The organism is Pseudomonas sp. NPDC090201 (assembly GCF_044746825.1).
Classification (GTDB): Bacteria; Pseudomonadota; Gammaproteobacteria; order Pseudomonadales; family Pseudomonadaceae; genus Aquipseudomonas; species Aquipseudomonas putida_AD.
This window is the reverse complement of the sequence record NZ_JBIVCX010000002.1, coordinates 390,420-505,762: the sequence shown is the minus strand read 5'-3', so window position 1 is coordinate 505,762 and position 115,343 is coordinate 390,420. Positions and strand designations below refer to the sequence as shown.

At 62.2% G+C, this 115,343-nt stretch carries 88 protein-coding genes and 1 pseudogene (2 of these 89 cut by a window edge); 35 read left to right on the top strand and 54 right to left on the bottom strand.

Features of this window, described 5'->3' with window-relative positions:
* From ACIPOO_RS08405 to hutC, 12 genes are all read right to left on the bottom strand, one after another.
* Nucleotides 1–580, bottom strand: the 5' portion of a protein-coding gene (locus ACIPOO_RS08405) for an amino acid permease (RefSeq protein ID WP_400605819.1). 812 nt of this gene lie to the left of the window's left edge; the window shows 580 of its 1,392 coding nt (coding positions 1–580); it begins with the start codon at nucleotides 578–580; its stop codon lies beyond the left edge, outside the window.
* Nucleotides 581–774: 194 nt separating this feature from the next.
* Nucleotides 775–2,325, bottom strand: a complete 1,551-nt coding sequence (gene hutH / locus ACIPOO_RS08400; RefSeq protein WP_400605816.1) for a histidine ammonia-lyase — start codon at nucleotides 2,323–2,325, stop codon at nucleotides 775–777.
* A complete protein-coding gene (gene hutH, locus ACIPOO_RS08395) occupies nucleotides 2,322–3,959 on the bottom strand; it encodes a histidine ammonia-lyase (RefSeq protein ID WP_274134984.1) in 1,638 nt (545 codons plus the stop codon). The genes hutH (ACIPOO_RS08400) and hutH (ACIPOO_RS08395) overlap by 4 nt, the downstream gene beginning before the upstream one ends.
* A 14-nt stretch (nucleotides 3,960–3,973) precedes the next feature.
* Nucleotides 3,974–4,813 carry a glycine betaine/L-proline ABC transporter ATP-binding protein gene (locus ACIPOO_RS08390; protein ID WP_274134983.1) on the bottom strand — a complete coding sequence of 280 codons (840 nt, stop codon included), beginning with the start codon at nucleotides 4,811–4,813 and terminating at the stop codon, nucleotides 3,974–3,976.
* Nucleotides 4,813–5,664 carry an ABC transporter permease gene (locus tag ACIPOO_RS08385; protein WP_400605813.1) on the bottom strand — a complete coding sequence of 284 codons (852 nt, stop codon included), beginning with the start codon at nucleotides 5,662–5,664 and terminating at the stop codon, nucleotides 4,813–4,815. The genes ACIPOO_RS08390 and ACIPOO_RS08385 overlap by 1 nt, the downstream gene beginning before the upstream one ends.
* A 161-nt stretch (nucleotides 5,665–5,825) precedes the next feature.
* Nucleotides 5,826–6,791 (bottom strand): ABC transporter substrate-binding protein, encoded by a 966-nt coding sequence (locus ACIPOO_RS08380; protein ID WP_400605811.1) that lies wholly within the window; start codon nucleotides 6,789–6,791, stop codon nucleotides 5,826–5,828.
* Nucleotides 6,788–8,251 carry a purine-cytosine permease family protein gene (locus ACIPOO_RS08375; protein ID WP_400605809.1) on the bottom strand — a complete coding sequence of 488 codons (1,464 nt, stop codon included), beginning with the start codon at nucleotides 8,249–8,251 and terminating at the stop codon, nucleotides 6,788–6,790. Before ACIPOO_RS08375 ends, ACIPOO_RS08380 begins: the two co-directional genes overlap by 4 nt.
* A 178-nt stretch (nucleotides 8,252–8,429) precedes the next feature.
* Nucleotides 8,430–10,127, bottom strand: a complete 1,698-nt coding sequence (hutU, locus tag ACIPOO_RS08370; protein WP_400605807.1) for a urocanate hydratase — start codon at nucleotides 10,125–10,127, stop codon at nucleotides 8,430–8,432.
* Between the two features lie 375 nt (nucleotides 10,128–10,502).
* Entirely contained in the window at nucleotides 10,503–11,219 is a 717-nt protein-coding gene (locus ACIPOO_RS08365) for an anti-sigma factor domain-containing protein (protein ID WP_274134977.1), read from the bottom strand.
* Nucleotides 11,220–11,377: 158 nt separating this feature from the next.
* Nucleotides 11,378–12,556 carry a Na+/H+ antiporter NhaA gene (gene nhaA, locus ACIPOO_RS08360; protein WP_400605805.1) on the bottom strand — a complete coding sequence of 393 codons (1,179 nt, stop codon included), beginning with the start codon at nucleotides 12,554–12,556 and terminating at the stop codon, nucleotides 11,378–11,380.
* A 246-nt stretch (nucleotides 12,557–12,802) separates the two neighbouring features.
* The gene (locus ACIPOO_RS08355) at nucleotides 12,803–13,396 is read right to left on the bottom strand and encodes a HutD family protein (protein WP_400605803.1); all 594 of its coding nucleotides are present in this window, start codon (nucleotides 13,394–13,396) and stop codon (nucleotides 12,803–12,805) included.
* The gene (hutC, locus tag ACIPOO_RS08350) at nucleotides 13,393–14,103 is read right to left on the bottom strand and encodes a histidine utilization repressor (RefSeq protein ID WP_274135000.1); all 711 of its coding nucleotides are present in this window, start codon (nucleotides 14,101–14,103) and stop codon (nucleotides 13,393–13,395) included. The genes ACIPOO_RS08355 and hutC overlap by 4 nt, the downstream gene beginning before the upstream one ends.
* Before the next feature lie 197 nt (nucleotides 14,104–14,300).
* Here hutC and ACIPOO_RS08345 point away from each other — a divergent pair, with 197 nt between their 5' ends.
* The gene (locus tag ACIPOO_RS08345) at nucleotides 14,301–15,665 is read left to right on the top strand and encodes a formimidoylglutamate deiminase (protein WP_400605801.1); all 1,365 of its coding nucleotides are present in this window, start codon (nucleotides 14,301–14,303) and stop codon (nucleotides 15,663–15,665) included.
* Between the two features lie 102 nt (nucleotides 15,666–15,767).
* Here the strand turns inward: ACIPOO_RS08345 and ACIPOO_RS08340 are convergent, their stop codons facing one another.
* The 7 genes from ACIPOO_RS08340 to ACIPOO_RS08310 all read right to left on the bottom strand — a co-directional run bounded on the left by ACIPOO_RS08340 (nucleotide 15,768) and on the right by ACIPOO_RS08310 (nucleotide 25,793).
* Entirely contained in the window at nucleotides 15,768–16,313 is a 546-nt protein-coding gene (locus tag ACIPOO_RS08340) for a lipocalin family protein (protein WP_400606347.1), read from the bottom strand.
* Between the two features lie 35 nt (nucleotides 16,314–16,348).
* Nucleotides 16,349–16,603 carry an outer membrane protein assembly factor BamE gene (gene bamE, locus ACIPOO_RS08335; protein ID WP_274134969.1) on the bottom strand — a complete coding sequence of 85 codons (255 nt, stop codon included), beginning with the start codon at nucleotides 16,601–16,603 and terminating at the stop codon, nucleotides 16,349–16,351.
* A 467-nt stretch (nucleotides 16,604–17,070) separates the two neighbouring features.
* Nucleotides 17,071–17,673, bottom strand: coding sequence for a DUF924 family protein (locus tag ACIPOO_RS08330; protein WP_400605799.1), 603 nt, complete (start codon nucleotides 17,671–17,673; stop codon nucleotides 17,071–17,073).
* Between the two features lie 8 nt (nucleotides 17,674–17,681).
* The gene (locus ACIPOO_RS08325; RefSeq protein WP_274134965.1) at nucleotides 17,682–18,692 is read right to left on the bottom strand and encodes a class 1 fructose-bisphosphatase; all 1,011 of its coding nucleotides are present in this window, start codon (nucleotides 18,690–18,692) and stop codon (nucleotides 17,682–17,684) included.
* Nucleotides 18,693–18,904: 212 nt separating this feature from the next.
* Nucleotides 18,905–20,284 (bottom strand): DUF3999 domain-containing protein, encoded by a 1,380-nt coding sequence (locus ACIPOO_RS08320; RefSeq protein WP_400605796.1) that lies wholly within the window; start codon nucleotides 20,282–20,284, stop codon nucleotides 18,905–18,907.
* Nucleotides 20,281–23,115 carry a DUF2339 domain-containing protein gene (locus ACIPOO_RS08315; protein WP_400605794.1) on the bottom strand — a complete coding sequence of 945 codons (2,835 nt, stop codon included), beginning with the start codon at nucleotides 23,113–23,115 and terminating at the stop codon, nucleotides 20,281–20,283. The genes ACIPOO_RS08320 and ACIPOO_RS08315 overlap by 4 nt, the downstream gene beginning before the upstream one ends.
* A 194-nt stretch (nucleotides 23,116–23,309) precedes the next feature.
* On the bottom strand, nucleotides 23,310–25,793 hold the full coding sequence (locus ACIPOO_RS08310) for a glycogen/starch/alpha-glucan phosphorylase (RefSeq protein ID WP_400605792.1): 2,484 nt from the start codon (nucleotides 25,791–25,793) through the stop codon (nucleotides 23,310–23,312).
* Nucleotides 25,794–26,231: 438 nt separating this feature from the next.
* Between ACIPOO_RS08310 and pip the strand changes: the two genes are divergently transcribed.
* From pip to mdoH, 4 genes are all read left to right on the top strand, one after another.
* The gene (pip, locus tag ACIPOO_RS08305) at nucleotides 26,232–27,203 is read left to right on the top strand and encodes a prolyl aminopeptidase (protein WP_274134958.1); all 972 of its coding nucleotides are present in this window, start codon (nucleotides 26,232–26,234) and stop codon (nucleotides 27,201–27,203) included.
* 129 nt (nucleotides 27,204–27,332) lie between these two features.
* On the top strand, nucleotides 27,333–27,770 hold the full coding sequence (gene dtd, locus ACIPOO_RS08300; protein ID WP_400605789.1) for a D-aminoacyl-tRNA deacylase: 438 nt from the start codon (nucleotides 27,333–27,335) through the stop codon (nucleotides 27,768–27,770).
* A 264-nt stretch (nucleotides 27,771–28,034) separates the two neighbouring features.
* Nucleotides 28,035–30,023, top strand: a complete 1,989-nt coding sequence (locus ACIPOO_RS08295) for a glucan biosynthesis protein G (protein WP_400605787.1) — start codon at nucleotides 28,035–28,037, stop codon at nucleotides 30,021–30,023.
* A complete protein-coding gene (gene mdoH / locus ACIPOO_RS08290) occupies nucleotides 30,016–32,616 on the top strand; it encodes a glucans biosynthesis glucosyltransferase MdoH (protein WP_400605784.1) in 2,601 nt (866 codons plus the stop codon). The genes ACIPOO_RS08295 and mdoH overlap by 8 nt, the downstream gene beginning before the upstream one ends.
* 195 nt (nucleotides 32,617–32,811) lie before the next feature.
* Here mdoH and ACIPOO_RS08285 read toward each other — a convergent pair whose 3' ends face one another.
* The 12 genes and pseudogenes from ACIPOO_RS08285 to ubiE form a co-directional block, all read right to left on the bottom strand.
* On the bottom strand, nucleotides 32,812–33,675 hold the full coding sequence (locus tag ACIPOO_RS08285) for a methyl-accepting chemotaxis protein (protein WP_400606345.1): 864 nt from the start codon (nucleotides 33,673–33,675) through the stop codon (nucleotides 32,812–32,814).
* Nucleotides 33,670–34,752: pseudogene (locus tag ACIPOO_RS08280) on the bottom strand (methyl-accepting chemotaxis protein); the annotation flags it as partial. The gene ACIPOO_RS08285 and the pseudogene ACIPOO_RS08280, both read right to left, overlap by 6 nt.
* A 285-nt stretch (nucleotides 34,753–35,037) precedes the next feature.
* Nucleotides 35,038–36,873, bottom strand: a complete 1,836-nt coding sequence (locus ACIPOO_RS08275; RefSeq protein WP_400606342.1) for a methyl-accepting chemotaxis protein — start codon at nucleotides 36,871–36,873, stop codon at nucleotides 35,038–35,040.
* A gap of 280 nt (nucleotides 36,874–37,153) precedes the next feature.
* Entirely contained in the window at nucleotides 37,154–37,861 is a 708-nt protein-coding gene (locus ACIPOO_RS08270; RefSeq protein WP_400605782.1) for a 16S rRNA (uracil(1498)-N(3))-methyltransferase, read from the bottom strand.
* On the bottom strand, nucleotides 37,858–38,652 hold the full coding sequence (gene tatC, locus ACIPOO_RS08265) for a twin-arginine translocase subunit TatC (RefSeq protein ID WP_274134946.1): 795 nt from the start codon (nucleotides 38,650–38,652) through the stop codon (nucleotides 37,858–37,860). Before tatC ends, ACIPOO_RS08270 begins: the two co-directional genes overlap by 4 nt.
* Nucleotides 38,649–39,143, bottom strand: a complete 495-nt coding sequence (gene tatB / locus ACIPOO_RS08260; protein ID WP_400605779.1) for a Sec-independent protein translocase protein TatB — start codon at nucleotides 39,141–39,143, stop codon at nucleotides 38,649–38,651. The genes tatC and tatB overlap by 4 nt, the downstream gene beginning before the upstream one ends.
* Before the next feature lie 10 nt (nucleotides 39,144–39,153).
* Complete coding sequence (locus ACIPOO_RS08255) at nucleotides 39,154–39,426, bottom strand: twin-arginine translocase TatA/TatE family subunit (RefSeq protein ID WP_274134944.1); 273 nt, start codon at nucleotides 39,424–39,426, stop codon at nucleotides 39,154–39,156.
* Nucleotides 39,427–39,486: 60 nt separating this feature from the next.
* A complete protein-coding gene (locus ACIPOO_RS08250; protein WP_274134943.1) occupies nucleotides 39,487–39,819 on the bottom strand; it encodes a phosphoribosyl-ATP diphosphatase in 333 nt (110 codons plus the stop codon).
* A 2-nt stretch (nucleotides 39,820–39,821) separates the two neighbouring features.
* Nucleotides 39,822–40,214, bottom strand: a complete 393-nt coding sequence (gene hisI, locus ACIPOO_RS08245) for a phosphoribosyl-AMP cyclohydrolase (RefSeq protein WP_274134942.1) — start codon at nucleotides 40,212–40,214, stop codon at nucleotides 39,822–39,824.
* Nucleotides 40,215–40,272: 58 nt separating this feature from the next.
* Nucleotides 40,273–41,892, bottom strand: coding sequence for a ubiquinone biosynthesis regulatory protein kinase UbiB (gene ubiB, locus ACIPOO_RS08240; RefSeq protein WP_274134941.1), 1,620 nt, complete (start codon nucleotides 41,890–41,892; stop codon nucleotides 40,273–40,275).
* Nucleotides 41,889–42,512 (bottom strand): SCP2 domain-containing protein, encoded by a 624-nt coding sequence (locus ACIPOO_RS08235; protein WP_400605776.1) that lies wholly within the window; start codon nucleotides 42,510–42,512, stop codon nucleotides 41,889–41,891. Before ACIPOO_RS08235 ends, ubiB begins: the two co-directional genes overlap by 4 nt.
* On the bottom strand, nucleotides 42,512–43,282 hold the full coding sequence (gene ubiE / locus ACIPOO_RS08230) for a bifunctional demethylmenaquinone methyltransferase/2-methoxy-6-polyprenyl-1,4-benzoquinol methylase UbiE (protein ID WP_110951120.1): 771 nt from the start codon (nucleotides 43,280–43,282) through the stop codon (nucleotides 42,512–42,514). Before ubiE ends, ACIPOO_RS08235 begins: the two co-directional genes overlap by 1 nt.
* 141 nt (nucleotides 43,283–43,423) lie before the next feature.
* Between ubiE and ACIPOO_RS08225 the strand changes: the two genes are divergently transcribed.
* The 3 genes from ACIPOO_RS08225 to ACIPOO_RS08215 all read left to right on the top strand — a co-directional run bounded on the left by ACIPOO_RS08225 (nucleotide 43,424) and on the right by ACIPOO_RS08215 (nucleotide 45,227).
* Nucleotides 43,424–43,702, top strand: coding sequence for a polyhydroxyalkanoic acid system family protein (locus tag ACIPOO_RS08225; protein WP_274134939.1), 279 nt, complete (start codon nucleotides 43,424–43,426; stop codon nucleotides 43,700–43,702).
* Between the two features lie 216 nt (nucleotides 43,703–43,918).
* Nucleotides 43,919–44,344, top strand: a complete 426-nt coding sequence (locus tag ACIPOO_RS08220; protein ID WP_274136597.1) for a phasin family protein — start codon at nucleotides 43,919–43,921, stop codon at nucleotides 44,342–44,344.
* A 10-nt stretch (nucleotides 44,345–44,354) separates the two neighbouring features.
* A complete protein-coding gene (locus ACIPOO_RS08215; RefSeq protein ID WP_400605773.1) occupies nucleotides 44,355–45,227 on the top strand; it encodes a phasin family protein in 873 nt (290 codons plus the stop codon).
* Nucleotides 45,228–45,293: 66 nt separating this feature from the next.
* Here the strand turns inward: ACIPOO_RS08215 and ACIPOO_RS08210 are convergent, their stop codons facing one another.
* From ACIPOO_RS08210 to ACIPOO_RS08165, 10 genes are all read right to left on the bottom strand, one after another.
* Nucleotides 45,294–45,908 carry a TetR/AcrR family transcriptional regulator gene (locus ACIPOO_RS08210; RefSeq protein ID WP_400605771.1) on the bottom strand — a complete coding sequence of 205 codons (615 nt, stop codon included), beginning with the start codon at nucleotides 45,906–45,908 and terminating at the stop codon, nucleotides 45,294–45,296.
* 121 nt (nucleotides 45,909–46,029) lie between these two features.
* A complete protein-coding gene (gene phaC / locus ACIPOO_RS08205) occupies nucleotides 46,030–47,712 on the bottom strand; it encodes a class II poly(R)-hydroxyalkanoic acid synthase (RefSeq protein WP_274136600.1) in 1,683 nt (560 codons plus the stop codon).
* A 44-nt stretch (nucleotides 47,713–47,756) separates the two neighbouring features.
* Nucleotides 47,757–48,617, bottom strand: a complete 861-nt coding sequence (phaZ, locus tag ACIPOO_RS08200) for a poly(3-hydroxyalkanoate) depolymerase (RefSeq protein ID WP_274136601.1) — start codon at nucleotides 48,615–48,617, stop codon at nucleotides 47,757–47,759.
* 224 nt (nucleotides 48,618–48,841) lie between these two features.
* Nucleotides 48,842–50,521: a class II poly(R)-hydroxyalkanoic acid synthase gene (phaC, locus tag ACIPOO_RS08195; protein ID WP_274136602.1), complete on the bottom strand. Its 1,680-nt coding sequence runs from the start codon at nucleotides 50,519–50,521 to the stop codon at nucleotides 48,842–48,844.
* A 328-nt stretch (nucleotides 50,522–50,849) separates the two neighbouring features.
* Entirely contained in the window at nucleotides 50,850–51,227 is a 378-nt protein-coding gene (locus ACIPOO_RS08190) for a gamma-butyrobetaine hydroxylase-like domain-containing protein (RefSeq protein ID WP_400605767.1), read from the bottom strand.
* 158 nt (nucleotides 51,228–51,385) lie between these two features.
* On the bottom strand, nucleotides 51,386–52,723 hold the full coding sequence (gene hslU / locus ACIPOO_RS08185) for an ATP-dependent protease ATPase subunit HslU (RefSeq protein ID WP_274136604.1): 1,338 nt from the start codon (nucleotides 52,721–52,723) through the stop codon (nucleotides 51,386–51,388).
* A 63-nt stretch (nucleotides 52,724–52,786) separates the two neighbouring features.
* Complete coding sequence (gene hslV / locus ACIPOO_RS08180) at nucleotides 52,787–53,317, bottom strand: ATP-dependent protease subunit HslV (RefSeq protein ID WP_274136605.1); 531 nt, start codon at nucleotides 53,315–53,317, stop codon at nucleotides 52,787–52,789.
* Nucleotides 53,318–53,570: 253 nt separating this feature from the next.
* Complete coding sequence (locus ACIPOO_RS08175; RefSeq protein WP_274136606.1) at nucleotides 53,571–54,263, bottom strand: SPOR domain-containing protein; 693 nt, start codon at nucleotides 54,261–54,263, stop codon at nucleotides 53,571–53,573.
* 1 nt (nucleotide 54,264) lies between these two features.
* Complete coding sequence (gene argS, locus ACIPOO_RS08170) at nucleotides 54,265–56,001, bottom strand: arginine--tRNA ligase (protein ID WP_400605763.1); 1,737 nt, start codon at nucleotides 55,999–56,001, stop codon at nucleotides 54,265–54,267.
* Between the two features lie 229 nt (nucleotides 56,002–56,230).
* Entirely contained in the window at nucleotides 56,231–58,450 is a 2,220-nt protein-coding gene (locus ACIPOO_RS08165) for a primosomal protein N' (protein ID WP_400605761.1), read from the bottom strand.
* Nucleotides 58,451–58,617: 167 nt separating this feature from the next.
* Between ACIPOO_RS08165 and rpmE the strand changes: the two genes are divergently transcribed.
* The 3 genes from rpmE (at nucleotide 58,618) to ACIPOO_RS08150 (ending at nucleotide 61,113) form a co-directional block, all read left to right on the top strand.
* Nucleotides 58,618–58,839, top strand: a complete 222-nt coding sequence (rpmE, locus tag ACIPOO_RS08160; RefSeq protein WP_093465365.1) for a 50S ribosomal protein L31 — start codon at nucleotides 58,618–58,620, stop codon at nucleotides 58,837–58,839.
* A gap of 74 nt (nucleotides 58,840–58,913) precedes the next feature.
* Nucleotides 58,914–59,660 (top strand): thermonuclease family protein, encoded by a 747-nt coding sequence (locus tag ACIPOO_RS08155; RefSeq protein WP_400605759.1) that lies wholly within the window; start codon nucleotides 58,914–58,916, stop codon nucleotides 59,658–59,660.
* Between the two features lie 184 nt (nucleotides 59,661–59,844).
* Nucleotides 59,845–61,113, top strand: coding sequence for a malic enzyme-like NAD(P)-binding protein (locus ACIPOO_RS08150; protein WP_274136610.1), 1,269 nt, complete (start codon nucleotides 59,845–59,847; stop codon nucleotides 61,111–61,113).
* 208 nt (nucleotides 61,114–61,321) lie between these two features.
* On the opposite strand, the gene ACIPOO_RS08145 is transcribed toward ACIPOO_RS08150, so the two are convergent.
* On the bottom strand, nucleotides 61,322–63,796 hold the full coding sequence (locus ACIPOO_RS08145) for a penicillin-binding protein 1A (protein WP_400606339.1): 2,475 nt from the start codon (nucleotides 63,794–63,796) through the stop codon (nucleotides 61,322–61,324).
* A 209-nt stretch (nucleotides 63,797–64,005) separates the two neighbouring features.
* Here ACIPOO_RS08145 and ACIPOO_RS08140 point away from each other — a divergent pair, with 209 nt between their 5' ends.
* The 12 genes from ACIPOO_RS08140 (at nucleotide 64,006) to ACIPOO_RS08085 (ending at nucleotide 81,719) form a co-directional block, all read left to right on the top strand.
* Nucleotides 64,006–65,070, top strand: coding sequence for a pilus assembly protein PilM (locus tag ACIPOO_RS08140; RefSeq protein ID WP_274131813.1), 1,065 nt, complete (start codon nucleotides 64,006–64,008; stop codon nucleotides 65,068–65,070).
* On the top strand, nucleotides 65,070–65,654 hold the full coding sequence (locus ACIPOO_RS08135) for a PilN domain-containing protein (RefSeq protein WP_400605756.1): 585 nt from the start codon (nucleotides 65,070–65,072) through the stop codon (nucleotides 65,652–65,654). The genes ACIPOO_RS08140 and ACIPOO_RS08135 overlap by 1 nt, the downstream gene beginning before the upstream one ends.
* Nucleotides 65,651–66,298 (top strand): type 4a pilus biogenesis protein PilO, encoded by a 648-nt coding sequence (gene pilO / locus ACIPOO_RS08130; protein WP_274131811.1) that lies wholly within the window; start codon nucleotides 65,651–65,653, stop codon nucleotides 66,296–66,298. The genes ACIPOO_RS08135 and pilO overlap by 4 nt, the downstream gene beginning before the upstream one ends.
* Entirely contained in the window at nucleotides 66,295–66,822 is a 528-nt protein-coding gene (pilP, locus tag ACIPOO_RS08125) for a type 4a pilus biogenesis lipoprotein PilP (RefSeq protein WP_274131808.1), read from the top strand. Before pilO ends, pilP begins: the two co-directional genes overlap by 4 nt.
* Nucleotides 66,823–66,875: 53 nt before the next feature.
* Entirely contained in the window at nucleotides 66,876–68,972 is a 2,097-nt protein-coding gene (gene pilQ / locus ACIPOO_RS08120) for a type IV pilus secretin PilQ (protein WP_400605753.1), read from the top strand.
* 4 nt (nucleotides 68,973–68,976) lie between these two features.
* On the top strand, nucleotides 68,977–69,495 hold the full coding sequence (gene aroK, locus ACIPOO_RS08115; protein ID WP_274131804.1) for a shikimate kinase AroK: 519 nt from the start codon (nucleotides 68,977–68,979) through the stop codon (nucleotides 69,493–69,495).
* A gap of 131 nt (nucleotides 69,496–69,626) precedes the next feature.
* On the top strand, nucleotides 69,627–70,730 hold the full coding sequence (aroB, locus tag ACIPOO_RS08110; protein ID WP_400605751.1) for a 3-dehydroquinate synthase: 1,104 nt from the start codon (nucleotides 69,627–69,629) through the stop codon (nucleotides 70,728–70,730).
* Nucleotides 70,731–70,740: 10 nt separating this feature from the next.
* Nucleotides 70,741–72,369: an SPOR domain-containing protein gene (locus tag ACIPOO_RS08105; protein WP_274131800.1), complete on the top strand. Its 1,629-nt coding sequence runs from the start codon at nucleotides 70,741–70,743 to the stop codon at nucleotides 72,367–72,369.
* A 359-nt stretch (nucleotides 72,370–72,728) separates the two neighbouring features.
* On the top strand, nucleotides 72,729–77,174 hold the full coding sequence (gltB, locus tag ACIPOO_RS08100) for a glutamate synthase large subunit (RefSeq protein WP_400605749.1): 4,446 nt from the start codon (nucleotides 72,729–72,731) through the stop codon (nucleotides 77,172–77,174).
* Between the two features lie 135 nt (nucleotides 77,175–77,309).
* Nucleotides 77,310–78,728, top strand: a complete 1,419-nt coding sequence (locus ACIPOO_RS08095) for an FAD-dependent oxidoreductase (protein WP_274131798.1) — start codon at nucleotides 77,310–77,312, stop codon at nucleotides 78,726–78,728.
* A gap of 248 nt (nucleotides 78,729–78,976) precedes the next feature.
* On the top strand, nucleotides 78,977–80,041 hold the full coding sequence (hemE, locus tag ACIPOO_RS08090) for a uroporphyrinogen decarboxylase (protein WP_400605746.1): 1,065 nt from the start codon (nucleotides 78,977–78,979) through the stop codon (nucleotides 80,039–80,041).
* Between the two features lie 226 nt (nucleotides 80,042–80,267).
* Nucleotides 80,268–81,719 carry a lytic polysaccharide monooxygenase gene (locus tag ACIPOO_RS08085; protein ID WP_400605744.1) on the top strand — a complete coding sequence of 484 codons (1,452 nt, stop codon included), beginning with the start codon at nucleotides 80,268–80,270 and terminating at the stop codon, nucleotides 81,717–81,719.
* A gap of 35 nt (nucleotides 81,720–81,754) precedes the next feature.
* Here the strand turns inward: ACIPOO_RS08085 and ACIPOO_RS08080 are convergent, their stop codons facing one another.
* On the bottom strand, nucleotides 81,755–82,924 hold the full coding sequence (locus tag ACIPOO_RS08080; RefSeq protein WP_400606337.1) for an MFS transporter: 1,170 nt from the start codon (nucleotides 82,922–82,924) through the stop codon (nucleotides 81,755–81,757).
* 211 nt (nucleotides 82,925–83,135) lie between these two features.
* Here ACIPOO_RS08080 and ACIPOO_RS08075 point away from each other — a divergent pair, with 211 nt between their 5' ends.
* Nucleotides 83,136–84,026, top strand: a complete 891-nt coding sequence (locus tag ACIPOO_RS08075; protein ID WP_400605742.1) for a LysR substrate-binding domain-containing protein — start codon at nucleotides 83,136–83,138, stop codon at nucleotides 84,024–84,026.
* A gap of 21 nt (nucleotides 84,027–84,047) precedes the next feature.
* Here the strand turns inward: ACIPOO_RS08075 and ACIPOO_RS08070 are convergent, their stop codons facing one another.
* The gene (locus ACIPOO_RS08070) at nucleotides 84,048–84,533 is read right to left on the bottom strand and encodes a hypothetical protein (protein WP_400605740.1); all 486 of its coding nucleotides are present in this window, start codon (nucleotides 84,531–84,533) and stop codon (nucleotides 84,048–84,050) included.
* A 366-nt stretch (nucleotides 84,534–84,899) separates the two neighbouring features.
* On the opposite strand from ACIPOO_RS08070, the gene ACIPOO_RS08065 reads away from it, so the two are divergent.
* Complete coding sequence (locus tag ACIPOO_RS08065; protein WP_400605738.1) at nucleotides 84,900–85,679, top strand: ParA family protein; 780 nt, start codon at nucleotides 84,900–84,902, stop codon at nucleotides 85,677–85,679.
* A 49-nt stretch (nucleotides 85,680–85,728) separates the two neighbouring features.
* Here ACIPOO_RS08065 and ACIPOO_RS08060 read toward each other — a convergent pair whose 3' ends face one another.
* Together ACIPOO_RS08060 and trxC are read right to left on the bottom strand one after the other, a co-directional pair.
* Nucleotides 85,729–86,100, bottom strand: a complete 372-nt coding sequence (locus ACIPOO_RS08060) for a PAAR domain-containing protein (RefSeq protein WP_400605736.1) — start codon at nucleotides 86,098–86,100, stop codon at nucleotides 85,729–85,731.
* 135 nt (nucleotides 86,101–86,235) lie between these two features.
* The gene (gene trxC, locus ACIPOO_RS08055) at nucleotides 86,236–86,670 is read right to left on the bottom strand and encodes a thioredoxin TrxC (protein ID WP_400605734.1); all 435 of its coding nucleotides are present in this window, start codon (nucleotides 86,668–86,670) and stop codon (nucleotides 86,236–86,238) included.
* A gap of 162 nt (nucleotides 86,671–86,832) precedes the next feature.
* Here trxC and ACIPOO_RS08050 point away from each other — a divergent pair, with 162 nt between their 5' ends.
* From ACIPOO_RS08050 to ACIPOO_RS08035, 4 genes are all read left to right on the top strand, one after another.
* The gene (locus tag ACIPOO_RS08050) at nucleotides 86,833–87,528 is read left to right on the top strand and encodes an aspartate/glutamate racemase family protein (protein ID WP_274131784.1); all 696 of its coding nucleotides are present in this window, start codon (nucleotides 86,833–86,835) and stop codon (nucleotides 87,526–87,528) included.
* A gap of 136 nt (nucleotides 87,529–87,664) precedes the next feature.
* Nucleotides 87,665–87,961: an AbrB/MazE/SpoVT family DNA-binding domain-containing protein gene (locus ACIPOO_RS08045; protein ID WP_400605732.1), complete on the top strand. Its 297-nt coding sequence runs from the start codon at nucleotides 87,665–87,667 to the stop codon at nucleotides 87,959–87,961.
* Nucleotides 87,961–88,323: a type II toxin-antitoxin system PemK/MazF family toxin gene (locus tag ACIPOO_RS08040; protein WP_400605730.1), complete on the top strand. Its 363-nt coding sequence runs from the start codon at nucleotides 87,961–87,963 to the stop codon at nucleotides 88,321–88,323. Before ACIPOO_RS08045 ends, ACIPOO_RS08040 begins: the two co-directional genes overlap by 1 nt.
* A 284-nt stretch (nucleotides 88,324–88,607) precedes the next feature.
* Complete coding sequence (locus ACIPOO_RS08035; protein WP_400605728.1) at nucleotides 88,608–89,582, top strand: hypothetical protein; 975 nt, start codon at nucleotides 88,608–88,610, stop codon at nucleotides 89,580–89,582.
* 380 nt (nucleotides 89,583–89,962) lie between these two features.
* Here the strand turns inward: ACIPOO_RS08035 and selO are convergent, their stop codons facing one another.
* From selO to ACIPOO_RS08020, 3 genes are read right to left on the bottom strand one after another with little or no spacing between them, the layout of a single operon-like run.
* Entirely contained in the window at nucleotides 89,963–91,426 is a 1,464-nt protein-coding gene (gene selO / locus ACIPOO_RS08030) for a protein adenylyltransferase SelO (RefSeq protein WP_400605726.1), read from the bottom strand.
* A 48-nt stretch (nucleotides 91,427–91,474) separates the two neighbouring features.
* Nucleotides 91,475–94,867 carry a mechanosensitive channel MscK gene (gene mscK / locus ACIPOO_RS08025; protein WP_400605724.1) on the bottom strand — a complete coding sequence of 1,131 codons (3,393 nt, stop codon included), beginning with the start codon at nucleotides 94,865–94,867 and terminating at the stop codon, nucleotides 91,475–91,477.
* A gap of 36 nt (nucleotides 94,868–94,903) precedes the next feature.
* Nucleotides 94,904–96,646, bottom strand: coding sequence for a potassium/proton antiporter (locus ACIPOO_RS08020; protein WP_274131779.1), 1,743 nt, complete (start codon nucleotides 96,644–96,646; stop codon nucleotides 94,904–94,906).
* Between the two features lie 260 nt (nucleotides 96,647–96,906).
* Between ACIPOO_RS08020 and ACIPOO_RS08015 the strand changes: the two genes are divergently transcribed.
* Complete coding sequence (locus tag ACIPOO_RS08015; RefSeq protein WP_400605721.1) at nucleotides 96,907–99,441, top strand: dermonecrotic toxin domain-containing protein; 2,535 nt, start codon at nucleotides 96,907–96,909, stop codon at nucleotides 99,439–99,441.
* 7 nt (nucleotides 99,442–99,448) lie between these two features.
* On the opposite strand, the gene ACIPOO_RS08010 is transcribed toward ACIPOO_RS08015, so the two are convergent.
* Both ACIPOO_RS08010 and putA read right to left on the bottom strand, forming a co-directional pair.
* Complete coding sequence (locus tag ACIPOO_RS08010; RefSeq protein ID WP_400605718.1) at nucleotides 99,449–101,251, bottom strand: acyl-CoA dehydrogenase; 1,803 nt, start codon at nucleotides 101,249–101,251, stop codon at nucleotides 99,449–99,451.
* 974 nt (nucleotides 101,252–102,225) lie between these two features.
* On the bottom strand, nucleotides 102,226–106,179 hold the full coding sequence (putA, locus tag ACIPOO_RS08005) for a trifunctional transcriptional regulator/proline dehydrogenase/L-glutamate gamma-semialdehyde dehydrogenase (protein WP_400605715.1): 3,954 nt from the start codon (nucleotides 106,177–106,179) through the stop codon (nucleotides 102,226–102,228).
* Nucleotides 106,180–106,523: 344 nt separating this feature from the next.
* Here putA and putP point away from each other — a divergent pair, with 344 nt between their 5' ends.
* Nucleotides 106,524–108,008, top strand: coding sequence for a sodium/proline symporter PutP (putP, locus tag ACIPOO_RS08000; protein WP_400605713.1), 1,485 nt, complete (start codon nucleotides 106,524–106,526; stop codon nucleotides 108,006–108,008).
* A gap of 162 nt (nucleotides 108,009–108,170) precedes the next feature.
* Here the strand turns inward: putP and ACIPOO_RS07995 are convergent, their stop codons facing one another.
* The gene (locus ACIPOO_RS07995) at nucleotides 108,171–108,842 is read right to left on the bottom strand and encodes a polysaccharide lyase family 7 protein (protein WP_274131773.1); all 672 of its coding nucleotides are present in this window, start codon (nucleotides 108,840–108,842) and stop codon (nucleotides 108,171–108,173) included.
* Nucleotides 108,843–109,160: 318 nt separating this feature from the next.
* Between ACIPOO_RS07995 and ACIPOO_RS07990 the strand changes: the two genes are divergently transcribed.
* From ACIPOO_RS07990 to ACIPOO_RS07980, 3 genes are all read left to right on the top strand, one after another.
* On the top strand, nucleotides 109,161–111,302 hold the full coding sequence (locus ACIPOO_RS07990; protein WP_400606334.1) for a putative bifunctional diguanylate cyclase/phosphodiesterase: 2,142 nt from the start codon (nucleotides 109,161–109,163) through the stop codon (nucleotides 111,300–111,302).
* Between the two features lie 39 nt (nucleotides 111,303–111,341).
* Entirely contained in the window at nucleotides 111,342–111,851 is a 510-nt protein-coding gene (locus tag ACIPOO_RS07985) for a YgjP-like metallopeptidase domain-containing protein (protein WP_400605711.1), read from the top strand.
* Nucleotides 111,852–112,001: 150 nt separating this feature from the next.
* Entirely contained in the window at nucleotides 112,002–112,298 is a 297-nt protein-coding gene (locus ACIPOO_RS07980) for a helix-turn-helix domain-containing protein (protein WP_400605708.1), read from the top strand.
* Between the two features lies 1 nt (nucleotide 112,299).
* Here ACIPOO_RS07980 and ACIPOO_RS07975 read toward each other — a convergent pair whose 3' ends face one another.
* Nucleotides 112,300–112,758, bottom strand: coding sequence for a GNAT family N-acetyltransferase (locus ACIPOO_RS07975; RefSeq protein WP_400605706.1), 459 nt, complete (start codon nucleotides 112,756–112,758; stop codon nucleotides 112,300–112,302).
* A 285-nt stretch (nucleotides 112,759–113,043) separates the two neighbouring features.
* Here ACIPOO_RS07975 and ACIPOO_RS07970 point away from each other — a divergent pair, with 285 nt between their 5' ends.
* A complete protein-coding gene (locus tag ACIPOO_RS07970; protein WP_400605704.1) occupies nucleotides 113,044–113,781 on the top strand; it encodes a substrate-binding periplasmic protein in 738 nt (245 codons plus the stop codon).
* Here the strand turns inward: ACIPOO_RS07970 and yccS are convergent.
* A protein-coding gene (gene yccS / locus ACIPOO_RS07965) for a YccS family putative transporter (protein WP_400605701.1) crosses the window boundary here: on the bottom strand, nucleotides 113,762–115,343 show its 3' portion. It continues 626 nt past the right edge of the window; 1,582 of the gene's 2,208 nt are visible here — the last part of the coding sequence; the start codon falls outside the window, past its right edge; the stop codon is at nucleotides 113,762–113,764. The two genes, ACIPOO_RS07970 and yccS, sit on opposite strands and share 20 nt — an antisense overlap.

Here is a 115,343-nt window from a genome sequence, read left to right as displayed (position 1 = left end):
GGGTCCAGAGGTTACTCACGTGGCTGACGCTGTCGCCGGCCGATGAGCCGATGCCGAACAGCAGGATGCCGAAGCCTGCGAGGATCATGGCGATGATCGCGCCGACCTTGAGCAGCGACAGCCAGAATTCAGTCTCGCCAAACACTTTGACGCTGCACAGGTTGAGCGCGCCAATCACGAAAACGATGCCGAGCACCCAGATCCAGCGGGGCACTTCGGGGAACCAGAAACCCATGTAGATCCCGAACGCCGTGACGTCGGCCAGGCAGACGATGATCATTTCGAATGCGTAGGTCCAGCCCAGGACGAAACCTGCCATAGGACCCAGGTATTGCGTGGCGTACTCGCTGAACGAGCCTGCCACAGGATTGCGCACGGCCATCTCGCCCAGGGCGCGCATGACCATGTACACCGCGGCGCCCGCGATGAGGTAGACCAGCAGCACGGCGGGGCCGGCCAGTTTGATGGCGGACGCCGAGCCATAGAACAGCCCGGTGCCGATCGCCGAGCCCAGCGCCATGAAGCGAATGTGCCGGGCGCTGAGCCCGCGTTTAAGATCTGTTGCGTTTTGCGGTTTCATCTCACGCTTTTCCTGGTAGTTCTTTTGCTGAAATGAAGAGCGCACGTCCCGTAGGAGCGCGCTTGCCCGCGACTGCGGTGTGTCATTTGCCTATCCGTCGGCTGACACACCGCTGTCGCGGGCAAGCGCGCTCCTACAAGAGGCTCGTGCTCAAATCCTCATTTCAATGACAGGCCGTCCCTGGCCTGTCCCGATCAGAAGCTCGGCAGCAGGTCAGCGGACACCAGTTCGCTCAGGCAATTGGATGCCAGAAGCGCGGTGGCGGCCTCGATGTCAGGGGCGAAGAAGCGGTCTTTCTCATAGAACGGAACCTTGCCACGCAAGGTCGTGCGAGCGATTTCCAGTTTTTCCGAGGTCTTCAGACCATTGCGCAGATCCAGACCCTGACACGCAGCCAGCCATTCTACAGCCAGAACGCCACGGGTGTTTTCCGCCATTTCCCACAGGCGCTTGCCGGCAGCCGGCGCCATGGACACATGGTCTTCCTGGTTGGCGGAGGTCGGCAGGCTGTCGACGCTGTGCGGATGGGACAGGGCCTTGTTTTCGCTTGCCAGCGCCGCAGCGGTGACCTGGGCGATCATGAAGCCGGAGTTGACGCCGCCGTTGGCCACCAGGAACGGCGGCAACTGGGACATGTGCTTGTCCATCATCAGCGAGATGCGGCGTTCGCTCAGCGAGCCGATCTCGGCAATGGCCAGGGCGATGTTGTCGGCGGCCATGGCCACAGGTTCGGCGTGGAAGTTGCCGCCGGAGATCACTTCGCCTTCGGCGGCGAACACCAGCGGGTTGTCCGACACGGCGTTGGCTTCGATGGCCAGCACTTCGGAGGCCTGGCGCAGTTGAGTCAGGCAGGCGCCCATGACTTGTGGCTGGCAACGCAGAGAGTAGGGGTCCTGGACCTTGTCGCAGTCGCGGTGGGATTCGGACACCTGGCTGGCGTCGCCCAGCAGATCGCGATAAGCGGCAGCGGAATCGATCTGCCCACGCTGGCCGCGAGCGGCATGGATGCGGGCATCGAATGGCGAACGCGAGCCCAGCACCGCCTCGACGGTAAGAGCGCCGCAGCTCAAGGCACCGGCGAACAGATCTTCGCCTTCGAACAGGCCGCGCAGGGCATAGGCGGTGGACACCTGGGTGCCGTTGAGCAGCGCCAGACCTTCCTTGGCCGCCAGCGTCAGCGGCTTGAGGCCGGCCACAGCCAGTGCTTCCACGGCGTTGAGCCACTGGCCCTTGTGCCGCGCCTTGCCTTCGCCCAGCAGCACCAGCGACATGTGCGCCAGCGGAGCCAGGTCGCCGGATGCGCCGACCGAACCCTTGAGCGGAATGTGTGGGTAGACCTCGGCGTTGATCAGCGCGATCAGGCCGTCGATGACCTGACGACGAATACCGGAGAAACCACGGCTCAGGCTGTTGACCTTGAGCACCATGATCAGGCGCACCAGCGCATCGCTGATCGGCTCGCCGACACCGGCGGCGTGGGACAGCACCAGCGAGCGCTGCAGGTTTTCCAGATCGGCGCTGGCGATGCGGGTCGATGCCAGCAGGCCGAAACCGGTGTTGATGCCGTAGGCGGTGCGGTTTTCGGCCAGGATCTGCTCGACGCAGGCCACGCTGTTTTCGATCTGCTGGTCGGCGCTGGCGTCCAGCGTCAGGGTCACGGGTTGCTGATAGATCGCGCGCAGTTGCGCCAGGGTCAACTGGCCGGGGATCAGGTTCAGCGGGGTCGCCTTTTGGGTATCGGTCACGATGCTGCTACTCCTTCGTTGATGGCTGTCGCGTGCCTCGAACCGGCTCCTGCCTGTTCCGCGCTTGTGGCGCTCGGACTGCGACTGTTGCTGTTATGGGTTGCCGCGTAATCGCGGCAGACCTGAAAGACGGTTTCCAGCGATTCTTCGTTCTTGAGCAGGGTCACGCTGCTGGCGATGTCGGGGGCTAGCCAGCGGTCTTCATCGTAGGCCGGCACGCGCTCGCGCAGCAGGCGCCACGCGGCCTCGGTGCCGACGCCGAAGCGCGGGCCTTTGAAGAATTCGAAGGCCTGGGCGGCCAGCAGGTACTCGATGGCGAGGATCTGCGTGACGTTCTCCAGCACCTTGTGCAGCTTCAGCGCCGCGCTGGTGCCCATGCTCAGGTGATCTTCCTGCAGGCCCGAGGTCACGTAGTTGTCGATGACCGCCGGCTGCGCCATCTGGCGATTTTCCGCGCACAGGGATGCGGCCACGTACTGCACGATCATCATCCCGGAGTTGACCCCAGGCTGGCTGACCAGAAACGCCGGCAGGCCGCTGACCGTCGGGTTGATCAGGCGGTCCAGGCGGCGCTCGGCAATCGAGCCCAGCTCGGCCATCGCAATCGCCAGCAGGTCGGCGGCCATCGCCACGGACTGGCCGTGGGGGTTGGCTTGGGACACCACGCGATACGCCTCGGGCGTGCCCAGCAGCAGCGGGTTGTCGGTGGCCGAGTTGAGCTCGGTTTCGATCTGCCGCGTGGCGTGGGAGAGCTGGTCGCGGGTGGCACCATGGACCTGCGGAATCGAGCGGATGCTCAAGGCGTCCTGGGTGCGAATGCCCTGACTGTTGGCCAGCACTTCGCTGCCTGCCAAAAGCCCGCGCAGGTTCTTGCCCACCTGCTGCATGCCAGGGTGCGGCTTGAGGGCAATGATGGTTTCGTCGAATGCGTCGAGCTGGCCGCGCAGACCCTCGAAGGTCATGGCACTGATGACGTCTGCCCATTGCATCAGGCGGTTCACGTCGGCGATGGCCAGGCAGCCGAGGCCGGTCATGCACGGCGTGCCGTTGACCAGGCACAGCCCGTCCTTGGCACCCAGTTCAACTGGCGAGAGGCCTTCTTCGTTCAGCGCCTGCAAGGCCGACACCACCTGGCCACGGTAGCTGACCTGACCGACGCCCAGCAGCGCGACGCCGACGTGGGCCATGTGGGTCAGGTAACCCACCGAGCCCTGGGACGGCACCTGCGGCGTGATGCGATGGTTGAGCAGGTCCAGCAGCGCCTGCACCACCTGGCGGTGAATGCCGGACTTGCCCTGGGTGTAGTTGACGATGGCGGCGCAGGTGATGGCGCGAGTCTGTTCATCAGGCAGCACGGGGCCGACGCCGCAGGCATGGCTGAGCAGGGTGTTGCGCGAAAGGCGGCTCAACTGCTCGCGCTCCAGCGACACGTTGCACAGCGCGCCAAGTCCGGTGTTCACGCCATAGGCGCGTTCACCGCTGGTGACGATGCGCTGCACGATGGCCTGGGCGTTGTCGATGCGTGCCCAGGCGCCGTCCGACAGGGCCAGGTGTGCGCCATGACGGGCCACGGCGGTGATGTCCCGCCAGGTGACCGGTGCATCGCCGATGATGATCTGTTCTGCTCGCGACATGAGTACTGCCGTCCTTAAAGGGTCGCCACGCGCCGCTGGACGAAACGATCGACGTATTCATCGGCGGGCTGGTAGAGGATTTCTTTCGGTGTTCCCACCTGGATCAGCTTGCCGTCCTTGAGGATGGCGATCCGGTTGCCGATGCGCACGGCTTCGTCCAGGTCGTGGGTGATGAACACGATGGTCTTGTGCAGGGTCGATTGCAGCTCCAGCAACTGGTCCTGCATTTCGGCGCGGATCAGCGGGTCGAGGGCGCTGAAGGCCTCATCCATCAGGATGATGTCGGTGTCGGCTGCCAGGGCGCGGGCCAGGCCGACGCGCTGGCGCATGCCGCCGGACAACTGGTGCGGGTATTTCTTCTCGTAGCCCTTCAGACCCACGGTGGTGATCCAGTGCTGCGCGCGCTCGGCGCACTGGGCCTTGCTTTCGCCGCGAATGGTCAGGCCGTAGGCGACGTTTTCGGTCACGGTCTTGTGGGGCAGCAGGCCGAAGCTCTGGAACACCATGCTGATCTTGCGGCGGCGAAAGTCGCGCAGGGCTTCGGTGTCATAGGCCAGGATGTTCTCGCCATCGACCAGGATCTCGCCGCTGGTGGGGTCGATCAGACGGTTGAAGTGGCGCACCAGGGTCGATTTGCCGGAACCGGACAGGCCCATGATAACGAAGATCTCGCCGCTGCCGATGGACAGCGACAGGTCGTTCACGCCGACCACGCAGCCGGTCTGCGACAGCACCTGATCCTTGCTCTGGCTCTGCTGAACCATGGCCAGCGCCTCTTTGGCGCGGCTGCCGAAGATCTTGTAGACGTTTTTGACGACAATCTTGTCGGCGGTTTTGATCGATTCAACGCTCATTATTTGCTCGCCTCATGCCGTGGACGGCCATAGGCCTGTGTGATGCGGTCGATCACGACCGCCAGGATGACGATGGCCAGACCCGCTTCCAGGCCACGACCGACGTTGAGGGTCTGAATGCCCACCAGCACGTCCTCGCCCAGACCGCGGGCGCCGATCATCGAGGCGATCACCACCATCGACAGGGCCATCATGGTGGTCTGGTTGATCCCGGCCATGATGCTTGGCAGGGCCAGCGGCAGTTGCACGCCGAACAGTTGCTGCCAGCGGTTGGCGCCAAAGGCGTTGATCGCCTCCATGACTTCGCCGTCAACCTGGCGGATGCCAAGGTCGGTCAGGCGAATCAGCGGCGGTGCGGCGTAGATGACGGTGGCGAAGATCGCCGGGACCTTGCCCAGGCCGAACAGCATCAGCACCGGAATCAGGTAAACGAAGCTGGGCATGGTCTGCATGATGTCCAGCAGCGGCATCAGCACCGAGCGCAGGCGGTTGCTGCGGGCCGACAGAATGCCCAGCGGCACGCCGATGATCACCGAAATGAAGGTGGCGACCAGCATCAGTGCCAGGGTCTGCATCAGTTTGTCCCACAGGCCGACGGCGCCGACCAGGAACAGCAAGCCGACGATCACGGCTGTGGTGGTGATCTTGCGGGTCGAGTGCCAGGCGATGCCACCGACGATGGCCAGCAACACCCACCACGGCGCCACGCGCAACAGGCCTTCGAGCTGGACGATGGCCCACAGCAGGGTGTCGGAAATGTGCCGGAACACATCGCCATAGTTGGTGACCAGTTTGTCGACCCAGTCGTTGACCCAGTTGGCGATGGAGAACGTGAAGCTTTCGGGGAACATAGGTTTATCTCGGTCCAGTAAGTGGTACGCGTCTGCTGCCGGATAGTGCGCTGTCACTGTAGGAGCGCGCTTGCCCGCGATTGCGTCGTGTCAGGCGCCCATTGTGTTGGATGGGCCGCCGTCGTCGCGGGCAAGCGCGCTCCTACAGATCCAGTCGCGAGTCAGAGAGAAGCATCAACCTTCTTGGCAGCATCTTCGCTGACCCATTGATGCCAGACTTCAGGGTGCTCCTTGAGGAACATCTTCGCCAGCTTCGGCGACTCGATCCGGTCCTTGGTCATGCGTGCCAGGTTCTGGTTCAGCAGGTCGATCGGGATATTGACCTTCTCCATCACGGCCACCAGCTCAGGCGCCTCGTCGTGGAAGGTCTTGGACAGGCCGACCTTGATGTCGATGGTCTTGTTCACGCCAGCTTTCTCTTCCAGGCGCACCATGTCGACCTGGCCCATCAGCGGGGTAGGCGACCAGTAGTAGGCCAGGATCGGCTCGCCACGCTTGTAGCTGGAGAGAATCGCGGCATCCAGCGCAGGGCCTGTGCCTGGGCGGAAGTTGGTGTACTTGTCTTCCAGGCCGTAGCTTTTCAGCATCTCGGAGTTTTCAAGCTCGCAGGTCCAGCCGGCCGGGCAGTTGTAGAAGCGGCCCTTGCCTGGCTCTTCGGCGTCCTTGAACAGCGCCGGGTATTTGCCCAGGTCGGCGATGGACTTCAGGTCCGGTGCCTTGGCTTCCAGCTTGCGCTTGGCGTCGCCTTCGATCACGTAGCGCGGCACGTACCAGCCTTCGACTGCGCCCTTGACCGGCGCCCCGACGCCGACCACTTTGCCGGCCTTCTCGGCCTTGTTCCACACTTCGCTGCGGCCTACCCATTCCTCGGAGAAGACCTGGATATCGTTGGTGCCCAGGGCGTTTTCCATGGTGATGGAGTTACCCGGCAGGCTGTCGGTCTTGCAGCCGTAGCCCTTGTCCAGCACCACTTGCAGGATGTCGGTCAGCAGCATGGCGCTTTCCCAGTTCAGACCTGCGAACTTCACAGGCTTGCCGGATTCACACCAACCCGCGGCCTGACTGGCGCCACTGGCGAGCACGCCGACGGTTAGAAACGTGGAGAGCAGGGCCTTTTTCGTTTTCATTGTGTGACGCTCCGGGTATTGAAGGGGATGTTTTCTGGCACAGCTTGCTCGGTCGGCAGGATCAGCCGGTCGGCAATCTTGCCGGGCCACTTCTTCGCAGCCATGTAATACAGCGCGGCAGGCACCACCAGGCCGATGATCCATGAGACATCGGTGTCGTCCAGCGCTGCCACCAACGGGCCAGTGTAGAAGTGGGTGGAGATGAATGGCATCTGGATCAGCACGCCGATCACGTAGATACCGATGCCGATCCAGTTCCAGCGACCATAACGACCGTCAGGGTTGGACAGCGCGGGGATGTCATATCGTTCCTTGGTGATGCAGTAGAAATCCACCAGGTTGATCGCGCTCCAGGGCGTGAAGAACGCCAGCAGGAACAGGATGAACGCCGAGAAGTCCTTGAGGAACGAGTCCTTGCCGGCCAATGCCAGTGCGGTGGCGATGCCGACCATGGCGAAAATGTAGGTCAGGCGCAGGGTGCTGGAAATGTGCCGGTTGCCCTTGAAGCCGCTGACGATGGTGGCAATCGACATGAAGCTGCCGTAGGCGTTGAGGGTGGTCACGGTGACCTTGCCGAAGGCAATGCTGAAGTACAGCAGCGCGGCGACGATCCCGGTACCGCCCAGGCTTACGATGAACTGCACTTCGTGGTGGGCGAAGTTCTTGCCGGCCAGTGCGGCGGCGAACACGCCGAAGACCATCGACACCTGTGCGCCGATCACCGCGCCCAGGCCAACGGCCCAGAAGGTGCTGCGGGCCGAGGTGCTGCGCGGCAGGTAGCGCGAGTAGTCCGCGACATACGGGCCGAACGCAATCTGCCAGGACGCCGACAGGGAAATCGCCAGCAGAAAGCTGCTCAGCGAGAAGTGCTTGTTGCCCAGCAGCGCGCCGACATCGTTACCCGCCAGCAAAGCGCCGAACAGGTAGACGAAGGCGATCACGCCGATGATGCTGGCGACCCGGCCGATCATGTGGATGACCCGGTAGCCGAAGATGGTCAGGATCACGATGGCGGCGGCGAACAGCACGATGCCTTGCCAATCGGGAACCTGAATCAGTTGAGCGACGGCTTGCCCGGCCAGCAACGAGCCGCTGGCGGAAAAACCGATGTACATCAGGCACACCAGCACCAACGGGATCACGGCCCCGTAGACGCCGAACTGCACCCGGCTGGAAATCATCTGCGGCAGGCCCAGCTTCGGACCTTGCGCCGCGTGCAGCGCCATCACGCCGCCGCCCAGCAGTTGACCGACGAACAAGCCGATCAGCGACCAGAACACGTCACCGCCCAGCACCACGGCCAGGGCCCCGGTGACGATGGCAGTGATCTGCAGGTTGGCACCCAGCCACAGGGTGAATTGACTGAACAGACGACCATGTCTTTCCGCGTCAGGAATGTAGTCGATCGAACGCCTTTCGATCACCGAAGCATTTGCAACACGATCATCTGGAACAGCCATCTCAAACCTTCCCCTAAAGCGAGTGTTGGTGCGTGTTTCTGCGAATCTCGCATCTCACCTGTGGGAGCGGGCTTGCCCGCGAAGGCGGATTTACAGACGTCACAGATGCAGCGTCTGAGCAGGCCTCTTCGCGAGCAAGCTCGCTCCCACAGGGTTCAGCAGAGTTGCCGCTGGAGCCTTACTTGTTGATCATCGGCAGGTTCAAACCCTGCTCTTTGGCGCAGTCGATGGCGATCTGGTAACCGGCATCGGCGTGGCGCATGACGCCGGTCGCAGGGTCGTTGTGCAGGACGCGGGCGATGCGTTCGGCGGCTTCGTCAGTACCGTCACAGACAATCACCATCCCCGAGTGCTGCGAGAAGCCCATGCCGACGCCGCCACCGTGGTGCAGCGAAACCCAGGTCGCGCCGCTCGCGGTGTTGAGCAGGGCGTTGAGCAGAGGCCAGTCGGACACGGCGTCCGAGCCGTCCTGCATGGATTCGGTTTCGCGGTTCGGGCTGGATACCGAACCCGAGTCCAAGTGGTCACGGCCGATCACCACCGGCGCCGACAGCTCGCCGCGACGGACCATTTCGTTGAACGCCAGGCCCAGCTTGGCGCGCTGGCCCAGGCCGACCCAGCAGATACGTGCCGGCAGACCCTGGAAGCTGATGCGCTCGCGGGCCATGTCCAGCCAGTTGTGCAGGTGGGCGTCGTCCGGGATCAGTTCCTTGACCTTGGCGTCGGTCTTGTAGATGTCCTCGGCGTTGCCTGACAGCGCGGCCCAGCGGAACGGGCCGATGCCGCGGCAGAACAGCGGACGGATGTAGGCCGGTACGAAGCCTGGGAAGTCGAATGCGTTGCTCACGCCTTCTTCTTTGGCCATCTGACGGATGTTGTTGCCGTAATCGAAGGTCGGGATGCCTTGTTTCTGGAACGCCAGCATGGCCTCGACGTGTTCGGCCATCGACTGCTTGGCGGCCTTGACCACGGCAGCAGGCTCGGTGATGGCGCGGTCGCGGTACTGCTCCCAGGTCCAGCCTTTTGGCAGGTAGCCGTTGAGCGGGTCGTGGGCGCTGGTCTGGTCGGTGACCATGTCCGGGCGAACGCCGCGACGGACCAGTTCCGGGAGGATTTCAGCGGCGTTGCCCAGCAGGGCAATGGAGATAGCCTTGCCTTCGGCGGTGTACTTGGCGATGCGCGCCAGTGCGTCGTCCAGGTCGGTGGCTTGCTCGTCGACGTAACGGCTTTTCAGGCGGAAGTCGATGCGGCTCTGCTGGCATTCGATGTTCAGCGAGCAGGCGCCGGCCAGGGTCGCGGCCAGTGGTTGCGCGCCACCCATGCCACCCAGGCCTGCGGTCAGTACCCAGCGGCCGTTCAGGTTGCCGTCATAGTGCTGGCGACCGGCTTCGACGAAGGTTTCGTAGGTGCCCTGGACGATGCCCTGGCTGCCGATGTAGATCCAGCTGCCGGCGGTCATCTGGCCGTACATGGCCAGGCCCTTGGCGTCCAATTCGTTGAAGTGTTCCCAGTTGGCCCAGTGCGGCACCAGGTTGGAGTTGGCGATCAGCACGCGCGGGGCGTTGCTGTGGGTCTTGAACACGCCGACCGGCTTGCCGGATTGCACCAGCAGGGTCTCGTCTTCGTTCAGGTTGGTCAGGCTTTCGACGATCTTGTCGTAGCACTCCCAGTTACGTGCGGCGCGACCGATACCGCCGTAGACCACCAGCTCGTTCGGGTTTTCCGCGACTTCCGGGTCCAGGTTGTTCATCAGCATCCGCAGCGGCGCTTCGGTCAGCCAGCTCTTGGCGGTGAGTGTGGTGCCACGGGCTGCGCGGATTTCCACATCGCGGCGTTTGGTCCATTGCTGAGCTGGGGTTTTGTTGTCAGTAGTCACGTAACGATCCTCGGTAGTCAATCCGGCCCAGGCACTGGGCTGACGGTGCCTGTGACGAACAGGCGGAATATGGGTGTGGCAGATCAGGCGCCGTTGTCCATGAATCGAAACGGGGCACTGACATACTCTTGCATACTCATATTTACTTGTACATACAAGCATATGCAACCAAGGGGCCAACTCGTCGGGCAGACCGTGCAAAAGCTTTCGAGGCCTTGCGGGGTGGGGCTTGGGAAAATGTCGGGCTGGGCAGGAAGTGTTTCGAGAGGCGTTACACGGAGACGGGAATTGTTACTTTTGGGTGCGCGCGCCCCACGGCGGTGCAATTGGTAACAACTGCTGGAACTGGCCGGTGTGGGTCCACCGGCCATGGGGTCAGATTACCTTCACCGTGCGCCCGATGAACTGGATCGGCCCGCTCGGTTTGGCCGCAATCGGGCCGCCGGCATTTTCCAGCGTCAGCTCGAACACCTGATCGGGATGCAGCGCAGGCAAGTTGTTCAGCCTGACTTTCAACACTTCGCCCGGTTTCACCCGGCCCAGCGAGACGAGCCCGCGTTGATCGCCGGTGTCGGTCCAGAATTGCAGCAGCTTGTCTTCAGGAATTTGAGTGGCGCCCAGCGGAATGAGCTGCACCTCACGGGCATCGCTGATCTGGATCACCCAGCCGGGCGTTTTTTCTTCGGGGGTGGAAAGAAGCGCCACCCAGGACGGTTTGGCGGTCGGGGTCACCTGGGTGAGTAACTGAGTCCCGAAGAGGATCGCGGCAATGGAAGCGCAGATCGCCAGTTTGCGCCAGAAGCCGAGGCTGCTGTGCCAGCGTGCGCCCTTCTTGCGTTTGCCTCGTGGCGCGCGGGTCAGGCTGCCGAGGCGTTGCCACAAGGCAGGCGAGGGCTCCGGTGGTTCGGCTGCCACATCGGTCATGGCCAGCAGGCGCGCTTCCCAACCCTGAATGGCCCGGCGCAGTGCCGGGTCCTGAGTCATGCGTTGCTGCACCTCGGCCCGGCGTTCGGGCGAGAGCGTGCCCAATACGTACTCACCCGCCAGGATCTGCACGTCGTGTTCGGGTGTGATGTCTGATTTCTTGTTCATGCGCTGCATCCCCAGAGCGCGACCGCGCCGCGCTTGATCCGGGAACTCACTGGTAGCAATGGCGCCCGGTTTTTTGTCTCGTCTGGGGATGAGAATAGCTGGCCGTACAAGGATCAAACACTTGGATACGACGCACGGGAGGTCATTGGGCGGCGCGGTCAGCGTTGCGCCAATCGGCTACGCAACAACAACACCCCGGCGATGGCCGAAAGGATCGAACCCAGCAACACGCCGACCTTCACTTCGTCGATCAGATGCGGCGCGCCCGGGAAGGCCAGGTTGCCGATGAACAGGCTCATGGTGAAGCCGATGCCGCACAGCAGCGCCACGCCGTACATCTGCGTCCAGTTGCTGTTCTCGGGCAGCGTCGCCAGGCCCGAGCGGATCGCCAGGGCCGCAGCGAGGAACACGCCGACCTGCTTGCCGACAAACAAACCGAGGGCGACGCCCAGCGGCACCGGATCCACCAGATTGCCCAGCGTGATGCCCGAGAGCGAGACGCCGGCGTTGGCAAAGCCGAACACCGGGACCACGGCGAAGGCCACCCAGTAATGCATCTTTTCTTCCAGGAACAGCAGCGGCGACCGCGCCTCTTCCTGGCGGGTGCCCAATGGAATGCACAGCGCCAGCGCCACGCCGGCCAGTGTTGCGTGTACCCCCGATTGCAATACGAAGAACCACAGCAACAAGCCCAGCACCAGGTACGGCAACAAGCGTTGAACGCCGGTGCGGTTGAGGATCACCAGCACTGCAAGGGTGGCGAAGGATGCGCCGAGCATCGGCAGGTTCAGGCCGGTGCTGTAGAACAGCGCGATGATGGTCACGGCGCCCAGGTCGTCAAGAATCGCCAATGCGGCGAGGAAGACTTTCAGCGAGGTTGGCACGCGCTTGCCCAACAACGACAGCACGCCCAACGCGAAGGCGATGTCAGTGGCGGCCGGGATCGCCCAGCCACTGAGGGTTTCGGCATGACCTGAATTGATCGCGACATAGATCAGTGCCGGCACCAGCATCCCGCCTGCTGCCGCGAAACCGGGCAAGGCGCGCTGGCCCCAGGTGGCGAGGCCGCCGGCCAGCACTTCGCGTTTGATTTCCAGTCCGACCATCAGGAAGAAGATCGCCATCAGCCCGTCGTTGATCCACAACTCGACCGACAAACCACCCCACACGCTGTGCAACGCCGCGAAGTAGAAGGGCGCCATAGGCGAGTTGGCAACGATGATCGCCGCCAGCGCCGCCCCCATCAGCACGATGCCGCCAGCGGATTCCGAAGCGAGGAAACGGGTCAGGATGGCGAGGGCGCGCGGGGTTTCGGTGTTGGAGATGGGCGTTGTCATGCGCGTCCTTGTGAGCGTGGCAAAGGGCGCAAATTAACACAATTGCGTCGTCACGACGGTCGCCGGCGTACCGCTTGTAGGAGCGCGCTTGCCCGCGACGGCGGCGTGTCAGACACAAATACGCTCCTGACACACCGCGGTCGCGGGCAAGCGCGCTCCTACAGAGTCAGGCGGTGTGTCACACAAATACACGCGATCGCAGGTTGATACCACCGTAGCAGCCCGGCCGGGCTGCTACGGATCGAGTCAAACGGCGGTCAGTTCGATCACGCAGCAGCGGCTCGCCCGGGGCGCATACAGCACCACTTCCAGCAACGACCCCTCGGCATTGTCCAGTTGCAGGCAATCATGGCGGTCCAGCAACTGCGGCGGGTGTTCAGCCACGTTGGCCGCCATCTGCTCAGCGGCGCTGAACACCAGGAACACATTGGCCGAACTGAAGAAACGCTGCGGCTGCAACACATCGATCCACTGCAACCGGGCGCGGTAGCGGGCCGGGGAGTAGATCAGGTTGAAGTCGCGGATGGGACCATCGAGCAGGGTGCACGACACCTGGCTGTCACCGCTGAACGCAAACGGATCGGAAGGCAGCAGCGCCTCACTGTCCTGGCCGTCGATATTCAGCGTCATGCCCGCGCCCTGCAACACGGTGATGATGCGCAAGTAACCGTCGAACACAGAAAACCCGCCCGACTCACCGATATCGGCAATCGACAGGCGCCAGCCGAAACCGTCCAGGCCTTCTCCCGCGTCTCGGGTAATTTCCTCGGTGCTGCCGCCACCATTCTTCCAGGGCATGCGTGGGTAATTGACGGCGCGCAGCAGAGTCAGTTGGGTCATTTGGTGAAACGTCCTTCCAGGCGATGGCGTGAGCCGGGGTGAATCAGGCGGGCGGCGGTCACGGGCTGACGGCCCGACCAGGTGCGGCGGCGGATCAGCAGGCAGGGTTCGCCCTTCTCGATCTGCAGCAGTTTGCATTCGTCGTCTTCGGCAAGAATCGCCTCGACCACGTGCTCACCTTCGGTCAGCGGCGCCACCTGGTTGAGGTAGGCGTAGGGCGTCTGTTTGGTGAAGTCCTGTTGCAAGTATTCCGGGGCGACCAGTGCGTTGACGAAGCGGTCCTCGATTTGCACGGGAAGGCCGTTCTCGAAATGCACGATCAGCGAATGAAACACCCGCTGGCCCTCGCGCATGTCCAGCGCCAGGGCGCGCTCGGAGCCCGCGGCCTCTTCGCAGAGGGTGATCACCTGGCAGGTGTGGGTGTGACCGCGAGCGGAAATTTCGTCGGCGATGTTGTGGACTTCAAACAGCGCGGATTGAGTCTTGGGCTCGGCGACGAATGTGCCTACACCTTGCATGCGCACCAAAAGGCCTTCTGCGGTCATTTCACGCAGGGCACGGTTGATGGTCATGCGGCTGAAGCCAAGCTGGGTCACCAGCTCGCTTTCGGACGGTACGCGGTGGTGTGGCGGCCAGGTACCGTTCTGGATCTGCTGGGTGATCATTTGCTTCACCCTGGCGTACAACGGCGCCGGACTTTCACCCATCTGGGCGGCCAGCGGAGAGGAGGCAGGCGGAGTCGGCACAGAAAAATCCTTGTTTTGACGTGATGAATCAAAGGTAACGAAGCACGAACAGGCACCACGCTAACCATTAATGCGGGTGCCGACAAGCGTGGAGCAGTTTACCGAGCAGGCAAACGTCTGTATATGTATAGACAATTTCACGCGAGGGGTGCGAGGTTATGTCCGTTTTTTTTGCCGAACGTGCGTTACTGCCTGCTGGCTGGGCCAACAACGTACGTTTTGAGGTCGGCGCCGATGGCCTGCTGACCAAAGTCCAGGCCGATGCCGAGCGTCAGGGCGCCGAACTGATGAACGGTCCGGTGGTACCGGGCATGCCCAACTTGCACTCCCACGCATTCCAGCGGGCGATGGCGGGGCTGGCCGAAGTGGCGGGTAACCCGAACGACAGCTTCTGGACCTGGCGCGACCTGATGTACCGCCTGGTCGGGCAGATCAGCCCGCAGCAACTGGGCGTGATCGCCCGGCAGCTGTACATCGAGATGCTCAAGGGCGGGTTCACCTCGGTGGCCGAGTTCCACTATGTCCACCACGATACCAACGGCAAGCCCTACGCGAACCCGGCGGAGCTGGCGCTGCAGGTCAGCCAGGCCGCCAGTTCGGTCGGAATCGGCATGACCCTGCTGCCGGTGCTCTACACCCACTCGGGCTTTGGCGGGCTGGCGCCGAACGAAGGGCAGCGTCGGTTCATCAACAGCACCGAGAGTTACCTGGAACTGCAATCGCGCCTCAAGCCGCTTGTCGCCGCGCAACCGGCCCAGGCGCTGGGCCTGTGCCTGCATTCGCTGCGCGCCGTGACCCCGCAACAGATCAGCGAAGTACTGGCCGCCAGCGACAAGCAGTGCCCGGTGCACATCCACATCGCCGAACAGCAGAAGGAAGTCGACGACTGCCTGGCCTGGAGTGGCCTGCGTCCATTGCAGTGGCTGTACCAGAACGTCGATGTCGATGAGCGCTGGTGCCTTGTGCACGCGACCCACGCCGAACCCGATGAAGTCGCGGCCATGGCCAGGAGCCGCGCGGTGGCTGGCCTGTGCCTGACCACCGAGGCCAACCTGGGTGACGGCATCTTCCCGGCAGTGGATTACATCGCCCAGGGCGGACGCTGGGGGATTGGTTCGGACAGCCACGTTTCCTTGAGTGTGGTCGAAGAACTGCGCTGGCTGGAATACGGCCAGCGCCTGCGCGACCAGCGCCGCAACCGCCTGTATCGCGCCGATCAGCCGATGGTCGGCCGCACCCTGTATGACGCTGCCTTGCTCGGCGGTGCCCAGGCGATGGGCCAGCCGATCGGTGCGCTGGAAGTTGGCAAACGCGCGGACTGGCTGGTGCTCGACGGCAACGATCCGTACCTGGCCACGGCCTCGGGGGATGCGATCCTCAACCGCTGGCTGTTTGCCGGCGGGGATCGTCAGGTGCGTGAGGTGATGGTCAACGGACGCTGGGTGATCCGTGAGGGGCGCCACGCCGACGAAGAACAAAGCCGCCAGGCGTTCGCGCAGGTTTTGCGCGAGTTGTTGGGTTAGCCCGACCTGTAGGAGCGCGCTTGCCCGCGATAGCGGTGTGTCAGGTATTACATCAGGTCTGACACACCGCCATCGCGGGCAAGCGCGCTCCTACAGCGAAGATCACTGCGGCGCAGCGATCTTCGAATCCTCCACCCGCCAGATCAGCCGGGTCGTGTCGTAGCCTTGCTGCTGGGCTTTCATCAGCATCTCATTGCGGATCGAATCGCTCACATGGGCGGTGCGCGATAGCAGCCACAGGTACTTGCGGTTGGGGTTGCCGACGATGGCCTGCTTGTAGTCGTCGCTGACGTACAGCACCCAGTAGTTGCCCTTGGCAACGCCCGGCAGCAGGCGCGAGAACCAGTTGTCGAACACCACCCACAATTTGTCCGTTTTGCCCTCGACCTGCGGCGAGGCCGTGCCGGTGGCTTCCTCCCACTTGCCTTCGGTGGTGCGGCAGCGGTTGGTCACGCCGATGTTGCCGTCGGGCTTGAGCTTGTAATGCGCCTCCGACTGCGCGCAGTTGCGCTGGAAGAACATCGGCATGCGCGCCAGCTCATACCAAGTGCCCTGATAGCGCTTGAGGTCCACGTGATCTTCGGTCCGTGGCGCCATCGACTCGCCTTGCGGGGTTTCCGCGCAGGCGCCCAGCCAGCACGTCGCCATCGTCAACGCGCCGACACACATCAAGCGGCGCAGGCTCATTTGAGCCCCTGACCCGAATACAGCACGACCTTGTCTGCGGCGTACTGCACGCTGATGAACGTCTTCTGGTCGCCCCAGGTGCAACTGGACATCCCCAGCGCGCCCGAGCATTCGGTCGGGCTACCCAGAAGCTGCTCGATTTCTGCCTTAGACATGCCCGCCGAGATTTTCGAATAGTTTTCCTGATTGATCTTGCTGCACGCGGCCAGCAACACGCAGAACGACAACAACGCGAGAGAGCGCAAAGACATGGATGAAGCTCCTGGATCGAAAGGGGGCTACGCCGCGGGGCGTGATACCGAAAGCTTAGAAGAGAAAAAGCCGAATCTGGTTCCCTGACGGACCTTAACTTACGGTGCGACCTGCTTTTGATTCGGCCCGGAGGGCGTAGGAGTCCAGCTTGCTGACGATCTAGCGCGAAGCGGTAGTAACCTCGGCACACTGGGCTTGTCTGGTACAGCCAAGGTGTCCGATTTTACTTCCGGTTCCCGGCAGATCGCGAGCAAGCTGCGCTCCTACGCCTCCGGCAGAAACAGAATTGTTATTCGCTTAAAAGCTACTATGGGCGATAAAGAAAAGTAAGGGATGTGCATGCCTTCGTTTACCAATCATCAAACTGAAGCTCTGCTGAAAATCTTTGAGATTGGGCGAGCCGAGATCGCGGCTGGAGAATTTGAAAGCGTTAAAGATGTTTTCGAGGAGGTCGACGCAGAGGTGTTCAAAACCGCGACCCAGGCACCTTTAAAAAATCCACTTCCTCCTCCGTAGAAGCTCTACCCAGCACCTCATTGCGATGAGGAAACCTGCCAAATTGCTCGATCACCACACGGTGTTTCTTCGCGTAGTCCAGGGTCTGGGTCAGGTAGCCGCGTTCGCTTTCGGGCACAAGGGGTATCAGTGACGTGAAGCGGCAGATGGCTTCGTCCTGAGCCTGAAGGCTTTCGGTGTGTTCAAGCACGAGATAGATGAAGGTGCGTTGCAGCGGGGACAGCGCCAAGTCGTGTTCGCGCTTGAGGCCATCGCTGACCACTTGCTGGGCACGTGTGTCGCCGGAGAAGGATTGGGGGGTGTCGCGGAAGATCATGCGCGGCAGCTGGTCGAGCAACAGCACCAGTGCCAGCCAGCCCTGCGGGGAGTCGGTCCAGTCGGCCAACCCGCCTGCCAGCGCCTGATCCACCAGATCACCGAAGCGCTGTTGCGCGTCGGCGTCCTGGGATTGTTTCTTGCCGAACCAGAGCCCGTTCTTTTCCCTGGCGACCTCGCTCGGTGATTCGGCAGAGCCGAACCACCAGTGCAGCAGAGGCGACCAGGGCGTGCTCATCGGGCCTGTTACGCCTTGTGGTACGAGGTGGCGCGCTCGACTTCTTCCTTCGAACCCAGGAACACCGCGACACGCTGGTGCAGGCCTTCGGGCTGGATGTCGAGGATGCGCTGGTGGCCGTCGGTGGACGCGCCACCGGCCTGTTCCACCAGGAACGACATCGGGTTGGCTTCGTACATCAGGCGCAGTTTGCCCGGCTTGGAAGGCTCGCGGGCGTCACGTGGGTACATGAACAGGCCGCCACGGGTCAGGATGCGGTGCACGTCGGCAACCATCGCCGCAACCCAGCGCATGTTGTAATTCTTCTTCAGCGGGCCTTCTTCGCCAGCCAGCAGCTCTTCGACGTAACGCTTGACCGGGGCTTCCCAGTGGCGCTGGTTGGACATGTTGATCGCGAATTCCTGGGTGGATTCCGGGATCTTGATGTCTTCGTGGCTGAGCACGAAGCTGCCCATTTCGCGGTCCAGGGTGAAGCCTTTCACGCCGTCGCCCAGGGTCAGCACCAGCATGGTCTGTGGGCCATAGATCGCGTAGCCGGCAGCGACCTGCTGGGTGCCTGGCTGCAGGAAAGCCTTTTCGTTCAGGGCTTCGTTCTGGCTCAGGTATTCATTCGGGCAGCGCAGTACCGAGAAGATGGTGCCGACCGGGGCGTTGATGTCGATGTTCGACGAGCCGTCCAGCGGGTCGAATACCAGCAGGTATGCGCCCTTCGGGTATTTGCCCGGGATCTGGTAGGCGTTGTCCATTTCCTCGGACGCCATGCCGGCCAGGTGACCGCCCCATTCGTTGGCTTCCAGCAGGATTTCGTTGGACATCACGTCCAGCTTCTTCTGCACTTCGCCCTGGACGTTTTCAGTGCCCATGCTGCCCAGCACGCCACCCAGGGCGCCCTTGGATACGGCATGGCTGATTTCCTTGCACGCACGCGCCACCACTTCGATAAGGAAGCGCAGATCGGCAGGAGTGTTGTTGCTGCGGGTCTGCTCAATCAGATAGCGACTCAGGGTAACGCGGGACATGGATAGCTCCGAAGGTGGGGAAGAAAAAACGCGCACAGTTTAGCGCGAGTCAGGACTTAATACTGCCTGTCAGACCGACTTGGTAGTGAATGAGTTCACGGGCTACATGAGCGTAGGCGTTCATCAATGACAAGTTGAGGTCTATCTCGCGCATTTTTTTCACTGCGGGATCGGTTCAGCGCCGCTCCCGGGTTGTGTACGGGTTGCCTGATTTATTTTGTCCGGGCGCTGCGCAGCGTACTCAGCGCCATCGCGCCCAGCAGCAACACCCCCAGCACCAATACGGCCCACAGGCCGATGCGCTTCCAGTCCGGGCCGCTTGCCACCGGCAATGCGGGCGCGGTGGCCTTGGGCGGCGTCGCCAGTGTCGCGCTGCCCAGGGTGGCGAGCTTTTCGGGTGTCACGCCGGGGATCAGCGTCGACATTGGCAGGTTTGCGCCCTTGATGGTCGCGTTGCCGATGGCCAGGCTGTAAGGCGCGGCGCCCCGAGCGAGGAACACCAACTGCGTGGCGCGCACGGCGAAGCTCAATTTCGGCGCGTCCTTGCCAAGACCGCCGCCGCGGTCGTCGACTTCCAGTTTGAGTTGTTGCACCACTTCGCCGGGCAGTTCCATCTCGTCCTGCACCACGTCCTGACCGTTCTGGGTCAGGCGATACAGCAAGCCGCTGTCGATCTGGCGCCACGGCGCATTGCTGTCGCGGCGGCCAAACAAAGTGGCAGGGGCGAGGCTGTTGGCCTGGGCAATCTCCACCTTCATGCGTTCAAGGGGCAGGGCCACCGGCAATTGCCAGATGTACACGCCGGGTTTTTCGACGCTGCCAGCGATGGCCGGTGACCAGCTCAGCGGCAGCACGCCGGGGCGGGTGCTCACCACCTGCGCGGCGGTCAGGGTCGGAGCCGTTTGCGGGACGTTCCACAGCAGCCGCAAATAGCGGGCGTTGCGGCCGGGAAGGGTGACGACGCGTTGCTCGACCAGCTCATCGGCGAACGAGAGCCGCGCCACCTGGCCTTCGCCCCAGCGCTTCCAGTGTTGCAGGTCGTCGCTGGCTTCGATGCTGAAGCGCTGAAAGCCTTCGCGCTCGGTGCTCCAGTCGATAATCAGTTGGTCGAGCGGGGCGTTCAGGGCGCTGGTGTCGAGCAGCCAGCCGCGCAGGATTTCCTCGCCCGCCTCGATTTCGCCCTGCGGCTGGACTTCCACGAGGGTGCCGCTGGTGGTGCGCTGGACGCGGATTTTCGGCTCTGCGTCCCTGGCGTCGTCGCTGTTGTAGAGCGGGAACCACTTCACCGCGACGGCGGTTTCATCCTCGGCACGCTGGGGTTCGCCCAGGGTCAGGGCGTAAGGCTGGGCCTGGCCGTCGGAGTTGAACACACGCACATCGTCGAGCGTGCCCTGGCGGGCGTTCAGTTGCGCGGCCAGCGGCAGTTCAAGGCGATACCAAGGGCCCTCGCCGCTGAGGGTCAGAGGCGTGTGGCTGGTGAAATCATCTGGCAGATCTTCGGCCTGAGCCAGGAATGCCGCGCACAGCAGAGCGCCGAAAACAGCGGCCTTGGCGATGGACTGACGACTCAACGACTGACTCCTGTACTTCATTGCGGTGCCGAATCCGTGGGTGCGGCGTCAGTTGAAGCCTGACTGCGTGTAGGGATTTTCGGCGGTAATGGGGCGAAATATCCCACTACCAGCAACAGAATGCCAACGCCGATAAACGAGACGATTCGCTCAAGCCCTCCGCGATTGCTCAGTTCGACAAAGAACAGCTTGGCGACCACGATGCCGATCAAGGCCGCGCCGACGATCCACATGTCGCGGCGCGAGCGAAGGTGTCCGCCGATCATCAGCGCCAGCGCCATCAGGGTCCAGACGATGGACAGCCCCGCCTGCACGCGCATCGATTCGAACAGCGCCTCGGTGTGCCACGCCACCCCGGCCCAATGGTGAGCGCTGCGCATGACCATCGCGGTGACCAGCGCAAATACCGACGCCCCGGCAATGACCAGCGCGGTTTTGCGAGCGTACTCGGCGCTTACACCTAGTTGTGGCAGCCGGTTGCGCGTCCAGCTGAAGATGCCGGCGAGGGCGATCATCAAGCCCAGTTCCAGCGGGTTTATCAGCGGAATATAGGGCAGCGGATCAGCGTTGCCGTCGCTGAACCCGTTGGCCAGCCAGAACCAGGCGAGCATCAATACCGCCAGCGGCGCGGCGGCCCACACGCGGTATTCGCGAGGGTAGGCATCTATCGGCCATGGCAAGTTGCGCGGTGCCGTTATCGCCAGCAGGTACAGGCTCGGCAGCAGCGCCCAACCCAGCCAGCGCCAGGCGTTGTAGGACTCGGAAAGCGTCAGCAGGCCGTAGCGCAATTGCAGCGACAGCACGCCAAGGATCAGCCAGCAACCGAGTACGTGAGCGGCGCTGCGCAGACGCGGGATCAGCACGGCGTCCAGTTGCCTGAGCGACAGCAGGTGAACGGTGAACACCGCAAGCCAGCCCAGCCAGCCCCAGTCGGCAGCCGGGTTATAATAGGGGTTGAACAGCATCAGCCCCAGCAGGGCGAAGCTGGCAGGTGTCAGCAGGACGCACAGTTGCGCAAGACCTGGCCACTTCAGGCGCAGCGAGGCAAGAGTCCACAGGCCGACAGTCATGGCGCCCAGCAGCAATAGCGTCGGCACTTCCCGGGCGCCCGGCACGTAATGGGTGCTGACGCACAGCGCCACCGACCACCACACCGCACTCCAGATCAACAGCGCCGGCTGCAATACGCGCTCGCTGATGCCAAGGCGCAGCGTGCCGATTCGCTCGACAGTGAAGGCACTGACCAGGCCGGCCAGCGAGATAATCAGCGGCGTCCAGAAATCCCCGTGATTGAAGCCTGGCGAATACCAGCGTCCCACGATGCCGATGAACGCAAAGCCTGCGCCCAGTTGCAAAAGCAGTCCGAAAAAGCGTGCCAGCAGCCGGTTCTGGCGCATGCCGAGCCAGAACACCGCCGCGCCTTCGACCCCCCAGGCGACTGTTGTCCATTGCGCGCTCAGGCCCAGCGGAATCGCCAAAGTTGCGAACACCACGCCCAGTGACAGGCAGGTTTCCACCAGCAGTGCCGAGCGCTCCGATGCACGCCCGGCCAGAAGCCGCGCGATGCCCATATAAAGGAGGCCAAGCACCAGCGCACTGAATGCCGCGCCGAACTCGATGTGCCGGACCAGCGCGTATTGCAGGCCGAAGCCGGCAATGGGCGTGCCGAACAACAGGCTGCCATCTACGTAGTGGCTCTGCCGGGCCGACCAGCGCAGCATCGCCTCGCGGCTGTCGTCCTCGGGGCCGGTGGCGTGTTCCTGCAACTTGCGCCGGGCGAACAGCAGGCCGATGGCCAGGTACATTAGGAAGAACAGCACCAGGAACGGTTCAGTGCTCCAGAACAGCTCCGGCGTGTAGTCGTTCAGGCCCCAGGCGAAGCCGATACCGAACGTGCCGACGAAGCCGATCAGGTTCAGCGGGCGCCAGGCCTTGAACCAGGCAATTGCGAAAATGCCTGTGTTGAGCAAGGCGAAATAGCTGAAGAGTGCGACGTGGCTGCCTTCGCCGGAGGAGGTCAGCAGCGGTGCTGCGAATCCGCCAAGCGCCGCCACGCAGGCCAGCGCCAGGGAGTTTTGCGTCAGCGCCAGGATGGCCGAGAACACCGTGACCGCCACCAGCAAGCCGAACGCCATGCCCGGCGCCAGCAGGGTATGCACCTTCATCGCCGCGAACACCGTGAGGTACAGCACCGCCACACCGGTGCCCTGCAGCATCAGGGCGAAGGACTCATTGCGCCGGCGCAGCCACCAGCCCAGTCCCAGCAACGCCAGTGCAGCCGCCGCAACCCCGGCGTAGCGCGCCTCGATGGGGATGACCATGCCTTCGGTGGCGTAGCGCAGCAGAAAGGCTAAACCGAGGAACAGCAGCACTACGCCCACGCGCAGCACGGTATTGCCACCCAGCAGCCAGTTTTTCGCACGCAGCAGGGCGCTGTCGAACAGGTTGGGGGCGGCGGGAACGGCGGCCTTGAGGGTTGGGGTATGTGGAGGCTGGCGCCATTCGGAGTCGCCGGTGGTCTGGGCCGGTGCGGGCTCCAGGTCGGGCAGGTCCCAGAGCAGTTCGGGGCCGGTGTCGGCGACCGGCTGGATGTCGAGCGGGCCAGGCACGGGGGCGTCCGGCATCTGCACGGCGGCCGAATCCACTTGGCTCAGGCGTCGTTCGATGGCGTGAAGCGCGTCGCGTGTCTTGGCCAATTCGGCCTTTTGCACAGCCGCGTCGCGAGTGACAGAAGACAGGCGAAAGCTCAGGCCCAGCGCCAGCCCGATGACCGCACCCACGGCACCGCCCATCAGCGATTCATCAAGCACCGCACCAATGAAAAGCCCGGCCAGCAAAAGAATCCATTGCACGCGACGACATCCCTTCCCAGCCGTAGAACGGCGATGGTCAGGAGTATATCGGGCGCAGGAGAAGACGAAACATTTTGTATAAACGGCACTGTAGGAGCGCGCTTGCCCGCGAGGGCGGTGTGTCAGGTTTACATCTGCATCTGACACACCGCAATCGCGGGCAAGCGCGCTCCTACAGTCGGGTGGCTATCGGATCAATCCAGCGCCTGCCAGATATCGTTGGCGTACTCGCGAATGGTCCGGTCCGAGGAGAACCAGCCCATGCGCGCGGTGTTGAGCACCGCCGAGCGCCACCATTCCTTGCTGTCGTGCCAGCGCGCCTCGACCCTGGCCTGAGCTGCCCAATAGGACTCGAAGTCCGCGCAGACGAAGAACCGGTCGTAGTTGATCAACTGCTCGATCAACCCCACGTACCGGTACGGATCGTCCGGCGAGAACACCCCGCCGCGAATCGCCTGCAGCACGTCGTTCAGGCGCGCGGAGCTGGCAATGTCGTTATGGGCGTTGAATTCCCCGGCGTGCTTGCGCGCTTCGACTTCCTGCGCGGTCATGCCAAAGATGAACATGTGCTCAAGCCCGACCTGCTCGCTCATCTCCACGTTGGCGCCGTCCAGGGTGCCGATGGTCAGTGCGCCGTTAAGGCCGAACTTCATGTTACTGGTGCCGGACGCCTCAAGCCCCGCCGTGGAAATCTGCTCCGACAGGTCAGCCGACGGAATGATGCTTTCGGCAAGGCTGACGTTGTAGTTGGGCAGGAACACCACCTTGAGCCGCCCGCGCAGGGTCGGGTCGTTGTTCACGGTACGGGCGATGTCGTTGGTCAGCTTGATGATCAGCTTGGCCGAGTGATAACTGGCCGCCGCCTTGCCCGCGAAAATCTTCACCCGCGGCACCCAGTTGGTGCTCGGGTCAGCGCGCATGGCCTGATACAGCGCCACGGTGTGGAACAGGTTGAGCAACTGGCGCTTGTACTCGTGAATCCGTTTGACCTGCACATCGAACAGCGCTTCAGGGTTGAGCGTGATGCCCATGCGTTCCTGCACGATGGCCGCCAGAGCCTTCTTGCTGTGCAGGCGCTGGGCGGCGAACTCTTTCTGAAAGGCGGGTTTGTCGGCCAGCGGTTCGAGTTTGAGCAAGCCTGTTTCGTGGTTGTCGAGCACCTGCTCGCCCAGTTCCTTGACCAGCATGGCGGTCAGCGTCGGGTTGGACTGGAACAGCCAGCGGCGGAAGGTGATGCCGTTGGTCTTGTTGTTGATGCGCTCGGGATAGAGTTTGTGCAGTTGCGCGAACACCGTCTTGCGCATCAGTTGGGTGTGCAGCGCCGATACGCCGTTGATGCTGTGGGAGCCGATGAACGCCAGGTTGCCCATGCGCACGCGGCGGCCGTTTTCTTCTTCGATCAGCGACACAGAGCGCAGCAGCCCGAACAGGTCCGGGTCGTCCTTGTGCTCCACACGCACCTGGTCGATGTGCTGGGCGTTGATCATGTAGATGATCTGCATGTGGCGCGGCAGCATCCGCTCCATCAGGCCCACGGACCAGGTCTCCAGCGCCTCGGGCAGCAGGGTGTGGTTGGTGTACGCCAGGGTGCCGACGGTGATGCGCCAGGCTTCGTCCCACTCCACGTCGTACAGGTCGATCAGGATGCGCATCAGCTCGGCCACGGCAATCGAGGGGTGCGTGTCGTTCATCTGGATCGCCGCGTGTTCCGGCAGGCTGTTGATCTCGTAGCCCATGTTCTTGTGCCGGCGCAGCAGGTCTTGCAGCGAGGCCGAGACGAAGAAGTATTCCTGGCGCAGGCGCAGTTCCTGGCCGGCTTCGGTGCTGTCGTTGGGGTACAGCACGCGGGAAATACTCTCAGCGCGCACGACTTCCGCCACCGCACCCACGTGGTCGCCGGCGTTGAAGCGCTCCAGGTGCAGGTCTTCCACGGCCCGGGCACGCCACAGGCGCAGGGTGTTCACCGCCTTGCCGCGCCAGCCGACCACCGGGGTGTCATAGGCAATCGCCCGCACGGTTTCACCGGCGGTCCAGCTCTGGCGTGTTTCACCCGAGGCATCCAGCACCGGCGCACCGGTCACGTCGAGCACCGGCTGCACGCTGCCGCCAAAACCGATCTGGTAAATCACTTCCGGACGTTCGAATTCCCACGGGTTGCCGAAATCCAGCCAGTTCTCGGTCTGCTCCTGCTGCCAGCCATCGACGATGGCCTGACGAAACAGGCCGTGCTCGTAGCGAATGCCATAGCCGTGCCCAGCGATACCCAAGGTCGACATGCTTTCCATGAAGCAGGCCGCCAGACGCCCCAGGCCACCGTTGCCCAGCGCAGCATCGGGTTCGAGCGAGCGGATTCTTTCCAGATCGACGTTCAGGCCCTTGAGTGCTTCACGGGCGGTTTCCAGGATGCCGAGGTTGCTCAGGCTGTCGAACATCAGGCGTCCGATCAGGAACTCGAGTGAAAGGTAATAGACGCGTTTTCGTTCCTGGCGATAGATGTAGCGCGTGTGGTTCATCCAGCGCTCGGCCATCTTGTCGCGGGTGGCCAGGGCAATGGCCATGAACCAGTCATGGTCGAACGCATGGTCGGCGTCCTTGCCGACGGCATACTCGAGCTTGTTCAGCACAGCTTCACGAAAGGCTGCCACTTCAGCGTCACGAACGTTGGGTTCCGGAGACATCGGGTACGACCTCAAGTTGGTTGGACGATTAAATGGGGTTGATTGACTGTAGGGTGTGCAGCCGGTTATTTCCTGCGTATGACAGTAAATATCCGGTTGCACGACCCACGGTTCGACTCGGGTACGGCGCTCAGGTTCGCAGAGGATTCACCTCGCCGGGCAATGCCTGAACGCTTGCATTGATCGTTCCAGTTTCGCTGAACGGTTGTAGGAGCGCGCTTGCCCGCGATGGTGACAACAGGGTGTTACAGAATGGCCGCGTCATAAGTTCGTCGCGGGCAAGCGCGCTCCTACACTGATCGGTGCTCGTGTGCCTGTTCATCTAATCAGGGGTGACAGGCCGGCAGAAACAGGCAAGCATGCCGATTGACCGAATCGGGTTTATGATGCCCGACGGCAGATAGATAGAAGCCCCTGAATTGGACTTATGGAGCACCTATGCAGACTTTGTACCCGCAGATCAAACCCTATGCCCGGCACGATCTGGCAGTGGAAGAGCCGCATGTGCTGTATGTCGATGAAAGCGGTTCGCCCGAGGGTTTGCCGGTGGTGTTCATTCACGGCGGGCCGGGGGCGGGATGCGATGCGCAGAGCCGTCGCTATTTTGATCCGAACCTGTACCGCATCATTACTTTCGACCAGCGCGGCTGCGGCCGTTCCACGCCCCACGCCAATCTTGAAAACAACACCACCTGGCACCTGGTCGAAGACCTTGAGCGCATTCGCAAGCACTTAGGCATCGACAAATGGGTGCTGTTCGGCGGCTCGTGGGGCTCGACGCTGTCGCTGGCCTACGCCCAGACCCACCCCGACCGGGTTCATGCGCTGATCCTGCGCGGCATCTTTCTGTGCCGTCCCCAGGAGATCAAATGGTTCTATCAGGAAGGCGCGAGCCGTCTGTTCCCTGACTACTGGCAGGATTACCTGGCGCCGATTCCTCAGGACGAGCGCGGCGATCTGCTGACTGCGTTCCACAAGCGCCTGGTCGGCAGCGACCAGATCGCCCAGATGCACGCGGCCAAGGCCTGGTCCACCTGGGAGGGCCGCACCGCAACGCTGCGTCCGAATCCGCTGGTGGTCGATCGCTTCTCCGAGCCTCAGCGCGCGCTGTCCATCGCCCGTATCGAGTGCCATTACTTCACCAACAATGCGTTCCTTGAAGAAAACCAGCTGATCCGCGACATGCCAAAGATCGCCCACCTGCCGGGGATCATCGTGCACGGCCGCTACGACGTGATCTGCCCGCTGGACAACGCCTGGGAGCTGCATCAGGCATGGCCCAACAGCGAGCTGCAGGTGATTCGCGATGCCGGGCATGCGGCGTCCGAGCCGGGCATTACCGACGCGCTGGTGCGCGCAGCGTCCCAGGTGGCGCGGCGTTTGCTCGATCTGCCGCCTGAAGAGGCCTGATAACGCCCATTTGTAGGAGCGCGCTTGCCCGCGACGGCGGTGTGTCAGGTTTACATCTGCGTCTGACACACCGTCGTCGCGGGCAAGCGCGCTCCTACAACGTGTCTGTTTGATGAAAGGAACGTTTGAATGAAAGGCTTACTGCAACGCGTCAGCAGTGCGCGCGTTGATGTTTCGGGCGTCACCGTCGGCGCCATCGACCAGGGTCTGCTGGTGCTGGTCGGCGTCGAGCCCCATGACACCCGTGCCAGCGCCGACAAATTGCTGCACAAGCTGCTTAACTATCGGGTGTTCAGCGACGCTGACGGCAAGATGAACCTGTCGTTGAGCGACGTGGGCGGCGGTTTGCTGCTGGTTTCACAGTTCACCCTGGCGGCCGATACCAAAAGCGGCATGCGCCCCAGCTTCTCGAAAGCGGCGCCACCGGCCCTTGGTGCTGAATTGTTTGACTATTTGCTGGAAAAGGCTAAAACCACGCACGAGAAGGTCGCCGCGGGCCAATTTGGTGCGGATATGCAGGTCCATCTGGTCAATGATGGCCCTGTGACATTTTTGCTGGAAAGCTAAATCTGCGATTTTGCCCGGGGGACCCGAATTTATTAGGCAAAAAGCCATAAATACTTTGTTTCCCCTGATGCGTTGTAACGCAGGCTGCTAGATAATCGCGCGCTACAAAGATGGGTAAATGCCCGTCCAATCAGTACAAACGCAAACTGGTCCGACAACGTTTGGGGAATCATTGGCCCCTTTCGCAGTCGGAACAATGCTCGCCAACCCGGCATTTGATAGCTGGCCGTTGGTTTCTTCATCTGTTTTCGGCGAGGGTTGCTCGTGATTGTTAGTCCATGTAATGCACCAAAGACCTCTGGCAAGCGCCTGCGCAGCGCCTTGTTGGCCGGGTCGGCTTTGTTTTGTCTGTTCGGCGCCGGTCAGCTTTGGGCATTTGATCTGGACGACGTGGCGACAAAGGCCAAAGATCTGGCCGGGCAGAAGTTCGTCGCTCCGAAAAGCAACCTTCCAGCGGAATTCCGCGACATGAAGTTTGCCGACTACCAGAAAATCCGCTTTCTGCAGGACAAGGCCGAGTGGGCCGCCGACCGTACCCCCTTCAAGATTTCGTTCTATCACCAAGGCATGCACTTCGACACGCCGGTGAAGATCAACGAAGTGACCGCCACCACCGTCAATGAAATCAAGTACGACCCCAACCGTTTCGATTTCGGCGGCGTGAAGTTCGACCCTAAAGCGACCGAAAACCTCGGCTGGGCCGGCTTCCGCGTGACCTACCCGATCAACAAGGATGACAAGCAGGACGAAATCATGACCATGCTGGGCGCGAGCTACTTCCGCGTCATCGGCAAAGGTCAGGTCTACGGCCTGTCCGCTCGTGGCATGGCCATCGACACTGCGATGCCGTCGGGTGAAGAATTCCCGCGCTTCACCGAGTTCTGGATCGAGAAGCCGAACGCCGATGAAAACCACCTGGTGATCTTCGCGCTGCTCGACTCCCCGCGCGCTACTGGCGCCTACAAGCTGACCCTGCGTCCGGGCACCAACACCCTGGTCGACGTGCAGTCGCGCATGTTCCTGCGTGACAAGGTCGGCAAACTGGGCGTTGCGCCGCTGACCAGCATGTACCTGTTCGGCGCCAACCAGCCGTCGAAAGTCCTCAACTACCGTCGCGAGCTGCACGACTCCAGCGGTCTGTCGATCCAGGCAGCCAATGGCGAGTGGATCTGGCGTCCGCTGAACAACCCTAAACACCTGGCTGTCAGCAGCTTCTCGGTGGAAAACCCGCGTGGTTTCGGCCTGCTGCAACGCGGCCGCAACTTCAGCCATTACGAAGATCTGGATGACCGCTACGACAAGCGTCCAAGCGCCTGGATCGAGCCTAAGGGCGACTGGGGCAAGGGCACTGTAGACCTGGTCGAGATTCCGACCGCCGACGAAACCAACGACAACATCGTTGCCTTCTGGAAGCCTGAAACCCAGCCAGAGCCGGGCCAGTCCGTCGATTTCAACTATCGCCTGCACTGGACCATGGACGAAGACTCCATCCACTCGCCTGATCTGGGCTGGGTCAAGCAGACCCTGCGCTCGACCGGTGACGTGAAGCAGTCCAACCTGATCCGCCAGCCAGACGGCAGCGTGGCCTACCTGGTCGATTTCGTCGGCCCGACCCTGGCCAAGCTGGGTGAAGACCCGGCCATCCGCAGCCAGGTCACCACTGACGACAACACCGACCTGGTGGAAAACAACCTGCGCTACAACCCTGTCACCAAAGGCTGGCGCCTGACGCTGCGCCTTAAGGTCAAGGACACCAGCAAGAACGTGGAACTGCGCGCTTACCTGCTGCGCGAGACCCCGGTTGAACCTGGCAAGGAACCTGCGCTGATTACTGCTGACAAATCAGACAAGAAGCCTGAGAAAAAAGCCGACGCCAAGGCCGCTGCCGTAGCCACCGCGCCGAAGGACGAGAAGGCCGAAATCGTCAAGACCGACGCCGTGAAGGCCGGTGATGCCAAGGACCCGAAAGACGCCAAGGTCGCCAAGGCCGATGCGAAAGCGGACGCCAAGGCAGACGCCAAGGCTGACAAGGTCGACGCCGCCAAGCCTGCGGATGCCGCCAAGGTAGCCGAAGCCAGGTCCGACGAAGCTTCGCGTCCTGAAGCCGCCCTGGGCGACGCCGCCAAGGCCAACAAAGGCAGTAAAGAAACCCAGCAGCCAGCTGCAGCGGCTGCATCCACCCAACAGGGCCCGGCCATGAATCAACAGATCCTGACCGAGACCTGGAGCTACCAGTTGCCAGCCGATGAGTAATTCACACGCGGTGCCAGGATCTTCGACAGAATCGCTCAGCGAGTACCTGGCACATCTACCGATGAGCGACGAGCAGCGGGCAGAACTTGCCAGCTGCACCTCGTTCGCCGAGCTGCATGAGCGCCTTTCGGCGCAAACCGTCACCGATCCTGCCGAGGCCGCCCAGGCTTCGGTGGGCCGTCGCCTGACGCTGACCACCGCTGACGAGCTGCACGAGGCTGAAATGCTCGCCGTGGACGCCAGCGGTCGCGTGTGCCTCAAGGCTGCGCCACCGATCCGTCGCACCAAGGTCGTGCCCGAGCCGTGGCGCACCAACGTGCTGCACCGCGGCTGGCGTCGCCTGACCGGGAAAACCAACCCGCCCAAGCCGACCAAGGACGATCTGCCCCGTGACTTGCCCAAGTCGCGCTGGCGCACCGTCGGTTCGATCCGCCGTTACATCCTGCTAATCCTGATGCTGGGCCAGACCATCGTCGCCGGCTTCTACATGAAAGGCATCCTGCCGTACCAGGGCTGGTCGCTGGTCTCGTTCGACGAAATCAGCCACCAGACCCTGTGGCAGACCGCTGTCCAAGTGATGCCCTACGCACTGCAAACCAGCATTCTGTTGATGTTCGGGATTCTGTTCTGCTGGGTGTCGGCCGGTTTCTGGACCGCGCTGATGGGCTTCCTGGAGCTGCTGACCGGTCGCGACAAATACCGCATTTCCGGTGCCAGCGCCGGCAACGAGCCCATCGAAGCCGGTGCCCGCACCGCGCTGGTGATGCCGATCTGCAACGAAGACGTGCCTCGGGTGTTCGCAGGTCTGCGCGCCACCTTCGAATCCGTTGCGGCCACCGGTGATCTGGATCGCTTCGACTTCTTCGTGCTCAGCGACACCAACGAAACCGACATCGCCGTTGCCGAGCAACAGGCGTGGCTGGACGTGTGCCGCGAGACCAGTGGTTTCGGCAAGATCTTCTACCGTCGCCGCCGCCGTCGCGTGAAACGCAAGAGCGGCAACCTCGACGACTTCTGCCGTCGCTGGGGCGGTGACTACCGCTACATGGTCGTGCTGGACGCCGACTCCGTCATGAGCGGCGAGTGCCTGACCAGTCTGGTACGCCTGATGGAGGCCACGCCAGACGCCGGTATCATCCAGACCGCGCCGAAAGCCTCGGGCATGGACACCCTGTATGCGCGCATGCAGCAGTTCGCCACCCGCGTCTACGGCCCGCTGTTTACCGCCGGCCTGCACTTCTGGCAGCTGGGTGAATCCCACTATTGGGGTCACAACGCGATCATCCGGATGAAGCCGTTCATCGAGCACTGCGCCCTGGCGCCGTTGCCCGGTAAAGGCGCATTCGCCGGTGCGATCCTGTCCCACGACTTCGTTGAAGCAGCGCTGATGCGCCGTGCCGGCTGGGGCGTGTGGATTGCCTACGACTTGCCGGGCAGCTATGAAGAACTGCCGCCGAACCTCCTGGACGAACTCAAGCGTGACCGTCGCTGGTGCCACGGTAACCTGATGAACTTCCGCCTGTTCCTGGTCAAGGGTATGCACCCGGTTCACCGCGCGGTGTTCCTCACGGGCGTAATGTCGTACCTGTCGGCACCGTTGTGGTTCCTGTTCCTGGTGTTGTCGACGGCGCTTTTGGCGGTCAACACGCTGATGGAGCCGACCTACTTCCTGGAGCCTCGCCAGCTGTATCCGTTGTGGCCGCAGTGGCACCCGGAAAAAGCCGTCGCGCTGTTCTCGACCACCATCGTCCTGCTGTTCCTGCCCAAGCTGCTCAGTATCATTCTGATCTGGGCCAAGGGTGCGACCGGCTACGGTGGCCGGATCAAGGTCACCTTGTCGATGCTGATGGAGATGCTGTTCTCCATGCTGCTGGCGCCGGTGCGGATGATTTTCCACACCCGTTTTGTTCTGGCCGCGTTCCTGGGCTGGGCCGCGACCTGGAACTCGCCGCAACGTGACGACGACTCCACGCCGTGGAGCGAAGCCGTCAAGCGTCATGGTCCGCAGACCCTGCTGGGCTTTGCCTGGGCTGCACTGGTGGCCTGGCTGAACCCGAGCTTCCTGTGGTGGCTGACGCCTATCGTTGGTTCGCTGATCCTGTCGATCCCGGTTTCGGTGATCTCCAGCCGCACCAACCTGGGTCTCAAGGCGCGCGACGAGAACCTGTTCCTGATTCCAGAAGAGCACACGCCTCCGCAGGAGCTGGTGTCTACCGATCAGTACACCCACGAAAACCGTTGGCATGCGCTGAACGACGGCTTCGTGCGGGCAGTGGTCGATCCGCAGCAGAACGCCCTGGCGTGCGCGCTGGCGACTTCGCGTCACCGTCAGGCCGAGCCGATCGAGTGGATGCGTATCGAACGCGTACGTCATGCGATCAAGGGCGGCCCTGAGCACCTGAGCAACCACGAGCGCCTGCAACTGCTGAGCGACCCGGTTGCCCTGGCGCGCCTGCACGAGTTGGTGTGGGCCGAAGGCAATGCCGCGTGGCTGGACGCCTGGCGGGCCTCGGTGAAAGCCGATCCCCATGCGCCGCTGCTGCCATTGCAGCCGGCAACGCACCTGACTGCGCCATCGCTGGCCAATGCCTGAGTGATCCGCTGAAACAAGAACGCCGCCAGAGAGCAATCCCTGGCGGCGTTTTTGTTTATGAGCGATCTCACCCTGCGTCCTCGAACCTATGGACACATGACCCTGTAGGAGCGCGCTTGCCCGCGATTGCGGTGTGTTGGACAACACATTTGTTACAGATACACCGCAATCGCGGGCAAGCGCGCTCCTACAGGATTACACCCGGAACCGGCCCACCAGCTCCTGCAACTGCGCGCCGAGGCGGGCGAGTTCGGCGCTTGATGCTGCGGTCTGGTCGCTGGCGGCGGCGGTCTGTTCGGAGATGTCGCGCACATTGAGCACGCTGCGGTTGATCTGCTCGGCCACCACCGTCTGTTCCTCTCCCGCCGTGGCTATCTGCTGGTTCATGCTCTGAATCGTCGACACCGTACGGGTGATGCTCTCCAGCGAGCTACCCGCGCGGCGGCTGAGTTCCACGCTGCTGTCGGTGAGGTTGCGGCTGGCATCCAGCGTGCTGACCACCTGTTGAGTACCGTTCTGCAGGGCGGCGATCAACACCTCGATTTCCTCGGTCGATTCCTGGGTGCGCTTGGCCAGGCCCCGCACCTCGTCGGCCACCACGGCAAAGCCGCGCCCGGCCTCACCGGCCCGCGCAGCCTCGATGGCGGCATTGAGTGCCAGCAGGTTGGTCTGCTGCGCCACTGACTTGATGACATCCAGCACGCCGCCGATCTTGTCGCTCTCCTGCTTCAGCTCGCCCATGGCCCGGGTCGAATTGTGCACCTCCACCGCCAGGCGCTCGATCTGCCCGATGGCATCGGCCACCACCCGGTCGCCCTCCCGTGCCTGGAGGTCGGCCTGGCGGGCAGCCTCGCTGGCTTCCTCGGCATTGCGCGCGACCTCCATGACCGTCGAGGTCATCTGATTCATGGCGGTGGCGACCTGATCGGTTTCGCTTTTCTGATTGTTGACCCCTGTGCTGGTCTGCTCGGTGACTGCAGACAACTGCGCGGCGGCGCTGGCGATTTGCGTCACGCCGTCGCCAATCCCGGAAATCAGCTTTCGCAGGCTCACAGTCATGTCTTGCATGCTGTGTTGCAGGCGGCCCATCTCGTCATCGCGCCTGATGTCGATGTCCACGCTCAAGTCGCCCTTGGCAATGCGCTGCGCGGCGTGCAGGGTCTGTTGCAGCGGAACGATGATCTGCCGCGTGATGAGCCAGGCCGCCAGCAGCCCCAGCACGATCGCCAGCATGGCCACGCCGATCAGCATCTGCCGCGACCGGTCTGCTTCGCCGTCCCTGCGCTGGGTTTGCAGGGTGCTGGTGTCGGCCGTGGAGGTGAGCAGGCTGTCGCCCATCGCTTCCATCGACTCATGGGCCGCTTCTGTCTTGATTTGCAATGCCTTGAGCTGGTTGAGCTGGTTGCGGTAGTCCTCGATCGCCTTGCGCGCAGTGTCCAGAATGGAGGCGCTGGTATTGGAGGGGCTTGAGACGATCTCCTGGATCTCCCCCAGCGCCCCCTCGGTCGCCTTGACGGCCGCCGCCTCGAACGTCTCCTGGCCGCTGTACAGGTAGGCCTGGGAGGCGGAAAGGGCCGCCTGCATGTACCGACGCAGTTGCAGGATATTGGTGAACTCGTCGAGCTTCTCTGTGTTGCCCTGTTCCTCGCTGACGGCCTTGAGCACATCGGCCTCGACCTGATCGACTGCGGCGATGACAGTTTCCGACAGGCTTTTCATCTGCACCCGTGAGTCATCCCGGCTCTGCAGCAACTGCCCCAGATTGGCGAACGTGCTGCCCAGGGAGCGTGCGTCTTCGCTCTGCTTGTTGAGCATCTGCAGCACGTCGGCGGGGTTGTCATCGTCCCGCAGGCCCTTGAGGTGCGCTTCGATTTCACTGATGCGCGCGGAAATCCGGCTTGCGCTCTCGGGCGTGTTTTCGATGCGAAAGATGATCCGCTCGGCCCGCAGGTCCTTGGTCAGGGCGCTGAGCTGGGCAATGGCGCTGAGGGATTCGGAGCGCACGATCATGGTGTCCAGCCCGAGCCAGCCGGTCACCGTGATCGCCAGTGTGAGTACCAGCACCAGGCCGAAACCCAGCGAGAGCTTGAGCTTGACGCTGCTGTTGGCCAGCGCCTGGTTGATTCCTTGCAGCATGATGCGTCTCCTGCGGATGGGCGATAAACGCGCATCGGCAGGGTGGCCGGGCTCATGACCTGAGGAGGGTGTAGGAGATTTCTGAAGCGAGGAAGGGGGTGACGCAGTTCACAAAAGCTTTCGTAGCAGCACGGCTTGCCGGCGGGAGCGGGGTGTCAATCAACCCACCTCTGACAGAAACGCCCCTGTAGGAGCGCGCTTGCCCGCGACCATAGTGTGTCAGCCACCAAAATGTCTAATGACACACCGCCGTCGCGGGCAAGCGCGCTCCTACAAAGGAGGTCGTTAGATCCGGAATTTCCCTACCAGCCCTTGAAGGTGCGTGCCCAGCCGCGCCAGCTCCACGCTCGACGCCGCGGTTTCTTCGCTGGCCGCCGAGGTCTGTTCAGACACGTCGCGCACGTTCAGCACGCTGCGGTTGATCTCTTCGGCGGTGGCGCTCTGTTGCTCGGCGGCCGCAGCGATCTGCTGGTTCATGGCCTGGATCGCCGACACGGTCTGGGTAATGCTTTCCAGCGAGCCACCGGCGCGGCGGGTGAGGTCCACGCTGCTGGCCGTCAGTTCGCGGCTGCTGTCCATGATCGACGCCACCTGTTGCGTGCCGTTCTGCAGGCCCAGGATCAGCTCTTCGATCTCCTCGGTGGATTTGTGCGTGCGCTGGGCCAGGCTGCGAACTTCGTCGGCCACCACCGCAAAACCACGACCGGCTTCGCCAGCACGAGCAGCTTCGATGGCGGCGTTCAGCGCCAACAGGTTGGTCTGCTGGGCCACGGACTTGATGACGTCCAGCACGCTGCCGATCTTGTCGCTCTCGCGCTTGAGTTCGCCCATGGCCTCGGTGGAATGGGCCACCTCGCGAGCCAGGCGCTCGATCTGGGCGATGGCCTCGTTGACCACCTTGTCACCCTCGCGGGCCTGCTGATCGGCCGCCACGGCCGCCTCAGAGGCTTCCTCAGCGTTGCGCGCCACTTCCTGCACGGTTGCAGTCATCTGATGCATGGCGGTGGCGACCTGATCGGTCTCGACCTTCTGGCTGTTGACCCCGGCGCTGGTCTGTTCGGTCACCGCCGACAGCTCTTCGGCAGCGCTGGCGATCTGGGTGACGCTGTCGCCGATGCCGCCGATCAACTCGCGCAGGCTCAGGGTCATGCGCTGCATGCCGCCTTGCAGCTGGCCCAGTTCGTCGCGGCGGTCGACCTTGAGGTTGTGCGTCAGGTCGCCCGACGCCACGCGGTCCACGGCGATCAGTGTCTGTTTCAACGGCAGGGTGATCTGGCGGGTAATGGCCCATGCGGCCAGCACGCCAAACAGCAGGGCGATCACGGTCGCGATGCCGAGCATCGACTGCGCCTGCTGGCTGTCGGCGTCGCGCTTGGCGTTCTGCGAGGCGGTCAACTGGTCGCTAAGGTCGCGCAGTTGCTGGCCCAGCCCGGCCATTTTTTCCATGGCCTGACGGCTGACCTGCTGCGCATCGCGGTATTGCCCAACGGCCGCGCGATAGCCCTTGAGTGCCAGGTTCGCCTTTTGCAGTTGCGGGATGTACTGCGAAGAAACGTCGCCGGCCAGGGTGTTCACGCCGACGATGGCTTCGTCGATGGCGGCGTTGGCGTTCTTCTCGAAGTCAGGATTGCCGCTGAAGGTGTAGCCGCGCACCTGGAAGCGTGCTTGCTGGATCTGCTTGCTGACGCCCACCGCGCTGTTGAATTGCAGGATGTTGTCGTGCTGGATCAGCGCTTCCTCGATCTTGTTGACCTCCTCGACCGCGGCGTCCGCTGTCGCACCCAGGTTGGTGCGGCTGGCTTCACGTGCGGCGATGGCGCGGGTCATGTCGTCGAAGGCGCGGCGGTAGTCGGCAGCGGCCTGGATCTGGCCGTCGAGGAGTTGCAGGTCGCCTGGGCTTACGATCTTGCCGCGGGCTTTCTTGAGGTAGCCGTCGAGCTTGTCCAGCGCGGTCATGACACCCGTCGCGGCTTCGGCGCTGTACTGGGCTTCGTAGCGCATGCGCGCAGTGCCCAGGTCCAGGGTCTGCTCGCTGATCTGCGAGATGTTCGCCAGCTTGTCGCCGCGCTCGATCAACGAGCCCAGGCTAGACCAGCCCGTGGCAGTAATGACCAGCGTCATCAACAGCACCAGGCCGAAGCCGATGGCGAGTTTGCGACTCACACTCACGTTCCCGAGACGTTGGGCAAACCAGCGATACATGTGGATTCCTTGCGCGTTGTTTTTATCGATGCCGGGTTATCGGCACACAAAATGTGAACTGCAACGCCATTGGGCGGAAATGGCGCAGGAGCCGTCTAGTTTGTCCGTAGCAGCACGGCTTGCCGGCGGGAGCGGTGTGTCTGTAACGGATGGGTTGACTGACACACCGCTCCCGCCGGCAAGCCGGACTGCTACGAGATCAGAAGAGACGTGCGAGGAGGGCGGTGACGGCGGTTTCGACGCGCAGGATGCGCTCGCCCAGTTGCACCGGGTTCAGGCCCGATGCGCGCAGCAGTTCGACCTCGTAGGGAATCCAGCCGCCTTCGGGGCCGATGGCCAGGGTGACAGGCTGCTCGACCGCACGCGGGCATGGGGGAAAGTCGCCGGGATGGCCGACCAGGCCCAGGGTACCGTCCACGATGGCTGGCAGCCGGTCCTCGACGAACGGCTTGAAGCGTTTTTCTATGACGATTTCCGGCAGCACGCTGTCCCGGGCCTGTTCAAGCCCCAGAATCAGGTTTTCGCGAATCGACGCAGGTGTGAGGAACGGGGTCTGCCAGAAGCTTTTCTCGACACGATAGCTGTTGACCAGAATGACTCTGGGCACGCCCATGGTCGCCACGGTCTGGAAGACCCGGCGCAGCATCTTCGGGCGGGGCAGGGCCAGCACCAGCGTCAGTGGCAGTTTGGCCGGCGGCTCGCGGTCGAAGCTGACCGACAGTTCCGCCTCGCGGGGCTCCAGGCGCAGCAGCTCGGCACTGCCCAGCAGGCCACCCACGCGCCCGACCCGCAGGCTGTCGCCCACTTCCGAGCGATGCACCTCTTGCATGTGCTTGAGGCGCCGGTCGCGCAGGATCACCCGCTCGGCCGAAATGAAGTCGGCCTCTTCCAGCAACAGCAAGTTCACGGCTGGGTCGCTGGCGGCTGGTCTTGCTTGTCTTCGGCGTTCTCGTCGTCTTCGTGGTCACCGCGCTTGGTGACCATCGAGCTGCACAGCACGCCGATTTCGAACAGCAGCCACATGGGCACCGCCAGCAGCGTCTGGGAGAAGATGTCAGGCGGCGTGAGGATCATGCCGACCACGAAGCAACCGATCACCACATAGGGGCGAATCTTCTTCAGGTATTTGACGTCGACGATGCCGATCCACACCAGCAGCACCACGGCCACGGGAATCTCGAACGCCACGCCAAAGGCCAGGAACAGAGTCATGACGAAATCCAGGTAACTGGAAATGTCCGTCATCATCGACACGCCCTCGGGCGTCACGCTGGCGAAGAAGTGGAAAATCAGCGGGAATACCAGGAAATAGGCAAAGGCCATCCCGGCGTAGAACAGAATGATGCTGGAAATCAGCAGCGGCACCGCCACGCGCTTTTCGTGCTTGTACAGGCCCGGCGCGATGAAACCCCAGATCTGGTAGAGGATCACCGGCATCGCCAGAAACAGCGCGACCATCATCGTCAGCTTGAACGGCGTCAGGAACGGCGAAGCCACGTCGGTGGCGATCATCGTCGCGCCTTCGGGCAGGAATTTGCGCAGTGGCGCCGAGACGAAGGTGTAGATCTTCTGCGTGAAGTAGAACAGCGCGCCGAAGATCACGAAGATCGCCAGCACACAACGCAGCAGGCGCGAACGCAGTTCAGTCAGGTGCGAGACCAGCGGCATCTGCTGGTCATTTTCCGGGATTTCGCTCATGGGGCTCGTGGTGGCTGTGTCGAATCGTTGGCGGAAGGTGTGCTCGGCACAGCGGCGGCAGGAGCAGGCGCGACAGGCGCGGGTGCAGTTGCAGGCGGCGAAACCGGTTCGACCACCACGGGCTCCGAGATCACCCCGGTGCTGACCGGGGCCGGTTCGGCAGCAGGCGCGGGGGCGTTTTGCGCCTCAGGTGTCGGCGCGGCATCCAGCGCTGAAGGCGCAGGCTCCGGCGCAGCTGCGCGGGCCTGGGGTTGCATGATTTTGCGCGCTTCTTCTTCCAGCGAAAGAATGTGCTCGTTGTGCAGTTGACGACGAATCTCGTCGGCACCGATTTCGCGCTCAACTTCCTGTTTGATCGCATTGAAGCTGCGTTTCAGACGCCCGACCCAAAGCCCGGCAGTGCGCGCGGCTCCCGGCAGGCGCTCGGGGCCCAGTACCAGCAGGGCAACGAGACCGACCAGCAGCAATTCAGAGAAGCTGATACCAAACATGCGTCAGGACCTAGTCTTTGCGGATGGGCTCTTCGACTTTCTGCGCAGTGCCGTCGATGGTGTGCGGCTGATGCAGCGGCTGGGTCGGCGGGGTTGGCTGCGCGGTCTGCTGGGGTTGCACAGGCGGCTGCTCAGGGCCTTTTTCGTCGTCGTTCATGGCCTTGCGAAAGCCCTTGATCGACTCGCCGACGTCAGTGCCCAGGTTCTTGAGTTTCTTGGTGCCGAAGACCAATACCACGACAACCAGGATGACGATCCAGTGTTTCCAGTCAAAAATGCCCATGACGCGTTCCTCACAAGGTATTCGGGGCCCCTTGGCCCTCGGTTTATTCAGCCGGGCGCGTTATTCAGTTGGGCGCGCCGCCTTTTCGGCGTGGCCCGATAACCCGAAACGGCGATCCAGTTCATCGAGTACGGCTTGTGGATGCTGGCCCAGTGCTGAAAGCATGACCATGCTATGGAACCACAAATCGGCTGTTTCGTAGATGACATCGCTGCAGTCACCGCTGACGGCGGCATCCTTGGCGGCAATGATGGTTTCGACCGACTCTTCGCCGACCTTCTCCAGAATCTTGTTCAGCCCCTTGTGATAGAGGCTGGCCACGTAGGAGGAGTCCGCCGCCGCGCCCTTTCGCTCTTCGAGCACCTGAGCCAGGCGAGACAAGGTATCAGTCATGTTCAGTGTCCTGCGTGGTAAATGGCTTCGGGGTCCTTGAGCACCGGCTCGACGGTCTTCCAGCCGGCGTTGTCATAGACGCGATAGAAGCAGCTTTCGCGGCCGGTGTGGCAGGCGATGCCGCCGATCTGCTCGACCATCAGGATGATGACGTCGGCGTCGCAGTCCAGGCGCAACTCGTGCAGCTTCTGCACATGGCCCGATTCTTCGCCTTTGCGCCACAGTTTGCCACGGGAACGCGACCAGTAGATGGCGCGGTTTTCGGCGGCGGTCAGGCTCAGCGCTTCGCGGTTCATCCAGGCCATCATCAGGACACGCCCGGTTTTATGATCCTGGGCAATTGCCGGGACCAAACCGTCGCTGTCCCACTTGATCTCGTCCAGCCAGTCTTTCATCGTCGGCTCCGGCCGCTGTGTTGAAGGGGGTTAGTGTGCCAGCGGCAGGCGCTGCTGGCTATCGGCGAACAACCAGATAGAGCCCCGCGACCAGCATCAGCACCGAAGGCCAGGCGCTCATCGCGATCAACTCGCCACCTGATTGAGTATGGGCGGTTGCCAGCACTACGCCACCGGCCAGCAGGCACGCGCCCAGTAGCCGCAGGGCCCAGTGGTCGCCTTTGTGGCTGTAGGGCGGCGGTGGATCGGAGGTGTGCGGCTGGGACAGACGCTCCAGCAGATCGCGGGTCATGTTGGCCAGATGCGGGATCTGCTCAACTTGTGACTGCAAGTTTCCGATCAGTGTCTTGGGGCTGACGCGCTCGCGCATCCAGCGCTCCAGGAACGGCTGCGCGGTGCTCCACAGGTCCAGCTCGGGGTACAGCTGCCGGCCCAGGCCCTCGATGTTGAGCAGGGTTTTCTGCAACAGCACCAGTTGCGGCTGCACTTCCATGTTGAAGCGGCGGGCGGTCTGGAACAGGCGCATCAGCACCTGGCCGAAGGAAATGTCCTTGAGTGGCTTCTCGAAAATCGGCTCGCACACGGTGCGGATCGCCGCTTCGAATTCGTTGAGCTTGGTTTCCGCCGGCACCCAGCCCGAATCGATGTGCAACTGCGCCACACGGCGATAGTCGCGTTTGAAGAAGGCGAACAGGTTGCGCGCCAGGTAATCCTGGTCTTCGGGTGTCAGGCTGCCGACGATACCGCAGTCGATGGCGATGTACTGCGGATCCCAGGGTGCCACGGTGCTGACGAAGATGTTGCCGGGGTGCATGTCGGCGTGAAAGAAGCTGTCGCGGAACACTTGGGTGAAGAACAACTCCACGCCGCGCTCGGCGAGCTTTTTCATGTCGGTGCGCTGGTCGGCCAGGGTCGCGAGGTCCGTGACCTGAACGCCGTAGATGCGCTCCATGACCAACACTTTCGGCCGGCACCAGTCCCAGTAGACCTGCGGCACGTAGAGCATGGTCGAGCCTTCGAAGTTGCGTCGCAGCTGGCTGGAGTTGGCCGCCTCGCGCAACAGGTCGAGCTCGTCGTAGATAGTCTTTTCGTAGTCGGCGACCACGTCCACCGGGTGCAGCAGGCGGGCGTCGGCGGACAGGCGCTCGGCGATGCTGGCCAGGATGAACAGCCAGGCCAGGTCTGAACCGATGATCGGCTTGAGCCCCGGACGCACGACCTTGACCACCACTTCCTCGCCGGTCTTCAGGCGCGCGGCGTGTACCTGCGCCACCGAAGCCGAGGCCAGGGGCGCGACGTCGAAACGGCTGAACACGTCGCTGATCTTCGCCCCCAACTGGGACTCGATCAGGGCGATGGCCTTCTCGGACTCGAACGGCGGTACGCGGTCCTGCAAGAGCATCAGCTCATCGGCGATGTCTTCGGGCAACAGGTCCCGGCGGGTCGAGAGCAACTGGCCGAACTTGATGAAGATCGGCCCCAGGTCCTGAAGTGCCAGGCGCAGGCGCGCGCCTCGGGTCAGTTCACTCTTGCGCCTGGGGAACCAGCGCCAGGGCAGTACGAAACGGACGGCGAGCAGCCACCAGGGCAGGGGCAGGGCGAACAGCAGGTCATCCAGGCGGTAGCGGATGACGACCCGCTGGATGCGAAACAGGCGGCGGACGGCAAGCAGGCTCATGCGTTATCGCTGGGTTTGAGAGATTGGGCCAGACGCTCGAAGCGGGCTTCGAGGCGTTCCAGGTCTTGTTTGGTCTGATCCAGTTCGGCGAAACGGGCTTCAGCCTCGCGCTTGCCGACCAGTGTGCGGGATTCTTCGGCCAGGTACTCGGCCAGGTTGTGGGAGAGGCTGGCGATCGTGTCGCGGGTCATGCGCGCACTCTTGCGCAGATGACCGCCGATCAACGGCGTGGCCACCGGGCCCAGCCAGCGTTGCAGCTCGTATTCCCAGTCCAGATCGAGATCCTGCAACACGCCCACCAGCTCCAGCAGTACGGCGCTTTCACCGTCCAGTTCGACTTCGGGGCTGTGCAGCACGGCATTCTTGTCGCGGCTCGTGGCAAGGCGCATCAGGCTGGCGGCCGGTGCGCGCAGGGTCACGTCGGCGCCGCCTTCCCAGGTCGAGGCCAGCATCAGGCCTTCGTCACTGGGCAGGATGTGCAGGTCGAACGCGGGGCTGGTGCATTGCACCGCGATGATCTTGCCACTCAGTCGATCCAGGCGTGGCAGCGCCGTGCTGTCCATTTGCAGCACACGATTGATGCCGTGCTCGGCGCTGGCGAGCAAGCCGCGGATCAGCATCAGGGCTTGATACCGCGATGCAGGGCAACGATGCCGGAGGTCATGTTGTGGTAGGTCACGCGGTCGAAACCGGCCTCTACCATCATCGACTTCAGGGTTTCCTGGTCCGGGTGCATGCGGATCGATTCGGCGAGGTAACGGTAGCTTTCCGAGTCATTGGTGATCAGCTTGCCGGCCAGCGGCATGAAGGCGAACGAGTAGGCGTCGTAGACCTTGGACATGACCTTGTTGGTCGGCTTGGAGAACTCCAGCACCAGCAGGCGGCCGCCCGGCTTGAGCACGCGCAGCATGGAGCGGATGGCGTCTTCCTTGTGCGTCACATTGCGCAGGCCGAAGGCGATGGTCACGCAATCGAAGTGGTTGTCCGGGAACGGCAGCTTTTCAGCGTCGGCCTGGACGAACTTGATGTTGCCGGCCACGCCGCGGTCGAGCAGGCGGTCGCGACCGACCTTGAGCATCGAGGCGTTGATGTCTGCCAGTACCACTTCGCCGGTAGGGCCGACCAGGTGGGAGAATTTCTTCGCGAGGTCGCCCGTGCCGCCTGCGATGTCCAGCACGCGGTTGCCAGTACGAACGCCGGAAAGCTCGATGGTGAAGCGCTTCCAGAGGCGGTGCATGCCACCGGACAGTACGTCGTTCATCAGGTCGTACTTGGCTGCAACGGAGTGGAACACTTCGGCGACTTTCTCGGCCTTCTGGCTTTCGGCCACGGTTTTGTAACCGAAGTGGGTGGTGGGTTCGGCATCGCTGCCTTTGCGCGGATCGTTCATATCGCTGTCACCGGAATAAAGTGCGGCCATTCTAATCGTCGGGGCTGGCTTTGTCTTGACAAGGGTTAGGGTGAACAGTTTCTTCAAGGGATGGCACTGGTATAGTGGCCCGACGATTTACCTCGATGAAGGAGCCTGCCAATGGCCCGAATTACCGTGGAACGCCCGCACACGCTGGGCAAGGACAAGGCCCGCGAGAAGGCCGAATTGCTGGCCGAGAAGCTGGGCGAAAAATATGGCATCGAGCACAGCTGGAACGGCGACACCGTGTCGCTGGAAGGCAAGGGCGCCAAAGGCACGGTGCAGGTGGAAGAAGCGCTGGTGCGCGTCAACATCGAGCTGAATTTCTTCCTGTCGGCGATGAGCAGCACCATCGAGTCCGAAGTGGCGCGCCAGCTGGACAAGGCCCTCACTGCCTGACGCCCGCCCTTGTAGGAGCGCGCTTGCCCGCGATGGCGGTGTGTCAGGCGATGAATGTTTGAATTCACCGACCCCGTCGCGGGCAAGCGCGCTCCTACAGTTCATCTCTGTGCTCACTGGCTAGGGTGAGCATTCTAATTTTTCCCTCTACTTTGTGCCCATGCCCCAACTTCCTGCGGGCGGTTGCTCCCATCCCTTTCGAGTGTGAGGTGCGTCATGGTCAAAGTTGCCCTGAAGAAAAAAATCGCGAACGAAGAGGCCAGGACCTTTTCGGAAGTCCGTCTCTATGCGCGCAAGATCTGGCTCGCGGGCCTGGGCGCCTACGTCAAGGCTGGCCAGGAAGGCAGCGAGTACGTCAAAGAGCTGATTCGCACCGGCGAGCAGACTGAAAAGAAAGCCAAGAAAGTCATCGACGAAAAGGTCGAGGCGGCCAACACCGAAATCGACGAAGTGACCGGTGAAGTGATCAAGGCCAAGGGCCGTGTGGAAGCGCAACTCGACAAGATCGAAAGTGCGTTCGACCGCCGCGTGGCTAGCGCCTTGAATCGCATCGGTATTCCGTCTAAACATGATGTTGAGACACTCTCTGCTAAGCTCGATGAGCTGACGGCATTGCTCGAACGTGTCGCGCGTAAACAATAAGGAGAGCGGGATGGCTGGCAAAAAGAAAACCGATAAAGAAGGCAGCTCCTGGATTGGCGAGGTTGAAAAATACTCGCGCCAAATCTGGCTGGCTGGTTTAGGCGCTTACTCGAAGATCAGCAATGACGGCAGTAAGCTTTTCGAATCGTTGGTCAAGGACGGCGAGAAAGCCGAGAAGGAAACCAAGGCCACCGTTGGCAAGACCGTGGACACGGCCAAGACCACTACCAAATCCCGCGTCGGTGACGTGAAGGATCTGGCGCTGGGCAAATGGGGCGAGCTGGAGGGGGCTTTCGACAAGCGCCTGAACAGCGCGATCTCGCGTCTGGGCGTTCCCAGCCGCAACGAGGTCAAGGCACTGCACAGCAAGGTTGACCTGCTGACCAAGCAGATCGAGAAACTGACCGGCGCTTCGGTCACCCCTGTCTCGAAAACCGCCGCTGCAAAACCTGCGGCTAAAACCACCGCCAAGCCATTGGCCAAAGCTGCGGCCAAGCCTGTTGCGAAAGCGGCAAGCACCGTTGCGAGCAAGACTGCAGCCGCCAAACCGGCAGTGGCCAAGGCTGCGGCCAAACCGGTAGCTGCGGCGTCCAAGGCTGCTGCTTCGACTGCTGCCAAGGCCAAAGCCGTGGCGGCGAAACCTGCGGCCAAGCCTGCTGCGAAACCTGCCGCCAAACCGGCAGCGGCAGCCAAACCTGCAGCCGCGAAGAAACCGGCAGCGGCGAAAAAACCAGCCGCCGCCAAGCCAGCCGCCGCGAAACCGGCAGCAGCGCCTGCCTCGGCAGCACCGGCCAACACCGCTTCAAGCGCACCGGCGCAGGCCGCTGCGGCCGCACCATCGTCGGCCAGCTCCACGGCGTCGACACCGTCCAGCCAATCCTGATCCCCGGCTGGTTATCCCGAAGCCCGATCTGTGCAAGCAGGTCGGGTTTTTTATTGCCCGTCGATCTCACTCTTCCAGATAGTGCATCGCCAGCTTCTCTGATGCATGCCGGGCACCCGGTTTGAGGTGCGGCGCGACCAGCATCATGATCTGGTACACGACGACACGGGTTTCCCCTTCGCGGTCCAGAATGCGCTGGTAATCCAGCGAGAACAGCAAGGTCATGGTGATCTGCTCGACCAGTTGCCCCAGTGCCTGGGTGTCGCTGGTGACCTGGCCTTCGGCCTTCAGGCGTGCCAGCAGCGAGGCCAGGGTGCGCTTGATCGAGTTGAGCAGGTTGCGGATGCCACGGGCCAGCTTCGGCAGGCGTCCGGCCAGATTCGACAGGTCCTGGAACAGAAAGCGGTAATGTGACAGGCGCTCGACGATCAGGTGCAGGAACAGCCAGTAGTCCTCGGCCTCGAGGCGTGCATCGGCCGGTGGATCGAGCAAGGGCGCGAGTTCGACCTGGAAGCGCTCGAACAGCTCCATCACCAACGGCTCCTTGCCGTGAAAGTGGTAGTAGAGATTGCCCGGGCTGATGTCCAGTTCGTTGGCGATTTCCAGTGTCGAGACGTTGGGTTCGCCCTGCAGGTTGAACAGCTGCAGGGCACATTCGAGTATGCGGTCGCGGGTCTTCATCCAGTCTTCTTAAGTCTATTGACGAACTGTAGGAGCGCGCTTGCCCGCGACCGGCGTGTCAGACGACGTCGATGACATAGACCCAACGCCATCGCGGGCAAGCGCGCTCCTACGGGTGATATCAGCGCACGCGCACGTACGTCCCCGGCGCTGCCTCCATCGGCGGGTAGTTCTGGTTGCCCAGTGCCGTCAGCGTCTCGCGTTGCGGCCCCGAGCGTTCCTGAATCCAGCTCAGCCAGGTCGGCCACCAGCTGCCTTCGGTGGTGGTCGCGTCGTAGTACCAGGCGCGAGGGTCGCCGCTGAGCTTGCCGTTCTCCACGAAGTTCGATTTGGGATTGCCCGGCGGGTTGAGGATGCTTTGCACATGGCCGCTGTTGGAGAGCAGGAACCTGCGTTCGCCGCCCAGCAGCAGCGTCGAGCGATAGACCACATCCCAAGGGGTGATGTGGTCGTTGATACCGGCCACGCTGAAGCTGTCCACCGTGACCTTCTGCAGGTCGATGGGCGTGCCGCACACCTCAAGGCCTCCGGCATGCGTCAGCGGGTTGTGCTTGAAGAAATCGAGCATGTCGCCATGCAGCGCGGCGGGCAGGCGGGTGGTGTCGTTGTTCCAGTAGAGGATGTCGAACGACGGCGGCGCCTTGCCCAGCAGGTAGTTGTTGACCCAGTAGGACCAGATCAGATCGTTGGGCCGCATCCAGGCAAACACCTTGGCCATGTCGCGGCCATCCAGCACGCCGCGCTGGTAGGAGCGGCGCTTGGCGGCCTCAAGGGTCTGTTCGTCGATGAACAGCGTGGCGGGGCTCTCGATCTGGCTGTCCAGCAGGCTCACCAGGTAGGTCGCGCTGGCCACCCGACGCATCTGACGCTTGGCCTGCAAATGGCCCTGCAAGGCGGCGATGGTCAGGCCACCGGCGCAGGCTCCCATCAGGTTCACTTCGCGGGCGCCGGTGATCGCCCGGCACACGTTCATGGCTTCCTCGACGGCCTCCACGTAACTGGAAAGCCCCCACTCGCGATGCCGCACATCCGGGTTGCGCCAACTGATGATGAAGGTCTGCAAGCCGTTCTTGAGCGCGTACTGGACGAAGCTGTTGTGCGGGCTGAGGTCGAAAATGTAGAACTTGTTGATCTGCGGCGGCACGATCAGCAGGGGCCGCGCGTACTGCTTTTCGCTCATGGGCTTGTACTGGATCAGCTCCAGCAGCTCGTTGCGAAACACCACCGCGCCCGGCGTCACGGCCAGGGTGCGGCCAATCTCGAAGGCGTCCTTGGTGGTCTGGCTGGGCAGGCCGTTGTTGTGCAGGAAATCATCGAACATGTGGCTCAGGCCCTTCACCACGCTGCTGCCGCCTGAGTTGAACAGCTCTTTGACCGCCAGCGGGTTGAGCAGGCTGTTGGTCGGCGCCAGGGCGTCGTTGAGCAGCGCGAAGATGAACTGCGCGCGGGAGCGGTCGTCCTCGGGCAGGCCGCTGTCGGCGATCCAGTTGCGCACCTGGTGCTGCCAGCTCAGGTAGGCCTGCAGGCCGCGACGGTAAATCGGGTTGTGGGCCCAGGTCGGGTCGTTGAAGCGCGCATCCTGCGGGTGCAACTGATGAGGGGTTTCACCAAGCAGCACCTTGCCCAACTGGCCGCCAAGGGTCAGGGCGTGACGCGCCGTGTAGACCGGGCGCTTGAGGCCTTGCAACGCCACGCTGCGCAGGGTCGAGAACAGATCCCTGCCGCGCAGGCCGGTGATGGCGCTCTGCGCGTTGATGTAGGTCGCTGGCGTCGGGTAGGCATTCTTTGCCGGTTTTTCTCGCATGGATCAACACTCCTTCGTCAGGCCATGAACTAATGCAGGTAGCCTCAGTGAGATCGCCCAACAGGTGCGGGCTGAGGATGCATCACGGCACGCTGCCGCTCTTGCGCAAGAAACTTCATGATGATGGGCGCGACAGCTTCGGCCCGGGTGATCAGAAACAAGTGACCGTCGTCGATTATGTGTAGCTGGGCATTGGGGATACGCCAGGCCAGCAGTCGCATGTTAATCAGCGGAATCAGCGGATCGTCGTCCCCGGCGAGCACCAGCGTGGGCTGGCGGATCTTGTGCAGCCAATGAATGCTGGTCCAGCCCATGCCCGCGAACAGCTGCCAGTAGTAGCCCAGCTTTCCGGACGAGCGGACCTTGGCAGCGTGGTTGGCGGCCAGGTTCGGGTCGCGACGGAAGGCGCCGCCGTAGATGTCAGGAGCGATGCGAATCACGTGGGACGGCTGAATGTAGCGGCGCGGGCTTGCCATCATCCACAGCACTTTCGGCTTGCCCGGCACCATGACCGCGCCTGCGGCGGTGGCGGCCAGCACCAGCTTCTTGCAGCGCTCGGGGTAGTCGTAGGCGAACTGTTGGGCCAGGGCGCCGCCCCAGGACACGCCGATGGCGTTGACCTGGCCGTAGTCCAGGTAATCGAGCATGCGCGCGGCGAGTTTGGCCAGGCCCGGGAAGCGATAGGGCCGCCTGGGCGTCGATGAGCCACCGACACCGGGGACGTCGAAGGCAATGACTTCAAGGTCCGGGTCCAGTGCATCAACGAATGGAAACACCAGTTCGAGGTTGGCGCCGATGCCGTTGAAAATCAGCAGCGGCGTCAGATGACTCTTGCCGGGTCGCACCGCGGTGCGGATGTTGTGACCATCCAGGTCGATGGTGCGAAATACAAACGGTTGCGGCATGCGCGAAGCCCTGTTGGTTAAACGCCGGTAATGCTGTCCTGCGCTTTCTCCGGTCCTGAAACCGCGTGGGCGGTTCCTGCGTATTCGATGCTTGCCGTCCTTTCAAAATCGACGCCTGTAGGAGCGCGCTTGCCCGCGATGGCGGTGTGTCAGCCACCACCGATGCCAGATGTGCCGATGCCGTCGCGGGCAAGCGCGCTCCTACAGGGCTTTGTGTGCGCGTCTTAACGCTCGTGCACGTACGTGCCCGGTGAAGCTTCCCCGGCCGGGTAGGCCTTGTTACCCAGTGTAGCGGGGGATTTTTTCAGTTTGCCGGAGCGCTCCGCCTGCCATGCCTGCCAGTGCAGCCACCAGGAATCGGTGTGCTTGGTGGCGTCTTCCTGCCAGCGGGTGGCGTCGTCCGGTAGCTCCGGGTTGGTCATGTATCGCGCCTTCGGGTTGCCTGGCGGGTTCAGGATGCTCTGAATGTGCCCGCTGTTGGACAGCACGAATTCGGTCTTGCCGCCAAACAGTCTGGCCGACTTGTAGCACGAGACCCACGGCGTGATGTGGTCGTTGGTGCCGGCAAGACAGAAGATGTCACTTTTGACCTGCTTGAGATCGATCGGTGTGCCGCAGACTTCCAGCGCGTCGGTGCGCACCAGCGGGTTGTTCTTGAACATCTCGATCAGGTCGCCGTGGAACGCTGCGGGCAGGCGCGTGGTGTCGTTGTTCCAGAACAGGATGTCGAACACCGGCGGCTCGTTGCCCAGCAGGTAGTTGTTGACCCAGTAATTCCAGATCAGGTCGTTGGGGCGCATCCAGGCGAAAACCTTGGCCATGTCCTTGCCTTCGAGCACGCCGGCCTGATACGAGTGGCGCTTGGCCGACTCCAGGGTCTGCTCGTCGACGAACAATGCGACCTGGGTGTCGAGCGTGGTGTCGAGCACGCTGACCAGCAGCGTCAGGGCGTTGACCTTCTGCTCGCCAAGGGCGGCGTAATGGCCCAGCAGCGCGGTGCAGGTGATGCCGCCGGAGCAGGCGCCCAGCATGTTCACGTCCTTGCTGCCGGTGATCTTGCACACCACATCCACCGCTTCCTTCACCGCATCGATGTAGGTCGACAGGCCCCACTCGCGCTGGGCCTTGGTCGGGTTGCGCCAACTGATGATGAAGGTCTGCACGTTGTTGCGCAGGCAGAAGCGGGCCAGGCTTTTGTCCGGGCTCAAATCGAAAACGTAGAATTTGTTGATCTGCGGTGGCACCACCAACAGCGGGCGCTCGTGCACCTGTTCGGTGATGGGCCGGTACTGGATCAGTTCCAGCACATCATTGCGGAACACCACCGCGCCTTCGGAAGTCCCCAGGTTCTTGCCGACTTCGAAGGCGTCCATGTTGACCTGGCTGGGCATGCCGCCGTTGTTCACCAGATCCTTGGCAAGGTGCGAGAGTCCATCGAGGATGCTCTTGCCGCCGGTTTCGAAGAAGCGTTTGACCGCTGCCGGGTTGGCAGCGCCGTTGGTGGGGGACATGGCTTCGGTCATCAGGTTGATCACGAAGTGACCGCGGCTGATGTCCTGTTCCGACAGGCTGCTGTCGCCGATCCAGTCGTGCAGTTCCTTGCGCCAGGCAAGGTAGGTCTGCAGGTAGCGACGGTAGAGCGGGTTCTGGCTCCAGGCAGGATCCACGAAACGACGGTCGTCGCTGTCGGGTGCCAGGGTGGACTTGCCCAGCAGGACGTTTTTCAGCTCCAGCCCGAAATGGGCCACGTGCTTGGCGCTGTGGATCGGTTGGCGTATTGCCTGGGTCAGTACCATGCGTGCCGTGGTGAGCAAATCCTTGCGCCGCAGGCCTATGACGGGGTTGAGCCCCAACGTGTGTTCAGAGGCTTGACGCGGCAGGTCATCATTACTCTTGTTACTCATCTACGACGCTCCATTGTCCTGAGACGAGCACCGGTGCGGCTGTGAACACGCGTCACAGACCAGAGCCGGTACTGCTCTCGGGTGACCGATGATTAACACAAACGGGTGTGACGATTACGCGACGATCGGAAGGATGCGTGGCAACGCCCTGGATCACACCTGCAGGCTTCTGCAAAAACTCCGATGCAGAGAACCTGCCAGAATCATTGGTTACGCGAGAATTCAAAAAATCGCAAGCAGGGGCAATCATTGACCGCTGCGCGGACCATTGAAGCAAAAGGAATTAGAAAGTGCGTCCTAAAACGCCGGCCGGTCGCCCAGCCGCGGACTAGAGCATCAGCTTGATGACTTGCTCGGAAGGGTCACGGGATTTGCCTGCCGCTTTGAGCTCGGCGAGATATTCGTCCCACAGCTGCGTTTGACGCAGCGACAGTTGCTCCAGGTATTCCCAGGTGAACAATCCGCTGTCATGACCGTCGTCGAAGGTCAATTTCAGTGCGTATTGCCCTGCCGGTTCGATCTTGGTGAGCCCGACACCCAGCTTGCCGAATTGCAGGATCGGATTGCCATGGCCCTGAACCTCGGCCGAAGGCGAATGCACCCGCAGAAATTCGGCGGGCAGGTGGTACTCCTCGTCGGGGCCGTATTTGAGCGAGAGGATCTTCGAGGCTTTGTGGAGCTGGATGGCGGAGGGAATTCGGGACATCGGATTTACGCCTGTTTCCGGTTTGGGGGCGTGCACATATTAAACGTAGCAGCACGGCTTGCCGGCGGGAGCGATCTTAAGGACGCCCCCGCCGGCAAGCCGTGCTGCTACAGGTGCGGTGTCTGCGCAACCATCAATGATGAGCGCAGACAGCACGGTCAGAGGATGTAGCGCGACAGGTCTTCGTCTTCCGCCAGTTCGCCCAGGTGGCTGTTGACGTATTCGGCGTCGATCTTGATCGTGGCGGTGTCCTGCGCGCTGCCCAGGTCGCCGGCGCTGAAGGAAACCTCTTCCAGCAGACGCTCCAGCAGGGTGTGCAGGCGGCGGGCACCGATGTTCTCGGTCTTCTCGTTGACCTGCCAGGCGATCTCGGCCAGGCGCTTGATGCCCTCTGGCAGGAACTCGATGTTCAGGCCTTCGGTTTTCAGCAGCTCGCGATACTGCTCGGTCAGCGACGCGTGCGGCTCGCTCAGGATGCGTTCGAAGTCCTGCGGGCTCAGCGCCTTCAGCTCAACGCGGATCGGCAGACGGCCTTGCAGCTCAGGCACCAGGTCGCTCGGCTTGCTCAGGTGGAACGCGCCGGAGGCGATGAACAGGATGTGGTCGGTCTTGACCATGCCCAGCTTGGTGTTGACGGTGCAGCCTTCGATCAGCGGCAGCAGGTCGCGCTGCACGCCTTCACGGGACACATCGGCGCCGCCGACATTGCCGCGCTTGGCGACCTTGTCGATCTCGTCGATGAACACGATGCCATGCTGTTCGACTGCTTCCAGGGCCTTGCCCTTGAGCTCTTCGTCGTTGACCAGGCGGCTGGCTTCTTCGTCGCGCACCATCTTGAGCGCGTCCTTGACCTTGAGCTTGCGGCTCTTGCGCTTGCCCTTGCCCATGTTGGCGAACAGGCTTTGCAGCTGGTTGGTCATCTCTTCCATGCCAGGCGGCGCGGAAATGTCGACGCCGCCCATCTCGGCCACTTCGATCTCGATTTCCTTGTCATCCAGCTGGCCTTCACGCAGGCGCTTTCGGAACAGCTGGCGGGTGTTGGAATCACTGCCCGACGAGGCTTCTTCGCTGAAACCGGTGCGGGCCGCAGGCAGCAGGGCGTCGAGGATGCGGTCTTCGGCGGCGTCTTCGGCGCGATGACGGACCTTGACCATTTCCTGTTCGCGCAGGAGCTTCAGCGCAGCGTCGGCCAGGTCGCGAATGATCGACTCGACGTCGCGGCCCACGTAGCCCACTTCGGTGAACTTGGTGGCTTCAACCTTGAGGAACGGCGCGTTGGCCAGCTTGGCCAGGCGACGGGCGATTTCGGTTTTACCGACGCCGGTCGGGCCGATCATCAGGATGTTCTTGGGCGTGACTTCAACGCGCAGCTCTTCGGGCAGCTGCATCCGGCGCCAGCGGTTGCGCAGCGCGATGGCGACGGCGCGCTTGGCATCGTCCTGGCCGATGATATGGCGATTGAGTTCGTGGACGATTTCACGGGGAGTCATGGACATGGCTTTCAACGGTCCTTGGGTCATGAAGGGCTGGCGGCGATGAATTGCCGCCAGCGTCGGGCCTCACTGAGCGAGGTCCTGTTCCTCAATGGTGATGTGGTGGTTGGTGAATACGCAGATGTCGCCAGCGATGTGCAGCGCCGTCTCGGCAATTTCTCGCGCCGACAGCTCGGTTTTCAGCAGCAGGGCGCGCGCGGCGGCCTGGGCGAATGCACCGCCCGAACCCATGGCGATCAGGCCGTCTTCGGGCTCAACGACGTCACCGTTGCCGGTAATGATGAGCGAGGCGTCCTTGTTGGCGACGGCCAGCATGGCTTCCAGACGGCTCAGGGAGCGGTCGGTACGCCAGTCTTTGGCAAGCTCGACAGCGGCGCGGACCAGATGGCCCTGGTGTTTTTCCAGCTGGGCTTCGAAACGCTCGAACAGGGTGAAGGCGTCGGCAGTGGCGCCAGCGAAACCGGCGATGACCTGGCCGTGATAAAGACGACGGACCTTTTTGGCATTGCCTTTCATGACGGTATTGCCCAGGGAAACCTGGCCGTCACCAGCCATGACGACTTTGCCTTGGCGGCGCACTGAAACGATGGTGGTCAAGGGGAGAGTCTCCACGCTGCGGGGCGAAAATGCCCTGATGGAAACTCATATGGGGGTGGGGAAGGGTATTTCAACCGTGGGGGATGAATGGCAGGTGCCGTAGCCCGCCATGATCGTACCCATGCTCCATTTGCGAACAACCTAAACACTGTAGGAGCGCGCTTGCCCGCGATGGCGTCGTGTCAAGCGATCAATTCGTAAATGACACACCGCAATCGCGGGCAAGCGCGCTCCTACAAAGGCCGGCGTGAAGTCACCGGGCCTGGCGTTGTTGCAACAAAAGGTTACTGAACCCGCCGCCAGCCAGTTGCTTCTGTGCGGTCGTCAGTTGTTCGCGGTTGCTGAACGGGCCCACGAGCACGCGGTACCAGGTCTCATCCTTCACCGTACCCGATTCCACCGTCGCGGCCTGGCCCAGCAGAATGATCTGCGCACGCACCTTCTCGGCGTCGGCCTGTTTGCGGAACGAGCCCGCCTGCAGGAAGAACGTGGTCACCGCAGCCGGCTTGGTCACAGGTGGCGCAGGCGGAGGCGTCAGGCCACTGAGGGCTGCCTGGGCGCGGGCCGTGTCGATCTTCGCGGCCTGTTCAGGCGTGACCGGCGTGGTCGGAGTGACCACCGCAGGCGGCGTCTTCTCCGGCACGGCCTCGTTCGGCACGATAACTTCCGACTCAGGCAGCAGGGTGTAGAAATCGTACTTGGGCTTGACCGGCGCAGTCGGGCTCGGCGGCGTCTTGTTCGCCTCGGCGATCTTCGCCGCCTTGGCTTCGGCCTTCACGCGCTTGATGTCATCGCCGCTGCCCGGCTCCAGTTTCATCAGGAAAACGATGAAGGCACCGACCGACAGGCCGATCGCCAGCCACACCCATCCCGGAATCGGCTTCTTTGCGGGTGCCTCGTACCGGCTGGCGCCGCGCTTGGGAGCTGGTTTCTTTTTGACTGCCAACTTACATACGCTCCAGAGTTTCCAGACCCAGCAATTGCAGGCCTTGCTTGAGGGTGCGGCCAGTCAGGTGCGCAAGGCGCAGACGGCTCTGCTGTTGCTCGGGGTTTTCGGCGTTCAGGATCGGGCAGTTCTCGTAGAAGCTGGAGAACAGGCCCGCCAGATCGTACAGGTAGGCGCACAGGACGTGCGGTGTGCCTTTCTCGGCGACGTTGTTCACGGTCTCGCCAAACTGCGCCAGGCGCGCAGCCAGGTCCTGTTCATGCTCGGCCTCGAGGATGATCTGGCCCTTGCTCTCGTCGAACGCCTCGCCCAGCTTGCGGAACACGCCGGAAACGCGGGTGTAGGCGTACAGCAGGTAAGGCGCGGTGTTGCCTTCGAAGCTCAGCATCTGGTCGAAGTTGAAGCTGTAGTCGCTGGCGCGGTGCTTGGACAGGTCGGCGTATTTCACCGCGCTGATGCCCACGGCCTTGGCGATGGTGCGCAGTTCGTCTTCGGCGACTTCCGGGTTCTTCTCCTTGACCAGCACGTAGGCGCGCTCTTCGGCCTCGTCCAGCAGGTCCACCAGCTTGACGGTGCCGCCATCGCGGGTCTTGAACGGACGGCCATCGGCGCCGTTCATGGTGCCGAAGCCCATGTGCTCCATCTGCATGCCGTTGGTCACGAAACCGGCGCGACGGGCCACTTCGAACACCTGCTGGAAGTGCAGGGCCTGGCGTTGGTCAACGAAATACAGGGCGCGGTCGGCTTTCAGGACGTTGCTGCGGTAGCGCACGGCGGCAAGGTCAGTGGTGGCGTAGAGGTAACCGCCGCCTGCTTTCTGCACGATCACCGGCAGCGGGTCGCCGTCGGCGTTCTTGAATTCATCGAGGAACACGCACTGGGCGCCCTTGCTTTCCACCAGCAGGCCGGCCTTTTTCAGGTCGCTGACCACGTTGGCCAGGTCATCGTTGTAGGCGCTTTCGCCCATGACGTCGGCGGGGGTCAGTTTGACGTTCAGGCGCTCGTAGACTTCCTGGCAGTGCGACAGGGAGATGTCCTTGAAGCGGGTCCACAGCGACAGGCACTCAGGGTCGCCAGCCTGCAGCTTGACCACCAGGCCACGTGCGCGCTCGGCGAATTCTTCGGATTCGTCGAAGCGGCCCTTGGCGGCGCGGTAGAAGTTTTCCAGGTCCGACAGCTCGTCGCTGGTGGCCGGGGTTTCCTGCAGGTAGGCCAGCAGCATGCCGAACTGGGTGCCCCAGTCGCCCACGTGGTTCTGACGGATGACCGTGTCACCGAGGAACTCCAGCACGCTGGCTACGCCGTCACCGATGATGGTCGAGCGCAGGTGGCCGACGTGCATCTCTTTGGCGAGGTTGGGGGCGGACAGGTCGACCACCACGCGCTGGGCCGGGCCGTTCTTGCGCACCGACAGGGTGGCGTCGGCCAGGGCTTCGTCCAGGCGCGAAGCCAGGGCCTGGGTGTTCTGGAAGAAATTGAGGAAGCCGGGACCGGCGATGTCGACCTTGCTGATCTGCTCGTCGGCAGGCAAGGCGGCGACGATCTTCTCGGCCAGATCGCGCGGCTTCATGCCCGCAGGCTTGGCCAGCATCATGGCGATGTTGCTGGCGAAGTCGCCGTTTTTCTTGTCCTTGGCGTTTTCCACCTGAATCGCTGGCGTCAGGCCCTGCGGCAATACGCCTTCGGTGACGAGTTGGCTCAGGGCTTGTTGGATCAGCTGGCGAATGGTGTCTTTCATGAGGCTCTCTTTCGACCGCAAGCGCGGCAGCGCTTCGATGCGCGGGTGGAAAAACTGGGCATTATCCGTTGCCGGAGCCACCTTGCCAACCGCGGTGGATGCGCGGTTGTGTCCACAGTATCAATTGTAGGAGCGCGCTTGCCCGCGATTGCAGTGTGTCATTGGTGCATACACCGCCTGACGCACCGCCATCGCGGGCAAGCGCGCTCCTACGGATTCGGTGGTGCCGTTAATACAAATCCACAGGATCCACATCCAGCGACCACCTGACCGCGCGCCCGCTGGGCATGTTCTCCAGTGCCAGCAGCCAGGTCGCCAACAGCTTGTGCAACGGCGCCCGGGCGTTGGCCTGTACCAGCAGCTGGGCGCGATAACGCCCTGCGCGGCGTTCCATCGGAGCCGGAACAGGGCCCAACAGTTCAATTCCGCCGAGCGACATTTCCTTCAACAGGTGTTCCGCTTCCGTACAGGCCTCGTTCAGAAAACCTTCCGCTTGCCCCGGTTTGTGGGCTTCTGCGCGCAGCAGCGCCAGGTGGGAAAACGGCGGCAGCCCGGCAGCGCGGCGTTCGCTCAGGGCCTGCTCGGCGAAGGCAAAGTAACCCTGTTCGGTGAGCTGGATCAGCAGCGGATGTTCTGCAAGGTGTGTCTGGATAATCACCTTGCCGGGTTCTTCCGCCCGACCGGCACGGCCGGCCACCTGCACGATCAACTGCGCCATGCGCTCGCTGGCGCGAAAATCGCCGGAAAACAGCCCGCCGTCGGCGTCCAGAATCGACACCAGGGTCACTCGCGGAAAATGGTGGCCCTTGGCGAGCATCTGAGTGCCGACCAGAATGCACGGCTGGCCCTTCTGGATGGTGGCGAACAGCTGGTTCATCGCGTCCTTGCGCGAGGTGCTGTCACGGTCAACGCGCAACACCGGGTAATCGGGGAACAGAATCGCCAGCCGCTCCTCGGCGCGCTCGGTCCCGGCACCCACCGGGCGCAAGTCGACCTTGCCGCACGCCGGGCAGTTTCGCGGAACCCGCTCGGCATGGCCGCAATGATGGCAGCGCAGCTCGCCGGAGCGCTGATGAACGGTCATCCGCGCATCGCAACGGTTGCATTCAGACAGCCAGCCGCAATCGTGGCACAGCAGGGTCGGGGCGAACCCGCGACGGTTGAGGAACACCAGCACCTGCTGCCCGGCTGCCAGCGTCTGGGCAATGGCTTGCTGCATTGGGCCGGAAATGCCGCTGTCCAGCGGGCGGCTTTTTACATCCAGGCGCAGGAAACGTGGCTGTTGCGCACCGCCCGCGCGCTGATTCAGGCGTAGGAGGGCGTACCGCCCGGTGTGGGCATTGTGCAGGCTTTCCAGTGATGGCGTGGCCGAGCCCAGCACAATGGGGATGTCTTCCTGCCGCGCACGCACCAGCGCCAGGTCCCGGGCGTGATAACGCAAGCCTTCCTGCTGTTTATAGGAGCCGTCGTGTTCTTCGTCGATGATGATCAGGCCGGGGTTCTTCATCGGTGTGAACAGCGCCGAGCGGGTGCCGATGATGATGTCGGCCTCGCCGTCGCGTGCGGCCAGCCAGGCGTCGAGGCGATCCCGGTCGTTGACTGCCGAATGCAGCAGGGCGATCCGCGCGTTGAAGCGTTGTTCGAAGCGCGCCAGGGTTTGCGGGCCCAGGTTGATTTCCGGGATCAGCACCAGCGCCTGCTTGCCCGCTTCCAGCGTTTCGCGGATCAGTTGCAGATAGACCTCGGTCTTGCCGCTGCCGGTCACACCTGCCAACAGGGAGGCGTGAAAGCTGCCGAACCCCGACCGAATCGCCTCGAACGCGGCGCGCTGTTCGGTATTCAGCGGCAGTTCGGGCTGGGCCAGCCAGTGTTCGTGGCGCTCGATGGGTGCATGGCCGCGCACTTCGACGGTCACCAGTTCCTTGGCCAGCAGCAGGTTCAGGCTGTCGCGGTTTAGCATCAGTTTGCTCAATAGCTGATGGGCGACGCCGTGGGGGTGCTGGGCGAGGGTCCTGAGTGCTTCTTTCTGTTTCGGCGCGCGGGCGATGCGCGGGTCATCGATGCTGGCCCCTTCGGCGATCTGCCAGAAACGATCCTGCCGTGCTTCGGCCGGCTCGCCCTGACGCAGCATCACCGGCAGCGCCCAGCTCAGCGTGTCGCCCAGGCTGTGCTGGTAATATTGGGCGGTCCACAGGCACAGCTTGAACAGCGCGGCGGGCAGCGGCGCTTCGCTGTCCAGCAGGGCGATGGCCGGTTTGAGCTTCTCGGCGGGCACTTCGCTGTGATCGGTGATCTCCACCAGAATGCCGATCATCTCCCGGCGACCGAACGGCACCCGCAGGCGCATCCCGGGCTGCAAGGCGCTGCGCTGGACTCCGGCGGGGGCGCGGTAGTCGAACAGGCGGCGCAAGGGCGAGGGCAGGGCGAGGCGCAGAATGGCGTCGGGCACGCGGGGGATTTCCTGTTACGGAGTATGACCAGGGCGCGATCTTAGCAGACGACCGGGCTCAAGGTTCTCTTGCGTGATTTGCGATGTCTGGTAATATTCGCGGCCTAATTGCGTGCGGTATTCAACAATAGTGTTGGGTGGCGGCACGCCAGCCTGAGGAAATACCCATGAAAGCTGATATCCATCCAGTTTACGAAGCCGTTGACGCAACTTGCAGCTGTGGCAACGTCATCAAGACCCGTTCCACCCTGGCCAAGCCTCTGAGCCTGGACGTGTGCAACGAGTGCCACCCGTTCTACACCGGTAAGCAGAAGACTCTGGACGTTGGCGGCCGCGTCGACAAGTTCAAGTCGCGTTTCGGTGCGTTCGGCGCAACCAAAGCGAAGTAAGAGTGGTTACTCTGGATCGCTCCCCGAGCTGCTCCAGGCTACTCAAGAAGGCGTCCCTCGCGGGCGCCTTTTTTATGTCTGCGATTTGGCTCCCGTCTGCGCTGGCCCTGTGCCCGGCGCCTTCTTCCTTGCCATCGGCCCAAGTGCAACGGGTGGTGGACGGTGACACTTTGCGTCTGTCCGATGGGCGCAGCGTGCGCATGATTGGACTCAATGCGCCAGAAACTGGCAAAAAAGGTCAGTCGGCCGAGCCTTTTGCCGAAGCGGCCAAGCGTCGTTTGCAGGCGCTGGTCGATGAAAGTGACGGTCAGGTCAGCCTGCGTGTCGGTGAACAGGCCGCCGATCACTACGGCCGCACACTGGCCAACGTCTACGGCCGCAACGGCGCCAACATGGAAGCGCAACTGCTGGCCGAAGGGCTGGGCTATCTGGTCGCCGTTTCGCCCAATGTGGCGCTGGTGGATTGCCAACAAGCGGCGGAGAACACCGCCCGCCAGGCGCGGCTGGGCCTGTGGCGCAATTCCCCGGTGCAGTCGGCGGCGCAGATCGACAAGGGCGGCTTTGCCGTGGTGTCGGGGCAGGTGGCGAGCGTTCAGCGTAATGGCGGCGGGGTGTGGATCGAGTTCTCGGACAACCTGGTGCTGCGCATTGCGCCCAAGCTGGTCGGTCAGTTCGATGTCGCATCCCTTGAGAAGCTAAAGGGGCGGCAGATCGAGGCGCGGGGCTGGGTGGTGGATCGCTCCCGTAGGGGTGGTTTGAAGCGGGGTGAAGCGCGGTGGATGATGCCGATCACTCATCCTGCAATGTTGAATACAAAATAATCTGGATTTTGTAGACATTCTACACATCGATTGTCTCGACTGCGGCCCTTGTATTTCGCGGCTCTACGCTGAAAGTCGTAGATTCGGGCCCTTGACAGAGGTGACTTGCCAGTCTTGTTAGGACTTTCTGACTTGCGTATGCTCCTTCGTCCGTCTGTCCAACAGTAAAAAGCGGAATGCCCTCATGTCAGATTTAAAAACTGCCGCGCTCGACTATCACGCCAATCCTCGTCCGGGAAAACTGAGCGTAGAACTCACCAAAGCTACCGCGACAGCTCGCGATCTGTCCCTGGCCTACAGCCCGGGTGTAGCTGAGCCGGTCCGCGAAATCGGTCGCGACCCTGAGCTGGCGTACAAATACACCGGCAAGGGCAACCTGGTAGCGGTCATCTCCGATGGCACCGCGATTCTCGGCCTGGGTGACCTGGGTCCACTGGCTTCCAAGCCGGTCATGGAAGGCAAAGGCGTGCTGTTCAAGCGCTTCGCCGGCATCGACGTGTTCGACATCGAAGTCGATTCGGAAAGCCCGCAAGCCTTCATCGACACCGTCAAGCGCATCTCCATCACTTTCGGTGGCATCAACCTGGAAGACATCAAGGCACCTGAGTGCTTCGAGATCGAAAAGGCCCTGATCGAACAGTGCGACATCCCGGTTTTCCACGATGACCAGCACGGCACCGCGATCGTGACCGCAGCCGGCATGATCAACGCCCTGGAAATCGCTGGCAAAACCCTGGAGGAGGCGAAAATCGTCTGCCTGGGCGCCGGTGCTGCGGCCATCTCCTGCATGAAGTTGCTGGTGAGCATGGGCGCGAAGATCGAAAACATCTTCATGATCGACCGTAATGGCGTGGTTCATTCCGATCGTTCGGACCTGAACCAGTACAAGGCGCAGTTCGCTCATTCGACCGACAAGCGCACCCTGGCTGACGCGCTGGATGGCGCTGACGTGTTCGTTGGCCTGTCCGGCCCGAACCTGCTGAGTGCTGAAGGCCTGAAGTCCATGGCACCTAACCCGATCGTGTTCGCCTGCTCGAACCCTGATCCGGAAATCTCGCCAGAGCTGGCCCACGCCACTCGCAGCGACGTCATCATGGCCACTGGCCGTTCGGACTACCCGAACCAGGTCAACAACGTGCTGGGCTTCCCGTTCATCTTCCGTGGTGCCCTGGACGTTCGCGCCAAGCGCATCAACGAAGAAATGAAGATCGCTGCCGCCATCGCCCTGCGCGACCTGGCCAAGCTGCCGGTCCCTCAGGAAGTCTGCGACGCCTACGGCGGCATCAAGCTGGAATTCGGCCGTGAGTACATCATCCCGAAACCACTGGACGTGCGCCTGCTGGAAGTCGTTTCCGATGCCGTTGCCAAGGCAGCCATCGCAAGCGGCGTAGCGACCCAGCCGTACCCGAAGCACTACCCGCTCAAGAGCGTGGATGAAGTCTTCAACGGCTAACGGCCTGCGGTAATAAAAAAGCCCTGCACATGTGCAGGGCTTTTTTGTTGGGGTCGAGCAATCGTGGCGAGGCCCAATACGCCGTCGCGGGCAAGCGCGCTCCTACAGTTGTGCGCGGTAATCATGTAGGAGCGCGCTTGCCCGCGATGGCGTCAGTGAGGGCGCCCCCGCCGGCAAGCCGTGCTGCTACGGGGGGGGCTCGCGTTTATCAGAACAGATCGATCGGTGCCGATTCATCCGCTGGCAGCGGGCTGCCCGGTGCAGGGCTGCCGTTGAGTTCGTTCACGCTTGGTGGTGTGTCTTCGCTCTTGAACAGCTCGAAGAACGCACCTGCCGTGCTTGGCGTGGCGGAGCGGCCGCTGACCGGGTCGATTCGCAGGCTGAGGATGCCGTCAGGCTCGGCCTGCACGTGCGGCGGCTTGTCCTTGAGGGCGGCGCTCATGTAGTTCATCCAGATCGGCAGCGCGACGGTGCCGCCGAACTCGTGGCGGCCCAGGCTTTCGGGCTGGTCGAAGCCGGTCCAGACCGTGGTCACGTAGTCGCCGTTGTAGCCGGAGAACCAGGCGTCTTTCGAATCGTTGGTGGTACCGGTCTTGCCTGCGATGTCCGGGCGGTTCATCGCCAGCGCACGGCGGCCTGTGCCGCGCTTGATGACGTCCTGCAGCATGCTGTTGAGGATGTAGGTGGTACGCCCGTCAACGATGCGCTCGGCCACGGCTGGCGCAGGTGGCGCGCCATTGGTGTCCAGGGCGTTCGGTGCCGCATTGGTGGTCAGTGCTGGCGTTTCCGGCGCGGCGTAGGTCGAGGCGTCGCTCACGGCGGCTTCGTTGACCAGCTTGGGGTTCGGGTCGTTGGCCGGCACGGTTGGCGGGTTGGCGACGAACAGCGTCTTGCCCTCGCGGTCCTCGATCTTGTCGATCAGGTACGGGGTGATCTTGTAACCGCCGTTGGCAAAGGTGCTCCAGCCGCTGACGATTTCCATCGGCGTCAGGGTTGCGGTACCCAGGGCCAGCGACAGGTTCGGCGGCAGGTCCGCCTTGTTGAAGCCGAAACGGGTGATGTAGTTGATCGCCGTGTTGACCCCAAGGCTCTGCAGCAGGCGGATCGACACCAGGTTACGCGACTTGTACAGCGCTTCACGCAGGCGAATCGGGCCCAGGAAGGTGCCGGTGTCGTTCTTCGGGCGCCAGACCTTGTCGATGGCTTCGTCGACGAACACGATCGGTGCATCGTTCACCAGGCTGGCTGCGGTGTAGCCGTTGTCCAGCGCAGCCGAGTAGAGGAACGGCTTGAAGCTCGAGCCCGGCTGGCGCTTGGCCTGCATGGCGCGGTTGTAGTTGCTCTGCTCGAAGGCAAAGCCACCGACCAGCGCACGAATCGCGCCGTTGTGCGGATCCAGCGACACCAGAGCGCTCTGCGCCTGGGGAATCTGGCTGAACTTGAGCGAATTGTCATGCTGGCGCTGCACCCGCACCAGGTCACCGACATGGGCGACATCGGCAGGCTGCTTCGGATTGGCGCCGACGCTGTTGGTGTTCAGGAAGGGCTTGGCCCACTTCATGCTGTCCCAGGCGACGGTTTCTTCCTTCTCGCCGTTGCGGGTCAGGACGTGGATGCCGTTCTTGTCGACCTGGGTCACGATGGCCGGCTCAAGGCCGCTGATCGGACGCTGCTTGGTCAGCTCCTGCGTCCATCCGTCGCGGGTCAGGCCCGGGAAACGGCTTTCAGGGCCGCGATAGCCGTGGCGCTGGTCGTATTCGATCAGGCCATCCTGCACGGCCTTGTTGGCATCTTCCTGGCGATCGCTCGGAACGGTGGTGGTGACGCGGAAGCCTTCTGTGTAGGCTTCGCTGCCGTAGCGGCCGACCATCTCGGCGCGGGCCATTTCGGCGATGTACGGCGCGTTCACTTCAGGGCTCTGAACGTGATAGCTGGCGTTGATCGGTTCAGCCAGGGCGGTCTGGTAGGTGTTCTGGTCGATCTTGCCCAGTTTGAACATGCGCCCCAGAATCCAGTCGCGGCGCTCTTTGGCGCGCACCGGGTTGGCCAGTGGGTTGAATCGTGACGGTGCCTTCGGCAGACCGGCTATCATGGCCATCTGGGCAACACTGAGGTCACGGATCGATTTTCCGTAATAAACCTGTGCTGCAGCCTCGATACCATAGGCCCTGTTGCCCAGGTAGATCTTGTTGACGTAGAGCTCGAGAATCTCGTCCTTGGTAAGTTGGCGCTCGATTTGCAAGGCGAGAAGAATCTCGGTGGTCTTGCGTGAGAAGCTGCGCTCGCTGGTCAGGAAGTAGTTCTTGGCCACCTGCATGGTGATGGTCGAGCCGCCGGACTGGATGTGACCGCTCTTGACCAACTGGCTGGCGGCGCGCATAAGGCTGCTCGGGTCGACGCCGTAGTGATTGGCGAAGTTGTCGTCTTCGGCCGACAGCAGGGCGCTGATGAAATTGGGCGGAATTTCGGCGAAACGGATTGGAGAACGGCGCATTTCGCCGAACTCGGCAATGAGTTTGCCGTCGCTGCTGAACACTCGCAGCGGGATCTGCAGCTGGATGTTGCGCAGCGCATCGACCGAGGGCAGATTCGGCGACAGATAGAGAAAGGCGCCGCTCAGACCGAGCAGCAGCCCGCAGACGATAGCGACAATGGACCACCAGAAAAACTTCAGCAGGCGTATCAAGGCTTTTGGATTTCCAGAAAAAAGAATGGGTTAAGCGCAGGCATCAACAAATGAACACGCCTTGAAGCTTTGCTACACGAAAAAAACGCTGGGCATTATAAGCATTTTTCGTCGCCGAGCGTTATTTGCGCTACTGTCAAGGCTGCCGACAGTGGTGTTGGACAAAAAAATATCCGTAAGTGACGGAAACGCATAGGGAATCGGTTGTGTTCGAACTCTTCAGTAAGAAGGCCAATACCCTTCTAGGGATCGATATTAGCTCCACCTCGGTAAAACTCCTTGAACTGAGTCGTTCCGGTACCCGCTATAAGGTCGAGTCATACGCGGTCGAGCCACTGCCTGCCAACGCGGTGGTCGAGAAGAACATTGCCGAGCTCGAAGGGGTCGGCAATGCTTTGACGCGCGTGCTGGTAAAAGCCAAGAGCAACGTCAAGATAGCGGCGGTGGCGGTGGCCGGATCAGCGGTCATTACCAAGACCATCGAGATGGACGCCGGGCTTTCCGATGACGAGATGGAAAACCAGCTCAAGATCGAGGCCGACCAGTACATTCCCTATCCGCTGGAAGAAGTCGCCATCGATTTCGAGGTCCAGGGCTATTCGGCGCGCAACCCCGAGCGCGTCGAAGTGCTGCTGGCTGCCTGCCGCAAGGAAAACGTCGAGGTTCGCGAGGCCGCGCTGGCGCTGGCCGGCCTGACGCCGCGCGTGGTCGATGTCGAAGCCTACGCGCTGGAGCGTTCATTCGGCCTGCTGTCGGCCCAGTTGGGGCAGGATCACGAGCAACTGACGGTGGCGGTGATCGACATCGGCGCCACCATGACCACCCTCAGCGTGCTGCACAACGGCCGCATCATCTACACCCGCGAGCAACTGTTCGGCGGGCGCCAGCTCACCGAAGAGATCCAGCGCCGCTACGGCCTGTCCCAGGGCGAAGCCGGGCTTGCGAAAAAGCAGGGCGGACTGCCCGACGACTACACCCTGGAAGTGCTGCAGCCGTTCAAGGACGCCGTGGTCCAGCAGGTGTCGCGCTCATTGCAGTTCTTCTTTGCGGCCGGCCAATACAACCGCGTCGACTACATCATGCTGGCGGGCGGCACGGCTTCGATCGCCGGGCTCGACCGCCTGATCCAGGAGCGTCTGGGCACGCCTGCCATGGTCGCCAACCCGTTCGCCGACATGGCCCTGAGCGCCAAGGTCAACGCCGGTGCGCTGGCCAGTGACGCCCCGGCGTTGATGATCGCGTGCGGTCTGGCTTTGAGGAGCTTCGACTAATGGCACGGATCAACTTACTCCCCTGGCGCGAACAGCAGCGCGAGGAGCGCAAGAAGCGCTTCCTCATTTCCCTGGCCGGCGTGCTGGTTGCCGGCATTGGTGCCATTTTTCTGGCTGATCAATATTTGAGCAGTGCCATCGATCACCAGAACGCCCGCAACCAGTTCATCAAGACCGAGATTGTCCAGCTCGACGCGCGCATCAAGGAGATCAGCGAACTGAAGGCGCGGCGCAAGCAACTGCTCGAGCGGATGAAGATCATCCAGGATCTGCAGGGCAACCGGCCGATCATCGGACGCATCTTCGATCAGCTCGCCCGCACCCTGCCGGACGGTGTGTATTTCAACGAAGTGAAAATGACCGACCAGTTGATCAGCATTTCCGGTGCCGCTGAGTCCAACAACCGGGTTTCTGACCTGTTGCGCAACCTGGATGCTTCCGACTGGATGGAGGCACCGAGCCTGACCGAGGTCAAGGCCAACAGCGCCGTGGGTTCGGCCGACCAGTCCAACTCGTTTCAGTTGACCGTGCGTCAGACGCAACCACCTGTCAATCCAGCAGACGCCAAAGGTGCCAAGCCATGAATGTGAATGAATGGCTCGAAAGCCTGCGCAAGATCGATATCAACGACCTGGACCTCAACAACCTGGGCTCGTGGCCGTCGGCGGTGAAGACCATCGCTGGTGTCCTGTTGCTGGTGCTGGTGCTGGCCGGTGGTTACTTTTTCCACATCCAGGACCTGCAAACCCAACTGGATCAGGCCCGTAACGACGAGACGAGCCTGCGCGAGCAGTTCTCCAACAAGGCTTATCAGGCCGCCAACCTGCCGGCCTACAAGGCCCAGATGGTGGAGATGGAAAACACCTTCGGCGCGCTGCTGCGGCAATTGCCTGGCGATACCGAGGTGCCCGGCCTGCTGGAGGACATCACCCGCACCGGCCTTGGCAGCGGCCTTGAATTCGAAGAGATCAAGCTGTTGCCCGAGGCGGCGCAGCAGTTCTACATCGAACTGCCTATCCAGATCACCGTGACCGGCACCTACCACGACCTGGCCACCTTCGTCAGCGGCGTGGCCAGCCTGCCGCGCATCGTGACCCTGCACGATTTCGAAATCAAACCGGTGGACGCCAAGTCCCCTGGAAAACTGCGCATGAGCATTCTCGCCAAGACCTATCGCTACAACGACAAGGGACTTCAGAACACTGACAACAAAGGACAGGCGAAATGAGGGCCGTGCATTGGTTGTGCATGGGCGTCACGCTGATGGCGCTGGCAGGTTGCGACGGTTCCGGCGAGTTCGATGACCTCAAGCAGTTCATGGCCCAGGTGCGGGCGCGTCCGGTTGGCAATATCGAGCCGATGCCCAAGTTTCGTCCGTACGAGGCATTCACCTATGCTGCGGCGAGCTTGCGCAGCCCGTTCCAGCCGCCGATCAAGGTCGACCTGGTGAACCGCCAGAAGGGTTCGCGCCTCGTCCAGCCGGATCCGACGCGGGTCAAGCAGTTCCTTGAAGGCTTCAATATCGACGGCTTCGAGATGGTCGGCACCCTGAGCAACGAAACGGGCACCTTCGCCCTGTTGCGTGGGGCCGGCGGCGTGCATCGGGTCAAGGTAGGCGACTACCTGGGACGCAACGACGGGCGAATCGTCGGCATCAGCGATTCGGCGGTGCAGGTGATTGAAATCGTGCCGGATGGAGAGGGGGCGTGGCTTGAGCGACCGCGTAGCATTTCCCTGAAAGAACGCTCATGAAGACGACAAGCAAGCGATACACCTTCGGATCTGCACAGTGGTGGAATGTGAACATGACTAGGATTCTTTCGATTATCGGCGTGTCGCTAGGGATGGCGATGCTTTCACCGATTCTCCAGGCGGCCAACCTCAAGACGCTCGATGTCGCCGCATTGCCGGGGGATCGGGTCGAATTGAAACTGTCCTTCGACGGCCCGGTGGCGGCCCCGCGCGGCTATACCACCGAGCAACCGGCGCGCATTGCGCTGGACCTGCCGGGCGTGACCAGCCAGCTGCAGACCAAGAGCCGCGACCTGGGCTCGGGCAACGCCCACAGCGTGGTGGTGGTCGAGGCCAAGGATCGCACCCGTGTCATCATCAACCTCACCACCCTCGCGCCGTACAGTTCGCGGGTCGATGGCAACAACCTGTTCGTGGTCGTCGGCCAGGGCGCAGCGGCTGCCCAGGGCTCGCAACCCAGCACCGCCCAGGGCGCGCCGCGCGTGAGCACGCCGCCGTCGGCTCAATCCCAGGTCCAGGCCCAGGCCAAACCCGCCCCGCGGTCCTACGCCCCGGGTCCGCGCTCGGTCAGGAACGTCGACTTCCAGCGCGGCGAGCTGGGTGAAGGCAACGTGGTCATCGAGTTGAGCGACCCGAGCATTGCCCCGGACATCCAGGAGCAGGGCGGCAAGATCCGCGTCGATTTCGCTCGCACCCAGCTCCCCGACCCGCTGCGCGTGCGGCTGGACGTCAAGGATTTCGCGACCCCGGTGCAATACGTCAATTCCAGCGTGACCGGCGACAAGACCAGCATTTCCATCGAGCCGTCCGGCGCCTTCGATTATTCGGCCTACCAGACCGACAACAAGCTGACCATCAGCGTCCGTCCGTTGACCAACGAAGACCTCGAACGTCGCAATGCGGAAAAACTGGTGTACACCGGCGAGAAGCTGTCGCTGAACTTCCAGGACATCGACGTGCGCTCGGTGCTGCAACTGATCGCCGACTTCACCAACCTCAACCTGGTGGCCAGTGACACCGTTCAGGGCGGCATCACCTTGCGCCTGCAGAACGTGCCGTGGGATCAGGCACTGGACCTGGTGCTCAAGACCAAGGGCCTGGACAAACGCAAGGTCGGCAACGTACTGCTGGTGGCGCCGGCCGACGAAATCGCCGCCCGCGAGCGTCAGGAACTGGAGTCGCTCAAGCAGATCTCGGAGCTTGCGCCATTGCGTCGCGAGCTGTTGCAGGTCAACTACGCCAAGGCTGCCGACATCGCCAAGCTGTTCCAGTCGGTGACCAGTAATGAGGCGAAGACCGACGAACGCGGCTCTATCACCGTCGATGAGCGGACCAACAACATCATTGCCTACCAGACCCAGGATCGCCTGGACGAACTGCGTCGCATCGTTTCCCAACTGGACATCCCGGTACGCCAGGTGATGATCGAGGCGCGCATCGTCGAGGCCAACGTCGATTACGACAAGTCCCTGGGCGTGCGTTGGGGCGGTTCCAGCAGCAAAGGCAACTTCACCACGGGTGGCAGCGGCACGGTGACCGGTGCTGGCAATACCAACGGCCCGTTCGTGGACCTGGGTGTCAGCGACCCGACATCCTCCATCGGCCTGGGTTTCCTGACCAACAACACGATCCTGGACCTCGAGCTCAGCGCCATGGAGAAGACCGGTAACGGCGAAGTGGTTTCCCAGCCCAAGGTCGTCACCTCGGACAAGGAAACCGCGAAAATCCTGAAAGGTACGGAAGTGCCGTATCAGGAAGCCAGTTCCAGCGGTGCGACGTCGGTATCCTTCAAAGAGGCTTCGCTGTCGCTCGAAGTGACGCCGCAGATCACCCCGGACAACCGGATCATCATGGAGGTCAAGGTCACCAAGGATGAGCCTGACTACGTGAATACCGTGCTGGGCGTGCCGCCGATCAAGAAGAACGAGGTCAACGCCAAGGTGCTGGTTTCCGACGGCGAAACCGTCGTGATCGGTGGCGTGTTCTCCAATACGCAGAATAAAGTCGTCGACAAGGTGCCATTTTTGGGCGATGTGCCGTATGTTGGCCGCCTTTTCCGTCGAGATGTGGTCACTCAAAGCAAATCCGAGCTTCTGGTGTTCCTCACTCCGCGTATCATGAACAACCAGGCGATTGCTGTGAGTCGTTGATTCTGTGCGAAATTTAATACTTGTGGGACCGATGGGGGCTGGCAAAAGCACCATCGGTCGCTTGCTGGCCAAAGAGCTTCGACTGCCCTTCAAGGATTCTGACAAGGAAATCGAGCTGCGTACGGGTGCCAATATCCCGTGGATCTTCGACAAGGAAGGTGAGGCGGGCTTTCGGGATCGCGAACAAGCCATGATTGAAGAGCTCTGCGCGTTTGACGGCGTGGTGCTGGCAACCGGTGGCGGCGCGGTCATGCGCGAAGAAAACCGCCGGGCGCTGCATGCCGGCGGGCGCGTGGTGTATCTGCATGCTTCGGTGGAACAGCAAGTGGGGCGCACGTCCCGTGATCGCAATCGGCCATTGTTGCGTACCGCAGACCCGGCCCGGGTGTTGCGCGACCTGCTGGCGATACGCGATCCGCTGTACCGGGAAATCGCCGACGTCATCATCGAGACCGACGAGCGGCCGCCCCGGATGGTCGTTCTTGACATCCTCGCGCTGTTGGCCGAGCTTCCTCCCCGTTAAAGCACAGGCGGAAATGCGCTATCCTCGGCGACCATAAAAAGCAGGACCGCCCAGCGGTCTTGCGCCCAGGTCCTGTTGACGCTGTTGCGCACGGACCCTGGCATCCAATTGTTAGTACATTGTGGGGACACATGCAGACACTCAAGGTCGAGCTTGGCGAACGTAGCTACCCAATCCACATTGGCGAAGGCTTGCTGGATCGGCCTGAACTGCTAACGCCCTATATCGCCGGCAAGCAGGTAGCGATCGTTTCCAATGCCACGGTCGCGCCGCTGTACATGGCGCGCCTGACCCAGGCGCTGGCGGGCTTCAACGTGCTGCCGATCGTGCTGCCCGATGGCGAAGCCTTCAAGAACTGGGAAACCCTGCAAACCATCTTCGACGCCCTGCTGACCGCGCGCCATGACCGCCGCACCACCGTGATCGCCCTGGGCGGCGGTGTGATCGGCGACATGGCCGGTTTTGCCGCTGCCTGTTATCAGCGCGGGGTGGATTTCATCCAGGTTCCGACCACACTGCTTTCCCAGGTGGATTCTTCGGTGGGCGGCAAGACCGGCATCAACCATCCGCTGGGCAAGAACATGGTCGGTGCCTTCTACCAGCCCAACGCCGTGCTGATCGACACCACTTCGCTGAACACGCTGCCTGCACGCGAGTTGTCGGCGGGGCTGGCCGAGGTCATCAAGTACGGGCTGATTTGCGACGAGCCGTTCCTGACCTGGCTCGAAGAGAACATGGACAAGCTGCGCGGCCTGGACCAGGCCACGCTGACCACGGCCATCGAACGCTCCTGTGCGGCCAAGGCTGCGGTGGTGGGCGCCGACGAGCGCGAATCCGGCGTGCGTGCAACCTTGAACCTGGGCCATACGTTCGGCCATGCCATTGAAACCCACATGGGCTACGGTGTCTGGCTGCATGGCGAAGCGGTTGCGGCGGGTACGGTCATGGCGCTGGAGATGTCGGCGCGCCTTGGCTGGATCAGCGAGCAGGAACGAGATCGTGGTATCCGTCTGTTTCAGCGCGCCGGCCTGCCGGTGGTTCCGCCTGAAGACATGACGCCTGAGCATTTCCTCGAGCACATGGCAGTTGATAAAAAAGTGATCGACGGTCGCCTGCGTCTGGTGCTGTTGCGCCGTATGGGCGAGGCAGTGGTGACTGACGAATATCCAAGAGAAGTACTACAGGCCACATTGGTTGCGGACTACCGCGCCTTGGTGGATCAGCTTAGAGGTTAATGATAAATCCATGACTAGTTTGCACGCCGATGAGGCCTTCCTCGGTCATTACCAGTTGAGTCATGACCCTTTTGCCACGCGGGTCCCCGGCTTTAAATTCTTCCCGGCCCAGCGCAAGCCCGTGTTGGGGCAACTGCATCACCTGGCGCGCTACAGCGAGCTGCTGCTTCTGGTGACCGGCCCTCACGGCAGCGGCAAGACCCTGCTGCGCCAGGCGCTGGTCGCCAGCACCAACAAGCAGTCGGTGCAAAGCGTGGTGGTGTCGGCCCGCGGCGCGGGCGATGCCTCGGGGGTACTGCGTCAGGTGGCGCAAGCGCTCAACGTCGTGCAGCCGGAAATGCGTCCGATCCTTTCCCAGGTCGTGCAGCTGGCCCTGACCGGCCAGGAAGTCTACATCCTGGTGGACGATGCCGAACAACTCGGCGAATCCGCACTCGAAGCGTTGTTGGAATTGGCAGCGGGCACGCCTGAAGGGCGTCCGCATGTCTTCCTGTTCGGCGAGGCCTCGATCATCGATCGTCTGGATCAGCTGTGCTCCGAGAGTGGCGTGGAGGGCGAACGCTTCCACGTGATCGAGCTGGCTCCGTACACCGAAGAAGAAACCCGTGAATATCTGGCCCAGCGCCTTGAAGGTGCAGGCCAGGGCATTGAAGTGTTCAGTGCCGAGCAGATTGCCGATATTCACGAACAGTCCAATGGATGGCCGGGCGCGATCAACCAGGTCGCGCGCGACTCGATGATCGAAGCCATGATCGCCAGCCGCTCTGCGGTCAAGCGTCCAAGTATGGGGTTCAAGATGTCCAAGAAATATGTGTTGGCTCTGGGTGGGGTAGTGGCTGCGGCCGTGCTGGCTGCGGTGCTGATTCCAGGTCGCGGCAACGCACCGACGGCGCCGGCCAATTCCCAGGCGCAACTGCCTCTGGGTCAGGGCCAGGCGCCTGCGCAGCAGTCGAACAACGGTGGCCCGGCCATCGAGTTCGCCGGTAATTCGCAGCCGATGCCGCTACCGTTGGTCGGCAACTCGCAGCCTGTCATGCGCGGTCCCCTGGCCGAGGCAGCTGGCTCGGGCGAGGGTGATGGCGAAGACGGCGGCCCGGCTGCCAACCAGCCGCTGCAACCGCCAACCGTCACCACCACCGCACCGCCACAAGGCGCCACCGCAAGCCCGGCTCCGACCATGGCGCAAACGCCGGTTCCGACCCCGCGTCCGGCCCCGGCCGCGCCGGCTGCCAAACCTGCTCCAGCCCCGGCACCGGCCGCCAAGCCTGCGCCAGCGCCGACTCAGGTCGCGACCGCCAAGCCGGCAGCCAAGCCTGCCGAGAAGCCAGCAGCCGCCGCTGCAGCGCCTGCTGGCGGTGGCTGGTACTCGGGTCAGGCACCTGGCCATTACGTGGTCCAGATTCTTGGCACCAGCTCCGAAGCTACCGCTCAGAGCTACGTGAAAGAGCAAGGCGCCGAGTACCGCTACTTCAAGAAAACCCTGCAAGGCAAGCCGCTGTACGTGGTCACCTACGGCAGTTTTGCCGACCGCAACGCAGCGCTCTCCGCCATCAAGAACTTGCCAGCGAAGGTTCAGGCTGGTAAACCTTGGCCTCGTACTGTCGGCAGTATCCAACAGGAACTCGCCGCAGCTCGCTGATTAGTCAGCGACCCTACCCGGGTCGCTCTGTTGGCTCCCCCGAAAATCGCGCATGAGCGTGCTGCCAATGAGCAGCGCGCCTTGCGGTGTCTGCGTCTCAGGCACGCATTGAATTTCGGGCTCTCTTTAGTCAGACTCGCAACAAAGCTCTGGCTACCACGAGAATCGACTTAAAACCTTTCATAATTGCGACATGAATTTGCGACGTTTCGTCGTTAAATTTGTGGGGCTTTGTGTCGGTGTGTACAATGACCTCCCTTTTGCTCCCGCAAAGCTGGCGTACGTTCAGCGTGGACGGTAAATGGCTGAATTGAAAAGAAATTTGCCTCGTTAAGAGGCAGCCTGGTGAGAACGTGTCTATGAAAGCAGGTCTGTATCGTCCGGAAGAATTCAAGGATAACTGTGGTTTCGGCCTGATCGCCCATATGCAAGGCGAGCCCAGTCATCACCTGTTGCAGACGGCTATTGAAGCCCTGACCTGCATGACCCACCGTGGTGGGATCAACGCCGACGGCAAGACCGGTGACGGTTGCGGCCTGTTGATGCAAAAACCCGACATGTTCCTGCGCGCCGTGGCCACCGAGCACTTCGGTGTCGAGCTGCCGCGCCAGTACTGCGTGGGCATGGTGTTCCTCAATCAGGATGACGCCCGCGCCGAAGCTGCCCGCGAGAACATGAACCGCGAAATCCTCGCCGAAGGCCTGACCCTGATCGGCTGGCGCCAGGTGCCCATCGACACCAGCGTCCTGGGCCGTCTGGCGCTGGAGCGCCTGCCGAAGATCGAGCAGGTGTTCATCGGCGGTGAAGGCCTGAGCGATCAGGAATTCGCGATCAAGCTGTTCAGTGCCCGTCGCCGTTCGTCGGTTGCCAATGCCGCCGACACCGACCACTACATCTGCAGCTTCTCGCACAAGACCATCATCTATAAAGGCCTGATGATGCCGCGTGACCTCACGGCATTCTATCCAGACCTCAGCGACGAGCGCCTGCGTACCGCGATCTGCGTGTTCCACCAGCGCTTCTCGACCAACACCCTGCCGAAATGGCCGCTGGCCCAGCCTTTCCGCTTCCTCGCCCACAACGGCGAGATCAACACCATCACCGGTAACCGCAACTGGGCCCAGGCCCGTCGCACCAAGTTCACCAACGACTTGATGGACCTGGAGCAACTGGGCCCGCTGGTCAACCGCGTGGGCTCGGACTCCTCCAGCATGGACAACATGCTCGAACTGATGGTCACCGGCGGCATCGACCTGTTCCGTGGCGTGCGCATGCTGGTTCCGCCTGCATGGCAGAACGTCGAGACCATGGACCCGGATCTGCGTGCGTTCTATGAATTCAACTCCATGCACATGGAGCCGTGGGACGGCCCGGCCGGTATCGTGATGACCGAAGGTCGCCACGCGGTCTGCCTGCTCGACCGTAACGGTCTGCGTCCGGCGCGCTGGGTCACCACCAAGAACGGCTACATCACCCTGGCGTCGGAAATCGGCGTGTGGAACTACACCCCCGAAGACGTCATCGCCAAGGGCCGTGTGGGCCCGGGCCAGATCTTCGCCGTTGACACCGAAACCGGGCAGATCCTTGACACCGACGCCATCGACAGCCGTCTGAAGTCACGCCACCCGTACAAGCAGTGGCTGCGCAAGAACGCGCTGCGCATCCAGGCGACCCTGGAAGACCACGACCACGGTTCGGCGTTCTACAACCCCGATCAGCTCAAGCAGTACATGAAGATGTTCCAGGTCACGTTCGAAGAGCGCGACCAGGTGCTGCGTCCGCTGGGCGAGCAGGGCCAGGAAGCCGTGGGCTCCATGGGTGACGACACGCCAATGGCCGTGCTGTCGCGTCGTGTGCGCACGCCGTACGACTACTTCCGCCAGCAGTTCGCGCAGGTCACCAACCCGCCGATCGACCCGCTGCGTGAAGCCATCGTCATGTCGCTGGAAGTCTGCCTGGGTGCCGAGCGCAACATCTTCCAGGAATCCCCTGAGCACGCTTCCCGCGTGATCCTCAGCTCGCCGGTCATCTCGCCTGCCAAGTGGCGCGCGCTGATGAACCTTGAGCGTGAAGGTTTCGACCGCGCCATCATCGACCTGAACTACGACGAAGCCACCGGCCTCGAGGCCGCACTGCGCAATGTTGTCGATCAGGCCGAAGAAGCGGTGCGCAGCGGCCGGACCCAGATCGTCCTGTCCGACCGCCACATCGCGCCGGGCAAGCTGCCGATCCACGCATCCCTGGCCACCGGCGCGGTGCACCACCGCCTGACCGAAAAAGGCCTGCGCTGCGACAGCAACATCCTGGTCGAAACCGCGACCGCCCGTGACCCGCATCACTTCGCCGTACTGATCGGCTTCGGTGCGTCGGCGGTCTATCCGTTCCTGGCCTACGAAGTGCTGGGCGACCTGATCCGCACCGGCGAAGTGCTGGGCGATCTGTACGAAGTCTTCAAGAACTACCGCAAAGGCATCACCAAGGGCCTGCTCAAGATCCTGTCGAAGATGGGTATCTCGACCATCGGCTCGTACCGCGGTGCGCAACTGTTCGAGGCCATCGGCCTGTCCGAGGAAGTCTGCGACCTGAGCTTCCGTGGCGTGCCGAGCCGCATCAAGGGCGCGCGTTTCGTCGACCTCGAAGACGAGCAGAAGGCACTGGCCTCTGAAGCCTGGAGCCCGCGCAAGCCGATCCAGCAAGGCGGCCTGCTGAAGTTCGTCTACGGTGGCGAATACCACGCCTACAACCCTGACGTGGTCGCGACCCTGCAAGCCGCCGTGCAGCAGGGCGACTACGCCAAGTTCAAGGAATACACCGCGCTGGTGGACACCCGTCCGGTGTCGATGGTCCGCGACCTGTTCAAGGTCAAGGAACTGGAAACCCCGATGAGCCTGGACGAAGTCGAGCCGCTGGAAGCGATCCTCAAGCGCTTCGACTCGGCTGGCATCTCCCTGGGCGCGCTGTCGCCGGAAGCCCACGAAGCGCTGGCCGAGGCGATGAACCGCCTGGGCGCGCGCTCCAACTCCGGTGAGGGCGGTGAAGATCCTGCACGCTACGGCACCATCCGCAGCTCCAAGATCAAGCAGATCGCAACCGGTCGCTTCGGTGTGACGCCTGAGTACCTGGTCAACGCCGACGTGCTGCAGATCAAGGTCGCCCAGGGCGCCAAGCCGGGCGAGGGTGGTCAATTGCCAGGTGGCAAGGTCAACGGCCTGATCGCCAAGCTGCGCTACGCAGTGCCGGGCGTGACCCTGATCTCGCCGCCGCCGCACCACGACATCTATTCGATCGAAGACCTGTCGCAGCTGATTTTCGACCTCAAGCAGGTCAACCCGTCGGCGCTGGTATCGGTCAAGCTGGTGGCCGAAGCAGGCGTCGGCACCATCGCCGCCGGTGTGGCCAAGGCTTACGCCGACCTGATCACCATTTCCGGCTATGACGGCGGCACCGGTGCATCGCCACTGTCGTCGATCAAATACGCGGGCGCCCCGTGGGAAATCGGCCTGGCCGAAACCCACCAGACCCTGCGCGGCAACGACCTGCGCGGCAAGGTCCGGGTACAGACCGACGGGGGTCTGAAAACCGGCCTGGACGTCATCAAGGCAGCCATCCTCGGCGCCGAGAGCTTCGGCTTCGGCACCGCGCCAATGATCGCCCTGGGCTGCAAATACCTGCGCATCTGCCACCTGAACAACTGCGCCACCGGCGTTGCGACCCAGAACGACAAGCTGCGCAAGGATCATTACATCGGCACCGTCGACATGGTGATCAACTTCTTCACCTACGTGGCCGAAGAAACCCGCGAGTGGCTGGCCAAACTGGGCGTGCGTTCGCTCGAAGAACTGATCGGCCGTACCGACCTGCTAGACATCCTGCCGGGCGAGACCGCCAAGCAGCAGCACCTGGACCTGACCCCTCTGTTGGGCAGCGACCACGTGCCTGCGGACAAACCACAGTTCTGTGGCGTCGAGCGCAACCCGCCATTCGACCAGGGCCTGCTGGCCGAGAAGATGGTCGAAATGGCCAAGGCGGCCATCGAGTCCAAGTCCGGTGGCGAATACGAGCTGGAAATCTGTAACTGCGACCGTTCCATCGGCGCGCGTATTTCCGGTGAAATCGCCAAGCTGCACGGCAACCAGGGCATGAAAGACGCCCCGGTGACCTTCCGCTTCAAGGGGACCGCTGGCCAGAGCTTCGGCGTGTGGAACGCCGGTGGCCTGAACATGTACCTGGAAGGCGACGCCAACGACTACGTCGGCAAAGGCATGACCGCAGGCAAGCTGGTGATCGTGCCGCCAAAAGGCAGCCCGTTCAAAACCCAGGACAGCGCCATCATCGGCAACACCTGCCTGTACGGCGCAACCGGCGGCAAGCTGTTCGCCGCTGGCACCGCAGGCGAGCGTTTCGGTGTACGTAACTCTGGCGCCCACGCCGTAGTAGAAGGCACCGGCGACCACTGCTGCGAATACATGACCGGCGGTTTCATCTGCGTACTGGGCAAGACCGGCTACAACTTCGGTTCCGGCATGACCGGAGGTTTCGCCTACGTGCTCGACCAGGACAACACCTTCGTTGACCGGGTCAACCACGAACTGGTGGAAATCCAGCGCATCAGCGGCGAAGCGATGGAAGCCTATCGCAGCCACCTGGAGCGCGTGCTGGCCGAGTATGTGGCGGAAACCGACAGCGAGTGGGGCCGTAACCTCTGGGAAAACCTGGATGACTACCTGCGCCGCTTCTGGCTGGTCAAGCCTAAGGCCGCCAACCTCAAGTCCTTGCTGTCGAGTACACGCGCCAACCCGCAATAAATCCTGGCGGCAGCTTCAAGCGACAAGCTTCAAGCTGCAAGCCAAAGCGGTACGCGGTGTCGGAAATAAATTTGATCGCTTCAAGCTTAGAGCTTGGGGCTTGCAGCTTGAGGCTGCTTCAAGAGGTTGAAGAGAATGGCTGAACGTCTCAGTAACGACTTCCAGTTCATCGATGTCGGGCGCAAAGATCCGAAGAAGAAACTGTTGCGTCAACGCAAGAAAGAGTTCGTGGAGATCTACGAACCCTTCAAACCCCAGCAGTCGGCCGACCAGGCCCACCGCTGCCTGGGTTGCGGTAACCCGTACTGTGAATGGAAATGCCCTGTGCATAACTTCATTCCCAACTGGCTCAAGCTGGTGTCAGAGGGCAACATCCTCGCCGCCGCCGAGCTGTCCCACCAGACCAACACCCTGCCGGAAGTCTGCGGCCGCGTGTGCCCGCAGGATCGTCTGTGCGAAGGTGCGTGCACCCTCAATGACGGCTTCGGCGCGGTGACCATCGGTTCGGTCGAGAAGTACATCACCGACACCGCCTTCGCCATGGGCTGGCGTCCGGACATGTCCCGCGTTGTACCGACGGGCAAGCGCGTGGCGATCATCGGTGCAGGCCCGGCGGGCCTGGGCTGCGCCGACGTGCTGGTGCGTGGCGGCGTGACCCCGGTGGTGTTCGACAAGAACCCGGAAATCGGTGGTCTGCTGACCTTCGGTATTCCTGAGTTCAAGCTCGAGAAGAGCGTGCTGAGCAACCGCCGCGAAGTCTTCACCGGCATGGGTATCGAGTTCCGCCTCAATACCGAAGTCGGCAAGGACATCAGCGTCGAGCAACTGCTGACCGAGTTCGATGCCGTGTTCATGGGCATGGGCACCTACACCTACATGAAAGGTGGTTTCCCGGGCGAAGACCTGCCGGGCGTGCACGATGCGCTGGATTTCCTGATCGCCAACGTCAACCGCAACCTGGGCTTTGAAAAGTCGCCGGAAGATTTCGTCGACATGAAAGGCAAGAAGGTCGTGGTGCTGGGCGGTGGTGACACCGCGATGGACTGCAACCGCACCTCGATCCGTCAGGGCGCCAAGGCTGTGACCTGCGCCTATCGTCGCGACGAAGAAAACATGCCGGGTTCGCGCAAGGAAGTGAAGAACGCCAAGGAAGAAGGCGTGAAGTTCCTCTACAACCGCCAGCCAATCGCCATCGTCGGTGAAGACAAGGTCGAAGGCGTGAAGGTGGTCGAGACGCGTCTGGGCGAACCCGATGCCCGCGGCCGCCGCAGCCCCGAGCCGATTCCGGGTTCCGAAGAGATCATCCCGGCCGATGCCGTGGTCATCGCGTTCGGCTTCCGCCCAAGCCCGGCTCCGTGGTTCGAGCAGTACGGCATCGAGATGGACAGCCAGGGCCGCGTCGTGGCGCCCGAGCAAGGCAAGTTCAAGCACCAGACCAGCAACCCGAAGATCTTCGCAGGCGGCGACATGGTCCGCGGTTCGGACCTGGTAGTGACCGCGATCTTCGAAGGCCGCAATGCGGCTGAAGGCATCCTGGACTACCTGGGCGTCTGATTTTCGACTCGGAAAACGGTTCAAACTGTGGGAGCGAGCTTGCTCGCGAAGGCGTCGGGTCATTCAACATGGATTTTGAATGTCAGGCCCCCTTCGTGAGCAAGCTCACTCCCACAGTTGTTTTGCGGCGTTGCTCATATGGTAATTCTCTGCGACAAATCGCCCCCATAGACAAAAGGCACGGTACTTACCGTGCCTTTTGCGTTGGTGTCTGAGAAAATGCGCGCACTTTTTTAGCGGATTTCGCCATGACTGCCCTGAAGAACGACCGTTTCCTTCGCGCCCTGCTCAAGCAACCCGTAGACGTCACCCCCGTGTGGATGATGCGTCAGGCCGGTCGCTACCTCCCGGAATACCGCGCCAGCCGCGCCAAGGCCGGGGATTTCATGAGCCTGTGCAAGAACCCGGAGTTCGCCTGCGAAGTCACGTTGCAGCCCCTTGAGCGCTATCCACTGGATGCCGCGATCCTGTTCTCCGACATTCTCACCGTTCCCGATGCCATGGGCCTTGGCCTGTACTTCGAGACCGGCGAAGGCCCGCGTTTCAAGAAAACCGTCACCACCCTGGCCGACATCGAAGCGCTGCCGATCCCGGATGCGCAGAAAGACCTGGGCTACGTGATGGACGCGGTCAGTACCATTCGCCGTGAACTCAACGGCCGCGTACCGCTGATCGGCTTCTCCGGCAGCCCCTGGACCCTGGCGACCTACATGGTCGAAGGCGGCTCCTCCAAGGACTTCCGCAAGTCCAAGGCCATGCTCTACGACAACCCGCAGGCGATGCACCTGCTGCTGGATAAACTGGCGCAATCGGTCACCTCTTACCTGAACGGCCAGATCCTGGCGGGTGCGCAAGCGGTGCAGATCTTCGACAGCTGGGGCGGCAGCCTCTCGGCGGCGGCGTACCAGGAATTCTCCCTGGCCTACATGCGCAAGATCGTCAGCGGCCTGATCCGCGAACACGACGGCCGCAAGGTCCCGGTGATCCTCTTCACCAAAGGCGGCGGCCTGTGGCTGGAAAGCATCGCCGACGCTGGCGCCGACGCACTGGGCCTGGACTGGACCTGCGACATCGGCGAAGCCCGCCGCCGCGTCGGCAGCAAGGTCGCCCTGCAAGGCAACATGGACCCCACCGTTCTTTACGCCCGCCCGGAAGCCATCCGTCAGGAAGTCTCCCACATCCTGGCCAGCTACGGCAGCGGCACCGGCCACGTCTTCAACCTCGGCCACGGCATCACCCCCGAAGTGGACCCGGCCAATGCCGGTGCCTTCATCGAGGCTGTGCACGAGTTGTCGGCGAAGTATCACCAGTAAGCGCTAAAGCTCAGATGTGAAAACGCCCGGTCATTGCCGGGCGTTTTTGTGTCTGCGTGTTCCACGTCTGGGCGCTCAGGTGGTCGGTAACTTCGCTGTCAACATTTGGCGAATGTCCTCTCAAATTAGCGGGAAGCATTCCTACATCAAAAAAAAATGATGCGCATAGACTTGGTCAGGTCGTTCACGGACGGACGCCTAAGAATTCAGACAGGATGAATGAATGATGTCGAAGCTCACCATTGCGTCACTTGGAGTCACCTCTCTTGCCATTTTAGCTACGCTGGCATCGCCTCGATATGCCGCTGCCCACGGTTATCTGAATGACCCTCCTTCCCGGGCATTGCTCTGTCAGAAGGGGCTCAACAAGGAGTGCGGGGGTGCCCAGTACGAGCCGCAAAGCGTAGGTGAAACGGACAAGGGCTTTCCCGCCACGGGCGTGCCCGACGGCAAGATCGCCAGCGGCGCGATTTCCAGGTTTGCAGCGCTGGATGTCCAGTCCGCCACCCGCTGGCACAAGACCGAAATCAAGGATCGCAGCGTCGCCTTTGACTGGTATTACAAGGCGACTCACCCTGCTACCAAGTACGAATACTTCATCACCCAGAACGGCTGGAATCCCAACGCCGAACTGGCACGCAGCTCGTTCGCCCTTACCCCTTTCTGTGTCATCGATGCGGGTGGCCGCTTACCCACGGATCAGCCGCCGGGCAGCGAGGGGCCTGCCCGGGAGAAACACAGCTGTGAACTACCCTCGGATCGCAGCGGCCATCACGTCATCCTCGGTATCTGGACCGTCCATGACACGGGAGGCGCGTTTCATAACGTGCTCGATGTGAACATTGTCGCCGAGGCGGAGGCGCCGGATGGCTGGAGACCGGTGGGCAACATCACGCCTCGGGATGAATTGTGGGTCGGTGACAAGGTCAAGGTCCGGGCCATGACCGGTGAGGGCGAGAGCGCCGAGTTCAGCTCGCAGATCACCATCGCCAGCGCAGAAGACGGCAAGCCCGGGAACTGGTCATTCAACCTTGCGCGGCAACTCAATGAAGCGCACACACTGGTACGGGCAGGCGTGCGGGGCGAAGACGGCACCATCGCTCCTGTCAGGGGCGCGAACAACCTCTACGCCAAACAGGAAAGCGGCGTGAACCGGTATGAACTGCAGATGGATCTGGTGGAGGATGCCCAGGCCCAACTGAACATCCAGCCCGTCAGCCAGGACCTGGAGCTGGTCAAGGGACGAGCAACGCTGCCACTGGTCGTGACCGGCAACCGCAGCATGAACATCGAAGCCACGGTTTTCGATGCTTCACACAAACCTGTCGGTGCTGTCACCCGTGCGTTCGAACCTGGCAGCGCGACGCTCGACATTGCCTTGCTCAGCGAGCCGGGCCAGCACCAGATCAAGCTGACCGGGGTCACCCCAGACGGGCGTACCACGCGCCAGGCTCTGGAGAATCTCACCCTGACCGGCGAAGGTGGTGGCCAGGAATACGACGCGGTTTACCCGCAAGACATCGATACCTACACCGCCGGCACCACTGTCCTGCAGCCGGCCGACGGCAAGGTCTACGAGTGCCAGCCGTTCCCTGCATCGGGCTGGTGCAAGCAAAGCCCTCATCACTATGGTCCCGGAACAGGCTCCGACTGGCAGGATGCCTGGAAACTGAAGTAGGGATCGGCGGTTACGAGCAAGGCCCGGCGGTGTGACTAAGCCTGAATGTTCACCGCCAACGGCTTCACCTTCGTAAGCTTCAGCGCTGCACCCAGGGCCACCAGCAGCAGGATGCCGATGAACACGCCGATCCCGTTCCAGCCCGCGTAGTGCCAGAACATGCCACCGCCGGTGCCGGCGACGCTGGAGCCGACGTAGTAGCTGAACAGGTACAGCGAGGAGGCCTGACCCTTGGCCTTGATGGCGCGGCGGCCGATCCAGCTGCTGGCCACGGAGTGGGCGCCGAAGAAGCCGAAGGTGAACATCAGCACGCCTATGACCACGACGGTCAACGGAGTGAACATCGTCAGCGCAAGGCCCGCCAGCATCAGCACGATCACCGCCCACAGCACGTTGCGACGGCCGAGTTTGTCGGCCAGGGCGCCGATTTTCGCCGAGCTGTAGATGCCCGACAGGTAGACCACCGAAAACAGCCCGACCACTGCCTGGCTGAGGTTGTAGGGATCAGCCAGCAGCCGATAACCGATGTAGTTGAACAGCGTCACGAAGGCGCCCATCAGCAGGAAGCCTTCGAGGAACAGCCACGGCAGGCCGGCGTCGCGAAATTGCAGGACGAAGCCGTCCAGCAGGCTGCGGGCATTGAGCGGGCGAGGGCGGAAGTTGCGTGACGGCGGCAGGAATTTCCAGAACAGGCTGGCAGCGCCCAGGGCGATCAGGCCCATGATCATGAGTGAGGTGTGCCAACTGACGAAGTCGCTCAGCACCCCGGTAATCAAGCGTCCGCTCATGCCGCCGATGGCGTTGCCGCCGATGTACAGGCCCATGGCCAGGCCGATGTGCTGGGGGTGGATCTCTTCGCTGAGGTAGGTCATTCCCACGGCGGCCAGGCCGCTCAGCGAAAGCCCCACCAGCGCCCGTGTGAGCAGGATGCCTTCCCAGGTCGGCATGAAGGCGCTGGCGATGGTGAAAAATGCGGCGGAGAACAGCGCGAACACCATCACCGATTTGCGTCCGATACGATCGGAAATCGGGCCGGTGATGAGCAGGCCGATGGCGAGCATGGCAGTGGCCACCGAGAGGATCAGGCTGCTCTGGGCCGCATTGATCGAGAACTCGTGGGACAGCATCGGCATCATCGGCTGCACGCAGTAGAGCAGGGCAAAAGTCGCGAAGCCGCCGGCAAACAGCGCGAGCACGGTGCGCATGAAGGCCGGGGTGTCTTTTTCGATGTAGGTATCACCCAGCGGTATGGCGGCGTTGATCGAGTCAGGCGCAGACGCGGCGGGGGATGCAGCAGTATTCACGGAGAACCTCAGGGATGAAGCGGCGATGAGAAAAAGAATATAGCCAGCTAACGATTCCTTCCAATATATTGTTCGACCTGTTTGATAGGTTTCACGACCTAATAGGATTTCCATGGAATTACGACACCTGCGCTACTTCATCGCGGTCGCCGAAGAGCTGCACTTTGGCCGGGCTGCCGAGTCTCTCGGTATTTCGCAGCCACCGCTGAGCCAGCAGATTCAGGCGCTCGAACAGGAGTTAGGGGCACGGCTGTTCGAGCGAACCAACCGACGAGTGGAACTGAGCGAGGCAGGGCGGCTGTTTTTGGACGAAGCGCGTCTCGTGCTGGCGCAGGTGGAAAAAGCCTCGGACGTCGCCCGGCGCGCGCAGTTGGGTGAACTGGGCGAACTGAAGATCGGCTTTACCGCGTCGGCACCGTTCACCTCCAGCATTCCCCAGGCGATTTTTGCCTTTCGCCAACGCTATCCGGCCGTGCATCTGGCGCTTCAGGAAATGAGCAGCAAGGAAGTGGCCGATAGGCTGGAGGAGGAGTCGATGCAGGTCGGCATCATGCGGCCATTGCCCCTGCCGGATTCACTGGTGGCGGTGGAATTGTTGCGTGAGCCGTTGGTGGCGATTCTGCGTTCGGATCATCCATTGGCCACGGGCAGCGACAAGGGCCTGTACCTCAAGGAGCTGGCGAGCGAACCGTTCGTGTTCTTTCCGCGCAGCTACGGCAGTGGCCTGTATGCGCAGTTGCTGAGCTTGGCGCGAGAGGCGGGATTCAGCCCGTTGTTCACCCAGGAAGCGGGCGAGGCGATGACCATCATCGGCCTGGTGGCGGCTGGGCTGGGGGTGACGGTGCTGCCAGCGTCCTATCAGCGGATGCGTATCGAAGGGGTGGTCTACCGCACGTTGCTCGACCCCGAAGCGACCTCGGCGGTATGGCTGGTGCAGCGCAAGGATCAGAAATCACCCATGGCCAAGGCGTTCGTTGAACTGGTGACGCGCAAGGCGGGGTGAGGGTGCCCTACGTTATCGCGGTCATTTGGACGCCTTGCGCTGCAATGGGCTGACAATGTATTTCAACTCGCCACCCTCAAGCGTGAGCCGGAAAATGCCTTCGGAGGCGTAGTCGACCCGCCAGCGCTCATCCAGGGCGCGGCCATGGGGCAGCAGTTGCACGCCGGGGTAGTCGAAGCGCACTTCCTCTTCGGACGTCAGCGCGAACAGCACAGCCGCGAACAGCTCGCGGGCTTCAGGGTTGGGCGGCAAACCATCGGCCTTCCAGGTTTCTTCGTGCAATAGCTGGCGGGCTACCGGCATGCCCAGCGGGTCCGTGAGGGAAAAGCGCAGGCCGTGGCGTTCTTTCTGCGCCTGCAGTGTCCAGTCCTGACGCTGGCCGGCCTGTTCGCGCTGCACGTGCAGTTGAACCGGGAACTTGATATGCGGGATTTGGGCAGGCAGCGGGGCGTGGCTGGCGCAGGCGCTCAGAAACAACATGCAAGCCACCAGCAGAGCGCGAATCATGGGGTGTCACCTTTGTAGAGTGTTCGCCGACAGGTTGATGTTGCCAAGCGGGGCCAGAGGTTTTTGCCAGCAGGCGCGGCCGGCCCATGAAGCCATTCCCGAGTGGCGGGCATTATCCTGATGCCAATGCGCAGAGGCAAACGCTGAAACAAATAGTGTGCTTACTTAAGATCTTTCCTACTGATACGGGGCAAAGGGATTACGATGCGTCGTGGGTGGCTTTGGAGCGGCTGGATCACATGTCCGCTCCAGTCGTCAGATTTTTCCATGATGCTCGCCCGACTTATCTCAATTGCCTAAACTCGGGACCATTCATCGGATCGCTCGGCGGTCCTCCACAGCAAGACGGCAACAGGGAGTTAAGAAATGCGGCGTGTGGTGTTCAATCAGAAAGGCGGCGTTGGCAAGTCGAGCATCGCCTGCAATCTGGCGGCGGTCAGCGCCAACGAGGGGTATCGGACCCTCTTGATCGACCTGGACGCTCAGGCCAACTCGACGCACTACCTCACGGGTCTTACCGGGGAAGACATCCCCATGGGCATTGCCGAATTCTTCAAGCAAAGCCTGTCATCGGGGCCGTTCGCCAAGAAGAACCAGGTGGATATCTACGAAACCCCGTTCGACAACCTGCATGTGGTCACCGCGACTGCGGAGCTTGCCGACCTTCAGCCCAAGCTTGAGGCCAAGCACAAGATCAACAAGCTGCGAAAACTGCTGGATGAACTGGACGAGGACTACGACCGTATCTACCTGGATACGCCGCCAGCCTTGAACTTCTACGCGGTTTCGGCATTGATCGCTGCTGATCGAGTGTTGATTCCCTTCGACTGCGACACCTTTTCCCGTCAGGCGCTGTATGGCCTGCTCAAGGAAATCGAGGAGCTCAAGGAAGATCACAACGAGGATCTGGAGGTGGAAGGCATTATCGTCAACCAGTTCCAGGCTCGCGCCAGCTTGCCCCAGCAGATGCTCGACGAACTGATGGCCGAAGGGCTGCCGGTGCTGCCGGTGTACCTCAACAGTTCGGTGAAGATGCGTGAGTCGCACCAGGCCAGCCTGCCGCTGATCCACCTGGACGCGCGGCACAAGCTGAGCCAGCAGTTCGTCGAGTTGCACCATCTGCTTGAGAGCAACACCGACCATTGATTGCGCCCATGTCGGCGGTGCGACAACACCGCCGACATGTGAACGGCGACTAGGCCGCCTTGCCTCCACGCATCGTCTTCATCAAGTGCCGGGCGTGGCTGCGGGCTTTTTCTGCCTGATCCCTGGGGATGTTGATCGCTGCCTGCATGTCTGCCTTGAGCTGGTCCTGGCTGGCGATCAGCCTGTGCTCGCCGAACGGGCAGCCACAGCACACCAGTTGATCGTGGGTGGCGATGGCCACCACCTGATCGATGAACGTCGGATTGCCTTGGGCGATGAAGCCGACCTGTCGGCAGGCGGCGCACCATACCGGGTCGCCGATGCGGGCCAGCCGGCGGTCCTCCCACGAAAGCGTCGCGGATGTCTGCAGCACAATGCCGCCGGTGGTGGTCGAGTCGCCTTCCCTGATTGCACATGTCATCGTTCGCAGCCTCGGATTAACCAGTGAGCTGCTAACCCTAGGCGCTGAAATCAGCCCGCGAAGGGCTGAAAAGCGCTTTCAGAAATGCCCTACCGCCAAAACAGGAAAGCACTGCAAGCCGTGCAGCAAAGGCTGTCAGATGCCCTGGCTTGCCAGCCAGGCGGTCAATTGAGGCAAGGGCATGGCACCGCTCTGACGCGCCACTTCGCGGCCATTCCTGAACAGGATCAGACTGGGAATCGAACGAATCCCCAATTGCGCTGACAGTTGCTGGTTGGCTTCGCTGTCCAGCTTGGCGAGGCGCACGCGCCCTTGCAGTTGAGCGGCGGCCTGTTCGAAGGTCGGCGCGAAGGATTTGCACGGCCCGCACCAGTCCGCCCACACGTCCACCAGCAATGGCAGGTCGCCCTTGATCTGGCTGGCGTAGTCGCCCTGGGTGAGGTTGAACGGCTTGCTCAGCAGCACCGGCTGTTTGCAGCGACCGCACTTGGGCGAATCGCCCAGACGGTCGGCAGGGATGCGATTCAGGCCGTTGCACTGAGGGCAGGGGATGACAAGGGGCTCGGACATGATGGTTACCGGAATAAGGGCGAATGAGCGGTAGATGGAGCCAGGGCGGCCGCATATCAAGTGTGGACCACGACTGTACCGCCAGCTTGCGCCGCTTCTGTTACTGGCTTGCTCGTGGCAATCGGCCTAGCCTGAGTTGCCAATAAAAACAGAGAGAACCTTATGCAAACCCTCGGTGTTCTGGGCGGAATGAGTTGGGAATCCACCGCGACGTATTACAAATGGCTCAACGAAGGCGTCCGCAATCGCTTGGGAGGCCTGCACTCGGCGCCGTTGCTGCTGCACTCGGTGGATTTCGCCGGCATCGCCGCGCTGCAGAAATCCGGCCAGTGGGACCTGGCAGGCGAACGACTGGCCGAGGCTTCCCGGGGTCTCGAACGCGCCGGTGCCGGCGCGATCCTGCTGGCGACGAACACCATGCATAAGGTGGCGGCAGCCATCGAGTCTGCCGTCGACATCCCCCTGCTGCACATCGGCGACGCCGTCGGCCAGGCGCTACAGGCCAGGGACGTCACCCGCGCCGCGCTACTGGGCACCCGCTTCACCATGCAGGAAGACTTCTACAAGCGCCGCCTGGCTGACCGCTTCGGCATCGAAACGCTGCTGCCCAGCCTCGACGCCATGGCCGAAATCGACCGCGTGATCTTCGCCGAACTGTGCCTGGGCCAATTCCACCAACCCGCCCGCGACTTCTACCTGGGCGTGCTAGAGCAACTGCGCGACCAGGGTGCCCAGGCCGCCATTCTGGGCTGCACCGAAATCGGCCTGCTGCTGGAAGGCGTGCAAAGCCCGCTGCCGCTGGTGGACAGCACTCAGGAGCATGTGGAGATGGGGTTGGGGTGGTTGTTGGGGAGTTGATTCAGCCAATTCCCACAAGGCTGGATGACGTTTCGCATTGGATGGTCTTTCGCAGCTGATTAGGCTGGACGCTTATCCTCGCTCATCGCAAAGGCCGGTGTCGGGTGCTACTTTTGTAGCACTGTCAGGTGAGGCAATGGCTATGGTCGAAAAGAGAAAGACGATGACGATGAACTCCACTATTCGCAGGCAAGGCGGGGCGGCGGTAATGACCATTCCTCCTGCTTTTCTCAGACTACTGGATCTGGATATAGGGTCTCAGGTCGAACTGAGCGTTGAAGCGGGCGGACTGATCGCTAAGCCAGTCCCTCAGATGGTCAGGAAGCGCTACTCGGCTGCAGAGTTGTTGAAAGGTGCCGAGCATGTCGCCGAACTCAATAGCGAAACCGCCTGGGCAAGGGAAGGCGACCCGATCGGACGGGAAATCATCTAATGGTTCGTCGCAAGGCACCTTCTCAAGGCGATATCTATTGGATTGATCCGAATCCGGTGGCGGGTCGGGAAATGAAAGATCGACATCGATATATCGTCATCACCTCTCGGCAAATCAATGAGCTTGGGGTTTGCATGGCGGTTCCCGTAACAAGCGGTGGAGCATTTTCCCGCGAGGCTGGGCTTTGCGTGGTGATTTCAGGGCATGAGACCAATGGCGTAGCGGTTTGTAATCAGGTTCGAACCTTTGATATTGAGTATCGGGTACGAAACGGATCGGCCAGGTTCATCGAGAACCTCGATCGCGCGACAACTAATGAAGTCGTATCGAGAGTTTTGAGCGTGATTGATCTTCAGGATTAGCCATTAACCAGACGTTTGTGCCTCATTTCACATTTCGTTTAATTTTTTACCGTTTCACCCAAGCGTCAGCGGCAATCCGCGACGTTCACCATTTTTCAATTTATCACCCCTTCCCTCCAGAATCATTGCGCTTACCTCCAGCGTCTGCGGCGCTTTATCCGAAAGAGAGGCCCGTTCGCCCAGCTAGTCACCAACCAGCACCACGCCTAGCTTCCCGCGCTGAGGGGGCGTTTATCCGGACCTGATGCATCGGCCCCTGTCATCTCATTGCCAGGGAGTCGCCAATGATCAGTCAGATACAAGCCGCCGCCGCGACGGTTGTCGCCAGGATGTCAGGCACCGCCGTTACACCGCCTCAGGAGCAGGAGAGCAACCAGCCCGCTGTGGACAAAACCGCCAAGCCGTCAACCGACAAGACGAGTTTTTCGACGCTGGCCAATCAGTTGAACGAAAGCACCGCCCGTGCCGCGAAGCGTGAGGCACAGATGACTCACGATGACCTGGGCAAGTACGGGGTGGGGCGGGTCAATGAGTTTCTGCAGGAGACCAAGACCGCCAACAGTTTTACCCGGGCGATGGAAGTGCCGAACACCAAGGATCCCGAACTGCTGGACCGCGCCCGCAAGGCCAGCGAGTTTGTGTCCAGAACCATCGCAGGTGACAAGCATGCGACGAGTCCCTTCGACAATTTGTCCCGTGAGCAGTTGAACGTGGTCGTGTACGACGACAGCGGCATGTTCACCCAGAATGAGCGGCGGGCGGCGTGGCATGTGGTGCAGAAGATGGACGACGCCTGGCAGAAGGTCGCGATTGCCGAGGGGACCATCGAGCAGGTACGAACCGGCAAAGCGTCTAAGTTCTATCGGGAGGCGTTGAGTTATTACCAGTCTTTGCCGGCTATCGAGAAGGCGGTGGGGTATCCGAAAAATGCCGAGGCGGTTCTGCGTGACAGGATCAAAAACGACCCGACCTTACCCGGGCTGCCCGGCGTGCCGAGTCGTCAGGCGCCGGACCGCAAGCTGACGCTGTATGACATTCTCGCTGGAGTCGTTGACACCAAACAGGAGAAATCCAGCCTGGTGAACTCCGCGTACAGCAAGAAATTCAGCCCGAGGACTTCCCCCGTGCCAGTGACCTGGACCGAGGCCTACATGAAAAAACGTGAAGCGAGGTCGGCCCAGGCTGCTGCCGTCGCGGGCGCAGCACCAGCGCAGAAGGCTCCGGACGCCACGCCTGCGCCGGCTGCCCCAGGTCCGTAGCAGTCTGAACACAACCCCCTAACACCGCCAAACCTGTAGGAGCGCGCTTGCCCGCGACGGTGTCGGTACAGACACTGCAGTGGCGCCTGACCTGGCCCTGTCGCGGGCAAGCGCGCTCCTACGGGAATGGGTGTATGTCACCCGTAGCAGCACGGCTTGCCGGCGGGGACGATTTTGAGGGCGCTTCCGCCGGCAAGCCGTGCTGCTACTGTGGGCGTGTTGAACCAAATCCCCTAACACCGCAATACCTGTAGGAGCGCGCTTGCCCGCGATGGCGTCGGTACAGACATTGCAGCGGCGCCTGACCTGGCCCTGTCGCGGGCAAGCGCGCTCCTAAGGGGTTTGGTGTCGGTCATCCGTAGCGGCACGGCGTTTGGTGCTCACGACGAACAACTGATCTCCAGATGCTTGCCCCAATCCGGTGGCCGCTGTGCATAACTGTCCATTTCTGGATGTTCTTCGAACGGGCGGGTCAGGACTTGATGCAGGCGGCGCACTTCGCTGTAGTCGCCTTGTTCGGCGGCTTCGATGGCGCGTTGGGCCAGGTAGTTGCGCAGCACGTAGAGCGGATTGACCGCGTGCATGCGGGTGCGGCGTTCGTCCTGGGTGGTCTGGGGTTCGCGGGCGATGCGTGCCAGGTAGGCTTGCCCCCAGGCATCGAAGCCCAGCATGTCGACGAAGTCATCGCGCAGGCGGCTGACGGCAACATCGGCGGACTCTTCACCCAGTCGGCGGAAGAACAGACTGTAGTCCACGCCGCTGTTCTGCATCAGTTGCAGCAGGCGGGCGATCAGGTCGGCGTCGTCGTCTTCGGCGGTGGTCAGGCCCAGGCGGCGGCGCATCAGGTCCAGATAGTGGGCCTGGTAAAGCGGCAGAAACATCCCGAGTGCTTCGCGCAGCGGTTCGACCTCGACGAAAGGCGTCAGCGCCTGGGCCAGTGCGCTGAGGTTCCACTGGCCGATGGGCACCTGATTGCTGAAGGAGTAGCGGCCTTCGTGGTCGGAATGGTTGCAGACGAAATGCTGGTCGAAGTCGTCCAGAAACGCGAACGGGCCGAAATCGAAGGTGATGCCCAGAATCGACATGTTGTCGGTGTTCATCACGCCGTGGCAGAAGCCGTAGGCTTGCCATTTGGCGATCATTTCCGCCTGGCGCTCGACGATCACCCGGAACATCGCCAGATACGGCTCGGGCTGTTCCATGCACTCGGCGTAGTGCAGCGACAGCACGTGGTCGGCCAGTTCTTTGAGCTGCTCGTGCTGCTTGGTGTAGAAAAAGTATTCGAAGCTGCCAAAACGCACGTGGCTCTTGGCCAGGCGCAGAACCATGGCCGCGCGTTCCTGGGTTTCGCGCCACACCAGCGTACTGGAGCCGATCACGCAGGCGGCCCGGCTGGTGGCGATACCCAGTGCATGCAGCGCCTCGGAGGCCAGAAATTCGCGGATCGAAGAGCGCAATACGGCCCGGCCATCGCCCATGCGCGAATAGGGCGTTTGCCCCGCACCCTTCAGATGCAGGTCCCAATGCTCGCCCGCCTCGTTGTACACCTCGCCCAGCAGCAAGCCTCGGCCATCGCCCAGGCGCGGGTTGTAGGAGCCGAACTGGTGGCCCGAATAGACCATCGCCCGCGGATCGGCCTCGGCCCACAGCTTGTGGCCACTGAACAGCTCGGCGAACACCGGCTCTTCGGCCTGGGCAGGGTCCAGGTCCAGCAACGCCAGTGCCGCGTCGCTGGCGACCACCAGCCGCGGTTCGGCGATGGGCTCGGGCAGCACGGACGTGGAAAAACTGTCGCCCAGGCGGGCGAAGCGGTTATCGAAGGTCAGTTCGTCGAGGGCTTTCAAGGGACAGCTCCAGCAGAGTAGATGACTACTCTGCTGGAATTTGCCGGGTCAGTCGAGTTTGACTTCCGGCGGCTCGGGGGCATCCTTAGGCGCAGGCTTGATCTCGGCGGGCGCCGAAGCCGGTGCAACCAGCGGCGGGGCGATGGTCTTGTGCTCGGGTTCGACGGGCACCATCTTGTATTCCTGGCCCTGCATGTTCTTGAGGTAGACCTCCATCTGCCGGAACGAGATGTTGATCTTGTGCTTCTTGAACTCCTTGTTGATGAAGCGGTTGATCTCGTCCAGCACCGGGTTACGGTCGCCGAGGTCGTGCACGTGCATGCGCAGTTCGTGGTCCAGCGTGCTTTCGCCGAAGTTCAGGAAGTAGACGATCGGCTCCGGCTCCTTGAGCACCCGCGGGCTGTCATGGGCGGCCTGCAGCAGCAGAGTGCGCACCAGGTCCAGGTCCGAGCCGTAATCCACGCCCAGTTTCAGGGTCACGCGGGTGATGGTGTCGGTCAGCGACCAGTTGATGAGCTGTCCGGTGATGAACGTCTTGTTCGGGACGATGATGTCCTTGCGGTCGAAGTCGGTGATGGTGGTCGCACGGATGCGGATCTTGCTCACGGTGCCCGACAGGTTGCCGATGGTGATGGTGTCGCCGATCCGCACCGGACGCTCGAACAGGATCATGATGCCGGAGATGAAGTTGGCGAAGATTTCCTGCATGCCGAAACCCAGGCCGACCGACAGCGCAGCCACCAGCCACTGCAATTTGTCCCAGCTCACGCCCAGTGCCGACAGTGTGGAGACAAAGCCGACGCCCGCAATGATGTAGGAAAGCAGGGTAGTGGTCGCGTAGGAACTGCCCTGCTTGAGGTTCAGTTTCGACAGCACGAACACTTCCAGCAGGCCCGGCAGGTTACCCGCCAGCACGAAGGTGATGCCGATGATGACCAGCGCACCGATCAGGTCGCCCAGGCTGATGGGCACCATGCTCATGTTGGCGCCGGTGCCGCTGGTGTATTCGTACAGGGTGATGTTGTCCAAGTACGAGAACACCGTGATCAGGTCGGCCCAGACCAGATACAGCGCGCCGATGAAGCCGCCGATCAGCGCGAGGCGGATCAGGCGCAGCGACTGCTGGTTGACCTGCTCGATGTCCAGCGTCGGCTCTTCGACCAGCACTTCGCCTTCGCCGGCTTCCTTGGCCGCCTGGCGTTTGCTCAGCGCGCGGTTGTAGGCCAGACGGCGTGCCGCGACGCCCAGGCCGCGCACGAACGCCGCTTCGATGACCAGCCACAGCATCATCAGGTACAGGGTGTCGATCAGCCGGTCGCTGAGTTTCAGCGCGGTGTAGTAGTAGCCAAAGCACACCGCCAGGAACAGCGCGATGGGCAGCGCGGTAAACGCCAGGCCCACGGCGCGGCGGAACAGCGAGGCGTTCTGGTGCGTGGGGCTGGTCAGCAGCAGCTTGGCCAGCAGCCAGGTCATCATGGCGTAGCAGGTCAGGACCACGGCGATGCCGATCACATCGTCGGCCAGCGCGGAGGGCTCATGCTCGGCCACGGCCACCACGGTGACCAGCGCCAGTACCACCAGGCCCATGCGCCGGATCCAGCCACGCAGAAACTCGACCTGTGGCTTTTCCCAACGGAAGTGCAACTGCGCCACGCCGCCCGGCGCGAGGATACGGTAGGCGGTGTAGAACACCAGCCAGGCCAGGGAAATCTGCATCAGCGCCGCGCCCAGATTGACGTTCTGCTCCCGGGCGTCGATCTGCAGCGCCAGCGCGCACAAGGCCAGTGCCAGGGACAGGGGCATGGCCAGCAGGATGTTGATGAAGATCGCCAACGGCGTCTGCCACTGCCTGTCGCGCTTGAAATGGCCGATGTCACCATGCAGGCGATTGAGCTTGGCGTACAGCGCCTTGCGCTTCCACATCAAGGCGCCGATGACCAGCAACAGCGGCAGGAATATCAGCGGGCGCTGGCTCAGGCCGTCGCCCAGTTCGCTGACGGTGGACGTCCACGGCAGCGTGGTGATCTGCTTCATCAGGCGTGGCTGCACCCGTTGGAACCACTCAAGGTCCAGCGGCTTGTTGCTGGGAATCCAGAACATCTGCTCGTCCAGGGTCTGGCGCAGGCTGGTGGCCGTGCTGACCAGTTGCTTCTGGTTGAGTTGCAGGGTGATGGACTCGTTGAGCAGGGCGCTCAGTTCGCGGTTCAGGCGTTCGAGCAGGTCGCTGCGGGTGGTGGCCAGGTCCAGCAGGGTCTTGCGCAGCGCCGGGGTCACGTCCTCGGGCTTCTGGGTGGCCAGCAGGGTGTCGACGTAGCTGGCAGGGTTGCTCATCTGCTCGCGCTGCTGGTTGACCTCGAACTGATACAGGCGAATGTCGGCGATTTCGTCCGCCAGGCCGCTGTCGAGCTTGAGCTTGGGCAGCGCCTGTTTCTGTTTATAGAGAATCTTGGACAGCAGCAGGCTGCCGCTGAGCACGTTGATCTGCTCGTCCATCGCCGCGTCGGTCTGGGTGATGGCGTCCAGCTGGGTCTTGGTCTTGAGGTTCTGCTGAGTCAGTTCGTTGAGGCGGTCGGTGCCGCGCAGCAGGTAGTCCGAGAGCTTGAGGTTGGTCGCGCTTTCGGTCGCCAGCAGGCTGCTGCCGCCAGCTTTTTGTGCCTCGATGGACAACTGCGTCACGGTTTCCTGGGACTGTGCGCGGCGCTTGTCGTTGATCAGCGTTTGCAGGTCCTGGATTTCCTGGTCCTGGCGGGCGACTTTTTCGGTCAACAGGTCACGCTGGCTGCCGCCCAGGTCCTGCAACTGGCTGTTGCCGGCCAGTTCCTGGCGACGCAGGGCGATCAGCGCGTTGATCGAGGCCAGTTCTGCATTGAGCTGGTTGCGCTGGTCGGCGCTGATGGCTTTGCTGCCATCCTTGCCGGACTTGAGAATGCCGCTGATGGTCTGCATGCGCGTCTGGCTGCTGCTGATTTCCGCCTGCGCACGCTCGGGGCGGGTCTGGGCGGTGATCGTCAGGCTGTTGGCGTCGTTCAGGGCTTTCTGCAGGTCGGCCTGCTGGGCGCTGCGCTGGCTGAGCAACTGCTCGAGGGCCGGCACGTCCATGTTGGCGTAGCGCTGGGCCACCGGTATCTGGCGGATGCCCTTCAGGCGTGTCAGTTCTTTCTGATTGTCTACCGTCTGTTTCGGCGCGTCGGCCAGCTGCTTCTTCAGGTCTTCGAGCTTGCGCTGGTTGTCCTTCTGGCTGGCCAGGAACGTGAGCGTCTGCTCCAGCACCTGTTGCAGGGCTTTCTGGTCATCGGGCGACAGTTTGCGGTCGGCGATCTTGTCCAGGCTCTGCTGAACGGCTTCGCTGGACGGTGGGGGCGTGTCGGCGGCGTGAGCCGGGACGTTGGACAGGCAAAGCCCCAGCAAGGCTGGGGCAAGAAAGGTACGCAGCGAGAACATAGACACCGGGTCGAACAATCAGGAAAGGGGAGCAGTTTAGAGGAACAACCCGGGACCCGGGCGGCTTCCTTCGGGGAATCTGACGCCCACTTTGAGGATCTTGTTCCCCTCCATCACTGCAACTGTCCAAATAGTTCCGTTCCATTCGATCTGGTCGCCGACGATTGGCTCGCCGCGATTCTTCTGAATGATGAACTGGCTCAGCGGCATATTCGAATCCAGGCCGTCGAGTTTCAGACCGTACAAAGCCGCGACAGCCCCGAGCTGAGCGTCTCCCTCGAGGACAAAGTCACCGAAGAAGCGCAGATCCAGACCACGCTGCGGTGCCTGGCTGAACAGCTTGCCCAGTGCCGGAAGGTCGTGTTCGTGGCCGATCACGCACAGCAGGTCACCGGTCTCCAGCACCGTACTACCCGACGGATGGAGCAGTTGCTGGCCGCGAAACAGGGCGGCGATCCGGGTGCCTTCGGGCATTTTCAGCTCACGAAGGGCCGCACCGATGCACCATTTCTCCGCACCGAGTCGATAAACGAACAGTTCCCACTCGCTGGTCACGTGAACTTCCAGCGCCGCGCGGGAGATCGGAGCAGGATCAGGCGGAACCGTCACCTTCAGCCACTTGGCCATCCACGGCAGGCTCGTGCCCTGCACCAGCAGCGACACCAGCACGATAAAGAACGCCAGGTTGAAGAACAGCTGCGCCTGAGGCAGCCCGGCCATCAGCGGGAACACCGCCAGAATGATCGGCACCGCGCCGCGCAGGCCGACCCAGGCGATAAAGGCCTTTTCGCGGCCATGGAACACCCGAAACGGCAGCAAGCCGGCGAGTACCGACAGCGGCCGCGCCACCAGAATCATCCACAGGGCCAGGCCCAGCGCAGGCACGGCAATCGGCAGCAGATCGTGAGGCGTGACCAACAGGCCCAGCACCAGGAACATGCCGATCTGCGCCAGCCACGCCATGCCGTCGAGCATGTGCAGGATGCCGTGGCGGCTGCGAATCGGCTTGTTGCCCAGCACCAGACCGCACAGGTAGACGGCCAGAAAGCCGCTGCCGTGAATGGCGTTGGTCAACGCGAAGACCGCCAGGCCCCCGGCGATCACCAGAATCGGATACAGGCCGTTGGCCAGGTTGATCCGGTTGACCAGTTGCAGCATCAGCCAGCCGCCGCCCAGGCCCAGAATGCTGCCGATGCCGAATTCCTGAATCAGATGCCCCAGCAGGCTCCAGTGCAGGCCGGTCTGGCCGCTGGACAGCATGTCGATCAGCGTGACGGTGAGAAACACCGCCATCGGGTCATTGCTGCCAGATTCGATTTCAAGGCTGGCCGTGACCCGTTCGTTCAGGCCCTTGCCGCCCAGCAGCGAGAACACCGCCGCCGCGTCCGTGGAGCCAACGATGGCGCCGATCAAAAGGCCCTGGATGATGTTCAGGTCGAACAGCCAGGCCGCGATCATGCCCGTCAGCCCGGTGGTGATGAGCACGCCCACCGTCGCCAGCGACAGCGCAGGCCACAGCGCCACCCGGAAACTTGCCACCCGCGTGCGCAATCCGCCGTCGAGGAGGATCACCGCCAGTGCCAGGTTGCCGACCAGATAAGCCGTCGGGTAGTTGTCGAAGATGATGCCGCCGCCATCGACACCGGCCGCCATGCCGACCGCCAGAATGATGACCAGAATCGGGATGCCCAGACGCGATGACAGCGAACTGACCAGAATACTTGCGCCCACCAGCAACGCGCCGATCAGGAACAGGCTGTTGATGGTCGTGGCATCCAAGGGCGGTACTCCAGACAAAAGCAGAAATAAATGCAAAACGCGATACACATAAGCCGGTGACCGACCATGCAGTCCGCGTGCCAAGGGATTTAACCCGTTGAATCGGCTGGCTGTCAAAGCTTTGTCGACCGTCCCTTGGTTGTGGGGGCATAGGTGCGGTGCTCAGCGTCCGACAGCGGCAGTCAAAGTAAATAGTTACCGCATGTTGATCTGCACAAACTGATTACGTGCATGACTTTCTCCAACAAGGATGACAAGTCATGCAGTCCGATACTGGCATCAACCCAGCCCTGCCATTGCAGCCAATCGAAAACCGGGCCGGACAGCAGCTCCATCAGGACGCTGCAGCCTTCATGAAAAACTATCCCGATATTCGTGCGCTGGCGTATGAGGCTGCGCGCACGATCATCCATAAACACACCGGGCAAAGCCTGGACCCGACGACCCTGTACTGGCATCGCTTCAAGAATGCAATGAACAGCGCTCGAACCTTTACAGGCTGGGAGCACAGCGGTAGCCCCTATCAGTCGCTGACCCTGATCGAGCTGGTGATGCATCGCTTCGATGCCGCCGACCAAGAGGCTCCAGACGAGCTTGACCTCTACGGCGGGTTCTACACCGTTGGGCCGGACGAGCAGGTATACGACGAGCACAACGAAGTTCCGATGCTGCCCAGCCAGGTACTGCAGGACTTCTGGAGGATGGATTTCGCCGCAGACTGCAGGCACCGAGTGGAGGTGTTCTGGCATCAGCACGCCGAGCGTTTCAGTCTGCTCGTCAAGACCCGGCTGCTGTCTTCAGCGGGACTGGCGCTCAGTCACCGGCAAATGACACCGCAAGACTTTCGAACGGTCTTGATGGCGGTCACCGGTGGTACGAATACCCACGTGACCAAGATGATGCTGCAGCCTGGCACGCGCCCTGCGGACGGGGTGTCGATCCGGCTGTTCGAGCTTGCTGGCACGCCTTCACGCAACACGCTGTGCATAAAGACCCGACAGGGGCGACGAATCCTGTACTGCCCCGACGAACAGCCGGCCTTTTTGTACTTCGACGATGATCTGGCCCTGACCCGATGGTTGAAGGCGCAGTTGGCCGACCCGGCGACGAAGGCGGCGCTGGTGTCGCGTTTTGTACGGGATGAAGCGGGCCGGGCGTCATTTACGAAAATACTCAAAGGGCTGGGAGATCGGGCGCTGGGTCAGGAGCGCGTCGTGCCCACTGGATCGACGGATGTGTTCTCGCAGTTGCGGGACCGTGCGCGCCAGGAAATGCGCGAAGACGTGCATCAACAATTGACCAGCAATGCCAGCCTGCGCAAGGCAATGTGGATTGGATATCTGGGCGCGTTCATCCAGGTCCTTGGTGCATTTGCACCTATCGGCTGGCCCTTGGCCTTGAGCATGGTGGGGGCGGGGATTGCGAATGTCGGGCTGAACATTGACCAGGCGATCAATGGACGCACGCCGCGTTTACGCAAGGCGGGCGTGGTGGGTGCCATCGCCAATTCGATTTACCTACTCCTCAACCTGCCGTTGCTGACGGACCTGCGTCGGCCGGTTTTGGCAATTCCGGATGAGGTTGAGGATCAGGTTGTGTCGCTCGACAGCCTGGAAGGCGACGCCCTTCTGGAGGACGCCCCTGCTGCTCACCGTGACAGCCGCTATCGTGGCGTTCACGTGATGGATAACGGCGATACCTGGATCCGTCTGAATGGTCGATCCTTTCGGGTGCAGCACGTTGCGGACCTGAACCTCTGGTACATCGTCAGGCCGCAGGAGCCGTTTTCGTTTCGCGGCGCACAGATGGTGCGCCTGAATGACGCGGACCAATGGGAGCTGGTCTCAGCGCTAGGCTTGAAGGGCGGGATGGAAGGCACCGCGCATGCGGGGCAAGCTCGCGCCGTAGCTCGATCTTTCGAGACAGTCTCGTCGGATTTCTGGGACGTCCACATGCAGTTCAACCTGCCGCAAGAGCGTCGCTTGTCTGCACTGGGTAACCAGCGTCAGGCATCGGTGATCGATGTCTACGATGCCGAACACTGGCAAATAGTCTTTTCCGACACCGACGGCGAGAGCGCCGTGATTGATCGCAGCGGCGAGATACACCGAGTGTTCAGGGCCGGGAACGACTGGTATGGCGGAGTCATCTCGCAATACACCCAGGATGAAGACGCCTACAACATTTTCCTGCGCACCGGGACGGGTACTGGGCGGGATCAGATCGGCGCGCTCAGCCGTCTGCTGGAGGATCTTTCGGAGATCGCGCCCAACAACGATGTCGCGCTCTATCGAGGCGGCAGCGGTCAACGGGGAACGTCAGGCCGAGCCTTTCGCGACGGCAGGTTCAAGCCCGGCGATGTGCTGGTCAACACCGACATCACCTCGTTCAGTGAAAATCCGTACATCGCCCGGGTGTTTTCCAGCAGCCAAGGCGGCGCCGCCTCGGACACCTATCATGGCAGCATTACCTTCGATGACACCTCAGTGGTCTTCGAGCTTCCTGAACGGCAATACCTCACCGCCACGCCCATCAGTCCCTTTTCTGTCAGCCCTGAAGAAGTCGAGTCGGTGTTCGTGCCCGGCAACTACTTTGAAATCCAGCGTATCCAGGAAGTGGCCGGCAACCGCTATCGCTTTGTAAATGTGCAGCTCAAACAGATCACTCCGGAGCGAGTGGCGGGTACTGTCTATGACATGCGCACCGGCCTGCCTTTCAACCGGGCGCACTATGCCGCGAGACTAGGACCCGACGCGAAGGGGCTGGTGGACAGGTTCTTTCCGCTCCAGCCATAACGCAGGGTCAGAAACCGCTGTCCGGCATTGAGAGGCAGACATCGTCACGGGCTTGCAGAATCGCAAGCTCGTGGTGGCAGGCTGGCACTTCCCATGTCAGGAAGTAGCGCGCCGCTTGCAGCTTGCCCCGGTAGAAGTCGGCGTCGGTTTCGTTGCCTGCATTCAGACCCTCCTGGGCGCGAATCGCCTGCTCCAGCCAACGCCAGCCGATCACGGTATGGCCGAAGGCTTTTAGATACAGCGCCGAGTTGGCCAGTGTGCTCGTGACTTTGCCTTGGGCCAGGTCGGTCAGCAGTGCCAGCGTGACCACTTGCAGGTTGGCGACGATCTTTTCCAGCGGCTCACGCAACGAGTCGAGGTTCTGGTGCTGCTGCGCACACTCACAGGTGGCTGCAATGAGACGCAGCAGTTGTTTGAGCCCGGCGCCGCCGTTCTGCGCCAGCTTGCGCCCCAGCAGGTCAAGCGACTGAATGCCGTGGGTGCCTTCGTGGATCGGGTTCAGGCGGTTGTCGCGGTAGTACTGCTCCACCGGGTACTCGCGGGTGTAGCCGTGACCGCCGAGGATCTGGATCGCCAGCTCGTTGGCCTTGAGGCAAAACTCCGATGGCCAGGATTTGACGATGGGCGTGAGCAGGTCCAGCAGCTCATGGGCCTGGGTGCGCTGCTCCGCGGTTTCACCGGTTTGCGTGTCGTCGAACAGACGGGCGGCATACAGGCCCAGATCGAACGCACCTTCGACATAGGCTTTCTGAGTCAGCAGCATGCGTTTGACGTCGGCATGCTGGATGATCGAAACCTGCGCGCTTTCCGGGTTCTTGCTTTCGGGAAGCCGGCCTTGCGGGCGTTCGCGGGCGTAGTCCAGTGAGTACAGGTAACCGGCATAGCCGAGCATCACCGCGCCCATACCGACGCCGATGCGCGCCTCGTTCATCATCTGAAACATGTAGCTCAGACCCTGGTGCGGCTTGCCGATCAGATAGCCCGTGCAGTTGCCGTTGTCGCCGAAATTCAGCGCGGTGGACGTGGTGCCGCGCCAGCCCATCTTGTGGAACAGCCCGGCCAGCAGCACATCGTTGCGCGGCCCAAGGCTGCCGTCGTCGTTGACCAGGAATTTCGGCACGATGAACAGCGAAATCCCCTTCACTCCGGCAGGCGCGTCCGGCAGCTTGGCCAGCACCAGATGGACGATGTTCTCCGACAGCGGATGGTCGCCGCCTGAAATAAAGATCTTGTTGCCGCGCAGGCGATAGCTGCCGTCTGCTGCGGGCTCGGCGCGGGTGCGGATGTCCGACAGGGACGAGCCGGCGTGGGGCTCGGTCAGGGCCATGGTGCCAAAGAACCGGCCCTCGATCATCGGCTGCAGGAAGCGGCGCTTTTGCTCCTCGCTGCCGAAGTTCTCGATCAGGTTCGCCGCGCCCATGGTCAGGAAAGGGTAGGACGCAGAAGCCGCGTTGGCCGCCTGAAAATGCGCAAAACAGGCCTGAGACAGCAGCGTCGGCAGCTGCATACCGCCGTCTTCGAAACCGCGAGCGGCATTGAGAAAACCCGCCTCGAGAAACGCATCCACCGCAGGTTTGACCTCCGGAATCAAAACCGCCTCGCCGTTCTCGTAGCGCGGCTCGTTTTCATCGTTCTTGCGGTTATGCGGGGCAAAGAACTTCTCGGCAATGGTCCGCGCCGTCGTGATCGCCGCGTCAAACGTCTCCCGACTGTGCTCGGCAAAACGCTCCCGCCGAGTCAGCGCCTCGGCGTCCAGCACCTCATACAGCTCGAAAGCCAGATTGCGGGAACTGAGCAGCATCTCGGACATGGCGGCGTACCTTTCATTGAAGTGCTGCCGAGTCTAGGAGGGTGAGAGTGGGGTGGGTAGCAAGATTGATTTGGGTGATGGGGGGGTAGAACGCAGGCCGCTCAAACACCGCCAAACCCGTAGGAGCGCGCTTGCCCGCGATTGCGTCAACACATGTATTGCAATGATGGCTGGCACGACGCCTTCGCGGGCAAGCCCGCTCCCACAGAGATCGTGGCCGATTGTCTATATGAGTATGGCTTGGAGGCGGGGGCGATTTTGAGTGCGCTGTCGCCGGCAAGCCGGACTGCTACGGTGGGTGGGGTTGGGCGCGAATGGTCGAACGTCCGCAGAACCTGTAGGAGTGAGCTTGCTCGCGATTGCGTCAACACATATTCCGCAATGGCGTCTGACCCAACGCAATCGCGGGCAAGCGCGCTCCCACAGCGATCGGGGCCGATTGTCTATCTGAGTATGGCTTGGAGGCGGGGGCGATTTTGAGGGTGGTCCCGCCGGCAAGCCGTGCTGCTACGGTGGGTGGGGTTGGGCGCAAATGGTCGAAGCGCCGCAGAGCGTGTAGGAGCGCGCTTGCCCGCGATTACGTCGGGGCAGACAACGCAGGGGTATTTGACCTGGCCCTGTCGCGGGCAAGCGCGCTCCTACAGAGGTTGAGGTAGATGATCCGTAGCAGCACGGCTCGCCGGCGGGGGCGATTTTGAGGGTGGTCCCGCCGGCAAGCCGGACTGCTACGGTGGGTGGGGTTGGGCGCGAATGGTCGAAGCGCCGCAGGATGTGTAGGAGCGCGCTTGCCCGCGACTGCGTCAGTGCAGACACCGCAGTGGCGTCTGACCCGACGCCGTCGCGGGCAAGCGCGCTCCTACAGAGATTGGTTTAGGTCACCTGTAGCAGCACGGCTTGCCGGCGGGAGCGATTTTGTGGGCGCTGTCGCCGGCAAGCCGGACTGCTACGGTGTTATTGCGTTTTATCGGGGGGGGTTAGCCAATCGTCATCAGGCTTGCGTTACCACCTGCTGCCGCGGTGTTTACGCTCAGCGCGCGTTCGATCACCAGGCGTTCCAGCGCGATGCTGGTTTCGCCTTTGGACAGGCCGTGCACACCCACGATGGCGCCGTTGCGTTGGGCGACTTGCTCGCAGATGACGCGCAACTGGTCGGAGTCGCCGTGGTGCAGTACGGCTTCGATCAGCACGTCGTCCTTGTTCCAGTCGCCCACCAGCTTGACCCGCGCCTGAACTTCTTTTGGCAGGCGTTTGAACAGCGGCTTGCTCAGTTCGTTGTCCGGCACGATGGCAGTGCTGCCAACCGCCAGGACCGCAGCCAGTTGCGTCAGCAAGTCGGCCTCATCTTCCGCCAGGCACAGCACGTGCTCGCGGGGCAGGATGCTGTAGCTGTTGCGCTCGCCGGTCGGGCCCGCCAGTTGGCGAGTGACGCCGCTTTGCGACTGCTCGGCAAACTGCGAGATCACCACTTCCAGATCCGCCAGTTGCTGGCTCGCAGCCCAGGCTTGCAGGGCGGTCAGTGGCTTGAGCAGCACGTCGCGCATGCGGGTGTCCGGTGTAGTCCCGGCGTCACGCAGCGCGAAGGATTTCTGCACGGCATCGGCAGGACGCGTCGACAGCAGACGATACAGGTACAGCGGGCCACCGGCTTTCGGGCCGGTCCCCGACAGGCCTTCGCCGCCGAACGGTTGCACCCCGACCACCGCACCCACGATGTTGCGGTTGACGTACATGTTGCCCGCGTTCACCGAGTCGATCACCTTGGCGATGGTCTCGTCGATGCGGGTGTGTACACCCAGGGTCAGGCCGTAGCCCGACGCATTGATCTGGGCGATCAACTGATCCAGTTCCTTGCGCTTGTAGCGCACCACGTGCAGGACCGGGCCGAAGATTTCACGCTGCAGCTCGTCGAAGCTTTCCAGCTCGATCAGGGTCGGCATCACGAAGGTGCCGCGCTTGATTTCGTCGCTGTCGGCGATGGCGACCTGGTAAACGTTACGGCCTTTGTCGCGCATGGCCTGAATGTGTTTCTCGATGCCTGCCTTGGCTTCGGCGTCGATCACCGGGCCGATGTCCACGGACAGGCGCTCGGGGTTGCCCAGGCGGCTTTCGGCCATGGCGCCCTTGAGCATTTCGATGACACGGTCGGCGGAATCTTCCTGCAAGCACAGTACGCGCAGGGCTGAGCAGCGCTGACCGGCGCTGTCGAACGCCGAGGACACCACGTCGATGACCACTTGTTCGGTCAGCGCCGAGGAGTCGACGATCATTGCGTTCTGGCCACCGGTTTCGGCGATCAGCGGAATCGGACGGCCCTGGGAATCCAGGCGACCGGCGATGTTGCGTTGCAGCAGGCGGGCGACTTCGGTGGAGCCGGTGAACATCACGCCCTTGACGCGATCATCGCCGACCAGGCGCGCACCGACGGTCTCGCCACGGCCGGGCAACAGTTGCACCACGCCTTCGGGGATACCGGCTTCGAGCAGGAAACGCACGGCCTGGGCAGCGACGAGCGGGGTCTGTTCGGCAGGCTTGGCCAGGACCGGGTTGCCCGCAGCCAGTGCCGCAGCCACCTGGCCGCTAAAGATGGCCAGCGGGAAGTTCCACGGGCTGATGCACACCACAGGGCCCAGCGGGCGATGGGCGTCGTTGCTGAAATCGTTGCGCGCCTGCACGGCGTAATAGCGCAGGAAGTCCACGGCCTCGCGCACTTCGGCGATGGCGTTGGCGTAGGTCTTGCCGGCTTCGCGGGCCAGCAGGCCCATCAGCGGCTGGATGTCGGCTTCCATCAGGTCGGCGGCACGCTCCAGGATCGCGGCGCGTTCGGCAGGCGGCGTGGCTTGCCAGATCGGACCGGCACTCAGGGCGCCGAGCAGGGCATTGTCGACGTCTTCGATGCTGGCTTCCTGCACATGGCCGACCACATCACGTAGGTCGGACGGATTCAGCACCGGGGTTTCAGCGCCCGCACTGACCGGATGGGCCAGCGTCGGCAGGGCTTTCCAGTCGTTGTGGGCGGTGGCCAGCAGGGCCGAGGACAGCGACGCCAGACGGTGTTCGTTGGCCATGTCGATGCCCGCCGAGTTGGCGCGCTCGCTGCCATACAGGTCACGCGGCAATGGAATGCGCGGGTGCGGTAGACCGAAGCCGCCTTCCTGGGTGGCCATGCGCTCGATGCTGGAAACCGGATCGGCCACCAGTTCCTGGATGGAGATCGACTGATCGGCAATGCGGTTGACGAACGAGGTGTTGGCGCCGTTTTCCAGCAGGCGACGCACCAGGTAGGCCAACAGCGTTTCGTGGGTGCCGACCGGAGCGTACACACGGCACGGACGGTTCAGCTTGCCATCGGCGACTTTGCCTACAACCTGCTCGTACAAAGGCTCGCCCATGCCGTGGAGGCACTGGAATTCGTACTGGCCGGGGTAATAGTTCTGACCGGCAATGTGGTAGATCGCCGACAGCGTGTGGGCGTTGTGGGTCGCGAACTGCGGGTAGATGACTTCCGGCACCGACAGCAGTTTGCGTGCGCAGGCGATGTAGGAAACGTCGGTGTACACCTTGCGGGTGTAGACCGGATAGCCTTCCAGGCCTTCGACCTGGGCGCGCTTGATCTCGCTGTCCCAGTAGGCGCCTTTCACCAGGCGAATCATCAGGCGGTGACGGCTGCGACGAGCCAGGTCGATCACGTAGTCGATCACGTACGGGCAGCGCTTCTGGTAGGCCTGGATCACGAAGCCGATGCCGTTCCAGCCCGCCAGTTGCGGTTCGAAACACAGGCGTTCGAGCAGGTCCAGCGACAGCTCCAGGCGGTCGGCCTCTTCGGCGTCGATGTTCAGGCCGATGTCGTACTGCTTGGCCAGCAGGGTCAGCGACAGCAGGCGTGGATACAGCTCTTCCATCACGCGCTCGTACTGGGCGCGGCTGTAGCGCGGGTGCAGTGCCGACAGCTTGATGGAAATGCCCGGACCTTCGTAGATCCCACGGCCGTGGGAGGCTTTGCCGATGGAGTGGATGGCTTGTTCGTACGAGGCCAGGTATTTCTGTGCGTCGTGCTCGGTCAGTGCGGCTTCGCCGAGCATGTCGTAGGAGTAGCGGAAACCTTTGGATTCGAACTTGCTGGCGTTGGCCAGGGCTTCGGCAATGGTTTCGCCGGTCACGAATTGCTCGCCCATCAGGCGCATGGCCATGTCGACGCCCTTGCGGATCATCGGCTCGCCGGACTTGCCGATGATGCGGCTCAGCGAAGAGGTCAGGCCCGCCTCGTTGTGGGTGCTGACCAGTTTGCCGGTCAGCAGCAGGCCCCAGGTGGCGGCGTTGACGAACAGCGACGGGCTGTTGCCCAGGTGCGGTTGCCAGTTGCCGGTGCTGATCTTGTCGCGGATCAGAGCATCGCGGGTGCCTTTGTCCGGGATGCGCAGCAGCGCTTCGGCCAGGCACATCAGCGCCACGCCTTCCTGGGACGACAATGAGAATTCCTGCAGCAGGCCCTGCACGATGCCGGCACGGCCACCGGCGCTCTTCTGGTTGCGCAGTTTTTCGGCAATGGAGGCGGCCAGTTTATGAGTGGCGTCGGCCATCGGCTGGGCCAGACGAGCCTGTTCCAGCAGCATCGGCACCACTTCGGGTTCCGGGCGGCGGTAGGCGGAAGTGATCGCGGCGCGCAGCACCGACTGCGGCAGGATGCTTTCGGCGAATTCGAGGAACGCCTGGTGGCCATTGTCGGCCGGCAGGTCGCCCTGATCGTCGGAATCCTTGCCGGTCAGGCCATTGAGGTCGTTGAGGGTTGCACCACTCTCGAGCTTTTCCAGGTAATTGAAGATTGCCTGCTTGATGAGCCAGTGCGGGGTCCGGTCAATGGACTGCGCAGCTGCCTTCAAACGCTCGCGGGTCGGGTCGTCGAGTTTGACGCCCAGAGTAGTGGTGGCCATTTCTTGTCCTCATAGGAGCCACTGTTCGCGTGGCTATCGTTGCCGCCAAGATTATCTGCGCATCGGACGGGGTGCAACCGGGTGCAACCTGTTTTTTCCGAATATTTCAGAAAGCGTCACGCATGCCCCGAAGTGGGGCGCTGGCCCCCTGTAATCAGGCGTTGCGGCGTGCTGAGGCGCTTTTCCGAAAGGCTAATAAAACCAGTTGGTTACATTTTTTTGCCCATTCGGGTGCAACTGATTCTCATCTTCTGGTTGCGCCTGGGTTGCCATTCTGTCTAGCATGCGCGCCCTTGGTGCAACCCGTTGCCCCCTGCCATAAAAATATAAAGCATGGACACCCAATGAGCGTCAGTAACCCAACTCTGATCACCTTCGTGATCTACATCGCGGCAATGGTCCTGATCGGACTGATGGCCTATCGATCCACCAATAACCTCTCGGACTATATCCTCGGCGGCCGCAGCCTGGGCAGCGTCGTGACCGCATTGTCGGCCGGTGCCTCGGACATGAGCGGCTGGCTGCTGATGGGCTTGCCGGGCGCAATCTATATGTCCGGCCTGTCGGAAAGCTGGATCGCCATCGGCCTGATCGTCGGTGCCTACCTGAACTGGCTGTTCGTGGCGGGGCGCCTGCGGGTGCAGACCGAGCACAACGGTGACGCGCTGACGCTGCCGGATTACTTTTCCAGCCGTTTCGAGGACAACAGCGGTCTGTTGCGGGTGATTTCGGCGATCGTGATCCTGGTGTTCTTCACCATTTACTGCGCCTCGGGCATCGTCGCAGGCGCGCGCCTGTTCGAAAGCACCTTTGGCATGTCCTACGAATCGGCCCTTTGGGCGGGCGCTGCGGCGACCATTGCCTACACCTTCATCGGCGGTTTCCTGGCCGTAAGCTGGACGGATACCGTACAGGCCACCCTGATGATCTTCGCGCTGATCCTCACGCCGATCATCGTCCTGCTGGCCACCGGCGGCGTCGATACCACGTTCCTGGCCATCGAAGCGAAAGATCCGGCCAACTTCGACATGCTCAAGAACACCACCTTCATCGGCATCATTTCGCTGATGGGCTGGGGCCTGGGCTACTTCGGCCAGCCGCATATCCTGGCGCGCTTCATGGCGGCGGATTCGGTCAAGTCGATTGCCAACGCCCGCCGTATCTCCATGACCTGGATGATCCTGTGCCTGGGCGGCACCGTGGCGGTGGGCTTCTTCGGGATCGCCTATTTCTCGGCGCACCCGGACATGGCGGTTCCGGTAACCGAAAACCACGAGCGGGTGTTCATCGAACTGGCGAAGATCCTGTTCAACCCGTGGATCGCTGGTGTATTGCTGTCGGCCATTCTGGCGGCGGTCATGAGTACCCTGAGCTGCCAGTTGCTGGTGTGCTCCAGTGCCCTGACCGAGGACTTCTACAAGGCCTTCCTGCGCAAAGGCGCTTCGCAGCTTGAGCTGGTCTGGGTGGGTCGGGCGATGGTGTTGCTGGTGGCGCTGATCGCCATTGCGCTGGCCGCCAACCCGGAAAACCGCGTGCTGGGTCTGGTGAGCTACGCCTGGGCTGGCTTCGGTGCAGCGTTCGGGCCGGTGGTGCTGATTTCCGTGATCTGGAAAGGCATGACCCGCAACGGTGCGCTGGCCGGGATTCTGGTGGGTGCGATCACGGTGGTGCTGTGGAAGCATTTCGAACTGCTGGGGCTGTACGAAATCATTCCGGGCTTCATCTTCGCCAGCATTGCCATCGTGGTGTTCAGCCTGACGGGCAAAGGGCCGACGCCGGGTATGCAGGCGCGGTTTGAGGCGGCTGAGAAAGAGTACAAGGCGGCTTAAACCAGCTGCTTATAAAGAAAGCCCGCGCCTCGCAAGGAGCGCGGGCTTTTTTCTTTGCTGTAGGAGCGCGCTTGCCCGCGATTACGGTGTGTCAGATATCCATGAGTGGCCTGACACACTGCCATCGCGGGCAAGCGCGCTCCTACAGGTTGTGAGGTGTTTTCAGGTCTTGCGGTGGTCGATATCCAGGTTGAAAAACATCGTCTTTCCGCCTTCGCTGGTGTACCCGGTGTTGTCCTGGGTGTACACGCCGGCCTTGAAGTACAGCTGCTCCTTGCTCCAGGTGGCGCTGATGCGGTCGTACCAGGCCATGTTCCCTGCCTTGACGGTCAATAAGCCGGCCTTGTTCAGGTGGATTTCGTAATTGAAGGTTTCATTGAGGGGGATGCCCTCGGCCACGGTGAAAATCCGCGCTTTCTTGTCGGTGGGATGAAATCGCACCTTGGCCACAATGGCGCCGTCCTTGGTTGCGTCGCGGTACTGGTATTCGACCTTCAGCAGTGGCTGGGTGCTTTCGTAGACGTGAATCTGGCCGATCACCACGCGCCCCGAGGAGGGCACCTGCAGCACCTTGAGCTTGGCATTGAGGAAATTGTCGGCGTCGGTGTAGGACCAGTTGCGCAGGGTGCCGTCAGAGAAGGTTTCGCGCAGTTCGGTACGCGGGTAGATGGCGTTGGCAGTCTTGGCGCCGGTGACCGGAGCCCAGAAAGTGACGTTCGACGAGCCGGATTTGAAATATTTGTCGTCGTATCCCTGGACGAGCTTCTTCGTTTCGATGGTAGCGGGGGGCGAGCCCACTGGAATGCTCAGATTCCACGATCCCAGATCAATCATTGTGTATGCTGTCCGATATGTCTCATTGCCAGTAAACGTGTCTGGCGCAAGGGTTTCAGGGGTGCTCCTTATACGTATGGGGGCCTGCTTTGTTAATGTGATTCCGTCGAACGGATACAGTCAAAAGGCCGCTATTTCCTCGCTCTATCCGTTTGGGTGGGGCTGTTAGAGGAGATACCGTTAGTCGGCTTGTGTATTATTTAGAGATGGCATAACGGTGGCGCTGCTTCTCTTTTCCGCATTCGGGGCTAGAGTAAAGGCGATCCGATTCACGGGCGGAGCCCTTTCACCAGGCAGTAACGTGAAATGAGTAGCAGCATGGAATGCGTGCAACCACAGCCACCTAATGGCAAATCAGTCCTGTTGGTAGTCGATGACTACCCTGAAAACCTGGTCACGATGCGTGCGGTCCTGCAACGACAGGACTGGGAAATCGTCACGGCCAGTTCGGGTATGGAAGCCCTGGGGCTGCTTCTGGATGTCGATGTCGACATCGTCCTGCTCGACGTACAGATGCCCGAGATGGACGGCTTCGAAGTCGCGCGGCTGATGCGCGGCAGCCAGCGAACCCGGCTGACCCCGATCATCTTCCTGACCGCCAACGAGCAGTCTCGCGATGCCGTGCACAAGGGCTACGCCAGCGGCGCGGTGGACTACCTGTTCAAACCGTTCGACCCCAACGTCCTCAAGCCCAAGGTTCAGGCGCTGCTGGAGCATCAGCAGAATCGCCGCGCCCTGCAGAAACTCAGCCGTGAGCTCGAGTCGGCGCGGGCGTTCAACGCCTCGGTGCTGGCCAATGTGGCCGAGGGCATTCTGGTAGTCGGCGAAGACGGCAACATCAGTTTCGCCAACCCCGCCATCTGCCGGCTGCTGGGCATGACCGACGGTGAGCTGCGCGGCACCTCGCTGTGCGGCTACCTGCAAGAACCCTACGTCAGCGAATGGATGGACTCTGGGTTCTATCACCACTATCGCCGCGCCGATACCTACCGTGTGCACGACGCGATCCTGCGCACGCCGGAAGGCCGCCAGGTGCCGGTTGCGCTGTCCTGCGCGCCGCTGCCCGAAGAACAGAAAGCCATGGTGTTGAGCGTGCTCGACATGTCGGTGGTGCGCGATCTGTACCGCCAGCTCGAACATCAGGCCGTGACCGATTCGCTGACCGGGCTGCTCAATCGCCGTGGTTTCTACCAGACTGTCGAAGGCATGCTGTCGCGCAACGAGCACGCCGGAAAATACCTAGTGGTGCTCTATCTGGATCTGGACGGCTTCAAGCACGTCAATGATTCGCTGGGGCACGACGCCGGCGATCAGGTGCTGGTCTGGGTCGCCGAGCAGCTCAAGGAATGTCTGCGCCCCTACGACGTATTGGCGCGCATGGGTGGGGACGAGTTCGTGGTGGTCATCGACGGCCTGGACTTCCCCGAGCACGCGGCCAAGGTCGCGGAGAAACTCATCGAGCGCGTCTCGGCCCGGCGTCACGTCGATGGAATCGAGGCGACTCTTGGCGCCAGTATCGGTATTGCGGTGTATCCCGATTGCGGCACCAACCTGGATGGCCTGTTGCGCGCAGCCGACATCGCCATGTACGAGGCCAAGCGGGCGGGGCGCCAGCAATATCGCTTCTATGACCAGTACATGAACGGTCGCGCACGTTCGCGCCTGATGCTCGAAGAAAGTGTGCGCACGGCCATCGAGGGCAAGGATTTTTCCATCGTCTATCAGCCACAGATCAACGTGGTCACCGGCCGTACTCGCGGCTTCGAGGCGCTGTTGCGCTGGAATCACCCGGACGCCGGCGACGTGCCGTCGAGCCTGTTCATTCCGCTGCTGGAAGAGACACGTCTGATCAACAAGCTCGGCAGCTGGATTTTCGAGCAGGGGGCCGCGCAGCGCAAACGCTGGCAGGACGTTTTCCCCGATGATCTGGTCATGAGTGTCAGCGTAAGTCCTGCGCAGTTCAGCATGCCCAACCTGGCGGCGGAGCTTTCACGGGCCATTCACCTGCACGGCCTGAAGCCTCGGCAACTGGAGGTCGAGATCACCGAGCCGTCGCTGGTGCATAACCTGGTGCACAGCCGCAAACAGCTCCAGCAACTGCACGACATTGGCGTGCGGGTCTCGCTGGATGACTTCGGCGCGGGGGACAGCTCCCTGGCGCACTTGCGCAACCTGGATCTGGATACGCTCAAGCTCGACCGGCATTTCATCGGCGGCATGATGAGTTCGCCACGGGACTTGGCGGTGGCCCGCAGCATTATCGACATGTGCCGCTTGCTCAATATCGAAGTGATAGCCGAAGGCGTCGAAACGCTGGAGCAGTATCAGTGGCTGGTCGCAAACGGTTGCCAGATCATCCAGGGTTTTTTGCTGGCGCACCCGCAGACGCCGGACGACGCGCTGCGTTTCGTCGAGCCGACCGTGCTGCCGGGCAAAGATCCGCTGCTTGGCCATGATTGAAGCGCTAGACTGGCGCCTTTTCCGTTTCCTGACCTCACCATGACCGTTACCGCCGTCACGCCACTCAAGTACCTGCAGGCCTATCCGGCGTCGCTGCAGGATCAGGTTCGCCAGTTGATCGCCCAGGACAAGCTGGGCGCCTACCTGCAACATCGCTATCCCGGGCGGCATGACGTACAGAGCGACAAGGCGCTGTACGCCTACGCCCTGGCCCTCAAGCAGGAACACCTGCGCAATGCGCCGACCATCGACAAGGTGCTGTTCGACAACCGCCTGGACCTCACGCACCGCGCCCTGGGGATGCACACCACTGTGTCGCGGGTGCAGGGCGGCAAGCTCAAGGCCAAGAAGGAAATCCGCGTGGCGTCCCTGTTCAAGGACGCGGCACCGGAGTTTCTGAAGATGATCGTGGTGCACGAGTTGGCGCACTTCAAAGAGAGCGAGCACAACAAGGCGTTCTACAAATTGTGTGAGTACATGCAGCCCGGGTATCACCAGTTGGAGTTCGACCTGCGGGTGTACCTGACGTGGCGGGATATGCAGAATTAGAATCCGCCGCTGACCTGTAGGAGTGAGCTTGCTCGCGATTGCGGTGTGTCAGTCGATAGTGCAGCGTCTGGTAAACCGTAATCGCGAGCAAGCTCACTCCTACAGGGGCTGTATAACGACAATGCACTCTTCATCCACAAGGACCTGACGATGGACGTCAGCAAGACCAAGAGCAGCTTCTACCGGCGCCTGTACGTGGCGTATCTGATCGACAGCGAAATCGCCAGCAGCGTGCCGGCCCTGACCGACGTCACCGGCATGCCGCGGCGTACCGCCCAGGACACCATCGCGGCGCTGGCGGACCTGGATATCGTCTGTGAATTCGAGCAACAGGACGGCGGGCGCAATCATGCCGGCAGCTACCGGATCCGCGACTGGGGCGCCATCGACCGGCAGTGGATCGCTGGCAACCTTTCGCAGATCAAGGCGGTGCTGGGGTACCCCTGACTCAGTCCAGATCGCGGCGCATGCCGATGTGCGGGATGCCGTCCTCGACGTACACCTCGCCTGCGGGGTTGAAGCCGTAACGGCTGTAATAGCCTTGCAGGTGGGCCTGTGCGGAAAGGTAGATCGGCTGGTCGGGCCAGTTGCGTTCGGCGTGTTCCAGCGCCTGCACCATCAGTTCATGGCCCATGCCCTTGTTGCGCATGGAAGGGGCAGTCACCACCCGGCCAATGGTCACGTCACCGTCCTGCTGGATCGGGTCGAGCAGGCGCAGGTAGGCGACCAGTTCATCGCCTTGCCAGGCCATCAGGTGACGGGTATCGCCCACCAGGTCCTGGCCGTCGACGTCCTGGTACCAACATTTCTGTTCCACCACGAACACCTGCGCGCGCAGCTGCAAAATGGCGTACAACTGCTCTTTGGTCAGGGCGGTGTGGTGTTTGCAAATCCAGTTGATAGACATGAAGCCGGCTCACGAAAAAAAGTCCATGCCGGATACTAAACGCTTAATGCGCCAACCCCAAATCCACAGTCTGCCTTGAACAGCTGCAGGAGCGCGCTTGCCCGCGATTGCAGTGGACCGGACAGCGCAATGTTGCATGAAATACCGCGGTCGCGGGCTACAGGAGCAGGGGAGTTGTAATTCTTGAACTGCCGCACAAACTTCATGTTCTTGTGAGTTGTGAAATCGACCGAACAGGTCTTCAATGAAGGCCAGTTGCCATCCGTTGCCTGAAGGATTCTGAGCATGTCGCGTTTGGTGCGAGCCGTGGTGCTGCTGGGAATGCTGCTGATCGCCCAAGGCGCGGCGGCGCAGACACTCCGCCTGGTGGGTGATGCATGGGCGCCTTACGCCGACGTGTCGCTGCTCAACGACGGCCTCTCCACCGACCTGATTCGCACCGCACTGGGTCGCGCCGGCTACACCACCGAGTATGAACAGGTGCCTTGGGCGCGGGCGATTCATGGGGTGGGCGAGGGCCGCTATGACGTGCTGATCAACGCCTGGTACAGCGAAGATCGCGAGCAGATCGGTGAGTTTTCACAGGAGTACCTTGTCAACCGCCTGCGTTTTCTCAAGCGCAAGGAATCGACCGTCGATTATCAGAACCTCACCCAACTGCACCCGTACTCCATCGCGGTGGTGCGCAGCTATGCCTACTCGCCGGCGTTCGATAACGACACCAATCTGAAGAAAGTGCCGGTGGCGAGCTTCTCGACGGCAGTTCGGATGCTGGCGGCGGGCAGGGTCGAATTGACCGTCGAGGACGAATACGCGGCCAAGGTGGCGCTGGGGCGCGAGCCCGCCGAGGTCCGTGACAACGTCGAATTCCTGCCACGCTCACTCAGCGAAAACGGGCTGTTCATTCTCGTCAGCCTGAAAACCCCTGGCCACGACAAGATCGTGGCCGACTTCGACAAGGCCATCGCCGCGATGAAGGCCGACGGCAGCTACGACAAGCTGCTCAAGCTGCACGGTCTGTAATCTGCGGTTCTTTGACCGGGTCTTTGATCAGATGGGCGGCCAGGGTGCGCAGCGGCCCGAGCTGGCGGCAGATCAGCGCAAGCTGGGTCTGCACAAGGCGCTGACCTTCGTCGATCTCCTCGGGCATCTGCTCCAGATCCACCGCCAGCGCCTCTTCGGCGTCACTTTGTACCGCCACCGCTTCACGGCTGGCCAGGCTCTGGGCGATTTCGTCGATGCTCGACGCCAACTGCGCCCCGGCGCCTTCGATCAACTGCTCGCGCACCTCGTCCGGAAGCTCGGTGCCCCGATGCGCGCCCAGGCCTGACAGGTAGCTGAGCAGCGTGTGGGAAAGCACCAGGAAGCGAAAGCCGACATCGGCCTCTTTGCGAAAGTGCCCGGGCTCCATCAGCATGTTGGCCAGGGTGGTCGACAGGGCGGCGTCGGCGTTGTGGGCGTTGCGCCGGGCTAGGCGATAGGCGAGGTCGTCGCTCTTGCCGCGGGCGTACTGCTGCATGATCTGGCGCAGGTAAATGCTGTTGCAGGTGAGCGTGTTGGCCAGCACCTTGTTCAGGCGCCGGCCTTGCCAGTCCGGCAGGAACAGGAACACCGCAAGGCCTGCGATCAGGCTGCCCAGCAGGGTGTCCATCAGGCGTGGCAGGAACAGGCCGTAACTGTTGCCCACCTGGTTGAAGCAGAACAGGATCATCACTGTGATCGCCGCCGTGGACAGGGTGTAGCGCGTGGTGCGGTTGACGAAGAACACCACCCCGGCCAGCACCGCGCACATCGATTGCAGGATCGGCGTGGTCACAAGGTCGAACAGAATCCAGCCCGCCGTCAGGCCGATGGCCGTACCGATGATCCGCTGCCCCAGCTTGCGCCGCGTGGCGCCGTAGCTGGGCTGGCAGACGAATACCGTGGTCAGGATGATCCAGTAGCCCTGGGATGGGTGGATCAGGTGCAGCATGATGTAGCCGACCACCAGCGCCAGCGGCAGGCGCAAGGCGTGACGGAACAACAGGGACGTCGGGGTGAGCTGCAGCCGCAGGCGGGTCCAGACATCCTTGAGGTTGCGCGGCGAGCGGTCCAGCAGGCTGCTGTCGGTGGCATCGGCCAGGGCGTCGGGGTTGCTGGCGTCGCTGAGCAGGCGGTCAAGGGTGGCGAGATTGTTGGCCAGCGCCCGCAACGAACGCAGCAGGCCGCGCCAGGCCGGGTTGCTCTGAATGCGCAGGTGCTCCAGGGACGCACGCAAATCATCCAGCGCGTGGGCGAAGCTGTCGTCGTAGACGAAGGGCTGACGCAACTGGATCGACACCGACAGATCACGACAGGCATTGCCCTGCTGGCGCAGCAGACGCTGGCAGCGGAACAGCACGTCGCTGTGGAAAAACGCCTCGGCCAGCGAGTTGTAGGGGTAGTGCGACGAGCTGGCGCGCTCGTGAATGTCCTGGGCCAGGAAGTACAGCTTCAGGTAGCGGCTGACCTTGGACCCGGGGCGACCGCTGCCGACCCGGTTGAGGATGATTTCCTTGGTCACGTTGAGCGCGGCGACCACCTTGCCGTTCTGCTTGGCCAGCTCC

Coding starts and splice junctions, on each gene's coding strand:
- ACIPOO_RS08285 (WP_400606345.1), bottom strand. CDS start 33,675: ATGACTGTGAGCCTGCGAAAGCTGATTTCCGGGATTGGCGACGGCGTG.
- ACIPOO_RS07995 (WP_274131773.1), bottom strand. CDS start 108,842: ATGATTGATCTGGGATCGTGGAATCTGAGCATTCCAGTGGGCTCGCCC.
- ACIPOO_RS08215 (WP_400605773.1), top strand. CDS start 44,355: ATGGCTGGCAAAAAGAAAACCGATAAAGAAGGCAGCTCCTGGATTGGC.
- argS (WP_400605763.1), bottom strand. CDS start 56,001: ATGAAAGACACCATTCGCCAGCTGATCCAACAAGCCCTGAGCCAACTC.
- pilQ (WP_400605753.1), top strand. CDS start 66,876: ATGACTAGGATTCTTTCGATTATCGGCGTGTCGCTAGGGATGGCGATG.
- ACIPOO_RS08390 (WP_274134983.1), bottom strand. CDS start 4,813: ATGAGCGTTGAATCGATCAAAACCGCCGACAAGATTGTCGTCAAAAAC.
- ACIPOO_RS08340 (WP_400606347.1), bottom strand. CDS start 16,313: ATGGCGACGTGCTGGCTGGGCGCCTGCGCGGAAACCCCGCAAGGCGAG.
- ACIPOO_RS08225 (WP_274134939.1), top strand. CDS start 43,424: ATGGCCCGAATTACCGTGGAACGCCCGCACACGCTGGGCAAGGACAAG.
- ACIPOO_RS07975 (WP_400605706.1), bottom strand. CDS start 112,758: ATGTCTATCAACTGGATTTGCAAACACCACACCGCCCTGACCAAAGAG.
- hutH (WP_274134984.1), bottom strand. CDS start 3,959: ATGTCGCGAGCAGAACAGATCATCATCGGCGATGCACCGGTCACCTGG.
- ACIPOO_RS08310 (WP_400605792.1), bottom strand. CDS start 25,793: ATGTCTCCGGAACCCAACGTTCGTGACGCTGAAGTGGCAGCCTTTCGT.
- ACIPOO_RS08065 (WP_400605738.1), top strand. CDS start 84,900: ATGCGGCGTGTGGTGTTCAATCAGAAAGGCGGCGTTGGCAAGTCGAGC.
- ubiE (WP_110951120.1), bottom strand. CDS start 43,282: ATGAACGATCCGCGCAAAGGCAGCGATGCCGAACCCACCACCCACTTC.
- tatB (WP_400605779.1), bottom strand. CDS start 39,143: ATGTTTGGTATCAGCTTCTCTGAATTGCTGCTGGTCGGTCTCGTTGCC.
- pilO (WP_274131811.1), top strand. CDS start 65,651: ATGAATGTGAATGAATGGCTCGAAAGCCTGCGCAAGATCGATATCAAC.
- pilP (WP_274131808.1), top strand. CDS start 66,295: ATGAGGGCCGTGCATTGGTTGTGCATGGGCGTCACGCTGATGGCGCTG.
- ACIPOO_RS08060 (WP_400605736.1), bottom strand. CDS start 86,100: ATGACATGTGCAATCAGGGAAGGCGACTCGACCACCACCGGCGGCATT.
- phaC (WP_274136600.1), bottom strand. CDS start 47,712: ATGCGAGAAAAACCGGCAAAGAATGCCTACCCGACGCCAGCGACCTAC.
- ACIPOO_RS08330 (WP_400605799.1), bottom strand. CDS start 17,673: ATGAGCACGCCCTGGTCGCCTCTGCTGCACTGGTGGTTCGGCTCTGCC.
- ACIPOO_RS08275 (WP_400606342.1), bottom strand. CDS start 36,873: ATGACGCTGGTCATTACTGCCACGGGCTGGTCTAGCCTGGGCTCGTTG.
- ACIPOO_RS08155 (WP_400605759.1), top strand. CDS start 58,914: ATGTCTGCGATTTGGCTCCCGTCTGCGCTGGCCCTGTGCCCGGCGCCT.
- trxC (WP_400605734.1), bottom strand. CDS start 86,670: ATGTCCGAGCCCCTTGTCATCCCCTGCCCTCAGTGCAACGGCCTGAAT.
- pip (WP_274134958.1), top strand. CDS start 26,232: ATGCAGACTTTGTACCCGCAGATCAAACCCTATGCCCGGCACGATCTG.
- rpmE (WP_093465365.1), top strand. CDS start 58,618: ATGAAAGCTGATATCCATCCAGTTTACGAAGCCGTTGACGCAACTTGC.
- ACIPOO_RS08345 (WP_400605801.1), top strand. CDS start 14,301: ATGTCCGTTTTTTTTGCCGAACGTGCGTTACTGCCTGCTGGCTGGGCC.
- mdoH (WP_400605784.1), top strand. CDS start 30,016: ATGAGTAATTCACACGCGGTGCCAGGATCTTCGACAGAATCGCTCAGC.
- ACIPOO_RS08135 (WP_400605756.1), top strand. CDS start 65,070: ATGGCACGGATCAACTTACTCCCCTGGCGCGAACAGCAGCGCGAGGAG.
- ACIPOO_RS08385 (WP_400605813.1), bottom strand. CDS start 5,664: ATGTTCCCCGAAAGCTTCACGTTCTCCATCGCCAACTGGGTCAACGAC.
- bamE (WP_274134969.1), bottom strand. CDS start 16,603: ATGTCTTTGCGCTCTCTCGCGTTGTTGTCGTTCTGCGTGTTGCTGGCC.
- tatC (WP_274134946.1), bottom strand. CDS start 38,652: ATGAGCGAAATCCCGGAAAATGACCAGCAGATGCCGCTGGTCTCGCAC.
- ACIPOO_RS08375 (WP_400605809.1), bottom strand. CDS start 8,251: ATGGCTGTTCCAGATGATCGTGTTGCAAATGCTTCGGTGATCGAAAGG.
- ACIPOO_RS08070 (WP_400605740.1), bottom strand. CDS start 84,533: ATGATTCGCGCTCTGCTGGTGGCTTGCATGTTGTTTCTGAGCGCCTGC.
- ACIPOO_RS08045 (WP_400605732.1), top strand. CDS start 87,665: ATGGCTATGGTCGAAAAGAGAAAGACGATGACGATGAACTCCACTATT.
- ubiB (WP_274134941.1), bottom strand. CDS start 41,892: ATGAGCCTGCTTGCCGTCCGCCGCCTGTTTCGCATCCAGCGGGTCGTC.
- ACIPOO_RS08085 (WP_400605744.1), top strand. CDS start 80,268: ATGTCGAAGCTCACCATTGCGTCACTTGGAGTCACCTCTCTTGCCATT.
- ACIPOO_RS08035 (WP_400605728.1), top strand. CDS start 88,608: ATGATCAGTCAGATACAAGCCGCCGCCGCGACGGTTGTCGCCAGGATG.
- aroB (WP_400605751.1), top strand. CDS start 69,627: ATGCAGACACTCAAGGTCGAGCTTGGCGAACGTAGCTACCCAATCCAC.
- ACIPOO_RS08075 (WP_400605742.1), top strand. CDS start 83,136: ATGGAATTACGACACCTGCGCTACTTCATCGCGGTCGCCGAAGAGCTG.
- ACIPOO_RS08015 (WP_400605721.1), top strand. CDS start 96,907: ATGCAGTCCGATACTGGCATCAACCCAGCCCTGCCATTGCAGCCAATC.
- mscK (WP_400605724.1), bottom strand. CDS start 94,867: ATGTTCTCGCTGCGTACCTTTCTTGCCCCAGCCTTGCTGGGGCTTTGC.
- ACIPOO_RS08105 (WP_274131800.1), top strand. CDS start 70,741: ATGACTAGTTTGCACGCCGATGAGGCCTTCCTCGGTCATTACCAGTTG.
- ACIPOO_RS08010 (WP_400605718.1), bottom strand. CDS start 101,251: ATGTCCGAGATGCTGCTCAGTTCCCGCAATCTGGCTTTCGAGCTGTAT.
- ACIPOO_RS08210 (WP_400605771.1), bottom strand. CDS start 45,908: ATGAAGACCCGCGACCGCATACTCGAATGTGCCCTGCAGCTGTTCAAC.
- hutC (WP_274135000.1), bottom strand. CDS start 14,103: ATGGGTGAAAGTCCGGCGCCGTTGTACGCCAGGGTGAAGCAAATGATC.
- hslU (WP_274136604.1), bottom strand. CDS start 52,723: ATGTCCATGACTCCCCGTGAAATCGTCCACGAACTCAATCGCCATATC.
- putA (WP_400605715.1), bottom strand. CDS start 106,179: ATGGCCACCACTACTCTGGGCGTCAAACTCGACGACCCGACCCGCGAG.
- gltB (WP_400605749.1), top strand. CDS start 72,729: ATGAAAGCAGGTCTGTATCGTCCGGAAGAATTCAAGGATAACTGTGGT.
- ACIPOO_RS07990 (WP_400606334.1), top strand. CDS start 109,161: ATGGAATGCGTGCAACCACAGCCACCTAATGGCAAATCAGTCCTGTTG.
- ACIPOO_RS08325 (WP_274134965.1), bottom strand. CDS start 18,692: ATGTCCCGCGTTACCCTGAGTCGCTATCTGATTGAGCAGACCCGCAGC.
- ACIPOO_RS08380 (WP_400605811.1), bottom strand. CDS start 6,791: ATGAAAACGAAAAAGGCCCTGCTCTCCACGTTTCTAACCGTCGGCGTG.
- hisI (WP_274134942.1), bottom strand. CDS start 40,214: ATGAAAGACTGGCTGGACGAGATCAAGTGGGACAGCGACGGTTTGGTC.
- ACIPOO_RS08150 (WP_274136610.1), top strand. CDS start 59,845: ATGTCAGATTTAAAAACTGCCGCGCTCGACTATCACGCCAATCCTCGT.
- dtd (WP_400605789.1), top strand. CDS start 27,333: ATGAAAGGCTTACTGCAACGCGTCAGCAGTGCGCGCGTTGATGTTTCG.
- ACIPOO_RS08250 (WP_274134943.1), bottom strand. CDS start 39,819: ATGACTGATACCTTGTCTCGCCTGGCTCAGGTGCTCGAAGAGCGAAAG.
- ACIPOO_RS07980 (WP_400605708.1), top strand. CDS start 112,002: ATGGACGTCAGCAAGACCAAGAGCAGCTTCTACCGGCGCCTGTACGTG.
- hemE (WP_400605746.1), top strand. CDS start 78,977: ATGACTGCCCTGAAGAACGACCGTTTCCTTCGCGCCCTGCTCAAGCAA.
- ACIPOO_RS07985 (WP_400605711.1), top strand. CDS start 111,342: ATGACCGTTACCGCCGTCACGCCACTCAAGTACCTGCAGGCCTATCCG.
- nhaA (WP_400605805.1), bottom strand. CDS start 12,556: ATGACAACGCCCATCTCCAACACCGAAACCCCGCGCGCCCTCGCCATC.
- putP (WP_400605713.1), top strand. CDS start 106,524: ATGAGCGTCAGTAACCCAACTCTGATCACCTTCGTGATCTACATCGCG.
- ACIPOO_RS08190 (WP_400605767.1), bottom strand. CDS start 51,227: ATGTCCCGAATTCCCTCCGCCATCCAGCTCCACAAAGCCTCGAAGATC.
- ACIPOO_RS08220 (WP_274136597.1), top strand. CDS start 43,919: ATGGTCAAAGTTGCCCTGAAGAAAAAAATCGCGAACGAAGAGGCCAGG.
- phaZ (WP_274136601.1), bottom strand. CDS start 48,617: ATGCCGCAACCGTTTGTATTTCGCACCATCGACCTGGATGGTCACAAC.
- ACIPOO_RS08050 (WP_274131784.1), top strand. CDS start 86,833: ATGCAAACCCTCGGTGTTCTGGGCGGAATGAGTTGGGAATCCACCGCG.
- ACIPOO_RS07970 (WP_400605704.1), top strand. CDS start 113,044: ATGTCGCGTTTGGTGCGAGCCGTGGTGCTGCTGGGAATGCTGCTGATC.
- ACIPOO_RS08255 (WP_274134944.1), bottom strand. CDS start 39,426: ATGGGCATTTTTGACTGGAAACACTGGATCGTCATCCTGGTTGTCGTG.
- ACIPOO_RS08355 (WP_400605803.1), bottom strand. CDS start 13,396: ATGACCCAACTGACTCTGCTGCGCGCCGTCAATTACCCACGCATGCCC.
- ACIPOO_RS08320 (WP_400605796.1), bottom strand. CDS start 20,284: ATGAAGTACAGGAGTCAGTCGTTGAGTCGTCAGTCCATCGCCAAGGCC.
- ACIPOO_RS08080 (WP_400606337.1), bottom strand. CDS start 82,924: ATGCGCACCGTGCTCGCGCTGTTTGCCGGCGGCTTCGCGACTTTTGCC.
- phaC (WP_274136602.1), bottom strand. CDS start 50,521: ATGAGTAACAAGAGTAATGATGACCTGCCGCGTCAAGCCTCTGAACAC.
- ACIPOO_RS08365 (WP_274134977.1), bottom strand. CDS start 11,219: ATGAACAAGAAATCAGACATCACACCCGAACACGACGTGCAGATCCTG.
- ACIPOO_RS08040 (WP_400605730.1), top strand. CDS start 87,961: ATGGTTCGTCGCAAGGCACCTTCTCAAGGCGATATCTATTGGATTGAT.
- ACIPOO_RS08235 (WP_400605776.1), bottom strand. CDS start 42,512: ATGCTGATCCGCGGCTTGCTCGCCAGCGCCGAGCACGGCATCAATCGT.
- ACIPOO_RS08095 (WP_274131798.1), top strand. CDS start 77,310: ATGGCTGAACGTCTCAGTAACGACTTCCAGTTCATCGATGTCGGGCGC.